107 protein-coding genes, 1 tRNA gene and 1 riboswitch (2 of these 109 only partly in view) are annotated in these 112,238 nt (G+C 69.7%); of the genes, 51 read left to right on the forward strand and 57 right to left on the reverse strand.

Going from position 1 to position 112,238, the window contains the following annotated elements; all coding sequences use genetic code 11:
• From JI739_RS00825 to JI739_RS00870, 10 genes are all read right to left on the reverse strand, one after another.
• Nucleotides 1-725: the 5' portion of a metal ABC transporter substrate-binding protein gene (locus JI739_RS00825; RefSeq protein ID WP_201681955.1), read on the reverse strand. 202 nt of this gene lie to the left of the window's left edge; only the first 725 of its 927 coding nucleotides appear in the window; the start codon lies at nt 723-725; its stop codon lies beyond the left edge, outside the window.
• Nucleotides 706-1,860 carry a hypothetical protein gene (locus JI739_RS00830; RefSeq protein ID WP_236589013.1) on the reverse strand — a complete coding sequence of 385 codons (1,155 nt, stop codon included), beginning with the start codon at nt 1,858-1,860 and terminating at the stop codon, nt 706-708. The genes JI739_RS00825 and JI739_RS00830 overlap by 20 nt, the downstream gene beginning before the upstream one ends.
• Nucleotides 1,861-1,942: 82 nt before the next feature.
• A complete protein-coding gene (locus JI739_RS00835) occupies nt 1,943-2,299 on the reverse strand; it encodes a hypothetical protein (protein WP_201681956.1) in 357 nt (118 codons plus the stop codon).
• Nucleotides 2,300-2,349: 50 nt separating this feature from the next.
• Complete coding sequence (locus tag JI739_RS00840; protein WP_201683254.1) at nt 2,350-3,792, reverse strand: cobyric acid synthase; 1,443 nt, start codon at nt 3,790-3,792, stop codon at nt 2,350-2,352.
• A gap of 313 nt (nt 3,793-4,105) precedes the next feature.
• Nucleotides 4,106-4,873, reverse strand: coding sequence for an ABC transporter ATP-binding protein (locus JI739_RS00845; protein WP_201681957.1), 768 nt, complete (start codon nt 4,871-4,873; stop codon nt 4,106-4,108).
• Entirely contained in the window at nt 4,870-5,901 is a 1,032-nt protein-coding gene (locus JI739_RS00850; RefSeq protein ID WP_201681958.1) for a FecCD family ABC transporter permease, read from the reverse strand. The genes JI739_RS00845 and JI739_RS00850 overlap by 4 nt, the downstream gene beginning before the upstream one ends.
• Entirely contained in the window at nt 5,898-6,797 is a 900-nt protein-coding gene (locus tag JI739_RS00855) for an ABC transporter substrate-binding protein (protein ID WP_201681959.1), read from the reverse strand. The genes JI739_RS00850 and JI739_RS00855 overlap by 4 nt, the downstream gene beginning before the upstream one ends.
• A gap of 25 nt (nt 6,798-6,822) precedes the next feature.
• A complete protein-coding gene (locus JI739_RS00860) occupies nt 6,823-8,652 on the reverse strand; it encodes a TonB-dependent receptor domain-containing protein (RefSeq protein ID WP_201681960.1) in 1,830 nt (609 codons plus the stop codon).
• Between the two features lie 70 nt (nt 8,653-8,722).
• Nucleotides 8,723-8,959: riboswitch (cobalamin riboswitch) on the reverse strand.
• Nucleotides 8,960-8,977: 18 nt separating this feature from the next.
• Nucleotides 8,978-9,595: an acyloxyacyl hydrolase gene (locus JI739_RS00865; RefSeq protein WP_236589014.1), complete on the reverse strand. Its 618-nt coding sequence runs from the start codon at nt 9,593-9,595 to the stop codon at nt 8,978-8,980.
• Nucleotides 9,596-9,599: 4 nt separating this feature from the next.
• Nucleotides 9,600-10,379, reverse strand: coding sequence for a class I SAM-dependent methyltransferase (locus JI739_RS00870; RefSeq protein WP_201681961.1), 780 nt, complete (start codon nt 10,377-10,379; stop codon nt 9,600-9,602).
• Nucleotides 10,380-10,517: 138 nt separating this feature from the next.
• On the opposite strand from JI739_RS00870, the gene JI739_RS00875 reads away from it, so the two are divergent.
• From JI739_RS00875 to fabG, 13 genes are all read left to right on the forward strand, one after another.
• Nucleotides 10,518-10,787 (forward strand): phosphopantetheine-binding protein, encoded by a 270-nt coding sequence (locus JI739_RS00875; protein WP_201681962.1) that lies wholly within the window; start codon nt 10,518-10,520, stop codon nt 10,785-10,787.
• A gap of 70 nt (nt 10,788-10,857) precedes the next feature.
• On the forward strand, nt 10,858-11,433 hold the full coding sequence (locus tag JI739_RS00880) for a COG4648 family protein (protein WP_201681963.1): 576 nt from the start codon (nt 10,858-10,860) through the stop codon (nt 11,431-11,433).
• Nucleotides 11,434-11,440: 7 nt separating this feature from the next.
• Nucleotides 11,441-12,805, forward strand: a complete 1,365-nt coding sequence (locus JI739_RS00885) for an AMP-binding protein (RefSeq protein WP_236589015.1) — start codon at nt 11,441-11,443, stop codon at nt 12,803-12,805.
• An 8-nt stretch (nt 12,806-12,813) separates the two neighbouring features.
• On the forward strand, nt 12,814-13,137 hold the full coding sequence (locus JI739_RS24315) for an ApeI family dehydratase (protein WP_354003651.1): 324 nt from the start codon (nt 12,814-12,816) through the stop codon (nt 13,135-13,137).
• Entirely contained in the window at nt 13,134-14,135 is a 1,002-nt protein-coding gene (locus JI739_RS00890) for a lysophospholipid acyltransferase family protein (protein WP_354003652.1), read from the forward strand. Before JI739_RS24315 ends, JI739_RS00890 begins: the two co-directional genes overlap by 4 nt.
• Before the next feature lie 13 nt (nt 14,136-14,148).
• The gene (locus JI739_RS00895; RefSeq protein ID WP_236589016.1) at nt 14,149-14,748 is read left to right on the forward strand and encodes an outer membrane lipoprotein carrier protein LolA; all 600 of its coding nucleotides are present in this window, start codon (nt 14,149-14,151) and stop codon (nt 14,746-14,748) included.
• On the forward strand, nt 14,745-17,177 hold the full coding sequence (locus JI739_RS00900) for an MMPL family transporter (RefSeq protein WP_201681966.1): 2,433 nt from the start codon (nt 14,745-14,747) through the stop codon (nt 17,175-17,177). Before JI739_RS00895 ends, JI739_RS00900 begins: the two co-directional genes overlap by 4 nt.
• Entirely contained in the window at nt 17,174-18,016 is an 843-nt protein-coding gene (locus tag JI739_RS00905; RefSeq protein WP_201681967.1) for a polysaccharide deacetylase family protein, read from the forward strand. Before JI739_RS00900 ends, JI739_RS00905 begins: the two co-directional genes overlap by 4 nt.
• Nucleotides 18,013-18,765 (forward strand): methyltransferase domain-containing protein, encoded by a 753-nt coding sequence (locus JI739_RS00910; protein WP_354003653.1) that lies wholly within the window; start codon nt 18,013-18,015, stop codon nt 18,763-18,765. The genes JI739_RS00905 and JI739_RS00910 overlap by 4 nt, the downstream gene beginning before the upstream one ends.
• Entirely contained in the window at nt 18,762-19,946 is a 1,185-nt protein-coding gene (locus tag JI739_RS00915) for a beta-ketoacyl-[acyl-carrier-protein] synthase family protein (RefSeq protein ID WP_201681968.1), read from the forward strand. The genes JI739_RS00910 and JI739_RS00915 overlap by 4 nt, the downstream gene beginning before the upstream one ends.
• Entirely contained in the window at nt 19,946-20,770 is an 825-nt protein-coding gene (locus JI739_RS00920; protein ID WP_201681969.1) for a beta-ketoacyl synthase chain length factor, read from the forward strand. Before JI739_RS00915 ends, JI739_RS00920 begins: the two co-directional genes overlap by 1 nt.
• Entirely contained in the window at nt 20,767-21,210 is a 444-nt protein-coding gene (locus JI739_RS00925; protein ID WP_201681970.1) for a hotdog family protein, read from the forward strand. The genes JI739_RS00920 and JI739_RS00925 overlap by 4 nt, the downstream gene beginning before the upstream one ends.
• On the forward strand, nt 21,207-21,926 hold the full coding sequence (gene fabG / locus JI739_RS00930) for a 3-oxoacyl-ACP reductase FabG (protein WP_201681971.1): 720 nt from the start codon (nt 21,207-21,209) through the stop codon (nt 21,924-21,926). Before JI739_RS00925 ends, fabG begins: the two co-directional genes overlap by 4 nt.
• Before the next feature lie 213 nt (nt 21,927-22,139).
• Here fabG and JI739_RS00935 read toward each other — a convergent pair whose 3' ends face one another.
• The 4 genes from JI739_RS00935 to JI739_RS00950 form a co-directional block, all read right to left on the reverse strand.
• Nucleotides 22,140-22,916: a glycosyltransferase family 2 protein gene (locus tag JI739_RS00935; RefSeq protein WP_201681972.1), complete on the reverse strand. Its 777-nt coding sequence runs from the start codon at nt 22,914-22,916 to the stop codon at nt 22,140-22,142.
• Nucleotides 22,913-23,719, reverse strand: a complete 807-nt coding sequence (locus JI739_RS00940; protein WP_201681973.1) for a lysophospholipid acyltransferase family protein — start codon at nt 23,717-23,719, stop codon at nt 22,913-22,915. The genes JI739_RS00935 and JI739_RS00940 overlap by 4 nt, the downstream gene beginning before the upstream one ends.
• Nucleotides 23,720-23,726: 7 nt before the next feature.
• Nucleotides 23,727-25,064, reverse strand: coding sequence for an NAD(P)/FAD-dependent oxidoreductase (locus JI739_RS00945; RefSeq protein WP_201681974.1), 1,338 nt, complete (start codon nt 25,062-25,064; stop codon nt 23,727-23,729).
• Nucleotides 25,065-25,236: 172 nt separating this feature from the next.
• Nucleotides 25,237-26,409 carry an HAD family hydrolase gene (locus JI739_RS00950; RefSeq protein ID WP_201681975.1) on the reverse strand — a complete coding sequence of 391 codons (1,173 nt, stop codon included), beginning with the start codon at nt 26,407-26,409 and terminating at the stop codon, nt 25,237-25,239.
• 144 nt (nt 26,410-26,553) lie between these two features.
• Between JI739_RS00950 and JI739_RS00955 the strand changes: the two genes are divergently transcribed.
• Both JI739_RS00955 and JI739_RS00960 read left to right on the forward strand, forming a co-directional pair.
• The gene (locus JI739_RS00955) at nt 26,554-27,528 is read left to right on the forward strand and encodes an NAD-dependent epimerase/dehydratase family protein (protein WP_201681976.1); all 975 of its coding nucleotides are present in this window, start codon (nt 26,554-26,556) and stop codon (nt 27,526-27,528) included.
• Between the two features lie 40 nt (nt 27,529-27,568).
• The gene (locus JI739_RS00960; protein ID WP_201681977.1) at nt 27,569-28,558 is read left to right on the forward strand and encodes a Bug family tripartite tricarboxylate transporter substrate binding protein; all 990 of its coding nucleotides are present in this window, start codon (nt 27,569-27,571) and stop codon (nt 28,556-28,558) included.
• A 15-nt stretch (nt 28,559-28,573) separates the two neighbouring features.
• On the opposite strand, the gene JI739_RS00965 is transcribed toward JI739_RS00960, so the two are convergent.
• Nucleotides 28,574-29,284: a GntR family transcriptional regulator gene (locus tag JI739_RS00965; protein WP_201681978.1), complete on the reverse strand. Its 711-nt coding sequence runs from the start codon at nt 29,282-29,284 to the stop codon at nt 28,574-28,576.
• Between the two features lie 387 nt (nt 29,285-29,671).
• Between JI739_RS00965 and rnk the strand changes: the two genes are divergently transcribed.
• Nucleotides 29,672-30,085, forward strand: coding sequence for a nucleoside diphosphate kinase regulator (gene rnk / locus JI739_RS00970; protein WP_201681979.1), 414 nt, complete (start codon nt 29,672-29,674; stop codon nt 30,083-30,085).
• A gap of 27 nt (nt 30,086-30,112) precedes the next feature.
• Here rnk and JI739_RS00975 read toward each other — a convergent pair whose 3' ends face one another.
• The 9 genes from JI739_RS00975 to tolB form a co-directional block, all read right to left on the reverse strand.
• Nucleotides 30,113-30,877 carry an amino acid ABC transporter ATP-binding protein gene (locus JI739_RS00975; protein ID WP_201681980.1) on the reverse strand — a complete coding sequence of 255 codons (765 nt, stop codon included), beginning with the start codon at nt 30,875-30,877 and terminating at the stop codon, nt 30,113-30,115.
• Nucleotides 30,874-31,974, reverse strand: coding sequence for an amino acid ABC transporter permease (locus tag JI739_RS00980; RefSeq protein WP_201681981.1), 1,101 nt, complete (start codon nt 31,972-31,974; stop codon nt 30,874-30,876). The genes JI739_RS00975 and JI739_RS00980 overlap by 4 nt, the downstream gene beginning before the upstream one ends.
• A gap of 11 nt (nt 31,975-31,985) precedes the next feature.
• A complete protein-coding gene (locus JI739_RS00985) occupies nt 31,986-33,182 on the reverse strand; it encodes an amino acid ABC transporter permease (protein ID WP_201681982.1) in 1,197 nt (398 codons plus the stop codon).
• A gap of 34 nt (nt 33,183-33,216) precedes the next feature.
• Nucleotides 33,217-34,254, reverse strand: coding sequence for an amino acid ABC transporter substrate-binding protein (locus tag JI739_RS00990; protein ID WP_201681983.1), 1,038 nt, complete (start codon nt 34,252-34,254; stop codon nt 33,217-33,219).
• A 134-nt stretch (nt 34,255-34,388) separates the two neighbouring features.
• Nucleotides 34,389-34,464: transfer RNA gene (locus JI739_RS00995), tRNA-Lys, on the reverse strand.
• Nucleotides 34,465-34,516: 52 nt separating this feature from the next.
• Nucleotides 34,517-35,242 carry a tRNA threonylcarbamoyladenosine dehydratase gene (locus JI739_RS01000; protein ID WP_201683257.1) on the reverse strand — a complete coding sequence of 242 codons (726 nt, stop codon included), beginning with the start codon at nt 35,240-35,242 and terminating at the stop codon, nt 34,517-34,519.
• A gap of 62 nt (nt 35,243-35,304) precedes the next feature.
• Entirely contained in the window at nt 35,305-36,153 is an 849-nt protein-coding gene (gene ybgF, locus JI739_RS01005) for a tol-pal system protein YbgF (protein WP_201681984.1), read from the reverse strand.
• The gene (gene pal, locus JI739_RS01010; RefSeq protein ID WP_201683258.1) at nt 36,153-36,725 is read right to left on the reverse strand and encodes a peptidoglycan-associated lipoprotein Pal; all 573 of its coding nucleotides are present in this window, start codon (nt 36,723-36,725) and stop codon (nt 36,153-36,155) included. The genes ybgF and pal overlap by 1 nt, the downstream gene beginning before the upstream one ends.
• A gap of 52 nt (nt 36,726-36,777) precedes the next feature.
• The gene (gene tolB, locus JI739_RS01015) at nt 36,778-38,067 is read right to left on the reverse strand and encodes a Tol-Pal system beta propeller repeat protein TolB (protein ID WP_201681985.1); all 1,290 of its coding nucleotides are present in this window, start codon (nt 38,065-38,067) and stop codon (nt 36,778-36,780) included.
• Nucleotides 38,068-38,182: 115 nt separating this feature from the next.
• Here tolB and JI739_RS01020 point away from each other — a divergent pair, with 115 nt between their 5' ends.
• Genes JI739_RS01020 through JI739_RS01045 form a run of 6 tightly spaced genes read left to right on the forward strand, consistent with a single transcriptional unit; the run spans nt 38,183 to nt 47,077 of the window.
• Entirely contained in the window at nt 38,183-39,478 is a 1,296-nt protein-coding gene (locus JI739_RS01020; RefSeq protein ID WP_201681986.1) for an O-antigen ligase family protein, read from the forward strand.
• Nucleotides 39,475-40,299, forward strand: a complete 825-nt coding sequence (locus JI739_RS01025; protein ID WP_201681987.1) for a glycosyltransferase family 2 protein — start codon at nt 39,475-39,477, stop codon at nt 40,297-40,299. The genes JI739_RS01020 and JI739_RS01025 overlap by 4 nt, the downstream gene beginning before the upstream one ends.
• A gap of 35 nt (nt 40,300-40,334) precedes the next feature.
• The gene (gene msbA / locus JI739_RS01030) at nt 40,335-42,053 is read left to right on the forward strand and encodes a lipid A export permease/ATP-binding protein MsbA (protein WP_201683259.1); all 1,719 of its coding nucleotides are present in this window, start codon (nt 40,335-40,337) and stop codon (nt 42,051-42,053) included.
• The gene (locus JI739_RS01035; protein WP_201681988.1) at nt 42,050-42,928 is read left to right on the forward strand and encodes a glycosyltransferase family protein; all 879 of its coding nucleotides are present in this window, start codon (nt 42,050-42,052) and stop codon (nt 42,926-42,928) included. The genes msbA and JI739_RS01035 overlap by 4 nt, the downstream gene beginning before the upstream one ends.
• 14 nt (nt 42,929-42,942) lie before the next feature.
• Entirely contained in the window at nt 42,943-43,869 is a 927-nt protein-coding gene (locus JI739_RS01040) for a glycosyltransferase (protein WP_201681989.1), read from the forward strand.
• 28 nt (nt 43,870-43,897) lie between these two features.
• Nucleotides 43,898-47,077 carry a DEAD/DEAH box helicase gene (locus JI739_RS01045; RefSeq protein WP_201681990.1) on the forward strand — a complete coding sequence of 1,060 codons (3,180 nt, stop codon included), beginning with the start codon at nt 43,898-43,900 and terminating at the stop codon, nt 47,075-47,077.
• A 46-nt stretch (nt 47,078-47,123) separates the two neighbouring features.
• Here JI739_RS01045 and rng read toward each other — a convergent pair whose 3' ends face one another.
• The 8 genes from rng to JI739_RS01085 form a co-directional block, all read right to left on the reverse strand.
• Nucleotides 47,124-48,599, reverse strand: coding sequence for a ribonuclease G (gene rng / locus JI739_RS01050; RefSeq protein ID WP_201681991.1), 1,476 nt, complete (start codon nt 48,597-48,599; stop codon nt 47,124-47,126).
• A 76-nt stretch (nt 48,600-48,675) separates the two neighbouring features.
• Nucleotides 48,676-49,290 (reverse strand): Maf family protein, encoded by a 615-nt coding sequence (locus JI739_RS01055; protein ID WP_201681992.1) that lies wholly within the window; start codon nt 49,288-49,290, stop codon nt 48,676-48,678.
• Nucleotides 49,287-49,754: a 23S rRNA (pseudouridine(1915)-N(3))-methyltransferase RlmH gene (gene rlmH, locus JI739_RS01060; RefSeq protein ID WP_201681993.1), complete on the reverse strand. Its 468-nt coding sequence runs from the start codon at nt 49,752-49,754 to the stop codon at nt 49,287-49,289. Before rlmH ends, JI739_RS01055 begins: the two co-directional genes overlap by 4 nt.
• Nucleotides 49,751-50,452, reverse strand: coding sequence for a ribosome silencing factor (rsfS, locus tag JI739_RS01065; protein WP_201681994.1), 702 nt, complete (start codon nt 50,450-50,452; stop codon nt 49,751-49,753). The genes rlmH and rsfS overlap by 4 nt, the downstream gene beginning before the upstream one ends.
• Nucleotides 50,452-51,072 carry a nicotinate (nicotinamide) nucleotide adenylyltransferase gene (gene nadD / locus JI739_RS01070; protein ID WP_255520150.1) on the reverse strand — a complete coding sequence of 207 codons (621 nt, stop codon included), beginning with the start codon at nt 51,070-51,072 and terminating at the stop codon, nt 50,452-50,454. The genes rsfS and nadD overlap by 1 nt, the downstream gene beginning before the upstream one ends.
• A complete protein-coding gene (gene hemF, locus JI739_RS01075; protein ID WP_201681995.1) occupies nt 51,069-51,983 on the reverse strand; it encodes an oxygen-dependent coproporphyrinogen oxidase in 915 nt (304 codons plus the stop codon). Before hemF ends, nadD begins: the two co-directional genes overlap by 4 nt.
• 5 nt (nt 51,984-51,988) lie before the next feature.
• Nucleotides 51,989-53,269 carry a phosphoribosylamine--glycine ligase gene (purD, locus tag JI739_RS01080; protein ID WP_201681996.1) on the reverse strand — a complete coding sequence of 427 codons (1,281 nt, stop codon included), beginning with the start codon at nt 53,267-53,269 and terminating at the stop codon, nt 51,989-51,991.
• Nucleotides 53,270-53,312: 43 nt separating this feature from the next.
• A complete protein-coding gene (locus JI739_RS01085) occupies nt 53,313-54,038 on the reverse strand; it encodes a YebC/PmpR family DNA-binding transcriptional regulator (protein WP_201681997.1) in 726 nt (241 codons plus the stop codon).
• Nucleotides 54,039-54,106: 68 nt separating this feature from the next.
• Between JI739_RS01085 and JI739_RS01090 the strand changes: the two genes are divergently transcribed.
• The 5 genes from JI739_RS01090 (at nt 54,107) to JI739_RS01110 (ending at nt 60,168) form a co-directional block, all read left to right on the forward strand.
• Nucleotides 54,107-55,603: a helicase HerA-like domain-containing protein gene (locus tag JI739_RS01090; RefSeq protein ID WP_201681998.1), complete on the forward strand. Its 1,497-nt coding sequence runs from the start codon at nt 54,107-54,109 to the stop codon at nt 55,601-55,603.
• A 97-nt stretch (nt 55,604-55,700) separates the two neighbouring features.
• Nucleotides 55,701-56,969 (forward strand): GTP cyclohydrolase II, encoded by a 1,269-nt coding sequence (locus tag JI739_RS01095; protein WP_201681999.1) that lies wholly within the window; start codon nt 55,701-55,703, stop codon nt 56,967-56,969.
• Entirely contained in the window at nt 56,966-58,228 is a 1,263-nt protein-coding gene (locus tag JI739_RS01100; RefSeq protein ID WP_201682000.1) for a URC4/urg3 family protein, read from the forward strand. Before JI739_RS01095 ends, JI739_RS01100 begins: the two co-directional genes overlap by 4 nt.
• Before the next feature lie 36 nt (nt 58,229-58,264).
• Nucleotides 58,265-58,894 carry a uracil phosphoribosyltransferase gene (upp, locus tag JI739_RS01105; RefSeq protein ID WP_201682001.1) on the forward strand — a complete coding sequence of 210 codons (630 nt, stop codon included), beginning with the start codon at nt 58,265-58,267 and terminating at the stop codon, nt 58,892-58,894.
• A complete protein-coding gene (locus tag JI739_RS01110; RefSeq protein ID WP_201682002.1) occupies nt 58,891-60,168 on the forward strand; it encodes an amidohydrolase family protein in 1,278 nt (425 codons plus the stop codon). The genes upp and JI739_RS01110 overlap by 4 nt, the downstream gene beginning before the upstream one ends.
• Nucleotides 60,169-60,250: 82 nt before the next feature.
• Here the strand turns inward: JI739_RS01110 and clpA are convergent, their stop codons facing one another.
• On the reverse strand, nt 60,251-62,572 hold the full coding sequence (gene clpA, locus JI739_RS01115) for an ATP-dependent Clp protease ATP-binding subunit ClpA (protein ID WP_201682003.1): 2,322 nt from the start codon (nt 62,570-62,572) through the stop codon (nt 60,251-60,253).
• 69 nt (nt 62,573-62,641) lie between these two features.
• On the reverse strand, nt 62,642-63,010 hold the full coding sequence (gene clpS / locus JI739_RS01120) for an ATP-dependent Clp protease adapter ClpS (RefSeq protein ID WP_201683261.1): 369 nt from the start codon (nt 63,008-63,010) through the stop codon (nt 62,642-62,644).
• 236 nt (nt 63,011-63,246) lie between these two features.
• Here clpS and JI739_RS01125 point away from each other — a divergent pair, with 236 nt between their 5' ends.
• Nucleotides 63,247-63,537: a cold-shock protein gene (locus tag JI739_RS01125; RefSeq protein WP_201683262.1), complete on the forward strand. Its 291-nt coding sequence runs from the start codon at nt 63,247-63,249 to the stop codon at nt 63,535-63,537.
• Nucleotides 63,538-63,620: 83 nt separating this feature from the next.
• Here JI739_RS01125 and icd read toward each other — a convergent pair whose 3' ends face one another.
• Nucleotides 63,621-64,874, reverse strand: coding sequence for an NADP-dependent isocitrate dehydrogenase (gene icd / locus JI739_RS01130; protein ID WP_201682004.1), 1,254 nt, complete (start codon nt 64,872-64,874; stop codon nt 63,621-63,623).
• A 220-nt stretch (nt 64,875-65,094) separates the two neighbouring features.
• Here icd and JI739_RS01135 point away from each other — a divergent pair, with 220 nt between their 5' ends.
• Both JI739_RS01135 and JI739_RS01140 read left to right on the forward strand, forming a co-directional pair.
• Complete coding sequence (locus JI739_RS01135) at nt 65,095-65,283, forward strand: hypothetical protein (protein ID WP_201682005.1); 189 nt, start codon at nt 65,095-65,097, stop codon at nt 65,281-65,283.
• 108 nt (nt 65,284-65,391) lie between these two features.
• Complete coding sequence (locus JI739_RS01140) at nt 65,392-65,853, forward strand: DUF192 domain-containing protein (protein ID WP_201682006.1); 462 nt, start codon at nt 65,392-65,394, stop codon at nt 65,851-65,853.
• A gap of 58 nt (nt 65,854-65,911) precedes the next feature.
• Here JI739_RS01140 and JI739_RS24320 read toward each other — a convergent pair whose 3' ends face one another.
• Together JI739_RS24320 and xseA are read right to left on the reverse strand one after the other, a co-directional pair.
• Nucleotides 65,912-66,493: a superoxide dismutase gene (locus JI739_RS24320; RefSeq protein WP_236589018.1), complete on the reverse strand. Its 582-nt coding sequence runs from the start codon at nt 66,491-66,493 to the stop codon at nt 65,912-65,914.
• A gap of 51 nt (nt 66,494-66,544) precedes the next feature.
• Complete coding sequence (gene xseA / locus JI739_RS24325; protein WP_354003654.1) at nt 66,545-67,840, reverse strand: exodeoxyribonuclease VII large subunit; 1,296 nt, start codon at nt 67,838-67,840, stop codon at nt 66,545-66,547.
• Between the two features lie 328 nt (nt 67,841-68,168).
• On the opposite strand from xseA, the gene JI739_RS01150 reads away from it, so the two are divergent.
• The 6 genes from JI739_RS01150 (at nt 68,169) to adk (ending at nt 71,999) form a co-directional block, all read left to right on the forward strand.
• Nucleotides 68,169-68,798 carry a MotA/TolQ/ExbB proton channel family protein gene (locus JI739_RS01150; protein WP_201683263.1) on the forward strand — a complete coding sequence of 210 codons (630 nt, stop codon included), beginning with the start codon at nt 68,169-68,171 and terminating at the stop codon, nt 68,796-68,798.
• Nucleotides 68,799-68,811: 13 nt separating this feature from the next.
• Entirely contained in the window at nt 68,812-69,240 is a 429-nt protein-coding gene (locus JI739_RS01155; protein ID WP_201682007.1) for an ExbD/TolR family protein, read from the forward strand.
• 2 nt (nt 69,241-69,242) lie between these two features.
• Nucleotides 69,243-70,244, forward strand: a complete 1,002-nt coding sequence (gene lpxK, locus JI739_RS01160; RefSeq protein ID WP_201682008.1) for a tetraacyldisaccharide 4'-kinase — start codon at nt 69,243-69,245, stop codon at nt 70,242-70,244.
• Nucleotides 70,225-70,431, forward strand: coding sequence for a Trm112 family protein (locus JI739_RS01165; protein ID WP_201682009.1), 207 nt, complete (start codon nt 70,225-70,227; stop codon nt 70,429-70,431). The genes lpxK and JI739_RS01165 overlap by 20 nt, the downstream gene beginning before the upstream one ends.
• Nucleotides 70,432-70,434: 3 nt before the next feature.
• Entirely contained in the window at nt 70,435-71,199 is a 765-nt protein-coding gene (gene kdsB, locus JI739_RS01170) for a 3-deoxy-manno-octulosonate cytidylyltransferase (protein WP_201682010.1), read from the forward strand.
• 143 nt (nt 71,200-71,342) lie between these two features.
• On the forward strand, nt 71,343-71,999 hold the full coding sequence (gene adk / locus JI739_RS01175) for an adenylate kinase (protein ID WP_201682011.1): 657 nt from the start codon (nt 71,343-71,345) through the stop codon (nt 71,997-71,999).
• Between the two features lie 30 nt (nt 72,000-72,029).
• Here the strand turns inward: adk and JI739_RS01180 are convergent, their stop codons facing one another.
• From JI739_RS01180 to JI739_RS01190, 3 genes are read right to left on the reverse strand one after another with little or no spacing between them, the layout of a single operon-like run.
• On the reverse strand, nt 72,030-72,494 hold the full coding sequence (locus JI739_RS01180; RefSeq protein ID WP_201682012.1) for a DUF6152 family protein: 465 nt from the start codon (nt 72,492-72,494) through the stop codon (nt 72,030-72,032).
• A gap of 14 nt (nt 72,495-72,508) precedes the next feature.
• The gene (locus JI739_RS01185) at nt 72,509-72,928 is read right to left on the reverse strand and encodes a hypothetical protein (RefSeq protein WP_201682013.1); all 420 of its coding nucleotides are present in this window, start codon (nt 72,926-72,928) and stop codon (nt 72,509-72,511) included.
• Nucleotides 72,928-73,878: an asparaginase gene (locus JI739_RS01190; RefSeq protein WP_354003655.1), complete on the reverse strand. Its 951-nt coding sequence runs from the start codon at nt 73,876-73,878 to the stop codon at nt 72,928-72,930. The genes JI739_RS01185 and JI739_RS01190 overlap by 1 nt, the downstream gene beginning before the upstream one ends.
• Before the next feature lie 71 nt (nt 73,879-73,949).
• On the opposite strand from JI739_RS01190, the gene lexA reads away from it, so the two are divergent.
• Entirely contained in the window at nt 73,950-74,624 is a 675-nt protein-coding gene (gene lexA, locus JI739_RS01195) for a transcriptional repressor LexA (RefSeq protein WP_201682014.1), read from the forward strand.
• Nucleotides 74,625-74,735: 111 nt separating this feature from the next.
• Nucleotides 74,736-75,140 carry a hypothetical protein gene (locus JI739_RS01200; RefSeq protein WP_201682015.1) on the forward strand — a complete coding sequence of 135 codons (405 nt, stop codon included), beginning with the start codon at nt 74,736-74,738 and terminating at the stop codon, nt 75,138-75,140.
• 1 nt (nt 75,141) lies between these two features.
• Here the strand turns inward: JI739_RS01200 and JI739_RS01205 are convergent, their stop codons facing one another.
• Nucleotides 75,142-75,651: a DUF1993 domain-containing protein gene (locus JI739_RS01205; RefSeq protein WP_201682016.1), complete on the reverse strand. Its 510-nt coding sequence runs from the start codon at nt 75,649-75,651 to the stop codon at nt 75,142-75,144.
• 95 nt (nt 75,652-75,746) lie between these two features.
• Between JI739_RS01205 and JI739_RS01210 the strand changes: the two genes are divergently transcribed.
• Entirely contained in the window at nt 75,747-76,754 is a 1,008-nt protein-coding gene (locus JI739_RS01210) for a D-2-hydroxyacid dehydrogenase family protein (protein WP_201682017.1), read from the forward strand.
• Nucleotides 76,755-76,844: 90 nt separating this feature from the next.
• Here the strand turns inward: JI739_RS01210 and JI739_RS01215 are convergent, their stop codons facing one another.
• The gene (locus JI739_RS01215) at nt 76,845-78,839 is read right to left on the reverse strand and encodes a type IV pilus assembly protein FimV (RefSeq protein WP_201682018.1); all 1,995 of its coding nucleotides are present in this window, start codon (nt 78,837-78,839) and stop codon (nt 76,845-76,847) included.
• Between the two features lie 112 nt (nt 78,840-78,951).
• Between JI739_RS01215 and JI739_RS01220 the strand changes: the two genes are divergently transcribed.
• The 3 genes from JI739_RS01220 (at nt 78,952) to JI739_RS01230 (ending at nt 82,026) form a co-directional block, all read left to right on the forward strand.
• On the forward strand, nt 78,952-80,469 hold the full coding sequence (locus JI739_RS01220) for a 3-hydroxyacyl-CoA dehydrogenase (RefSeq protein ID WP_201682019.1): 1,518 nt from the start codon (nt 78,952-78,954) through the stop codon (nt 80,467-80,469).
• A 5-nt stretch (nt 80,470-80,474) separates the two neighbouring features.
• Entirely contained in the window at nt 80,475-81,254 is a 780-nt protein-coding gene (locus JI739_RS01225; protein ID WP_201682020.1) for an oxepin-CoA hydrolase, alternative type, read from the forward strand.
• 79 nt (nt 81,255-81,333) lie between these two features.
• Nucleotides 81,334-82,026, forward strand: coding sequence for a glutathione binding-like protein (locus JI739_RS01230; RefSeq protein ID WP_201682021.1), 693 nt, complete (start codon nt 81,334-81,336; stop codon nt 82,024-82,026).
• On the opposite strand, the gene JI739_RS01235 is transcribed toward JI739_RS01230, so the two are convergent.
• Nucleotides 82,004-83,020: a coiled-coil domain-containing protein gene (locus tag JI739_RS01235; RefSeq protein ID WP_201682022.1), complete on the reverse strand. Its 1,017-nt coding sequence runs from the start codon at nt 83,018-83,020 to the stop codon at nt 82,004-82,006. The two genes, JI739_RS01230 and JI739_RS01235, sit on opposite strands and share 23 nt — an antisense overlap.
• Nucleotides 83,021-83,173: 153 nt before the next feature.
• Here JI739_RS01235 and JI739_RS01240 point away from each other — a divergent pair, with 153 nt between their 5' ends.
• On the forward strand, nt 83,174-85,480 hold the full coding sequence (locus JI739_RS01240) for a response regulator (protein ID WP_201682023.1): 2,307 nt from the start codon (nt 83,174-83,176) through the stop codon (nt 85,478-85,480).
• Nucleotides 85,481-85,527: 47 nt separating this feature from the next.
• On the forward strand, nt 85,528-86,814 hold the full coding sequence (locus tag JI739_RS01245) for a malonyl-CoA decarboxylase (RefSeq protein ID WP_201682024.1): 1,287 nt from the start codon (nt 85,528-85,530) through the stop codon (nt 86,812-86,814).
• A 149-nt stretch (nt 86,815-86,963) separates the two neighbouring features.
• Here JI739_RS01245 and JI739_RS01250 read toward each other — a convergent pair whose 3' ends face one another.
• From JI739_RS01250 to JI739_RS01275, 6 genes are all read right to left on the reverse strand, one after another.
• Nucleotides 86,964-87,953, reverse strand: coding sequence for a Bug family tripartite tricarboxylate transporter substrate binding protein (locus JI739_RS01250; RefSeq protein WP_201682025.1), 990 nt, complete (start codon nt 87,951-87,953; stop codon nt 86,964-86,966).
• Nucleotides 87,954-88,091: 138 nt separating this feature from the next.
• Complete coding sequence (locus tag JI739_RS01255; RefSeq protein ID WP_201682026.1) at nt 88,092-88,532, reverse strand: aconitase X swivel domain-containing protein; 441 nt, start codon at nt 88,530-88,532, stop codon at nt 88,092-88,094.
• A complete protein-coding gene (locus tag JI739_RS01260; RefSeq protein WP_201682027.1) occupies nt 88,529-89,809 on the reverse strand; it encodes an aconitase X in 1,281 nt (426 codons plus the stop codon). Before JI739_RS01260 ends, JI739_RS01255 begins: the two co-directional genes overlap by 4 nt.
• Nucleotides 89,810-89,812: 3 nt before the next feature.
• Nucleotides 89,813-91,234, reverse strand: coding sequence for an FAD-dependent oxidoreductase (locus JI739_RS01265; RefSeq protein WP_201682028.1), 1,422 nt, complete (start codon nt 91,232-91,234; stop codon nt 89,813-89,815).
• 50 nt (nt 91,235-91,284) lie between these two features.
• Complete coding sequence (ilvD, locus tag JI739_RS01270; protein ID WP_201682029.1) at nt 91,285-92,985, reverse strand: dihydroxy-acid dehydratase; 1,701 nt, start codon at nt 92,983-92,985, stop codon at nt 91,285-91,287.
• Nucleotides 92,986-93,021: 36 nt separating this feature from the next.
• The gene (locus JI739_RS01275; RefSeq protein WP_201682030.1) at nt 93,022-93,825 is read right to left on the reverse strand and encodes an IclR family transcriptional regulator; all 804 of its coding nucleotides are present in this window, start codon (nt 93,823-93,825) and stop codon (nt 93,022-93,024) included.
• Between the two features lie 65 nt (nt 93,826-93,890).
• Between JI739_RS01275 and JI739_RS01280 the strand changes: the two genes are divergently transcribed.
• Nucleotides 93,891-94,886 carry a Bug family tripartite tricarboxylate transporter substrate binding protein gene (locus JI739_RS01280; RefSeq protein WP_201682031.1) on the forward strand — a complete coding sequence of 332 codons (996 nt, stop codon included), beginning with the start codon at nt 93,891-93,893 and terminating at the stop codon, nt 94,884-94,886.
• On the opposite strand, the gene JI739_RS01285 is transcribed toward JI739_RS01280, so the two are convergent.
• Together JI739_RS01285 and JI739_RS01290 are read right to left on the reverse strand one after the other, a co-directional pair.
• Nucleotides 94,858-95,910 carry an alpha/beta fold hydrolase gene (locus tag JI739_RS01285; protein ID WP_201682032.1) on the reverse strand — a complete coding sequence of 351 codons (1,053 nt, stop codon included), beginning with the start codon at nt 95,908-95,910 and terminating at the stop codon, nt 94,858-94,860. The two genes, JI739_RS01280 and JI739_RS01285, sit on opposite strands and share 29 nt — an antisense overlap.
• Before the next feature lie 61 nt (nt 95,911-95,971).
• Nucleotides 95,972-96,190: a hypothetical protein gene (locus JI739_RS01290; RefSeq protein WP_201682033.1), complete on the reverse strand. Its 219-nt coding sequence runs from the start codon at nt 96,188-96,190 to the stop codon at nt 95,972-95,974.
• A 164-nt stretch (nt 96,191-96,354) separates the two neighbouring features.
• On the opposite strand from JI739_RS01290, the gene ku reads away from it, so the two are divergent.
• Nucleotides 96,355-97,359, forward strand: coding sequence for a non-homologous end joining protein Ku (gene ku / locus JI739_RS01295; RefSeq protein WP_201682034.1), 1,005 nt, complete (start codon nt 96,355-96,357; stop codon nt 97,357-97,359).
• A 109-nt stretch (nt 97,360-97,468) separates the two neighbouring features.
• A complete protein-coding gene (locus JI739_RS01300; protein ID WP_201682035.1) occupies nt 97,469-98,311 on the forward strand; it encodes a DUF3014 domain-containing protein in 843 nt (280 codons plus the stop codon).
• Here JI739_RS01300 and JI739_RS01305 read toward each other — a convergent pair.
• On the reverse strand, nt 98,308-99,732 hold the full coding sequence (locus JI739_RS01305; RefSeq protein WP_201682036.1) for a hypothetical protein: 1,425 nt from the start codon (nt 99,730-99,732) through the stop codon (nt 98,308-98,310). The two genes, JI739_RS01300 and JI739_RS01305, sit on opposite strands and share 4 nt — an antisense overlap.
• A gap of 191 nt (nt 99,733-99,923) precedes the next feature.
• Between JI739_RS01305 and JI739_RS01310 the strand changes: the two genes are divergently transcribed.
• Entirely contained in the window at nt 99,924-100,502 is a 579-nt protein-coding gene (locus JI739_RS01310; RefSeq protein ID WP_201682037.1) for a TMEM165/GDT1 family protein, read from the forward strand.
• Between the two features lie 82 nt (nt 100,503-100,584).
• On the forward strand, nt 100,585-101,574 hold the full coding sequence (locus tag JI739_RS01315) for a Bug family tripartite tricarboxylate transporter substrate binding protein (protein ID WP_201682038.1): 990 nt from the start codon (nt 100,585-100,587) through the stop codon (nt 101,572-101,574).
• Here JI739_RS01315 and JI739_RS01320 read toward each other — a convergent pair.
• Nucleotides 101,546-102,634 (reverse strand): GlxA family transcriptional regulator, encoded by a 1,089-nt coding sequence (locus tag JI739_RS01320; protein ID WP_236589019.1) that lies wholly within the window; start codon nt 102,632-102,634, stop codon nt 101,546-101,548. The two genes, JI739_RS01315 and JI739_RS01320, sit on opposite strands and share 29 nt — an antisense overlap.
• A gap of 194 nt (nt 102,635-102,828) precedes the next feature.
• On the opposite strand from JI739_RS01320, the gene JI739_RS01325 reads away from it, so the two are divergent.
• On the forward strand, nt 102,829-104,106 hold the full coding sequence (locus JI739_RS01325) for a tetratricopeptide repeat protein (RefSeq protein WP_201682040.1): 1,278 nt from the start codon (nt 102,829-102,831) through the stop codon (nt 104,104-104,106).
• A 15-nt stretch (nt 104,107-104,121) separates the two neighbouring features.
• Here the strand turns inward: JI739_RS01325 and JI739_RS01330 are convergent, their stop codons facing one another.
• The 4 genes from JI739_RS01330 to JI739_RS01345 all read right to left on the reverse strand — a co-directional run bounded on the left by JI739_RS01330 (nt 104,122) and on the right by JI739_RS01345 (nt 105,752).
• The gene (locus tag JI739_RS01330) at nt 104,122-104,742 is read right to left on the reverse strand and encodes a DJ-1/PfpI family protein (protein ID WP_201682041.1); all 621 of its coding nucleotides are present in this window, start codon (nt 104,740-104,742) and stop codon (nt 104,122-104,124) included.
• A gap of 90 nt (nt 104,743-104,832) precedes the next feature.
• Nucleotides 104,833-105,090, reverse strand: coding sequence for a DUF5985 family protein (locus JI739_RS01335; protein WP_201682042.1), 258 nt, complete (start codon nt 105,088-105,090; stop codon nt 104,833-104,835).
• Nucleotides 105,091-105,094: 4 nt separating this feature from the next.
• Nucleotides 105,095-105,358, reverse strand: coding sequence for a DUF5985 family protein (locus JI739_RS01340; protein WP_236589020.1), 264 nt, complete (start codon nt 105,356-105,358; stop codon nt 105,095-105,097).
• A gap of 1 nt (nt 105,359) precedes the next feature.
• Nucleotides 105,360-105,752 (reverse strand): hypothetical protein, encoded by a 393-nt coding sequence (locus JI739_RS01345; RefSeq protein ID WP_201683266.1) that lies wholly within the window; start codon nt 105,750-105,752, stop codon nt 105,360-105,362.
• A 378-nt stretch (nt 105,753-106,130) separates the two neighbouring features.
• Between JI739_RS01345 and JI739_RS01350 the strand changes: the two genes are divergently transcribed.
• Nucleotides 106,131-112,238 carry the 5' portion of a HAMP domain-containing protein gene (locus JI739_RS01350; RefSeq protein ID WP_236589252.1) on the forward strand. Its footprint extends 345 nt past the window's final position, so only the first 6,108 of its 6,453 coding nucleotides appear in the window; its start codon is at nt 106,131-106,133; its stop codon lies off the right edge, out of view.

Below are 112,238 nucleotides of genomic sequence, written 5' to 3' on the forward strand. Positions count from 1 at the left end.
AGCACCCGCTGCAGGTGGCCGGGCGTGGGCGGCAGGCCGGGCTTGGGCTCGAGGTCGGCGACGGGCTCCACGCCGAGCCAGCGCCAGAAGTACGCGAAGGTGGTGTGCTGGGTGGCCACGCGCGCTCCGCGCAAGGAGGCTGCGCGGCGCTCCCAGTCGCCGATGCGGCCGCGCCAGGCCTGCGTGAAGGCGTCCAGCCGGGCGGAATAGTCGGCCCGCCGCGCCGGATCGGCCGCCTGCAGCTGGGCCGTCACCGCCTGCGCCACCGGCAGCAGGTTGCGCGGATCGAGGTGCAGGTGCGGGTTGCCTTCGGCATGCACGTCGCCCTCGAAGGGCGTTCCCGGCGGCCGTGGGTCGATCAGCTTGACCTGCGCCGAGGCGTACACCATGCCCGGCGCACCGTCCTGCACGCGCGGGTTGCCGGCGCGCTGCTGCAGCGTGGGCAGCCAGGCCGCCTCCAGGCCGGCGCCGGTGCAGACCGCCAGGTCTGCATTGCGAAGCGCGGCGATCAGGCTCGGCCGGGCTTCGATGTGGTGCGGATCCTGGCGGGCATGGGTGGCGCTGCGTACCTGCGCCTGCGGCGCGAGCTCGCGCACCAGTGCCGCCCACTCGGCCTCGCAGGTGAAGACGGTCAGCGCCTGCGCGCCGGACGCGGCGGCCAGCAGCAACCCGCCCAGCGCCGCGTGCCAGCGGGCCGTGCGACGGTCAGAACGTGTGCGCGGCATGGGCCCCCCAGTTCAGGATGTATTGCAGTTGCACGGCGCGCGCGGCGCCCTCGAAACCACCGCGATCGCGCTGGTCCGTCAGCTGCAGCCGCAGCACCTGCGCGTGCGTGGGCCGGTAGGCCAGCATCACGGCGTTCTCACGCAGCTTGCCGTCGTCCGCGTGGTCGTCGTGGGCCATGCGCGCCTTCAGCACACTGGTGCGCGCGCCCACCTCCCAGGCCGGGGCGAAGCGCCACACCGCGCTCAGGTAATCGCCCACGTGGCGCCCACCCGCGGCCGGGCCCGCCAGGCCGCGCACGACGGCGCGTTCGTAGGCCACGCGCACCTGCTGGCGGGCGTTGTTGCCGCCGGGCGCCCACTTCCAGGCGATGTCGCCCAGCCACATGCGCCGGCCGCTGAAGCTGGCGCCGTGGGCGTGGGCTGCGTGATCGTCCAGCTCGTGCTCGCCGTCCTCGCCTTCGTGTTCGCCCTCGTGCGCTTCTGCGGCCGCCTGGCGCCGGTTGTTCAGGAAGGACAGCCCCGCCTGCCAGCTCTGGCTGGCGCCCAGGTCGCCGCCCAGCCGGGCCGACAGCACGGCGGCGCCGGCACGCGGGCCGGGCTCGTCGACCAGGCCACGGCCGCGGAACAGCTCGGCGCCCAGGCGCAGGTACAGGTCGGTGGGCGCCACCCAGTTCAGGCGCAGGCCGTCGTCCACCCAGTGGCGTCCGAAGAAGGCGCGGTGCGACAGCGGCCGCTGCACGAAGTCGTCGGCGTGCGGGTGCTGCTCGTTGAGGTAGCCGATCTGGGAGGCGAAGCGGCCGGCGCGCAGCTGCAGGCCGGCGGGCAGCGTGCGGGTTTCGGCGAAGGCTTCTTCGAGGTCGAATTCGAGGCGGCGGTCGTCGCTGTGGGCGGCGGCCGTGACGCGGCCCTGCAGGTGGCGGCCCAGCGGACCGGAGGCGGTGAGGTCACTGTGACCCAGGCCCAGGCCCTTGTCGTGGGTGCCCAGGGCCAGTTCGCGGGAGGCGGCCTGCACATCGAGCACAGCGCCGAACTGCCAGCCGCCGGGGGCGGTCTGTGCGTGCAGGCCCGCAGCGGCCGTGGCCAGGACGAGGGGAACAAGGGTGCGGCGCAACGCGCACGCGGAATCGAAACGCATGAAAACTCTCGCTGATCTGAAAAGAAGGAAACAGGGATCGGCCGCGCACGCAGCGCTGCGCAGATCCGTCAAGGCATGAAGATCAGCGAGAAACCGGAGGACCGCGCGCGTCGAACAGCGCGACGTGGCGGGCCACACAGGCCGGGTGCGAGAACACGGCCAGCCAGGGGATCGGGCCGGCGGAGACGAAAACCGTGGCCGAGGTCGTGGGTTGCCCGGGCGCCAACGCGTCGTAAAGCAGGCAGGCCGGATCGCCGGCCGCATGCCCGGCAAAGACGTTCGCGTGCGGGTCGGACGCCGTAGCCGCCGCCGTGGCATGGGGGTTGTGGCGCGTGCGGTGCGCCAGGCCCAGCCACTGCGCACACAGCAGCCCGAGGATCAGCAGCCCGATGAGCTGGACCTCACGGAGCGTGCGGCGGTGACGGGTGGCGAACGGCATGGGCGGGCGATGATGGCATACCGCACCCCGCCGGCTCCAAGGTGTGTTCGTCAGCGCGCCAACTCCTCCAGCACCCCAGGCTCGAAGTGCCGCTCGATGTAGTCCGCCAATCCGTCGAACACCGAATCCAGCGTCCTCACCGCGCTCCCGAACAAGGCCCGCAGGACTGCCGCGTCTTCGAACAAGCCGTGCAGGTACACCCCCAGCACGTTGCCGCCCCGGTTCTGCCAAGCCAATCCCGCGGCCACCTCCCGCGCCACGTCGCCAGCCGCCGCCATGGCGGGGTGCTGCACGGTGAGGCCATGGTGGATTTCATAACCATTCACCTCCAGCCCCGACAGCGCGGCCCAGGGGCCGACGATCTCGCCCAGGCGCAGCCGCGCGAGGCGTACCGTCTTGTCTTGCTCGAACTGCGTGACCAGCGGCAACAGCCCCAGCCCCGGCCCGTTTCCGTCGATGCCGTGCGGATCGAGCAGCGCCTCGCCCAGCATCTGCAGTCCACCGCAGATGCCCAGCACCATTCCGCCCTTGGCCGCATGCGTGGCAACCGCTCGGTCCAGGCCCTGGCCGCGCAGCCAGGCCAGGTCGGCGCTGGTCTGCTTGGAGCCGGGCAACACGATCCAGTCGGCGCCCGCGCAATCCGCGGGCGTGCGGGCCCAGACCAGGCGCAGGCCCGGCACGTTCTTCAGCGGCTGGAATTCGTCGAGGTTGCCGATGCGCGGATAGGCGACGACGGCGACGGTCTGGCGCACCGCGCCGTTCGCGCGGCTGCGGTCGTCGAACACGCCGTCCTCCTCGGGCAGGCCGTGCTGCCACCACATGGGTAGCAGGGCCACCGTGGGTATGCCGGTCATCTGCCGCAGCAGCTCCGGCGCCGGCGCCAGCAGGGCGGCGTCGCCACGAAAGCGGTTCAGCACGAAGCCACGGATCAAGGCTCGCTCGGCCTCCGGCAGCAGGGCCCAGGTGCCATACAGGTGAGCGAAGGCGCCGCCGCGGTCGATGTCGGTAACCAGCAGGCAGGCGGCCTGCGCATGGCGCGCAACGCGCAGGTTGACGATGTCGCTGGCCTGCAGGTTGATCTCGGCGGGCGAGCCTGCGCCTTCGATCACGACCAGGTCATGCGTGGCGCGCAGGGAATCGAGCGCATCGCGCACCACCGGCCACACGCGTTCGCTGCGTTCGCGCCAGGGCGTGGCGCCCAGCGCAGCGTCCACCTGCCCCATCAGGACCACCTGGCTGCGGGTGTCGGCCTCGGGCTTGAGCAGCACCGGGTTCATGGCAACGCTCGGCGGGGTGCGTGCCGCCAGTGCCTGGAAGTACTGCGCGCTGCCGATCTCGCCCCAGCCGCCGTCAAGGCCAGGAACCACCCGCGCGTTATTGCTCATGTTCTGGGCCTTGAAGGGCGCCACGCGCAGGCCCTGGCGCGCGTAGTGGCGGCACAGGGCCGTGGCCAGCCAGCTCTTGCCGGCGCCGCTGCTGGTGCCCAGGACCATCACGCAGCGTGCGGCGGTCACTGGGAACGTCCCCCAGGCTTGCCCGCTGCGCGGGCTGCTCCTCCCCCCTGCGCGAGCGGAGGGGGCTGAGCGCCTTCGGGCGGCCGGGCGGCGAGCACTGGAATGCCTCCCCCAGGCTTGCCCGCTGCGCGGGCTGCTCCTCCCCCCTCCGCGAGCGGAGGGGGCTGAGCGCCTTCGGGCGGCCGGGCGGCGAGCACTGGAATGCCTCCCCCAGGCTTGCCCGCTGCGCGGGCTGCTCCTCCCCCCTGCGCGAGCGGAGGGGGCTGAGCGCCTTCGGGCGGCCGGGCGGCGCTCATCGCGGCAGCGCCACCCAGCGCCCGTCCAGTTGCCGCACCTCGATGCGTCTTTCAAACACGCCTTCCAGGGCGCGGTGCGTGGCCGGGTCGGCGGCGCCGCCGGCATGCCGCACGTGGCCTGCGTCGAGCACCACCACGTCGTCGGCCAGCAAGGCCACCGTGATCTCGTGCAGCACGCTCACGACGGTGCGGCCCTCGGCCACCAGCTGGCGCACCAGCGCGATCCAGTCGGCCTGGTGCGGCGGATCGAGGTTGGCCAGGGGTTCGTCCATCAGCATGAGGTCGGCTTCCACGGCCAACAGGCGTGCCAGCAGCACGCGCTGGCGCTCGCCGCCCGACAACCGGCCGAAGGCGCGGTCGCGCCAGGCCCAGGCACCGGTGGCACGCAGCGCGCGTTCAACGGCGGCGTGGTCGGCCGGGCCGGGCGGCGCCAGCCAGCCCTGGTGCGGCAGGCGCCCCAGCAGCGCGACGTCGAGCACGGTGAGGTCGTCGGCACCGGACGCCCCTGCCCCGCCCTGCGCCAGCCAGGCCACGGCGCGAGCCCGCTCCCGCGCCGTCATGGCACCGAGCGCGCGACCTTGCAGCCGCACCTGCCCGGGATGCGGCAGCAAGCCGGCGCAGGCCTTGAGCAAGGTGGACTTGCCGGCGCCGTTGGGGCCGACGATGGCGGTCCACCGCGCGGGCGCCAGCTTGAGGTCCAGCCCGTGCAGGACCTCGCGCGACCCCAGTCGCACCCGCAGGCCTTGCACGCTGAGCGCCGTCATTCGTCCCCCCGCCGCCGCATGAGCCACAGCAGGTAGCCGCCGCCCAGCAAGGCGGTGACCACGCCCACCGGCAACTCCTGCGGCGCGAGCAGTCCGCGCGCCACGATGTCGGCCAGCAGCAGCAGCACCCCGCCCATCAGGCTGGACAGCAGCAGCAAGGGCGCGTGCCGCGTCTTGAGCACGGCACGCACCAGGTGGGGCGCCGCCAGCCCGACGAAGGCGATCAGCCCTGCCTGCGCGACGGCCGCGCCGGTGGCCAGCGCGATCACGGCCACCATCACCGCGCGCACGGGTGCCATGGGCAGGCCCAGGCTGAGCGCCGTGGCCTCGCCCAAGGCCAGGCCGTCCAGGGCTCGGGAGAGCGCAAGCGCAGGGACCAGGCACGCGAGGCCCACGCCCAGCATCAGCACGGCCGACGTCCAGCCCAGGAAGGCCGTCGACCCCAGCATGAAGGCCTGCATGGCTTGCAGGATCTGCGGCGTGGTGAGCATGACCAGCGAGGTGAGCGAGCCCAGCACCACCCCCACCACCACGCCGGCCAGCAGCAGCCGCAGCGTGTGTTGCACCCCCCGCGCCAGGGTGAGCGTGAGCGCCACCGCCAGCACGGCACCCAGGAAGGCGGCGCCGGTCAGGCCGAGCCGCACGATCCATTCGGCCGCGAACGGCGACACGCCCATGGCCGCCAAGGCCAACGCCACGCCCAGCGACGCGCCCGACGCGCTGCCGAGCAGGAAGGGATCGGCCAGGGGGTTGCGGAACAGCCCCTGTGCCACCGCCCCTGCAAGCCCCAGCAACCCGCCGGCCGCGAAAGCGCCCGCGGTGCGCGGGGCCCGGATGTCCCAGACGATCTGCGAGGCGACGGGGTCGGCGAGCATGCGCCAGACCGGCTCGATGCCGGCGCTGCCCACGCCCAGGCTCAGGATGGCCAGCACGCCGCCGACCAGCAACAGGGCCGCGGCCAGGGCCAGCGGCCCCGCGATGCGCAGGCCAGCCGTGCCGGCGGGTGCGAAGCGGCCGGCAAGCTTCATGGCGCCTTCTCCGCCAGGCATTGCGCCATCAGCCGCGCCGCTTCGGCCATGCGGGGGCCGGCGCGCACCAGCACGTCGCCCTCCTCCGGGCTGAAGACGCAGACCCGCTGCTCGCGCAGCGCGCGCAACCCCGACCAACCCGGTCGCTGCGCCAGGGCGGGCACGTGCCGGTCGCTGACCATGATCACGTCGGGATCGGCGCGCACCACGAACTCGGGGTTGAGCTGCGGAAACGGACCCAGCCCGGTCGGCACGACGTTGCCGGCGCCCAGCCGCGCCAGCGTCTCTCCGATGAACGAGCCGGGCGCCGCGGCGTGCGGTGCGCGGCTCACCTCGAAATACACGCGGGCCCCGCGCGCGCGGGCCGGCAGCGACTGCGCCGCGGCGTTCATCGCCGCATCGATCTGCTGCCAGGTACGCAGCGCCCGCTGCTCGCCCGCGCCGGTGAGCCGGGCCAGCAGCAGCAGCACGCGCCGCACGTCCGCATGGTTCTTGGGCTCCAGCGCGACCACCTTCAGGCCCAGGCTCTCCAGCCGCTGCACGGCACGTGCGGACGGCGCGATCAGCACCACGTCGGGCCGCAACGCGACGACGGCCTCGAGGTCGGGATCGAGCCCGCCGCCCAGCCGGGGCAGCGGCGCGAGCGAAGGCGGCCAGTTGGAGTAGCGGTCCAGGCCGACCAGGCGGTCGCAGTGGCCCAGGGCGCACACGCTTTCGGTGAGGGACGGCAGTAGCGAGACGATGCGTACCGGCGGCGCCTGCCAGCGCCGGGTGGCGCCCCGGTCGTCGGTCAATTCCACCGGCGCGGCCCGCGCGGTGCCCAGGGCCATGCAGGCCAGCAGCAGCCAGCCCCGGGCCAGCCGCGCCCACCATCCCTTGCCTTGCAAGCCGCTCATGCCGGTCATTCTGCGGGGACGGCGCCTACTTCGGTTCCCACTGCAGCGCCACCTGCGCCATGCGCCCGGGCATGCGGTAGCCCAGCGCGGTCTGCCAGTCCTTGCCGGCGACGTTGTCGATGCGGGCCAGCAGGCGCCAATCGCGCCCGATCGCCGTCGAGGCGTGCAGGTTCAACAGGCCGTAGCCCGGCAGGCGCTGGGTGTTCGCGGCGTTGTTGAAGCGGTCGTCCACCAGCTGCAGCTCGGCACCGGTGGTCCACCCGGCGACGCGGGTGTCGGCGGCCAGCGTGGCGAAGCGGCGGGCGCGGCGTGGCAGCTGGTTGCCGGTGGCGAGGTCGCGCGGATCCTGCAGGTCGAACGAGGCGCTGAGGTTGACGCTCCCCAGGCGATGGCCGGCGGCCAAGGTCAGGCCTTCCAGCTCGGCTTGCCCGGTGTTGGCGTAGCAGCCGAAGGCGCTGGCCGTGGGCGGGCAGTTGCCGGGGCCGCTGAGAAAGTTGATCAGCTCGCGCACCCGGCTGCGGTAGGCCACCGCGCTGAAGCTGGTGCCGGCGCTGGCATAGCGCAGCCCGATCTCGCGGTTCTGCGCCCGCTCGGGACGCAGCGTGGGCAGGCCATAGATGCTGAAGCGCTGGAACAGCGTGGGCGCCCGGAAGGCCGTGCCGGCCGAGGCGGTGATGCGCCAGTCGGGGCGGAACTCGAAGCCATAGGCCAGGCTGCCGGTGGACTGGCCGCCGAACTCGCTGTCATCGTCATGGCGCGCGTTGAGTTGCACCGTGTGTGCGCCCTGCCTCAGGCCCCAGCCCAGCGCCAGGGCGTTCTGGAATCGATCGGTCACCGCGGGGCTGGTGCTGGCGTTGTCCAGGCGGTCCTCGCGCCGCTCCAGGTCGATGTTGAAGCGGTGCGCGCCCAGGCGCCATTCGTTCTGCAGCAGGTAGCTGGTGACGCGCGTTTCGGTGACGTAAGGCGATGGCGTGGTTTCGTAGCGTTCGGTGCCGCGACTGAGCGCCAGCCGCGTGCTGTAGCGGTCGGACCAGCGCGCCGACCACGCCGCGCCCAGCGTGCGCAGGTGCTGCAGGGCGTGGTCGTCGAATCCCGGCATGAATCCGTCGAACTGCGCGTCGAGCCTGCTGGCCAGCGCGGTGAGCTCCACGCGGTGCGCATCGTCCAGCCGCCAGCCCAGGCTGCCGGAGGCGGAGCGGCGGCGATAACCGTCTTCGTCGGGGTTGCCGGTGACCTGCGAGTCGAAGCCGTCGCTGCGCTCGCCGGCCAGCCCGAGCGAATAGTCGATGGCGCCGCTGCGGCCCCGCACCGACGCCTCGGCCCGGCGCGTGTCGTTGCTGCCGATGCCCACCAGCACGGTCGGCGTGGGCGGTCCCTCGCCACGGCGCGTGAAGATCTGCACCACGCCGGCCATGGCGTCGGAGCCGTACACGGCGGCGGCCGGGCCGCGCACGATCTCGATGCGGTCGATCTGCGACAGCGGGATCGCACTCCAGCTGAAGCCGCCGGTGGCCTGCGAGTCCACGCGCACGCCGTCGATGAAGACAGGGGTGAAGCGGTTCTCGGCGCCGCGCACGAACAGGCTGGTGGTGCCGGCCGGTCCGCCGTTGCGCGACATCGCGATGCCGGGCTGGCGCACCAGCAGGTCGGCCAGCCCGGTGGCGCCGCTGCGCTCGATGGCGGCGCGGTCGATCAGCGTCACGTCGGCCAGCACGTCGGTCAGCGGCTGCTGCACGCGCGTGGCCGTCACGACGATCGGATCGAGGGTGGATGGGGAGGCGGGTTGCGCAAGAGCCGCACTGGGCGCGACCAGGGAGAGCGCCAACAGGCGCGAAGGGGACGGACGAAACGTCATGGAATCAACACAAGCAGGATGCCGGCACCGCCTTCCCCGACGGTGCATGGGCGACCGGCGCCGCCCAAGGGCGCGCGCCACGCTGTTGGCCGGTATCCGGGCTGGCAGAGCGGCTTGCGGCGCCTTCCCGGATGCGGGTGCATCCAGTGGCGGTGTGCCGTCAAGTGATCGCCCGTGTGAACGATCCGTCTGCTTACCGTTGCGGGGGCAGCGCAGGTTAGGTCGGCTTGTGAGCCTTCCCTCCTGCTTCCCGTTGAACTGCGGCCCGATGATCGGGCGCGCGAGCACCAACGGGGGGGATTCTAGGGGGCTGGGCCGCCCGTGATCAGTCCAGCGTCCAGACCACGCCGATGTTCAAGCCCAGCACATCGATGCCTGGGTTGGGATCCGTCATGCCGAGGTTGGAGTGATGGGTGAAGTAGGCGCCCGCGGTGACGCCGAGTCGGGCATCGAGTTGGCGGCGCCAGCCCAGGTGCGCGAACCAGTTGAAGCTGAGGTCTTGCCCCTGCCCACCCGGCACGCCCTTGGAGTTGACGAAACCGGCACCGCCGCCCACTTCGAGGAAGGCAGCCTGGCGGCCGTCGGCGGACCACAGCTGCAGCGAGGGCGCGCCCGCGAAGGCGACGTAGTAGTCCTCGGGACCGTTGCGGATGAATTCCGACACCAGCGCCAGCCGGTGCCTGAGCACCAGCCGCTCGCCCGCCGCGCCGCGCCACACCTCGGCGAACACCGGGCTGCGCCACACGGCCTGCACCGGCACGATTCGGTATTCGTGCGGCGAGTTGTCGCGCACCTTGGCCAGCCAGCCGCTTTCGACCGCGAACTCCCAATGGTCGGCCGGATGGGGGCTGCGCGTCTGCACCTGGGCCTGGGCCTGGGCCGCCAGGGCCGCTGCACCCAGCAGCATGGCCGCGATCGCCTGCAACCGCCGCTTCGCGCTCATGCGATCAGCCCCGCGCGCGGTACTCGGAAAAGATGCCCAGCTCGACGTGGCGCTCGGCGTCCATCAAGCCGGCGGCCGAGAGCGTCTGCAGCACGCGGGCGGGCGGCACGCAGGCCTCGATGGTGTCCCAGTAGTAGCGCCACAGCATGGGCGTGGAGGCCGAGCGCGACACCGCACGTGCCATCAGCGGCACGGCTCCGCGCATGTAGGCCTTGAGCAGGGTCTTGGCGATCGACCCTTCGGGGCTGGTGATCTCCAGGACCAGCAGCCGTCCGCCCGGCTTGAGCACGCGGCGGAACTCGGCGGCCGCGGCGGCGAAGTCGGCGATGTGGCGCAGCGCATATCCCATGACCAGGAAGTCGGCGCTGGCGTCGGGCACCGGAATGGACTCGGCACGACCCACGCGGCACTCGACGGGGTGCCCGTCGAAACGGGCCTGCTCCATCATCCCGGGGCTCGGGTCGACGCCCACCAGGCGCTCGGGCTGCCCGGTGATCCGCAGGATCTGGCGCGAGACCAGGCCGGTGCCCATGCCCACGTCGACCACCTGCATGCCGGGGCGCAGGCCCGCGCGCAGCAGCGCCTGGCGCCGGTACCACGAGCCCGTGCCCAGGCCCAGGATGGCTTCCAGGCGGTTGTAGTCGACCGCGGTGTCGTCGAAGGTCTTGCGCAGGAAGGCTTCGCGCGCGGCCGGGTCGTTGCTGTCGTAGTAGGCAGGCAGCGGCGAGTGCGGCAAGGACACGGCGTCGCGCTCGGATACCGGGGTGGGGAGGGGGGATGGCATGGCTCGGCAGGTTCTTCGGGATTGTGAGCAGGATTACCGCGAAACGCCGTCCGCGGCACAGGCGGCGCCGGGGATTGTGGCCCATGGGCTCAACTAGAATGGCGCGCTTTCTCTGCCCCTGCGGCAAGAGGCTCACGAATGACGACTGCCAACAACGAATTGATCCGCGAGGTGGCGGGGCTGCTGGTCGAGGCGCTGAACCTCGAAGTCTCCCCCGAAGACATCGACCCGCAGGCGCCGCTCTATGGCGACGGACTGGGGCTCGATTCCATCGACATCCTCGAGGTGTCGCTGGTGGTGTCCAAGAAGTACGGCGTGCAGTTGCGCGCCGACGACGAGAACAACGAAAAGATCTACGCGTCGCTGGCGGCCTTGTCCGACTACATCGCCGCCCATCGGAAAGCCTGAGATGGCCGGGCGGGCGTCGTCGTGTAGCCGATGGGCGCTTCCCGTCCTGCTGGCGGCGGCCTATGCCGTGGTGTCCCATTCCCTGATGACGCGGGCCGGCGACGCCGGCATCACGCTCCTGGTCGTGCTGGGACCCCTGGTCCTGCTGGGCATCGGCGGCCTGTGGCAGTCCGGCCGCAAGGTCCTGGCCCTGGGCTGCACGGTGGGTGCCGCACTGGCCGTTGCGGGCTTGCGCGGGCAGGCCCTTTCCCCCGCCCTGCTGTACCTGGCCCAACACGCCGGCATCCATGCGGCACTGGCGGCCTGGTTCGGCTCCACCCTGCGGCGCGGCTCACAGCCGCTGATCACGGCGCTGGCCGCGCGCGTGCATGGCGGCATGACTCCCGCCATGGCCGGCTACACGCGCCGCCTCACGGCCGTCTGGACGCTGTACTTCCTGGCCATGACCACCGCGTCCCTCTTGCTGTACGCCTGCGGCGACTTCGACCATTGGTCGCTCTTCGCCAACCTCCTCACGCCGGTGTTCACCGTGCTCATGTTCGTCGGCGAATACCTGCTGCGGTACCGCCTGCATCCCGAGTTCGACCGGGTCGGCCTGGCGGCGGGTTTCCGCGCCTGGCAGGCCAGCGGTCGGTCTCCCAAGTGAGAGCCCCATGCTGCAACGCTTTCCCCTGCTGAACGATCTCGGGAACCTGGACGAGCCGCTGGCCTGGCGTGCCGGCGAGCCGATCTCGCGGCAGCGCTTCCTGGCCGACTCGCAGGGCCTGGCCGCGGCCCTGCCCGCGGGCGGGCCGGTGCTGCCGATGACGGCCGACCGCTACCACTTCGCCCTGGCGCTGGGCGCGGCCCTGCTGCGAGGACAGTCGGCGCTGATGCCGCCGAACCACACACCCGACATGGTGGCGCGCCTGCGATCGCTGTTTCCTTCGGCCTACGTGCTGGCCGACCCCGGGCAGCCGGCGCTCGCGCTGCCCACGGTGTCCTTCGGCCCGCTTGAACCAAGGCCCGCCGCTGCCGCAGTCCCGGCGCTCGCCGGCGACCACCACGCGGCCTGGGTGCTCACCTCGGGATCGACGGGCCAGCCCATGCCGCACGGCAAACACTGGGGCCCCCTGCACGCCAACGTCGGCGCCGAAGCCGCGCGCATCGCCCGCTACCTGGGCCGCCCCAGCCTGCGCGGCGTGGCCGTGGTCGGCACGGTGCCGGCCCACCACATGTACGGCTTCGAATCCACCGTGCTGATCGGGCTGATCGGCGGGGCCTCGTTCGCGGCCGAGCGGCCGTTCTATCCGCAGGACGTGGCGAATACGCTGGCCTCGGTGCCTCGGCCGCGCGTGCTGGTCACCACGCCCCTGCACCTGAAGGCGCTGCTCGAGTCGGGCGTGGAGGTGCCGCCGACCGACCTGGTGATCAGCGCCACCGCGCCCCTGTCGCCACAGCTGGCCGCGCGCGCCGAAGCCGTGTGCGGTGGCCTGCTCATGGAGATCTACGGGTGTACGGAGGCGGGCCAGGTGGCCAGCCGCCGCACGGTCGAAGGCCCCGAGTGGGAAACCTTCGACGAGCTGCGCCTCCGGGGCAATGGCGAGTTCGTCACCGTCAGCGGCGGCCATGTGCCCGAGCCCACCCGCCTGGGCGACGTGCTCGACGTGATCTCGCCCACGCGCTTCCGGCTGCTGGGCCGCTCCAACGACCTGATCAACGTGGCCGGCAAGCGCAGTTCGCTGTCGCACCTGAACCACCATCTCAACAGCATCGACGGCGTTCACGACGGCGTCTTCTTCCTGCCCCGCGAAGGGCACGGTGAAGAGGCCGTGCGGCTGGTGGCGCTGGTGGTCGCGCCCGAGCTCAGCGACTCGGCGCTGCGGTCCGCACTGCGCGAGCGCGTGGATGCCGCCTTCCTGCCCCGGCGCATCGTGCGCGTGCGGTCGCTGCCGCGCGATGCCACCGGCAAGCTGCCGGCGCAACGCCTGGCCGAGTGGGCCGCCGCGCTGCTGGCGGCGCCGGCTTCGCGCTTTTGAGGCCGGCCGTGCAGTCGGTGCCGATCGCGCTGCCGCTGGCGCACCCGGCCTTCGAGGGCCACTTCCCGGGGCAACCGCTGTTGCCGGGCGTGGTGCTGCTGTCGGAGGCGCTCGAGGTGCTGCTGCCGCTGTGTCCCGCGCAAAGCACGCCCGTGTTGTCGCAAGCCAAGTTCCTCGCGCCCGTGCGACCGGGCGCCGCGCTCGAGCTGCGCTGGGCGCCACGCGCGCAGGGATGGCGCTTCGAACTGTGGCGACACGCCCTTGGCGACAGCGAAGGCGGCGTTCTCGCGGCCACCGGGCAACTCGACGTGCCCGGCGGGAGCAACGCGTGAGCGGCTCGAGACGCGAAGCGGCGCCCTCGAACTGGGCCAGCCAGTCCGAGCGCGGCAGCCTGGCGCTCATTCGCGCCATGCGCTGGATTGCGGTGGCCCTGGGCCGGCCGGTGGCCCGCGCACTGCTGCACCCCATCGCCGCGTACTTCCTGCTGTTCGGTGGCCCAGCCACAAGGGCGTCCGCCGCCTACCTGCGGCGCGTGCTCGGGCGCCGCCCGGGCTGGCGTGAGCGCTATCGCCACATCCACCGCTTCGCCGCCACCGTGCTCGACCGCGTCTACCTGTTGCGAGAAGAGGGACGCGGCTTCGAGGTCGAGGTGAGCGGCGCCGACGCGCTCGACCAGGTGCTGGCGCATGGCCGCGGCGCCCTGCTGATCGGCGCGCACCTGGGCAGCTTCGAGGCGCTGCGCGCGCTGGGCCGGTCGCGTCGGGGGCTGCGCGTGGCCATGTGCATGTACGAGCACAACGCCCGCAAGATCAACGCGGTGCTGCAGGCCATCGCACCGCAGGCCGAGCTGCGCGTCATCGGCCTGGGGCGGCTCGAATCCATGCTCGAACTGCGCGACTGGCTGCAGGCGGGCGGCGTCGCCGGGGTGCTGGCCGACCGTGGCCTGCCGGCGGGCATGTCCGCGGGCCGTTCGCGCAACGTGTCCGTGCCCTTCCTCGGCTCGCCAGCCCTGTTTCCCGACGGCCCCTTCCGGCTGGCCGCCATGCTGCGATGCCCGGTCGTGTTCATGGCCGGGCTCTACGAGGGCGGCGCACGCTACCACCTGCAATTCGACGAGCTCGCCGATTTCAGCGCGGTGGCGGCCGGCCCCGCGCGCGAAGCGGCCATCGAGCAGGCGCTGCGGCACTACGCCGCGGTGCTCGAACGCCAGTGCCGCCGGTCCCCCTACAACTGGTTCAATTTCTATGACTTCTGGGCGGGCGCTCGCGACGCGAAGCCCGTCGCAGCCGCGCAGCCGCATGAGCCCCCGACCTCCCACGCCCGCTTCTGACGTCCGCCGCCGCATGCTGGCGGCCCTGGCGGGGCTGGCCTTGTGGCCGGCCGCGCCGCTGGCCTCGCGGGCGGCCGGCTTCGACCTGGCCGCCCTCACCCGCCTGCTGGGGCGCAACGAATCGGGCGAGGCGCTGTTCCGCGAGGAGCGGCATGTGGCGCAGATCGACCAGCTTCTGCATGCCAGCGGCCGACTGAGCTTCAGCGCGCCCGATGTGTTCGTGCGCGAGACGCTGCAGCCCCGTCGGGAGCGCATGGCCGTGAACGGCAACCGGCTCACGCTCACGCAGGGCGGCCGCACCCGCACCATGGCCCTGGACGCCACGCCCGAGGCGCTGGTGATGGTCGAGGCGATCCGCGGCACCCTGACCGGCCGGCGCGACGTGCTCGAGAAGCACTTCGAGGTGAGGCTGTCCGGCGACGCCGCGCTGTGGCAGCTGGAGCTGGTGCCGCGCGATACCCAGGTCCGCGCGCAGGTCCCGCTGCTGCGCCTGACCGGGCAGCAGGCCCAGGTGCGCGAGCTGCGCGTGTCCATGGCCAACGGCGACCGGTCGGTGATGCAGATCGAACCGCTGGACGGGCGCACCAGCGCCCCCGCCACCCCGCGCCCGTGAAGCCTTCGCGTCCTCGCTGGCAGGACCCTGCCGTCTGGTCCTGGCTCGTGCTGATGGCGCTGGGCCTGTGGCTGTGCGTACGCGCCACCTATGTGGCGGACATGTCGGCCTTCCTGCCGGCCCAACCGCGCGCCGAGCAGCAACTGCTGGTGTCCCAGCTGCAGGCCGGCGCCACCTCGCGGGTGCTGCTGGTGGGACTGCGCGGCGGCGATGCGCCGGGGCGTGCCGAGGCCTCGCGCCGGCTGGCGCAGGCGCTGCGGGCGAGCGGCGCGTTCGAGAGCGTGAACAACGGCGACAACGCGGGCCAGGAAGCGCTCGGACGGGTGCTGTTCGAGCACCGGTACCTGCTCAGCCCGGCGATCGATGCCCAGCGCTTCACCGTGGAGGGCCTGCGCGAGGCGCTGCTGGACACCGCCAGCCTGCTCGGCACGCCTGCCGGTGCCGCCCTCGGGCCCCTGGTCTGGCGCGATCCGACGGGCGAGGTGGTCCGCATCGCCGAAACCATGATCCCCGCGTCGGCGCCGCGCATGGAACACGGTGTCTGGATGTCGCGCACCGAGCCGCGCGCGCTGCTGCTGGCGACCAGCCGGGCCGACGGCTCCGATCTGGACGGCCAGGCCCGGGCGCAGGACACCGTGCGGCGCGCGTTCGAGGCCCTGCGCCTGCCCGCCCTGCAGCTGGAGCTGTCCGGCCCCGGCACCTTCGCCGTGCAGTCACGCGCCGCGGTGCAGGCGGAAGTGGAGCGCCTGGCGCTGCTGGACACCGTGGCCCTGCTGGGGCTGCTGCTGGTGGCCTTCGGGCGGCTGCTGCCGCTGGGGCTGGCGCTGCTGCCCGTCGCCAGCGGGGTGGTCGCCGGCATCGTCGCGGTCCACGCGGTGGCCGGCCAGGTGCACGGCATCACCCTCGGGTTCGGCATCACGCTGATCGGCGAGGCGGTGGACTACGGCATCTACTACCTGGTGCAGGCGCGGCAGCACGGGCGGGCCGGCTGGCTGCGGACGCAGTGGCCCACCGTGCGGCTGGGGCTGCTGACCTCGGTGGCGGGGTTCGCGGCACTGGCGGTGGCCGGCTTCTCGGGACTGGCGCAACTGGGCGTGTTCGCGGTCAGCGGCCTGGTCGCCGCGGCGCTCACCACGCGCTTCCTGCTGCCGGTGCTGGCGCCGCAAGGCACGGCGGGCCGGGGACTGCGCCCGCATTTCGGCCGCGCCCTGGGCCAGCTGTCGGCACGTGCACCGGCCTGGCGCACACCGCTCGCGCTGGCGGTGCTGGCCGGTGCGGCCTTGCTGCTGGCGCTGCCTTCGCCCTGGCGCGGCACCCTGGCCGGCCTGAGCCCGATTCCGCAGGAGGCGCTGGCGCTCGATGCGTCGCTGCGGGCCGACCTGGGCGCCAGCGAATCAGGCCTGCTGGTGGCGGTGCAGGGGCCGGACGAGGGATCGGTGCTGCAGGCCGCCGAGCGCGCGGGCGAACGGCTGGACGCCCTGGTGGCGCAGGGGCGCCTGCTCGGCTACCAGTCCCCGGCCACCCTGCTGCCCAGTCCGGCGACCCAGCTCGCCCGGCGCGGCGCCCTGCCCGAGGAATCGGTGCTGCGCCAGCGCCTGGAAACCGCCGCCGCCGGCGGGCCGTTCCCGCCGGCGCGCCTGTCCGGTTTCATCGCCGACGTGCAGGCCCAGCGCAGTCGCGAGCCGCTGCGCCCGCAAGACCTGGCCGGCACCCCCTTGGCCACGGCGCTGGCGGCGCAGCTGGTCCCCGGCCGCGACGGCTCGCCCTGGCAGGCCTTGATCCAGCTGCAGCTGGCGGACGAAGCGCCCGCAGGCGCGAACGGCGCGGCGGCGCCCGTGCTCACGGCGGCCGAGCTGCGCCAGGCGCTGCAGCCGCTGCCGGGGGTGCAGGTGCTGCACGTCAAGACCGAGATCGACGCCATCTACGCCGACTACCTGCAGGAGGCGCTGAAGCTCTCCCTGCTCGGCGCCCTGGCCGTGGTGGCGCTGCTGGCCGCCCAATTGCGCGACGGCCGCCGTTTGCTGCGGGTGCTGGCCCCGCTGGCCGGCAGCACCGTGGCGGTGCTGGCCGCCTTCACCCTCGCCGGGGTCGCCCTGGGCGTGCTGCACCTGGTGGGGCTGCTGCTGGTGGTGGCCATCGGCTCCAACTACGCCCTGTTCTTCGATCACCTGCAGGTTCACGGGCAGGCGGACCCCGAAACGCTGGCCTCGCTGCTGATCGCCAACCTCACCACCGTGGCGTCCTTCGCGATCCTGGCGACGGCCGACATTCCCGCCCTCGCCGCCGTGGGCCAGACCGTGGCCCCCGGCGCCGCGTTGTCGCTGCTGCTGGCCGCCGCGTTCTGCCGGGGCGGCCCCGCGAATGCCCATGGGAGAATCGCCGCCACGGCTGAGCCGCTCCAGCCGCAGCGCGAGACCCGAACCCCGTGACCTTTCCGATTGCACCCACTGGCCGCCCGCCGTGGCGGCCCACGCCGCTGCTGCGGGTCACGGCAGCGGTCCACCTGGGCGCCGTTGCCGGACTGCTGGCCGCGCCCGCCTCCTGGCCCTGGACGCTTGCCGCCCTGGGCCTGAACCATGCGTTGCTCACCGCCACCGGCCTCTGGCCCCGCTCCACCGCCCTGGGCGAGAACCTGGTGCGGCTGCCGCCCGCCGCCGCCGCGCGCGGGGAAATCGGGCTGACCATCGACGACGGGCCCGACCCGGCCGTCACGCCGGTGGTGCTCGACCTGCTCGACCGGCTGGACGTGCGCGCCACTTTCTTCTGCATCGCCGGGCGCGCCCGCGCGCACCCGCAACTGGTGCGCGAGATCGTTCGGCGGGGCCACAGCGTGCAGAACCACAGCCGCATCCACCGGCACGACTTCTCCCTGCTCGGCCCGCGCGGGTTCGCCCGCGAGATCGAGGGCGCGCAAGCCATCCTGGGCGACATCACCGGGCAGCCGCCCACGCTGTTCCGCGCCCCGGCGGGGCTGCGCAATCCCTTTCTTGCGCCGGTGCTGCACCGCCTGGGCCTGACCCTGGTCAGCTGGACGCGGCGCGGCTACGACACCCGCGAGACAGATCCCCGCAAGGTGCAGGCGCGCCTGTTGCGCGGACTGGCCGCAGGCGACATCCTGCTGCTGCACGACGGCAACGCCGCACGCACCCCCGGCGGGCGGCCGGTGCTGCTCGACGTGCTGCCGGCACTCGCGGCACGAGCGCATGACCGTGGCCTGCGCCTGGTCACCCTGCCGGCTGCCCTTGATCCCGAACCGTTTTCGACGTGAACGCCACCTCCCGCAACCCCGACACCCTGGCCTGGCGCCAGTTGCTCGACCTGGCCAGCGAGCCCTATCGCGGCGCCGGCCGCTTCGCCTGGCACTTCGCCCGCGGCAAGCTGGGCATGGACCCGGTCTTCCGCCACCTGCTGCGCCACGGCCTGATCGCGCCCGGCGCGCGCGTGCTCGACATCGGCTGCGGCCAGGGACTGCTGGCCAGCCTGCTGCGCGCCTGCGGCCGCGGCGAAGTGGCGCACCGATGGCCCGCCGGCTGGGCCCCGGCGCCCGCCGGCGCGCGCGTCACCGGCATCGAGCTCATGCCGCGCGACGTGGAGCGTGCCCGCGCTGCGCTGGGCGAAGGCGGCGACGCCCGCTTCGTCTGCGGCGACATGCGGCGGGTCGACTTTCCGGCCTGCGATGCGGTGGTCATCCTGGACGTGCTGCACTACGTGACCCACGCCGAGCAGAACGAAGTCCTGCGCCGCGTGCGCGATGCACTCGCCCCGGGCGGCCGGCTGCTGCTGCGGGTGGGCGATGCCGGCGCGCGGCGCGGCTTCGCCATCAGCCAATGGGTGGACCGGCTGGTCACCCGCGTGCGTGGCCACACCGTGCCGCCCACCTACGGCCGCACCCTGCCCGAGTGGATCGAGCAACTGCGCGCCCTGGGGCTGCGGGTCGAGCCGCGCCCCATGAGCGAAGGCACGCCATTCGCCAACGTGCTGCTGGTCGCGCAGCGCGAGGAGGCCGCCAGGCCATGAATGCGCTGCCCATCACCCACTCGACCCTCAGCACCGCGCTGGGCGTCGGCGGCTTGGCCAACTGGCAGGCCCTGCGGGCGGGGCGCAGCGGCCTGCGGCCCTGCGACTTCGAGGACGTGCGGCTGCCCGGCTGGATCGGCACCGTCGAGGGACTGGCCGACGCCGCCCTGCCGGCCGAGCTGCAGGCCTTCGATTGCCGCAACAACCGGCTGGCCTGGCTCGCCCTGGGGCAGGACGGCTTCGCCGACGCGGTGGGACGGGCGCGGGCCCGCTGGGGCGCGCACCGGGTCGGCGTGATCCTGGGCACCAGCACCTCGGGCATCCTGCAGACCGAGCACGCCTACCGCGCGCGCGGCGGCGACGGCGCCCTGCCCGCTTCCTTCCGCTACGAGGCCACGCACAGCACCGGCTCGCTGGCGGCCTTCGTGGCCCAGGCGCTGGCGCTCGAAGGGCCGCATTGGGTCATCTCCACCGCCTGTTCCTCGGGAGCCAAGGCGTTCGGGGACGCCGCGCGGATGATCCAGGCCGGCTTCATCGACGCCGCCGTGGTCGGCGGGGTGGACAGCCTGTGCCTGACCACGCTGTACGGGTTCAACTCGCTGCAGCTGTTCTCGCCCGACATCTGCCGCCCCTGGGACCAGGGCCGCTCGGGCGTGTCGCTGGGCGAAGGCGCGGGCTTCGCCCTGCTGCAGCGCGATGCCGGCGACGAACGCGCCGCCGGCCACCTGTTGGGCGTGGGCGAAAGCAGCGACGGACACCACATGAGCGCACCGCACCCCGAAGGTGCCGGCGCCGTGGCAGCCATGCGCCAGGCGCTGGCGCAGGCGGGCCTGCAACCGGGGCAGATCGACTACGTCAACCTGCACGGCACCGCCACCCCCAGCAACGACGCGGCCGAGGACTGCGCGGTGGCCACGGTGTTCGGCACCGCCACGCCCTGCAGCTCGACCAAGGGCGCCACCGGCCACACCCTGGGCGCGGCCGGCGCGGTGGAGGCCGCGATCAGCCTGCTGGCCCTGTCGCAAGGCTGGATGCCCGGCGGACAGAACCTTCGCCAGGCCGACCCCGCGCTGCGCGTGGCCTACCTGCGCGAAGGCCGGCCCGCACCCCTGCGCCACGTGTTGAGCAATTCATTCGGATTCGGCGGCTCCAATGCCTCGCTGGTCCTGGGAGCGGCCTGATGGCGAACGGCACCCTTCGACTCCTGGGCGTGGGCCTGATCGGCCCCGGCCTCGCCAGCTGGGCCGAGGCCCTGCCCCTGCTGCGCGGCGAGCAGCCCTACCAGCCCGGGCCCACCACCATCGCGCCGCCCCAATGCCTGCCGGCGGCCGAGCGGCGACGTGCCGGCACCGCCGTGAAGATCGCCCTGGCCGCCGCCGAGGCCGCCTGCGCACACGCCGACACCGACCCGGCCACGCTCGCCACGGTGTTCACGTCCTCCAGCGGCGACGGCGCGAACTGCCATGCGCTGTGCGAGGCACTGGCCAGCGCCGACCCGGTGGACCGCCTGATCTCGCCCACCCGCTTCACCAACTCGGTCCACAACGCGGCGGCAGGCTACTGGCACATCGGCGTGAAGGGGCGCGCGGCGTCCACCAGCCTGTGCGCGCACGACGAGAGCTTCGCGACCGGCCTGTCGTCGGCGGCGGCGCAGGTGCTTTCCACCGGCGCCCCCGTGCTGCTGGTCGCCAGCGACACGCCGTATCCCGAGCCGCTGCACGCCAGCCGCCCGCTGGCGTGCACGCTGGGCCTGGGGCTGGTGCTGGCCCCGGGCGATGGGCCTGCTGCTCGCGGCCAGGCCCTGCTGCGATTCGACCTGCGCCCGGCGCGCTCGCCTGGCGAGACCAGCCACTGCCAGGACCCGGCCCTGGAGGCCCTGCGCACGGACCTGCCCGCCGGCCGGGCCCTGCCCCTGCTGGAGGCACTGGCTCGCGGCCGCCCGGCGCGCGTCGCGCTGGCCCTGCCGCCGGCGCTGTCGCTGCTGATCGACCTGGACTTCGCATGACCCTCGGCCACGACGACATCGCGGCGCTCATCCCGCACAGCGGCCGCATGTGCCTGCTCGAATCGGTGCTGGGCTGGGACGACGCGGGCATCCGCTGCCTCGCGCGCAGCCACACCGACCCGGACAACCCCTTGCGCAGCCGCAGCGGCCTGCTGGCAACCGCCGGCATCGAATACGCCGCGCAGGCCGCCGCCGTGCACGGCGGCCTGCGCGCCCGCGCCAGCGGCCGCAGCGCCGCGCCAGGCTTCCTGGCCAGCGCGCGCGGGGTGCGGCTGCACCGGTTGCGGCTGGACGACCTGCCCGGCGAGTTGTCGGTGCAGGCGGAGCACCTGGCGGGCACTGCCGAGCAACTGCTCTACACCTTCGAACTGCGACACGACGGCCAGCCCGTGCTCGACGGGCGGCTGGCGGTGGTCCTCAACATGGCGCTGCCCGCATGAAGCGCGCCCTGGTGACCGGTGCCAGCGGCGACCTCGGCCGCGCCATCGCCCTGCGCCTGGCGCGCCAGGGGCTGCACGTGATCGCGCACGCGCATTCACGGCTCGCGGGCGCCGAAGCCGTCGCGCAGGCGATCCGGGACGACGGCGGTTCGGCCGAGGCGGTGGCCTTCGACGTGACCGATCACGCGGCCTGCGCCGCACAGCTGGCTGCCCTGCTGGAAGCGGGAGCGATCCAGGTGCTGGTGAACAACGCCGGCATCCACGACGACGCGGTGTTCCCCGGCATGACCGAGCCGCAGTGGCGACGCGTGCTCGACGTGTCCCTCAACGGCTTCTTCAACGTGACGCAGCCGCTGTCCTTGCCCATGGTGCGCACGCGCTGGGGTCGCATCATCAGCATCAGCTCGGTGGCGGCCGTGACCGGCAACCGCGGCCAGGTGAACTACGCGGCGGCCAAGGGCGCGCTGCACAGCGCGAGCAAGGCCTTGTCGCTGGAACTGGCCCCGCGCGGCATCACGGTCAACGTGGTGGCTCCCGGCATCATCGCCTCGGCCATGACCGCCGGTTTGTTCGACGCCAAGGCCATCGCGGCCCTGGTGCCGGCCCGGCGCGCGGGAACGCCGGAGGAAGTGGCGGCGCTGGTGGGCTTCTTGGCGGGTGACGAGGCGGGATACATCACCGGACAGGTGCTGTCGATCAACGGGGGGATGGGGTGATCGCTGCGCCCGGTCCTTCCATTGGCCTGCACCGCGCGCAGGGCCGTTCGACCGGCCTGTCCTGAGCCTTGTCGAAGGGCCCACGGAGAACGGGGTGAGAGATTCCGTTCGGGCTGAGCTTGTCGAAGCCTGCAGGAGAGGACCTTCGACAAGCCCACGGAGAACCGCCAGGACAGGCTCAGGAAAGGCGCACCCAGGGGGAACGGCGCTGCGCTACAGGTATTGGAACGGCGGCGCCCGCCGCAGCCGCCGCAGCAGCAGCAGCGGCAAGCGCAGCAGAAACTCCAGCATCAGCCGCGCATGCATCCACGTGAGCAGCGCGTTGTCGCGCAGGTAGTTGAAGTGCGACACGCCGCCCTCCTCCGGCCGCAGGTACTTCACCGGGGCCGGCACGTTGATGGGGGCGACGCCGCGCCAGGCCAGGCGCACCACGGCCTCGGTGTCGAAATCGAACCGGCGCATCCAGGGCTGGCGGCGCATGACGGCCACCAGTTCGGCGATGGGGTAGACCCGAAAGCCGAAGAGCGAATCGCCCACGCCGGCGCCCAGGGTTTCCAGGTTGGTCCAGCCGTTGGAGACGCGCCGGCCCCGCACACGCAGCAAGGGGGCCGAGGCATCGAAGACCGGCTGGCCGAGGATCATGGCGTCGGGCAATTCGGCCGAGCGGCGCATGAATTCGGCGATGAGCCCGGCCGGGTGCTGACCGTCCGAGTCCATGGTGAGCGCATGGGTGAAGCCGGCCTGCTGCGCCTGCTCCAGGCCGGCCTGCACGGCACTGCCCTTGCCCTGGTTGGCCGGCAGCACGATCACGTGCAGGCCCGGGTCCCGGGCTGCCATGGCCAGCAGGCCCTCGGCCGTGCCGTCGGTGCTGCCATCGACGACCACCCACACCGGCGTCCACTGCGCCCGCGCCTCGCGCACGGTGTCGTACACCTTGGGGCCGGTGTCGTAGCTGGGGATGAGGACGAGGTGGGTGCGCGAAGGAGTCACTGGCCCAGTTCCCTGCGGAAGTAAGCCTCCATCCGTTCGGTCAGGGCGTCGTGGTCGGCACTGGGCTCGAAGCGCTCGCCCAGGCGCGCGCGGAACACGATGGGAAGGGGCGGCAGCCGCCACAGCGGCCAGCCCTTGGACAGGTAGGGCGAGTCGGTTTCGATCACCACGGCCTGGATCGGCACGTTGGCCTGCCGCGCCATGACCGACACCACGCGCGTGAAGCCGTGCATGCGGCGCGGACCCAGGCTGCGGGTTCCCTCGGGAAAGATGATCAGCTGGGCGTCTTCGCGCAGGCACTCGACGGCCGCCCGCACCATGGGACGCGTGTCCTCGTTGACCACATAGCCGGCCAGCCGGGCGCCGGCCGCCAGGAACGGGTTTCGCATCAGCGAGGCCTTCATCACGCAGACGCTGCGCGGCAGGCGCGCGGCGATCATCATCGCGTCGAGCATGCTGGGGTGGTTGGCCACGATGACCAGGCCGCCCGGCTCATGGCGCAGGACGTCGAGCGACTGCGCGTCCATGCGCATGAGGCCGCTCCAGCGGGCGCAAGCCCAGTAGACGCGGTACACGCCGGAGATGCCCGCACGCCCCACCACGCGGCCCCAGCGCGCCGGCAGCACCAGCCGCAACAGCGGCGCCACCGCGTTCCAGGCCAGCGACAGCACGCCCAGCCAGGCCAGCAAGACCAGCAGCCAGGCCCTCAGGACCAGGCGCAGGGGCCAGGCGATCACGGCGACGGGACCCGCGCGCAAGGGTCCGGCGGCTTGAGGTGGCGGCGAGAAGAAATGAAAGGCCATGGAGCTGTCAGAACGCAACCGGCTCGCGGGAGGTGTCGGCGATGTTGGCTCGCCGCCGGGACCACGCGCGCCAGGTACGGACAGGATGCATCAGCGCATGCACGTAGTACAGCCCCTTGAACAGGTTCAGCGGCAGGCGAAGCGGCGTGTCGCGATGGATGTCTCCGGCCAGCACCGACAACAGTGCCTCCTTCACGCGGAACGGGTTGCGCGGATACATGAAGAACTCGCGCAAGGTGGGGTTGGTGACGCGGTAGATGAACCAGCTGAATTGGGCCGGGCCCTTGCGCATGAAGCGTTCGAACGCGCGGCGCGAGCCGGCGGCGCGGGCGGGGCCGGCATCGAGCGTGGACTCGACCAGGTCGACGGCCTCGAACGCGCTGCTCATGGCCAGGTACACGCCCGAGGAGAACACCGGGTCGATGAAGGCGAAGGCATCGCCCAGCATGACGTAGCGCTCGCCGGTGCAGTGGGTGCCCAGGTACGAGTAGTTGCCGGTGGCATGCACCTGCTCGTCGACCAGGGTGGCGCCGGCCAGCCGATCGGCCAGGGCCGGGCACATGGCAAGGGTGTCGCGGAAGAACTCGGTGACGGGCGTGCGCCGTGACTTCAGGTAATACGGCCAGACCACGGCACCGACGCTGGTGGTGCCGTCGGCCAGCGGAATGAACCAGAACCAGCCGTGCCGGAACCAGAAGATGGTGATGTGCCCCTCTTCGCGGCCCGGCAGGCGGCGCGCGCCGCGAAAGTGCCCGAAGACCGCCGAGCTGTTGTGGCGCGGGTGCTTGAGCTTGCTCTTGAACTGGCTGGCCAGCAGCGTGTCGCGGCCGGTGGCGTCGACCAGGTAGCGGCAACGCCAGGTCTGCAGGGTGCCGTCGTCGCGCTGGACGGTGGCCGTGGCGCCCTCGGCGTCGAAGCGCACGTCGCGCACGCGGTGTCCTTCGAGAGCCTGCGCGCCGCTGTGCGACGCGTGCCGGAACAACAGTTCATCGAGCGCGGAACGACGCACCTGCCAGGCGTAGGGCAGCGACTTGTCCATGGCGTCGCCGAATTCGAGCTTGCTGCGATGCGCGTGGTCGGGCGAGACGAATTCCACCCCCCACTTGGGCATGCCGATCGCCTCGACCTGCTCGCGCACGCCCAATTGATCGAACAGGGGAACGTTGGCCGGCAGCAGCGATTCGCCGATGTGGAACCGCGGGTGGGTGCTTTTCTCGAGCAGGTGGACGCTGCGGCCCCGCCTGGCCAGCAGCGTGGCGATCGTGGATCCCGCCGGGCCGCCGCCGACCACCAGCACGTCACATGAAACGTCGGGCGTGGGCGCCGCGGCAAGGGGGCTGTGCATGCGAGAAGGCGATCCGTCGAGCAAGGGAAGACGCGGATTCTAGTGGCGCGGTCCAGCCGCTCATCCCGCTTATCGGCCCGGGTGTCCGGACAGCGCAATAAGACCGTGCCCTGAGGAATGTTTGCAACAAGGCGGCCCGGCCGGCCAGCGACGGGGGCCCCCGGGCCGCTGCTTAGACCGAGCCTTCGAGCAGCTCGACCGGGTCGCCGAAGGTGGCAGCCAGTTCGACCACGGCCGGGTCGCGCAGCGCCATCAGGAAGCCTTTGTCGATCAGCTTCACGTCGTCGGCGGTGACGGTGGCATCGAGGACTACCAGGTCCTGGTGGATCGGCGGCTCTTCCCAGTTCGGCATGACCCGCCGGATGAAGTCGCTGGGCTTGGCCAGGTCGATGCCGAAGTGCAGCGCGCCGGGCGCGTTGGAGCCGGCCGGGTAGATGGTGTTGCGCGGCGCCTTGGGGTTGAAGCCGCAGCCGCCGCCTTCGATCAGCTTGCCGCCCACCAGCATCTCGCGCAGCACCGCCGCGTCGTCGGACTCGCCGGTCACCTCGGTCACGAAGCGGTCCTTGAAGACGACGCCGATCTTCTCGGCGAAGGGCTTCTCGAAGCCGATGGCCCATTGCGGATACAGCACGCCTTCGACCGCCAGATACGCGTTGGTGTCGTTCTTCATCGCGGTGCTGTCCCAGAAGTTGGGGCCGTGCGTGGGCAGGTAGTGCGCGTAGCAGCCGGGCTCGGCGGCGGAGATCTTGCCCTGCCAGCGCAGGCCGGCGTACATGGTGTCGCGCATGGCTGCGGTGAACGGGATGCGCAGGTCGCTGCCGCGCTCGTCGGTGAAGCGGATGTCGAAGTCGCGGCCCCTGGGGATGCGCCGCTCGGTGGCGCGGATGATCTCGCTGACCAGTTCGACCGGGAAGCGCGCCTGCGGCGTTTTGAGCACGTCGAGGTCGCGGAAATAGGTGATCTTGACCCAGCGCTGGCCGGCCTTGCGCATGGCCACGTTGAACGGGTCCTCGATCGAGCAGAACCAGGTCGACACCACGAACGTGGCTTCCTGGATCAGCGGCTTGAGCGTCTCGGGAATGCCGGGCAGGCGTGTGTCGGGCGCCATGTAGACGCTGAGCGTGGCGCCGCGCGCGGCGGCCAGGCCGCTGAACGCATCGACCACCCGCGGATCGAGCAGCGGGTCGGTGAGCATCAACACGCGATCGCCCGCCTTGATCGCCATGAACCGGCAGAAGTTGTCCATCGCCTGGAACCAGTGCTTGGTCTCGGTGATGCTGGGGAGCAGCGGCGGCGGCACGCCGATGAACGGGCCGGTGCCCTGGGGGGTCGAGGAGTGGGTCATCTGGCCTCCTGGGAGGAGTGGGGGGGTCGGGTATTTCCGCATCGACGGCGCGGCTCTTGCATGCAACGCTCGAGGATTCGGTGCGAGTATGCTTCATTCTATCGACGATTGCATGCAATTCAAGCAAAGGAAGTGGGTTCATTGATGAACGTGCTGATCACAGGAGGCCTGGGCGTCAACGGCTCATGGGTCACCCGCAAGCTGGTCGAGCGGGGGCTGCGGCCGGTGGTGCTCGACAACCGGGCCGACACCTCGCTCATCGGGCCCGAGTGCGCGCGCGCCGTCACCATCGTGGAAGGTGACCTCACCGACCCGGCGTTGCTGCGGCGGGTGCTGGCCGAGCAGGCGATCGAGCGCGTGGTCCACCTGGCCGCGCTGATCGGCCACCCGGACGACCCGGGCGCGGTGTTCGCGGTCAACGCGCAGGCCACGGTGCACCTGCTGGAGGCCGCGCGCCAGGCCGGCGTGCGGCGCTTCGTGTTCTCGAGTTCGCGGGCGGCCTACGGCGCCATCGAAGGCGAGCATGCGCACCCCACCTACCGCCCCATCGCCGAAGACCACCCGCTGCGGCCGGTGCACGTGTACGACGTGTGCAAGGTCGCCAGCGAATCCATGGGCCGCTGCTACGCCAGCCAGTTCGGCATGGAGTTCGTGGCGCTGCGCTTCGCGACCATCTTCGGGCCGGGCAAGACGCTGCGGCACAAGAACTTCTCCATCCTCAGCCGCATCATCGAAGAGCCTCTGCACGGCAGGCCCGTTCGCATTCCACGGGGCGGCGACCAGCGCGACGACATGATCTATGCCGACGACGTGGCCGAGGCCATCGTGCTCGCCTTGCTGCACCCCAAGCCGCGCTACACCGAATACAACATCTCGCACGCACGGGCCACCACGCTGCACGACCTCGCCGACGCGGTGCGCCGCCAGGTGCCGCGGGCCGATATCGAGATCGCCGGCGGACTCGACTACATCGGCTCGGGCGTGAACTACGCGGGCATCCTGGACAACACCCGGGCCCGCGCCGACCTCGGTTTCGAGCCGCGCTTCTCGCTGGACTCGGCCGTGGCCGACTACATCCGGCAGATGAAATCGCTCAGACTCCCACCCTTCGACCGCTGACCGCGGACCCACCCACAACTTCAACCCAAGGAGATTCCTCATGTCACACGCCACCAGTACCCGCCGCAGCTTCATGCAGAAAACCGCCGCCGGCCTGGGCGTCACCGCGCTTTCGGGCTGGCTGCCGGCCCATGCCGCCTGGCCCGAAAAGCCCGTGCGCATCGTCGTGCCCTACGCCCCGGGCGGCGCCAACGACGTCGTCGCGCGCCTGGTGGCGCAAGCGCTGACCGCACGCTCGGGCCAGCAGGTGATCGTGGAGAACCGGCCGGGCGGCGGCGCGACGATCGGCGGCGCCGCCGTGGCCTCGGCCGCGCCGGACGGACAGACGCTGCTGCTGGCCTCGTCCACCTTCGCCACGCACCCGGCCATGTTCCCCAACCTGTCGTACGACACGGCGCGCGACCTGCTGCCGGTGGTGCGCATCGCCGACGGCCCCATCATCCTCACGGCCAGCCCGACCCTGCCGGTGAACTCGGTGGCCGACTTGATCGAGTACGCCAAGAAGAACCCCGGCAAGCTGAACTTCGGCACGTCGGGCAACGCCGGCACCCCGCACCTGGCCGGCGAATACTTCGCGCAGCAGGCCGGCATCAAGCTCACCTACGTGCCCTACAAGGGTGACGCCCCGGCCGTGGCCGACGTGCTCGGCGGCACCCTCTCGCTCGCGTTCTCGGGCCTGGCGCCCACCATCCAGCACATCAAGGCCGGCAAGCTCAAGGGCCTGGGAGTCACCACGCGTTCGCGCCTGGACGTGCTGCCCGACGTGCCCGCCATTGGCGAGACGGTCAAGGGCTATGAGCTGGTCGGCTGGTTCTCGCTGATGGCTCCTGCCGGCACGCCCGCCCCGGTGGTGCAGTCGATCGCCGAGTCGGTGCTGGCCGTGGCCAACACGCCGGAGATGAAGGCCAAGCTGGAAGCCGGCGGGCTGCTGTTGTCCACCATGGGACCGGCGGAATTCAAGACCTACTTCGCCAGCGAGATCAAGAAGATGACCGACCTGATCAAGTCGGCCAACATCAAGATGGGCTGAGCCGGGAGCGAATGCTCAGAAGCCGTCGACCGGCATCGACGGCGGCGTGCCGCTTCTGAGCAGCCGCTTGTTCTCGCGGCTGCGATAGGCGTGCTCGCGCATCAAGGCCTCGGCGCGCACCGCCTGGCGGGCCTCCAGCGCGCTCACCAGGTCCGCATGGTCCTGCTGGGCGCGCTCGATGAAGCGCTGCTCCAGCCGTGGCACCGTCCCCGGCAGGGTCAGGGCTGCGGCACTGGCCAGCGGTCGGCGCGCCACGTGTTCCAGCGCCGACATCAGCGCCCGATTGCCGCAGGCACCCACCAGCGCGGCATGAAAGCGCGCATTCATGGCGATCCACGCCGGGCCGTCGAGCGGGTGGGCGCCGTCGCGCGTGGCCTGCAGCAGGGACTCGCCTTCGTCCACGCAGGACCTCAGCGCCGCCAGTACCTCGGGTGTGGGGCCGCGCTCGGCGACCAGCCGCGCCGCCATGCCCTCCAGCACGCCGCGCACGTCGACCGCCTCGGCGATCTCGTCGGCATCGAAGGCCCTGACCCGGAAACCCCGCGTGGGCAGGCGCTCGACCAGGCCTTCTTTCTCCAGCTCTTCGAACGCCAACCGGATGGGCGTGCGCGAGGTACCGAGCTCGGCAGACAGCGACAACTCCAGAAGCCGCTGGCCGGGGGCGTACTGGCCCGCGACGATGCGGCTGCGGAGACTCTCGACGACCGATTCGATCTGCTTGGCCATGTCATCCATTCTAGGGACCAGCGCCCATGAGCCGGTCATCCATACCGGCCGGCCTATACTTCATCGCATGATGCATTGCGCAGGTTCGAGCTCGACTCCCGCCGCGTCTTCCGTGTGCCAGACGGAAGCGGTCGCGGCCGCGCGCCGGCGTCGCACCACGCAGCGAGCGCTGCGTCGAACCGCTGCACATTCCTAGCCCGGCGGTCGGCCTCACCCACCCACCAGCACCCCACCTCGACCGCCGGGAGCCACCTGCAGCAGGTGCATCCGCCCCCGCGTCCCTGCAGGCAGCGACCGCCGAACGGCCGCCGCGCCTGTTTCCCCATCCGCGACACCGGCCAAGCCCGGTATGCGCCCGAACCCGAATCCGTTGAACGGAGTACCGACATGACTGCTTCCATTGCCACACGCACCCTCACCGAACTCGACCACGCGCGGGTCAGCCGCCTGCTCTCGCGGCCGGAGTCCAGGCCGCCCAGCGCCGACTCGATGGCCGAGATCCTCGATTTCAGCGAAGTCGTGCCCTCACCTGCCGTGCCGCCCACGGTCGTGACGATGAACTCGCAGGTGCGCCTGAAGGATGCGAGAAGCGGCGTCGAGTCCGAACTGACCCTGTCCTATCCGAACGAGGCCGATGCGGCGTCGGGCCGCGTGTCGGTGCTGTCCCCCATGGGCTTCGCCGTGCTCGGCCTGAGCGTGGGCGACCTGGCCAGCTGGCGCGGACCCACGGGCGAAGAAGGCGCCGCGGTCATCGTGTCGGTGCTGTATCAGCCGGAAGCGGCCGGGGACTACCTGCTGTGACGCCGCGGCCCGCGGGCGGGCGTTCCTTCAGCGCTCGAGCAGCTTCGACAAAAAGTCGCGTCCCCGTTCGGTCTGTGGACTGGAGAAGAAGTCCTGCGGCGTCCCCTCCTCCATCACCTGCCCTTCGTCCATGAAGACGATGCGGTCGGCGACCGCGCGCGCGAACCCCATCTCGTGGGTCACGCACAGCAAGGTCATGCCCTGCCCCGCGAGATCGACCATGACGTCCAGCACCTCCTTGACCATCTCGGGGTCCAGCGCGGAGGTCGGCTCATCGAACAACATGATGCGGGGCTTGAGGCACAGTGCCCGCGCGATGGCCACTCGCTGCTGCTGCCCGCCGGACAGTTGCAGCGGGTACTTGTCGGCCTGCTCGGCGATGCGCACGCGCTCGAGTTGCGCCATCGCCTGCTCACGTGCCGCCGCCGGCGAGACCCCCGCGACCCAGACCGGTGCCAAGGTGAGGTTCTCCAGCACCGTGAGGTGCGGGAACAGGTTGAACTGCTGGAACACCATGCCCACCTGGCGCCGTACCGCCTCGATGCTCTTGAGGTCGTCGCCCAGCAGGTGGCCGGCCACCGTGAGGCGCCCCTCCTGGTAATCCTCGAGCGCGTTCACGCAGCGCAGCAGCGTGGACTTGCCCGAACCCGAGGGCCCGCAAATGACCAGGCGCTCGCCGCCGCGCACCGAGAGCTCGATGTCGCGCAACACATGCAGGCCATCGCCATACCACTTGTTGACCTTGTCGAACTCGATCAGCGAGGCATTGGAATCAGAGGGAGTCGAACTCATTCGGCGTGGCGGTGGAGGCGTGCTTCCAGTCGCCGGGCGTACTGGGACATGGAAAAGCACAGCGCGAAGTAGATCAGGGTGATGAACAGGTAGCCTTCGACCTTGTACGGCCGCCAGGTCGGATCGCCCGACAGCGCGAGGCCCAGCGCGCCCGTCAGCTCGTAGAGGCTGACCACCGTCACCAGGGAGGTGTCCTTGAGCAGGGCGATGAAGTTGTTCATCAGACCCGGCAGGACGGTGGTGAGCGCCTGCGGCAGCACCACCAGCCGTTGCGTGCGCCAGTAGCCCAGCCCCAGCGATGACGCGGCCTCCTGCTGGCCGGCGGGCACCGCCTGCAGGCCGCCGCGCACGACTTCGGCCATGTAGGCCGCGGCGAACAGCGTGATGCCCGCGGTGACGCGCAGCAGCACGTCGGGGTTGCGCCCGGCGGGCAGCAACAAGGGGAACATGAAGCTGGCCATGAAGAGCACCGATATCAGGGGCACGCCCCGCACCAGCTCGACATACACGGTGCATACCGTGCGCACCACGGGGAGCGACGAGCGCCGCCCCAGCGCCACGAGCAGCGCGAGCGGAAACGCCAGCGCAAGGGAGACCGTGGTGAGCAGCAGCGTCAGCGGCAGCCCGCCCCATTGCGTCGTGGCGACCGCCGGCAGTCCGGGCACGCCGCCGCCCATGAGCACCAGGAAAGCCAGCAGGCCGATGATCCAGGCCACCGGCAGCCAGCGACGCCAGAGCCGGCGCACGCCGCTCGCCACCACCAGGGCGAGCATCAGCACGGACGCGAGCGCGGCGCGCCACTGCTCCGCGTACGGGTAGTGGCCAAAGAGGATGACGCGGTACTTCTCGGCGATGACGCCCCAGCAGGCGCCCTGCCCGCGCGCGGCGTCGCAGGCGTCGGCGTCCGGCACGAAGACGGCGTCCAGCACGGCCCACTGGGCCAGGTGGGTGAGCGCCCAGGCGCCGAGCAGCAAGAGGACGACGGTCGCCAGCAGGCTGGCCGGGCCCGCCGCCAGGCTGTCATGCAGACGGCGCGCGAGGCCGGTGCTCGTTCGCGGTGGCGAACGCGCGGGGATGAACGAAGGGGCGCGGTTCACGGACACGGCTTCTAACGCTCCCGGATCGCCACACGGCGATTGAAAGCACCCATCAACGCCGAGGTGCCGAGCGACAGCACCAGGTACACGGCCATGATGATGGCGATGCACTCCACCGCGCGCCCGGTCTGGTTGAGCGAGGTGTTGGCGATCGAGACCAGGTCGGGATAACCGACGACCACCGAGAGCGAGGAGTTCTTGGTCAGGTTGAGGTACTGGTTCGTCATGGGCGGCACGATCACCCGCAGTGCCTGCGGCAAGACCACCAGCCGCAGCACCAGCGCGCGTGGCAGGCCGATGCTCGCGGCCGCATCGAGTTGGCCGCGCCCCACCGACACGATGCCGGCCCGCACCACTTCGGCCACGAAGGCAGTGGTGTAGGCCGTGAGCCCCAGCAGCACCGCCATGAACTCGGGAGTCAGCGACATGCCCCCTTCGATCGAGAAGCCGCCAGGCTGGGGCATGTCCCAGGCCGTGGGGCGCCCGCCGGCGAGCCAACCCAGGAACCCGGCGGCCAGGATGATCGCCATCGGCTGGAGCAGCACGCCGGGAGGTGGCCCGCCCACGGCACGAAAGCGTCGGCGTTCCCGCAGCCAGAGGGCCGCCGCGGTACCGGCGCCCAGGGCCGCACCTGCGGCGACCCACCCCCAGCCCGCGCCGCTCGCCGGCTGCGGCAGCGCCAGGCCGCCCTTGCTCAGGAACGCCCAACCGCCCAGGGTGAGCGGCTCACGCGGCGCAGGGAGCACCTCCACGAAAATCAGGTACCAGACCAGCAGCTGGATCAGCAGCGGAACGTTGCGGAACAGCTCGACATAGGCGCGGCAAAGGCCGCGCACCAGGGCATTGCGCGACAGCCGTCCGACGCCCACCAGCACGCCGCCCAAGGTGGCCAGCACGCAGCCGATGACAGCCACCCGCAGCGTATTGAGCAGGCCGGCGAGAAAGGCCTTCCAGTACGGATCGCTGCCCGAGTAGTCGAGCACGCCTTCGCTGATCTCGAAGCCCGCCGTGTCCGCCAGGAAATCGAATCCGCTCTGGATGCCACGCGCGCGCATGTTGGTCCAGGTGTTGCCGAACAGCCAGGCCACCAGCGCGGCCAACGCCGCGAGGGCCAGTGCCTGGTAGACCCATCGGCGCGCGCTGCGACTGCGCCAGCTCCAGGCGGCACCGGCGGCCGGCGCCGGACGAGGCCGGGGCGCAATCGTCATGAAGGAACGCCCCGGCGACGAGGCGCGCCGGGCTTCAGCGGATCGGCGGCGCGTACATCAGGCCGCCCTGGTTCCATGGCTTGTTCAGGCCACGCGGCAGGCCGACGGGCGTCTTCTCGCCGAGGTTGCGCTCGAAGATTTCGCCGTAGTTGCCCACGGTCTTGATGGCGCGGGCGAGCCAGTCACGATCAAGCCCCAGCAGCTTGCCGGTGTCCTCGCTCTTGCCCAGCAGACGCTGGACGGCGGGGTCGGTGCTTTCGGCCTTCAGCTGGTCCACGTTGGCCTGGGTGATGCCATGCTCCTCGGCCTCGATCAGGCCATAGACCACCCATTTGACGATGGCGAAAAACTCATCGTCTCCGCGCCGGACCATCGGACCCAGCGGCTCCTTGGAGATCAGGTCGGGCAGGATCACGTGGTCCTTGGGATCCTTGGCTTCCCTGGAACGAACCGCGGCCAGGGCCGATGCATCCGAGGTGTAGGCGTCGCAGCGGCCGCCGAAATAAGCCACGGTCACGGCATCGAGCTTGTCGAACACCACCGGCTTCAGATTGAGCTTGTGGGCGCGCGAGAAGTCGGCCAGGTTCTTCTCGGTGGTGTTGCTGCCCTGCAGGCACACGGTGGCGCCCTTGAGCTGCTTGGCGCTGGTGACCTTGCTCTTGGCCGGCACCATGAAGCCCTGGCCGTCGTACAGCACGATGGCCGTCTGGTGCAGGCCCAGCGAGGCATCCCGGGTCAGCGTGAAGGTGGTGCCGCGCGACAGCAGGTCCACCTCGCCGGACTGGATGGCGGTGAAGCGCTGTTGCACGGTCAGCGGCACCCACTTGGTCTTTTCGCCGTCGCCCAGGATGGCGGCGGCCACCGCACGGCCGATGTCGACGTCGAGGCCGCTCCAGCGGCCCTGGCTGTCCGGAGCGGAAAGGCCGGGCACGCCGGTGCTCACGCCCACGACGAGCTGGTTGCGCGACTTGATGGTGTCCAGCGTCTTGCCGGCGAAGGCGGGGAGCGTCGCGGCCCCCACCAGGCAGGCCGTGAACAGGCGCGTGAGAAGTTTGTTGCGGCAAGGACCCATGCAGGTGCTCCGAGTGGTGATCTGAACGACCTCCATTGTGGAACATGCGATGGATGCGCCGAGACAACTGACACGTCACGCTTCGCACCAACGAAAAGAGGGACTGGCCATGACAGCCAGTCCCTCTGGAATTTTGGTAGGACGTGCAGGATTCGAACCTGCGACCAACGGATTAAAAGTCCGCTGCTCTACCAACTGAGCTAACGTCCCACTCATCACCGCTATGCCGCCTGTGCATTGCAGTGCAGCCCGCGAGTATAGCCTAGATAAAAACGGGTTTTGCCCGGCTCGCGATGCGATCGAGGATGAACCCCGCCGCAGCCAGTCCGAAGGTGGCGGTGACGGTCACCACGGATCCGTAGCCGTGGCAGTTGAGGGTGCCATCGGCCGCATCGAGGTCGCACGATGCATCGGGTGGCGCCACGGCCTCGCGGCTGAAGACGCAGGCAATGCCGATGGCCTTGCCTTCGCGCGGAGCGCCGTCGAACTTGCGCAGGCGATAGCGCAGTTGCGCGAGCAAGGGATCGTGCGTGGTTCGCGCGATGTCGTCGATGTCCACCCGGTGCGCGAGGCGCTTGCCGCCCGCGGCGCCGCAGCTCACGAACAACGCACCGCGCGTGCGCAAGGCCCACGCCGCCATGGCGTGCTTGGCCTTCACCTGGTCGCAGGCATCGATGACGGCATGGACGCCGGCCGGCAGCAGCGACGGCCAGTTGTCCGGTTCGACGAATTCCTCGATGCCATGGACCTGGCAGGCCGGATGGATGTGCCCGATGCGCTCGCGCATGGCCTGTACCTTGGCCTGGCCGAGCGTGCCCTCGAGTGCATGGATCTGCCGGTTGATGTTGGACTCGGCCACGTGGTCGAGGTCGATGAGGGTGAGCTCGCCGACGCCGCTGCGCGCCAGGGCCTCCGCGGCCCAGGATCCGACGCCGCCGATCCCCACCACGGCGACGTGCGACCGCCGGATCGCGGCCGCGCCGGCCATGCCGTACAGACGCTCCAGGCCGCCGAAGCGGCGCTGCAGGTCGATGCCGACGTCCAGGCTGGTCACCGCCTGGCTGGTGCGCGGGGAGCCGGTGCCGGCGCCGGCGCGGGGGCCGGCTCGGGCAGTCGCGTCAGGCGCTCGCGGGCAGCCGATGCGGCCTCGGACTGCGGGTAGGCCTTGACGAGGTTGTCGAGGGTTCCGCGTGCCGCGGCCACGTCCTTGAGTTCGAGCTGGCAATTGGCGATCGACAGCACGGCCTCGGGCGCGCGCGGGTGGTTGGGCGCCACCTGCAGCAAGGACCGGAAGGTCTCGATGGCGCCGTTGCAGTCCCGGGTGCCGTATTGCGCATTGCCCAGCCAGAACAGGGCCAACGGCTGGTAGCCGCTCTGCGGATACCGGCGCACGAAGGACGAGAACGCCGCCTGCGCCTGCGGGAATTCGCCGCGCCGGAACGTGGCGAGCGCCGCCTCGAAGGCGCGCTGTTCGTCGGGCTGGGCGCTGAACTGCGCGCCGTCCACATTGACCGCGACCGGCTCGAAGCGCTGCAACCTCTGCTCGATGGCCACCGCCATGTCCTTTTGCAGGCGCTGAACCTCGGAAATGTCGCGGGCCAGCTGCTCGTCCTGGCCACGCATGCGCGCCAGTTCCCCACGCAGGGTCTCGATCTGCGTCTGCAGGTCCAGCAGGCTGCGGCGCAGCTGGCTGTTTTCCTCGGAGGCACGGCGCAACAGGTCCGCCTGCTGCGCCGCTTGCTGCTCGAGCTGGACGCGCTGGCCCTCCAGCCTCTGCCGGATATCGATGATGGCGCGGCGCGCCTCGTCGTCCGAGAAGAGCTGGGCGTGGGCGCCGCCGGACGTGAGCGCCGCCATGCCCAGCGTCACGGATGCCAGGATTGCACGGGGCGTCGTCATCAGCGGTAGGCCAGTTCGGCGCGACGGTTCTTAGCGAAGGCGCCTTCGTCCAGGCCCGGATCGGCCGGCTTTTCTTCACCGAAGCTCACCGCCTCGAGCTGGTTGTCCGGAACACCCAGCAGCACCAGCGAGCGGCGCACGGCCTCGGAACGCTTCTGGCCCAGGGCCAGGTTGTATTCACGCCCGCCACGCTCGTCGGTATGCCCCTCGATGGTCATGCGCCGCGAGTTGTTGGTCTTGAGGTAGTTGGCGTGCGCCTCGAGCACGGGCGCGTATTCGGGCTTGACCACGAAGCTGTCGTAATCGAAGAGGATCACGCGGCCGACGTTCTGCGGGCCAGGCGCGCGGCTCGCGCTGTCGTCCACGGCCACCGGGGCCACACGGCTTTGCCCGCTTGCGCCGGGACCGACCCCGGTGCCGGTGCCTGCGCCGCCGCCAGGCGTCTGGCCCGCGCGGCCGGCCGTGTCGGTCGCCGAGCGATCGACCACCGGCACGTCATCGAGCTTGACGGCGGAACTGCAGGCGGTCAGCAGGACTGCGAGCATGAGTGACAACCAGGTGTGCTTCTTCATCATCGGGATAACTCCTTGTATGGGTCTGGGGATGCGGATGTGGGTGGTTCTTTCAGCGCGCGTACGGGCCCCAGTCGGGTTCGCGGATGTCGCCCTCCTGGCCTGCCAGGCGCGCCTTGATCTTGCCGTCGATGGTGGTGGTCATCAGCGCGTCACGCCCGCCTTGCCGGGTGGCGTAGACGACCAGCCGGCTGTTCGGCGCAAAACTCGGGCTCTCGTCCGACGTGGTATCGGTGATGGCTGTCACCGTGCCGGTGGCCAGTTCCATCGCGTGCAATTTGTAGCCATTTCCAACGCGCGAAATGTAGGCGAGCCATCGGCCATCGGGACTCAAGGCCGGGGAGATGTTGTAACTCCCCGTAAAGGTCACCCGCTCGACCCCGCCACCGCCCGCCGGGGTGCGGTAGATCTGCGGCGATCCGCCGCGGTCGCTCACGAAATAGATGGACTTGCCATCGGGCGAGAACGCGGGTTCGGTGTCGATGCCCGCCGACTGGAGCAGGCGCCGCGGCTCGCCGCCGCCGGCATCGATGGTGTAGAGCTGGGAGCCACCTTCGCGACTGAGCGTGACAGCCAGCATGCGGCCGTCGGGTGACCAGGCCGGGGCGCTGTTGGAGCCGCGGAAGTTCGCCAGCAGCCGGCGACGTCCGCTGGCCACTTCGTGCACGTACACGACCGGCTTGCGCGACTCGAAGGACACATACGCCAACTGGGTTCCGTTGGCCGACCAGGCGGGCGAGATGATCGGCTCGGGGCTGGTCAGGGCCGACTGTGCGTTTTCGCCGTCGGCATCGGCCACCCAGAGGTTGTAGCGATTGCCGCCGCGCGTCACGTAGGCGATGCGGGTGGAGAACACACCGCGTTCACCCGTGAGCTTCTCGTAGATGAAGTCGGAGATGCGATGCGCCGCCAGGCGCAGGTCGCCGGCCACCACGGCGTAGCTCTCGCCGCCGAAGTCCTGCCCGCGCACCACGTCCCACAGGCGGAAGCGGATATCCCAGCGACCATCGGCCAGGCGCGTGGCACTGCCGGTGACGAGGGCGTCGGCCCCGCCCTGCCGCAGCGGCGCAAGGTCGGGGCGCGAGGTCTCGTCCAGCGTGCCGGCGCCGGTCGCGACAGGCCTGAATCGCCCGCTGCGCTCCAGGTCGGCGCGCACGATGGCGGAGATGCGCTGTGGCGCCGCGTCTTCACCTCGGAAGGGCGCGATGGCGATGGGCAACTGCGTCAATCCCACCCCGGTCACCTCGACCCTGAACTGGGCGAGTGCCGGGGCGGACAAGCAAATGCCTGCGGGCGCCAGCAAGACCTGGCGGCGGGAAAGCAAGGAATGCGTGCGTGTCATAGCGCTGGCGATGATCGCATCTTTTGCTGCACTGCAGAGCCGCCGAACGGCTCGCGCAACGGCCGACCTCGCGTACGGCAGGGCACCGGCCCGGGCAAATTACACTTGCGGCCCCATGAGCGTGATCCCGTATGACCTTGAGAGCCCGGCCGCTCCGATGCCGGCTCGGCTCCCCCAGTGGGTCGGCCCGCTCCTGGCGTTCTTCACCTTGGCCGTGCTGTTCTCGACGGCGCTGACCAACATCATGGCCGTGCTCGTCTCGGCGGCCGCGGTCTGGATCTGGGCCCGCATGCGGCCGCTCCAACTGCTGAAGCATCCACTGTTGTGGTCCTGCCTCGTCCTGGTGGGCTGGATCGCACTTCGCGATGCGCTGGCTGCAGCCGCGCCGCAGCAGGTGCTGCAGTCCGTGGCCTCGTTTCGCACCCTGCTGTTCATTGCCTTGTGGGCGCCGCTGTTCCTCGCGCCCCAGGTGCGGCAAGCCGTGTTGAAGGCGGGCGTGGGCGGGCTGGCCGCCTTCGCCCTGCTCACGCTGTCGGTGTTCGCGCTCACCGGGCAGATGCCCTACCCCGGCTATGTGTCGCCGGATGCCCTGTGGCCGCTGGGCCTGGACCCGATGATGGCCAGCCTGGTCAAGCGCGCGCCGAATCTCGCAGGCCCGGTCCTGCTGGTGGTGATCTTCGGGTCCTTGCAGCACGTGATCGACCATCCGCAGCGGCGCCGATGGCTGATCCTGCTGGCCGCGCTGTGCACGCTGGCTCTGTTCGTGAGCTCGATGAGGCGCAGCAGCCAGCTGGGATTCCTGGTCTGCGCGTTCGCCTTCGCGGTGCTGAACCGCCGACACCTGAAGGGCCGCACGGCCATGGTCGGCGCCGCCTGCATCGCGGTGGTGCTGACGCTGGCAGCCCTGGGCCCGGCCCGCCACGCCTTGCAGCGCGTCGTGGACGGCTCGGAGCAATTCATCCTGGCCAGCCCCCAGGAGCGGAACAAGCAGCAGACCTCCGAGTCCGAGCGGCTGCATTTCTGGACCGTGGCCCAGCAGATCGTGATCGAGTCGCCGTGGGTCGGCACCTCGGTGTCCAGCTACCTGGGACGCTACCTGAAGATCGATTCGGACCCCACCAGCCTGGCGCCGCGGCACGGCAACCCGCACAACGAATACCTCTATGTATGGGGCTCGCTGGGAGCCGTCGGACTGGCGTTGTACCTGCTCACGCTGGTCTCCGCGTGGCGCTGCACCGGTGGCCATCCCGGCGAGCGCAAGCTCATGGCCTATTACCTCGCCGCGGTGCTGCCGAACCTGGCGGCCAACTCCTACGTGGTGGACATGGTGCCCGGCCACGTGCATACGCTCGTCCTGCTGCTGCTCGCCGGGCCGGCCCTGCAAGCGGCGGCCGCACGAGGCGGCCGATGATCAGCGTCATCACGGCCGTCCACAACCAGCTGCCGATGAACCAGCTGTTCATGCAGCAGCTCAAGGCGGCGACGCGCCAACCCTATGAACTGATCATCATCGACAACGCCTCCCGCGATGGCAGCGGCTCATGGCTGGAGCGCGCCGGCGCCCGCGTGATACGCAACCAGGACAACCTGTCATACCCCCGAAGCCAGAACCAGGGAATCGCCCGGGCCCGGGGTGATTGGCTGGTGTTCATGAACAACGACGTCATCCCCTCCCCCGGCTGGGACCAGGCGCTGCTGGCGAGCATGCGCGAGCACGACCTCGACGTGGCCACCAGCTGCGGCATCGAGCGCATCGAAACCGCTGCAGCCACGCGCGCGTTGCGCCGCCGCTGGCAGCGGATCACCTGGATGGCCCGTGTATTCGGGACCAGCCGCTCACAGCTGGCGCTGATGCACCGGCTGATGTACCCCGACTGGAAGGCGTTCTGCGCCGACCGGCAGCGACGTTTCAAGGGACAGGTCCTGAACGGTTTCGTGGGCAACACGGTCGCCATGCGGCGCGCCGCCCTCGACAAGATCGGCCTGTGGGACGAGCGGATCCAGGCCGCCGACTTCGACCTGTACCTGCGGGTGGCCAAGCGCAGGCTGTCGCACGGCGACATCCGCGACGTGCACATCGTCCTCGACTGCTTCGTGCACCACTACATCCGCCTGACCCTGCGCGGCAAGCGCACGCCCTTCGCGGATGCCGGGCAATTGATTCCGCTGGAGCGCAAGTGGGCCGCCGCCGACCTGGCGCTGCTGCCCACCCTGGAAGAGGAACTGCCGTGATCAAGCGCGGCACGGTGCGCCAAGCATGGGCCCGCATGCGGCCCTACTTCGGACAGCAACGCTGGCCCTGGGTGGTCGCCGCGGTGGCAACGGTCATCGCCGCCGCCACCGAGCCGCTGGTGCCCGCCCTGCTGGGCCCCTTGCTCGACCACGGCTTCGGCCAAAGCCGCATCCCGCTGTGGCTGGTGCCGGTGGTGTTGATCCTGCTGTTCGCGCTGCGCGGGCTGGCGGTGTTCATCGCCAAGATGTCGCTGGCCAAGATCGCCAACGACGGCGTGATGAAGCTGCGGCGGGTGATGTTCGAGCGCATGCAGGGCGCCGAGCTGGCCGACCTCTCCAGCCTGTCGGCCAGCGAGCTGTCCAACACGATCGTCTACGAGGTGCAGGCCGGCGTGACGCAGCTGGTGTATGGCGTGCTGAGCATGGTCAAGGACAGCCTCACGCTGCTGGCGCTACTGATCTTCCTGCTGGTGCTGAACTGGCAGCTGTCGCTGTTCGTGCTGGTGCTGTTTCCCACCGTCGCCTGGGTCATGCGCACCTTCACCCGCCGCATGTACCGCATGACCACGCAAAGCGCCGATGCGACCGAGCGCCTGGCCTACGTGATCGAGGAGAACGTGTTGGCCCAGCGCGTGGTGCGGCTGCACGGCGCGCAGGCGCACCAGGCCGGGCGCTTCGCGGGCCTGAGCAATACCCTGCGCCAGCTGAACATGAAGGCATCGGCCTCGGCCGGCGCCATGACGCCGCTGACGCAGTTGCTGGCCGCCGCCACGCTGTCGGCGGTCATCGCGCTGGCGCTGTGGCAAAGCCGCAGCTCCGGCGAGACGGTAGGCAGCTTCGTCTCGTTCATCACGGCCATGCTGATGCTGATCGCACCGCTCAAGGGGCTGTCCGAGGTTTCCAACCCGATCTCGCGCGGCCTGGCCGCCATCAACCGCGGGCTGGACTTCATCGACCGCCTGGCCATGGAACACGGGGGAACGGTTCCCCTGGAACGCGCGCGCGGCCGCATCGACTTCGACCGCGTGACGGTGCGCTATGGCGCCGACACCGCACCGGCGCTGGACCAGGTGGCCCTGTCGGTGATGCCGGGGGAAACCGTGGCCCTGGTGGGCCCCTCCGGTGGCGGCAAGACCACGCTGGCCAACCTGCTGCCGCGGTTCGTCACCGCGGCTAGTGGACGCGTGCTGCTCGATGGCATCGACATCGCCGAATTGCGCGTGCAGGACCTGCGCCGGCAAATCGCCATGGTCAGCCAGGACGTGGTCATGCTCAACGAATCCATCGCCGAGAACGTGGCGCTGGGCCAGCCGGTGGACGACGATCGGGTCTGGGCCTGCCTGCAAGCGGCCAATCTGTCGGACCACGTGGCCACCCTCCCCGAGGGCATCCGCACGCCGCTGGGGCACAACGCCTCGGCCCTGTCCGGCGGACAACGCCAGCGGCTGGCGATCGCCCGCGCCCTGTACAAGGACGCACCGGTCCTGATCCTGGACGAAGCCACCTCGGCGCTGGACAACGAGTCCGAGCGGCTGGTGCAGCAGGCGCTCGCGCGGGTCATGACCGGCCGCACCACGCTGGTGATCGCGCACCGGCTCTCGACCATCGAGAAAGCGGATCGCATCGTGGTGCTGGAGCGCGGACGCATCGTCGAACAGGGCAGCCACGGCGACTTGATCGCGCGCGGGGGGCTCTACAGCCGACTGCACCACAGCGACGAGCTGGTGCCCCACGCAGCGCCGGAGCCGCCATGACCGGCAGCCGCCCCAGCATCAGCGGATTCACCTTCATCCGCAACGGCGTGCAGCTCGGCTTTCCGTTCGTCGAGTCGATCCGATCGCTGCTGCCCCTGGTCGATGAATTCGTGGTCGCGGTCGGCCGCGGCAGCGACGACACGCTGGCGCGCGTGCAGGCCATTGGCGACCCGAAGCTGCGCATCATCGAAACCGTGTGGAACGAACGCATGGCCGATCGCGGCTTCGTCTATGCGCAGCAGAAGATGATCGCGCAGTACGCCTGCACCGGCGACTGGGCGTTCTACCTCGAAGGCGACGAACTGGTGCACGAGGCCGAGCTCGGCCGCATCCGCGCCAGCGTGGACCGGCACCATGGCGACCCGCGGATCGAGGCGCTGGTGTTCGACTACTACCATTTCTATGGCGTGCCCTCGCAACTGGCCACCAGCCCGGCGTGGTACCGACGCGAGTGCCGCCTGATCCGCAACACCATTCGAAGCTACGCGCCCGACGGGCAGTACTGGCTGGTGACCCACCGCCACCGCAGCCCCACCTATCCCCGGGCCGCGCTGGCGGATGCGCACATCTACCACTACGGTCATGTGCGCCGGCAGGCCTACATGCAGGAGAAGCTGGAGCAGACCAGCCGCTACTGGGGCAAGGCCGCCCCCCGGAGTGCCTACGGTCGCATCGACCCGCGCGCGCTGAGCCCTTTCGACGGCACGCACCCGGCGGTCATCCAGGAGTGGCTCGCCCGCGAGGCCGAGCATGAATTCGCTTTGGACCCCGACCACGTCCTGACGCGGCGCGAGCGCAAGCACCGGCTCTCGATGCTGCTGGAGCGCAGCTTCGGCTGGGACCTGAGCCACAAGCACTACCGGCTGGTGCGGTGACCTGCGGCCGGCCCATGCGCATCTGCCTGATTTCCAATGCCCGCCTCCCGGTTCGCCTCTACGGCGGCACGGAACGGATCGTGCAGTGGCTGGCGCAGGAGTACCTGCGGGCCGGGCACGAGGTGACGCTGGTTGCGCGGTCGGGCAGCCGGCTGGCAGGTGTGCGCTTCATCCCCGCCGACAGCGCCGCACAGGCCCTCGAGCGGCTGCCCGCCGATGCGGACATCTACCACTTCCACGCCTGGCCTCCGCCCGACGATTTCCCCCGCCCGTGGCTCTTCACGCTACACGGCAACGCGGCCCCCGGCGAGCGCCTGCCGGCACGCACCATCGGCATCAGCGCCGACCACGCGCGCCGGCATCGCCTGCCCGTGTACGTCTACAACGGCGTCGATCCGAGCGAGTTCGAGTTTCGCGCCGACAAGCAGGACCACCTGCTGTTCTTCTCCAAGGTGCGCCGCCGCGTCAAGGGTGCGGCGCGCGCGCTTCGGCTGGCGCGGGCCAACCACCTGAAGCTCACCGTGGCCGGCGGCTACCGGCTGGACCTGCTCAAGACCGGTGGCCTGTGGGACAGCCTGCATCCGTCGATCCGCTTCGCCGGCGAAGTGGGCGGTGCGCGCAAGGCCCGCATGCTGGCCGAAGCCAGCGCCCTGCTCTTTCCCATCGCCTGGGACGAGCCCTTCGGCCTGGTGCTGGTCGAGGCCCTGATCAGCGGCACCCCGGTGATCGCCACGCCCCGCGGATCGGTGCCCGAACTGGTGCCCGAGGGCGTGGGCGCGACCTTCGAGCGCGATGAGGATTTTCCGGCGGCCCTCGAGCGGGTCCGGCAGTGCCGCCCGGGCGACTGTCGCGACTGGGCGATGGAACACTTCAGCTCGGTGGCATGCGCGCGGCGTCACCTGGGGCTGTACGCGCGGGTGCTGGACCGCGACGTTTTCTAGAGCAGCGCCACGCGAGGAGCGCCGAACGATGACGCTGCCTTCCCTGCCGTCGGGCCTGTATGACCTGCCGCTCTCCGAGAGCCTGGAGCGCCTGCTCGCCGGTGACGCCGCCGCGCGGCACCTCGTTCAGCCGCTGGCGGCCGGTGCGGCGGAGATCCTGGCGGACAGCCTGGTCAGGCAGATCGCCGCATTGCTCGACGACCTGCCTGGTGAAGGTGCCGAAGCGGCCCAGCGGCAACTGGCGCTGGTGAACGAGCTGCTGGTGTGGCTGCGACAGCGGCTCCTGTCCGCTTCCGGCAACAACGCGGCCGCCTCTCATATCGACCTGCTTGTACCGCCCGCACGCCTGCTGCGCGCCGTACACCGCACCCCGGTCAGCCCAACGCCGCCACAGCTCGGCCTGGCCAGCCCTTGGCTTTTCACCGCCGGCAAAGGGTCGCCGTCCTTGCTGCAGGAGATCCGCCGCGAACTGGCCTCGAGTGAGCGCGTGGACATCCTGGTCAGCTTCATCACCGTCTCGGGTGTGCGCAAGCTGCAGGACGTGCTCCAGCAGGTCACTGCCCAGGGCGGCCAGGTGGGCCTGCATGACCTGCGCATCCGCATTCTCACGACCACGTACACCGGTGCGACCGAGGCCCGGGCGCTGGACGAGCTGGCGCGCCTGCCGGGATGCGAGGTGCGCGTGTCGCTGGATGGCCGCCGTACGCGCCTGCACGCGAAAGCCTGGATGTTCCACCGCGACACCGGCTTCGGCTCGGCCTACATCGGTAGTGCCAACTTCACGGGGGCGGCGCTGACCGGGGGCCTGGAGTGGACGGTGAAGCTCACGCAGCGCGGCCAGGCGGCCCTCTTCACGCGTGCCGAGGCGCACTTCGAAACGCTTTGGGCTGACAACGAGTTCCAGCGCTACGACCCCGACGATGCCGCGCACCGGCAGGCCCTCACCGCAGCCATCCAGCGTGAATCGGGCGGGGCCCCGGGGCATGGCGCCTTCATCGCGTCGGGCTTCTTCGACCTGCAGCCGAAGACCTATCAGAAGGACATGCTGGAACAACTGGCGACCGAACGTGCGCACGGCCGTCACCGCAACCTGCTGGTTGCTGCCACCGGGACCGGCAAGACCGTGGTGGCGGCGTTCGACTATCGGGCTTCCTGCGGACAGATCGGCGGCCGGCCACGGCTGCTGTTCGTCGCACACCGAGAAGAAATCCTGCGCCAGGCGTTGCGCACCTACCGGGAAGTGCTGCGCGACCCGGATTTCGGCGACCTGCTCACCGGCACGCACGAGCCCGAACAGCAGGACCACTTGTTCGCCACGATCGACAGCGTCACCAGCCGTGATCTCGTGGCCGCCTTGGGTGCCGCGCATTGGCACACCGTGGTGGTCGACGAGTGCCACCGCCTGGCTGCCGACCGTTTCGATACGTTCGCGCGCGCCGTCGAGCCCGGCATCCTGCTCGGCCTGACGGCCACGCCCGAGCGCAGCGACGGCAAGCCGCTGTCCCCCTACTTCGACCATCGCCCCGATGGCAGTCCCGCCGTCGAGATGCGCCTGTGGCACGCGCTGGACCTGCAGCTGCTGTCACCCTTCGAGTACTACGCCTGCGACGACGAAACTGACTTCTCGTCGGTGCCTTGGGACCAACCCGGCGAGCGCGAGGCGATCGACAAACTCGTCACCGCCAACGACGTCCGCGCAAAGCTGGTGGTCAAGGAGTGGATGCGCCTTGCCTCCCAGCCTGGGCAGTCCAAGGCCCTGGTCTTCTGCGTGTCCGTGGCGCATGCCGAGTTCATGACGGGCTGGCTCAATCGCGCCGGCCTGCCTTCGGCATGCATCGTGGGAAGCACCCCGCCGGACGAGCGCCGGCGCGCGCCGCAACGCCTGGCCAACGGTGAGCTTTGCGCGCTGGTCACCGTGGACCTCTACAACGAGGGCGTGGACCTCCCCATGGTGGACACCCTGTTGCTGCTGCGCCCGACGCAGAGCCCGGTCCTGTTCCAGCAGCAGCTCGGCCGCGGCCTGCGCCTGGCGCCGAAGAAGGAAAGCTGCCTGGTCCTGGACTTCGTGGGCCAGCATCGTGCCGATTTCCGCTTCGATCGCCTGCTGTCCACCATCACCGGTCTCACCCGTCGCGAGTTGATCGATGCGGTGGAGCACGGCTTCGGCAGCCTGCCTCCCGGTTGCCATATCCACCTGCAAAAGCAGACGCGGGAGCAGGTGCTGGGCGGCCTGCGCACACTCACGCAACAGAGCTGGCGGCGACTGAGGACGGAACTACAGAGCTACGCGACCCTGCGCGGCCGCCCCGCGGTGTGCCTGGCCGACTTTCTGCGGGACCAGGCCATCGAGCTGGATGACGTCTACCGAGCCGGCACCGGTGGCACCCGCAGCGGCTGGACGACACTGAAGCGTGACGCAGGGCTGTTGGCCTGCGAACCAGGCCTGGAAGAGGCGTATTTCAGCCGCCGCGCGGCGGATCTGTTGCATGTGGATGATCCTGCCCGGCTGGCCCTGCTGCGCCGCTTGCCTGCGATGTTGAACGCCGGCGGAGACACCACTGAAAGCGACCGCGCCTTGCTGCAGATGCTGGCCTACCAGATTGATGGCAGGCATGAGCAGAAGGGAGAAGCCGCGGCATTCCTGCAGCGCCTGGCCGCGAGTTTTCCCGTGGTCGAAGATCTGGCCGAACTAGGCAGCTGGCTCGAAGCATCCAGCCAGCTGCCCGCCACGCCGCTGCCTGGCCTGGAAGACACGCCGCTGGTCCTGCACGCACGCTACGGCATCCGCGAAATTCTCACGGCGGTCGGCTGGCTCACCGCAGAGCGCCGAACCCCCTTCCAGGCCGGCGTGCTGGCGCTGCCGCAGCGCAAGACCGAACTGCTCTTCGTGACCCTGGACAAGAGCGAGGGCTACCACGACCGCATCGCCTACCGGGACTACGCGATCAGCGCGGAACGCTTCCACTGGCAATCGCAAAACAGCGCCGGGCCCGACACGCCGGGTGGTCGACGCTACCTGGATAGCAGCTGGAACGGCTGGCAGTTCCAGCTGTTCGTGCGGGGCCGCAAGGCCGAACCGTACCGGGCTTGCGGACCCGTCTGCCTGGAGAGTTCGGAAGGGAATCGCCCGATGAGCATCACCTGGCGGATCGGGACGTCCTTGCCAGCAAGGCTGTTCCGCGAGTTCAGCGTGTTGCGAGATGGCTGACCCACCTCCCTCGTGAAGGACGTTCCGGGTTCCGGACGTTGAACCGCTAAAGCAGCACGATGTCGTACTGCTCCGGCCCCATGGCGTTGTCGCTTTGCAGCGAGATCGGCTTGCCGATGAAGTCGGACAGGCCCGCCAGGTGCTGGCTCTCCTCGTCGAGGAACAGTTCGACCACCCGCGGCGACGCGACCACCCGGTACTCGCGCGGATTGAACTGCCGCGCCTCGCGCAGGATCTCGCGCAGGATGTCGTAGCAGACCGTGCGGGCGGTGCGCACCTGGCCCGAGCCCTGGCAGCTGGGGCAGGGCTGGCACAGCATGTGCGCCAACGATTCACGCGTGCGCTTGCGGGTCATCTCCACCAGCCCCAGCTGCGAGAAGCCGCCGCACATGGTCTTGACCCTGTCTCGCGCCAGCTGCTTGCGCAACTCGGCCAGCACCGCGTCGCGGTGCTCGGTGCGACTCATGTCGATGAAGTCGACGATGACGATGCCGCCGAGGTTGCGCAGGCGCAGCTGCCGCGCGATGGCTTGGGCGGCTTCGAGGTTGGTCTTGAAAATGGTTTCGTCGAAGTTGCGTGCGCCCACGAAGCCGCCGGTGTTCACGTCCACCGTGGTCAGGGCCTCGGTCTGGTCGACGATGAGGTAGCCGCCCGATTTCAGGTCCACCCGCCGGCCGAGCGCGCGGGTGATCTCGTCGTCGATGGAGTACAGGTCGAAGATCGGCCGCTCGCCCTTGTACAGGGCCAGCCTCGACAAGGCCTGCGGCATGAACTCCTCGCCGAAGGCCTGCAGCAGCCCGAACTGCTCGCGCGAGTCGATGCGGATGGTCTGCGTCTCCTCGCCGACCAGGTCGCGCAGCACCCGCTGCAGCAGGCTCAGGTCCTGGTGCAGCAGGGAACCGGGCGGCAGGGTGACGGCGGCCTCGCGGATCCGAGCCCAGGTCTTGCGCAGGTAGGCGATGTCGTCAGCCAGCTCGGCATCGGTGGCGTCCTCGCCGTTGGTGCGCAGGATGAACCCGCCACCGCCAGGCCCCACCAACGCCTGCAGCCGATTGCGCAAGGCATCGCGCTGGGCCGCGGGAATCTTCTGCGACACGCCCACGTGATCGTCCTGCGGCAGGAAAACCAGCAGGCGCCCGGCGATGCTCACCTGCGTGGACAGCCGCGCGCCCTTGGTGCCGATGGGATCCTTGATCACCTGCACCATCAAGGCCTGGCCCTCGAAGACCTGCCGCTCGATGGGGACGACGGGCTGGCCGGGGCGCCCCGGCGGCTCACCCTCGGGGGGGCGCTGCCAGACATCGGCCACGTGGAGGAAGGCCGCGCGCTCGAGCCCGATGTCGATGAAGGCCGACTGCATCCCCGGCAGCACGCGAGCCACCTTGCCCAGGTAGATGTTGCCGACCAGGCCCCGCTCGAGCGTGCGCTCCACGTGCAGCTCCTGCACCGCGCCGTTTTCGACGATGGCGACCCGCGTCTCTTGCGGGGACCAGTTGATCAGGATGTCCTGCTGCGCGCCCATGGGTTCCGTCCGGACTTGCAATGTACGTCAGAACCCCGGCCCCGCCGCTCGGGCGCGAGGGTGTGCGCGGGGCCGCTCAGCACGGCCAGCCCACGGCGCGCAGCAGCTGCCCGGTCTCGAACAGCGGCAGGCCCATGATTCCCGAGTAGCTGCCGCTGATGTGGGACACGTGCAGCGCCATGCGACCCTGGATGGCGTAGGCGCCGGCCTTGCCCAGCGGCTCGCCGCTGGCGACATAGCGCTCGATCTGCGCCGTGGTGAGCGGCTCGAAGGTGACCCGGGATTCGCTCACGGCCTGGTGCTGGCGCCCGTCGTGCGCGATGGCGATGGCCGTGAGCACACGGTGGGTGGCCCCGGCCAACTCGCGCAGCATGGACACCGCCTCCTGCGCGTCGGCCGGCTTGCCGAAGATGCGCTGGCCAAGGGCCACGGTGGTGTCCGAGCACAAGACCGGCGCCGGCGGCAGGTCGCGGGCGCGCAGGCGCGCGAGCGCGGCCTGCAGCTTGAGCCCGGTCACGCGGCACACGTAGGCCGTCGGATCTTCACCCGGCGCCACGGCCTCGATCGATTCGGTGTCCTCGCCTGGATCGGCCAGCAGCAGTTCGTGCGGCACCCCCACTTGCTCGAGCAATTGGCGGCGGCGCGGACTCTGCGAGGCGAGATAGATGAAACGGGGTGCCGACACGCTCATTCGCGGTGATAGGGGTGGCCGGCGTTGATCGACCAGGCCCGATACAGCTGCTCGACCAGCAGCACGCGCACCATGGCATGCGGCAAGGTGAGGTCGGACAGGCGCAGCCGCTCGTGCGCCTGCTCGCGAAACGCCGGGTCGAGTCCGTCGGGGCCGCCGATCACCAGCGCCACATCGTCGCCGGCCAGCTGCCAGTCGGTGAGCTTGGCGGCCAGCGCCTGGGTGGTGACGGCCGTGCCGCGCTCGTCGAGCGCGACGATGCGCGCGCCCTTGGGAACCTGGGCCTGGATGCGCTCACGCTCGGCGGCCATGGCGGCTTGCCCGGTGCGCGAGGCGCGCGGCTCGGTCTTCACCGGGCGCAGCTCCAGCTTGAGTTCGGGCGGGAAGCGCTTGGCGTAGTCGTCCCACGCGGTCTGCGCCCAGTCGGGTACCCGCAGGCCCACCGCCACCACGCACAGCCTCATGCGCGCGCGGGCGTCTTGCGGGCTGGCGCCTTCTTGGCCGGGGCCTTGGCGGCGGCAGACTTGCCTGCCGTTTTCGCGGGCGCCTTGGCCGGCGCCTTCGCAGCAGCCGCCTTCTTCGCAGGCGAAGCCTTCTTTGCCGCGCTGGCCTTCTTCGCAGGCGCGGACTTCTTCGCGGCCGGCCCCTGCTTGGCGGCCTTCGCTTGCGCATCGGCGGCCTTGGCCGCCTTCTTGGCGGCGCTGCTGCGGCGCAGCGATGGGCTGTCACCCGCGGCCTTCCCGGCGGCAGCCTTGGCGGGTGCCTTGGCAGGGCCCGACGCGACCGGCTTGGGCGCGCCGAGCTTCAGCCGCACGGGCTTCTCACCCCAGATCTCTTCGAGGTGGTAGTAGTTGCGGATGGCCGGCTGCATGATGTGCGCCACGGCGGCGCCGCAGTCCACGATGATCCACTCGCCGTTTTCCTCGCCCTCGATCCGGGGCTTGTTGAAGCCGGCCTCACGGACGGCGTCGCGAACGCTGGCGGCAAGCGCCTTGGTCTGGCGGTTGGAGGTGCCCGAGGCGACGATCACCCGCTCGAACAGGGGCGACAGATGCTCGGTGTTGAAGACCTGGATGTCCTGCGCCTTGACGTCCTCCAAGCCCTCGACGATGGCACGCTGCAGGCGTTGGGTGTCTTTTTTGGCGGCGGTTTCTTGGCTCATCAGGTGGGCAGGTAAAGATGGTGTTGTTCAATATAGCGCGCCACGCCGTCGGGAACGAGGTGGGCGATATCCTCTGCCGCGGCCACCCGGCGGCGTACTTCGGTGGCGCTGACGGGCATGGGGGGCAGTTCGACCGCCTCCCAGTGACCGCCGGGTACGTGGCTGGCGTCGAAGGGAATGGGCGCCTGCGCGGGACGCGCCCGCTCGGCGATGGCGATGGTCGCCAGCCGCGGAATCTCGGCGCTCTCGCGCCATCCGTGCAGGGCTTCGGCCTGGTCGGCCCCGATGACCAGCACGAGCTCGGCATCGGGGTACTCCTGGCGCAGTTCGCGCAGCGTGTCCACGGTGTAGGTGGGTCCGCTGCGCCGCAGCTCCCGGCCGTCGACCACGGCACGGGGCACGGCGGCGAAGGCCAGAGCGGACATGGCCAGCCGGTGCGCGTTGTCCGACAGCGCGCGCGCCTTGTGCCAGGCCTGGCCGGTGGGGAACACGCGCAACTCGACCAGGCCGAGTTGTTCGACGGCGGCACGGGCCAGGGCGACGTGCGCGCAGTGCGGCGGATCGAAGGCGCCGCCGAACATCCCGATCCGGCGGCGCGCCAAACGCGCGGCGCCGCTCAAACCCACTCCCTGGGAACGAGGAAGCGGCGCACCAGCTCGTCTTCGGGCGAACCGGGTTCGGGCTCGCGGCGGTACGCCCAGCTCGCCAGGGGCGGCATGGACATGAGGATGGATTCGGTGCGTCCGCCCGACTGCAGGCCGAAGTGCGTGCCGCGGTCCCAGACGAGGTTGAACTCGACGTAGCGGCCGCGCCGCATCAGCTGGAACTCGCGCTCGCGCTCGCCCCAGGGCAACTGGCGGCGCCGCTCGAGGATGGGCAGGTAGGCCGGCAGGAAAGCCTCGCCCACGGACTGCAGCATGGCGAAGCTGCGTTCGGGACCGAGCTCGGCGAAGTCGTCGAAGAAGATGCCACCGATGCCGCGCTGCTCGCCTCGATGGCGCAGGCAGAAATACTCGTCGCACCAGGCCTTGAAGCGCGGGTACTTGTCGTCGCCGAAGCCGGCCAGCGCCTGCTTGCAGGTGGCGTGGAAGTGCCGGGCGTCTTCCTCGAAGCCGTAGTAGGGCGTGAGGTCCATGCCGCCGCCGAACCAGCACACCGCCTCACCCGAGGCGGGCATGGCGGCGATCATGCGCACGTTCATGTGCACGGTGGGCACATAGGGATTGCGGGGGTGGAAGACCAGCGACACGCCCATGGCCTCGAAGGGCGCACCCGCGAGCTCGGGCCGGTGCTGCGTGGCCGAGGGCGGCAGGGCCGGCCCGCGCACCTGCGAGAAGCCGCAGCCGGCGCGCTCGAAGACGTCGCCACCTTCGAGGATGCGCGTGATGCCGTCGCCCTGCAGCCGTTCGCCGGGCGGCTTGTGCCAGGCGTCGGCCTGGAAGGATCTGCCGCCATCGACGGCGGCACAGGCATCGGTGATGCGCTGCTGCAGCCCGAGCAGCCAGGTGCGCACGTCGGCGACTGGAACCATGCTCGTCACGTTTTCGCGGCGCGGTGGCCGATGTCGCGGCGCCATTGGGCACCGGCGAAGTGGATGCCGTGCACCAGTTCGTACGCGCGCTGCTGGGCCAGGCGCACGTTGTCGGCCAGGGCGGTGACGCACAGCACCCGGCCGCCGGAGGTCACCAGGTCGGTGCCCGACAGCGCCGTGCCGGCGTGGAAGACCATCGCGTCCGGCGCCTCGGGCGGCAGGCCGCCGATGCGATCGCCCTTGCGGGGGTCGAGCGGGTAACCGGCAGAGGCCATCACCACGCCGAGCGCGGTGCGGCGGTCCCATTCGAGCTCGACCTGGTCGAGCCCGCCGGAGGTGGCCGCCATCAGCAGTTCGAACAGGTCGGACTTCAGCCGCATGAGGATGGGCTGGGTCTCGGGGTCGCCCATGCGGCAGTTGAACTCCAGCGTCTTGACCCGGCCGGCGCCGTCGATCATGAGGCCGGCGTACAGGAAGCCGGTGTAGGGAGTGCCGTCCTTTTCCATGCCGCGCACGGTGGGCAGGATCACCTCGCGCATGACGCGGGCGTGCACCGTGGGCGTGACCACCGGCGCCGGCGAGTAAGCGCCCATGCCGCCGGTGTTGGGGCCCTGGTCGTTGTCCTGCAGGCGCTTGTGGTCCTGGCTGGTGGCCAGGGCAGCCACATGGCGGCCGTCGCACAGCACGATGAAGCTGGCTTCCTCGCCTTGCAGGTACTCCTCGATCACCACCCGGGCGCCGCCGGCGTTGTGGCTCACGCCCAGCTTGTCTTCCAGCAGCATGAAGTCGATGGCCTCGTGCGCCTCGGCGGCGGTCATGGCCACGACCACGCCTTTGCCCGCGGCCAGGCCGTCGGCCTTGACCACGATGGGCGCGCCGCGCTTGTCGACATAGGCGTGTGCCTCGGACGGGTCGGAGAAGGTCTCGTACTCGGCGGTGGGGATACCGTGCCGCTTCATGAAGGCCTTGGAGAAGGCCTTGGAGCTTTCGAGCTGGGCGGCGGCCTGGGTGGGGCCGAAGATGCGCAGGCCCGCGTCACGGAAGGCGTCGACGACGCCGGCCGCCAGCGGGGCCTCGGGGCCGACCACGGTCAGCGCCACTTTCTGGTCGATGGCCCATTGCCGCAGCGCGCCGATGTCGGTGATGGGCAGGTTGCTCAGGCGGGAGTCGAGCGCCGTGCCGCCGTTGCCGGGCGCGACATGGACGGACGACACCCGCGCGCACTGGGAGAGCTTCCAGGCCAGGGCGTGTTCGCGGCCGCCGCTGCCGATGACGAGAACTTTCAAGCGATGGCCCCTTGGGATTCCTGGACGTGGCGCGCGATGCCGCTCACTCCGCGATCTCCGCGTTATGGAAGACGTCCTGCACGTCATCGAGGTCTTCCAGGGCGTCCAGCAGCTTCTGCATGCGCTGGGCGTCCTCGCCGGTGACTTCGATGGTGTTCTCGGGCCGCATGGTCACCTCGGCCATCTCCGGCGGCAGGCCGGCGGCCTCGAGGGCGTTCTTCACCGACTCGAACTGGGCCGGCGCGGTGAGCACCTCGATCGAGCCGTCCTCGCCCACCACCACGTCATCGGCCCCGGCCTCGAGGGCCACTTCCATGACCTTGTCCTCGCTCGCACCGGGGGCGAGGATGAGCTGGCCGACGTGCTTGAACTGGAAGGCGACCGAGCCTTCGGTGCCCATGTTGCCGCCGTACTTGCTGAACACGTGGCGGACCTCGGCCACCGTGCGGACCTTGTTGTCGGTCATGGTGTCCACGATGATGGCCGCGCCGCCGATGCCGTAGCCCTCGTAGCGGATCTCCTCGTAGTTGACTCCCTCGAGGTTGCCCGTGGCCTTGTCGATGTTGCGCTTGATGGTGTCGGCCGGCATGTTGGCCGCCTTGGCCTTGTCCACCGCCAGCCGCAGGCGCGGATTGGCGTTCAGGTCACCGCCGCCCTGGCGGGCCGCCACCATGATTTCGCGGATGACCCGGGTCCAGACCCGGCCGCGCTTTTCGTCCTGGCGCCCCTTGCGGTGCTGAATGTTGGCCCATTTACTGTGTCCAGCCACAGGTTCGTCCTTATTGGTGTGGTGTGCGGTACGCTTGCCGCGAAAGCCGTCATTCTACTTTTCGCACCATGGCCCAAGCCCTGCTCATCGCTCGAAACAGCCAAGCCGAATGCCACCTGCTGCCCGCCCTGGCCAATCGGCACGGCTTGATCACGGGCGCGACCGGCACCGGCAAGACGGTGACCCTGCAGACGCTGGCCGAGCAATTCAGCCGCATCGGGGTGCCGGTGTTCATGGCCGACGTGAAGGGCGACCTCACCGGCATCAGCCAGGCCGGGCAGCTGTCGCCCAAGCTGGCGGCGGTGCTGCAGGAGCGCCACCTGCCGACGCCCGAGGCCCTCGCCTGCCCCGCCACGCTGTGGGACGTGTTCGGCGAGTCCGGCCATCCGGTGCGGGCCACCGTCTCCGACATGGGGCCGCTGCTGCTGGGCCGCATGCTCAACCTCAACGAGACGCAGGCCGGCGTGCTGCAGATCGTCTTTCGCATCGCCGATGCGCAAGGGCTGCTGCTGCTGGACCTGAAGGACCTGCGCAGCATGCTGCAGTACGTCGGCGACAACGCCAGGCAGTTCACCACCGAGTTCGGCAACATCAGCGCCGCCAGCGTGGGCGCCATCCAGCGCGGGCTGCTGCAGATCGAATCGCAGGGCGGCGACAAGTTCTTCGGCGAGCCCATGCTGGACATCGCCGACTTCATGCAGACCGACCCGCAGGGACACGGGGTGGTGAACATCCTGGCGGCCGACAAGCTGCTGAATTCGCCGCGCCTGTACGCCACCTTCCTGCTGTGGATGCTGTCCGAACTCTTCGAGCAGTTGCCGGAAGTGGGCGACCTGGACAAACCCAAGCTGGTGTTCTTCTTCGATGAAGCCCACCTGCTCTTCAACGAAGCGCCCAAGGCGCTGGTCGAACGCATCGAACTGGTGGTGCGGCTGGTGAGGTCCAAGGGCGTGGGGGTGTACTTCGTCACACAGAACCCGATGGACATTCCCGACTCGGTGCTGGCCCAGCTGGGCAACCGGGTGCAGCATGCGCTGCGGGCCTTCACCCCACGCGACCAGAAGGCGGTCAAGGCCACGGCCGAGACCATGCGGCCCAAGAAGGGGCTCGACATCGAGGCCGCCATTACCGAGCTGGCGGTGGGCGAGGCCCTGGTGAGCTTCCTCGACGCCAAGGGACGGCCCAGCGAAACGGAGCGGGCCTACGTGCTGCCGCCGGGCAGCCAGATCGGCCCCATCACGCCGCAGCAGCGGCAGGCATTGATCGCCTCCTCGCTGGTGGCCGGCGTGTACGAGAAGGCGCAGGACCGCGAGTCGGCGCACGAGATGCTGGCCGCGCGTACCGCCGCCACCGCCGCGCAAGCCCCCGCGTCCGACGCGGCCGCCGGCAGCGGCGGCGGGCTGGCCGACATCCTGATGGGATCGACCGGGCCGCGCGGGGGGCGCCGCGAGGGGCTGGTCGAGATGATGGCCAGGTCGGCCGTTCGCACCATCGGCAGCAGCCTGGGCCGCGAGATCATCCGCGGCGCGCTCGGCGGCATCCTGGGCGCGAAGAAGCGGCGATAAACCCCTACCCCATCGGTGCAGCACCTGCGGTAGATTGATTTTCCGGGGACCGTTTCCCTAGCCCCCGAGCCCCAGCACCTAGCCCCCGTAGCAACCCATGCCCCCTGAACCCGGCGCCCCGCGCCACATCCGACTGACCTCGCATGCTGGCGGTACCGGCGCCCTGCCCATCCGCTGGGGTGCCGCCACTCCGGCCGAACGCGGGCCTGTGGTGGGCACGACCATGCAGCGCGGCCACCGCAACGTCATCGGCACCCACAGCGGCTCCTACAGCGTGTACCGCGCGCTGGCCGTGGCCGCCGGCGCGCTGGCAAGGGACCACCGCGCGGACCTGACCAACACGTCCCCCACCGATGAGATCGGCCCGTATCCGCAGTGGGGCGATCCGGAACGCATCGTGAGTCTCGACCCCTGGGGCGCGACCGTGGCCAGCGCCTTCGCCAGCGAGATCGCCGCGGGCTACGACATCCGCCCGACCATCGCCGTGACCAAGGCGCACGTGATCCTGCCGGAAGTGATCGAGGCCGTGCAGAAGGGCCGCCTCAAACCCGACGGGCAGCTCCTGACCGAAGGCGGCGCCGCGCTGGTGACCAAGGCGGCCATCGAGCCGGTCTGGTGGCTGCCGGGCGTGGCGCGCCGCTTCGGCTGCTCCGAGGCCGACCTGCGGCGGGTGCTGTTCGAGGAAACCGGCGGCATGTACCCCGAACTGGTCACGCGCAGCGACCTCGGGGTGTTCCTGCCCCCGATCGGCGGACAAACGCTCTACATCTTCGGCGACGCGCGCGACCTGGCCGACCCGGCGGTCGAGCTCACCGCGCGAGTGCACGACGAGTGCAATGGCTCCGACGTCTTCGGCTCCGACATCTGTACCTGCCGCCCCTACCTCACGCACGCCATCGAGGAATGCATCCGCGGCGCGCAGCCGGCCTCGGCTGGCGGACGCGGCGGCGTGGGGCTGATCTCGTACTCGCGCAAGGAAGGCCGGGCGCTCGGCGAGGTGACCAAGTTCCTGGTCTACAACGCGCGCAAGCGGCAGGTGGGCGGCGACACCGCCGACCAGTACTTCGCCCGCACCGAGTGCGTGGCCGGCGTGCAGGACATGCGCTTCCAGGAGCTGATGCCCGACGTGCTGCATTGGCTGGGCATCCGCAGGATCCACCGCTTGGTCTCCATGAGCAACATGAAGTACGACGCGATCACCCAGTCCGGCATCGAGGTTGGCGAGCGAGTGAACATCCCGCCCGAGTTGATCCCGGCCGATGCGCAGGTGGAGATGATGGCCAAGATGGCCGCGGGCTACTTCACGCCCGGGGTCGTGCCCGACGAGCAGGGCCTCAAGCAGACGCGCGGCCGGGGGCTCGAATGAGCGAGGTCTTCGTCCACGCCCGTGCCAACGGCGAATCCGCGGCGGCCGAGCTGCGCACCACCCACGCCGTGCGCCAGCGCTGCGGGCAGCTCCTGGCGCGCGCGCGGGCCGGCCAGGGCTGGTTCGAGGTGAATGACGGCGCGTTGGATGATGCGGCGGGGCTGGTGGTCGACACCACGCGCCGGCGCTTCTCGAACCTGCACATTCCGCTGCACAGCCGCTGGAGGCATTTCGAGGCCGGCGGCGTCGACCGCAAGCTGCAGCTCGATCGGCTGCTGCGCCACATGCAGCCACCAGAGCGTGCGCACAGCATGATCGACCTGGTCACCGTGAGCGTGCTGCTGGACGCCGGCGCCGGCCCCGACTGGAAGTACGTGGAACCGGCCACCGGTCAGACCTACACCCGCTCGGAGGGCCTGGCCGTGGCCAGCTTCCATGCCTTCACCGCGGGGCTGTTCTCCAGTGATCCGCGGCATCCGTACCAGGCCGATGCACGGGGTCTGCGTGCCTTGTTGACCGACCATCTGGCACAAGCCTTCCAGGTCGGCCCGTCCAACCCGCTGGTGGGCCTCGAGAACCGGGCCATCCTGCTGCGGCGGCTGGGCGAGATCCTCTCGGAACAACCCGAGGTCTTCGGCGAATCGGGCCGACCGGGCTCGATGTTCGACATGATCATCAGCCCACTGGGGCCGGACCTGCCGCACACGGCGGATGTCGATGCCCACGACATCCTGTCGCAGCTGCTGCTGTCGCTGTCGGGCATCTGGCCGGCGGACAACCAGATCGGCGGCGTGCCGCTGGGCGACTGCTGGCGCCATCCGGCGGTTCACGCCGAAGGCCTGTCGGACGGCTGGGTGCCGTTCCACAAGCTCACGCAGTGGCTGACCTATTCCATGCTCGAGCCATTCGCCTGGAACGGCGTGCAGGTGCGCGGCGTGAACGGCCTCACGGCATTGCCCGAGTACCGCAACGGCGGGCTGCTGCTGGACAGCGGGGTGTTGCGGCTGCGCGATCCGCAGGCGGCGCAGAACGTCTGGCAGCCGGGCGACGAGATCATCGTCGAGTGGCGCGCGCTCACCGTGTCGCTGCTCGACGAACTGGCCGAGCGCGTGCGCCACCTGCTGCGCACCGATGCCGACCACCTGCCGCTGGGCAAGGTCCTCGAAGGCGGCACCTGGCAGGCCGGGCGCGAACTCGCCCAGCGGCTGCGCGGCGGGCTGCCGCCCCTGCGGGTCGCCAGCGACGGCACGGTCTTCTGAAAAACAGAGCGAAAAGCGCGGAGAAGGGAATCCATCTTGAGCAAGGTCCACCTCGTCGATCACCCCCTGGTGCAGCACAAGCTCACGCTGATGCGCAAGAAGGAGGCGTCCACCAACAGCTTCCGGCGCCTGCTCAACGAGCTGGCCATGCTCATGACCTACGAGGTCACCCGTGACGTGCCGATGCAGGAGGTGCAGATCGAGACGCCGCTGGAGCCCATGACGGCCCGCATGATCGACGGCAAGAAGCTGGTGTTCGTGTCCATCCTGCGTGCCGGCACCGGCATCCTCGACGGCATGCTCAGCGTCGTGCCGGGCGCGCGGGTCGGCCACATCGGCTTGTACCGCGATCCCAAGACGCTCACCGCGGTGGAGTACTACTTCAAGATGCCGCAGGACATGAACGAACGCGACGTGGTGGTGGTCGATCCGATGCTCGCAACCGGCAACTCGGCCATCGCCGCCGTGGAGCGGCTCAAGGAGCTGCGGCCCAAGTCGATCAAGTTCGTGTGCCTGCTGACCTGCCCGGAAGGTGTTGCCGCCATGACGGCCGCACACCCCGACGTGCCCATCTACACCGCCGCCATCGACCGCGAGCTCGACGAGCACGGCTACATCCGACCCGGCCTGGGCGACGCGGGAGACCGGATCTTCGGCACCAAGTGAGCGCGCTCGACCTGCTGATCACCGATGCCACGCTGCCCGACGGCCGCACCGGCATGTCGGTGGGCGTTCGGGATGGTCGCATCGTCGAGGTGGCGCCGGGATTGCAGGCTCCCTCGGCGCAGACACTGGACGCCCAGGGCCAGCTGCTCACGCCGCCATTCGTCGATACGCATTTCCACATGGACTCGGCGCTCAGCTACGGGCAGCCACGCGTGAACGCCAGCGGCACGCTGCTGGAAGGCATCGCCCTATGGGGCGAGCTCAAGCCGCTGCTCACGCCCGAATCGCTGGCCGAGCGCGCCCTCGCCTACTGCGACTGGGCCGTGGCCCGTGGCCTGCTCGCCATCCGCACCCACGTGGACGTCTGCGACCCCTCCCTGCGGGCCGTGCAAGCCTTGCTGGAGGTCAAGCGGCAGGTGGCACCGTACCTCGACCTTCAATTGGTCGCGTTTCCTCAAGACGGCGTGCTGCGTTCCGACGGCGCCCTGCAACACCTGAAGCGCGCGCTGGCCATGGGAGTGGACGTGGTCGGCGGGATCCCGCACTTCGAGCGGACCATGGCCGAGGGCGCCGAGAGCGTGCGGCTGCTCTGCGAACTGGCGGCCGACGAGGGCCGCCTGGTCGACATGCATTGCGACGAGACCGACGACCCGCTCTCGCGCCACGTCGAGACGCTGGCCTTCGAGACGCAACGCCTGGGGCTCCAGGGCCGCGTGACGGGCTCGCACCTCACGTCCATGCACTCGATGGACAACTACTACGTGTCCAAGCTGATCCCGCTCATGGTCGAGGCCGGTCTCGGCGTGGTGGCCAATCCCCTGATCAACATCACCCTGCAGGGGCGCCACGACAGCTATCCCAGGCGGCGCGGCATGACCCGGGTACCCGAGCTCTTGGCGGCCGGCCTCACCGTGGCCTTTGGCCACGACTGCGTGATGGATCCCTGGTACGCACTGGGCAGCGCCGACATGCTGGAGGTGGCCCACATGGGCCTGCACGTGGCGCAGATGACCAGCCAGCCAGGCATGCGCGCCTGCTTCGACGCGGTGACCGTGAACGCCGCCCGTCTGCTCCACCTGGACCGCTACGGCCTGGAGCCGGGCTGCCACGCCGATTTTGTGCTGCTGCAGGCCCGCGACCCGGTGGAGGCCATCCGCCTGCGAGCCAACCGGCTGAAGGTGTGGCGGCGCGGACGGCTGGTCGCGCAGGCCCCCGCGCACCGCAGCACGCTGCACCTGCCCGGCCGGCCAGAGCAGACCGGCTTCCAGCACTGACGCAACCCCGGCTGGCGGGGCTCCAGGGACCCAAGAAAAAGCCGCCCCGGAGGCGGCTTTTTCGATCCGGTGGCCAGCGGCCTCACTGGCCGTCGCTGCCCACTTCCTCCGGCTCGGGCCGTGAGCGGCCTTCCTTCTTCGGCAGCGGCTGGATGTCCAGCAAGACCTCGTCCTTGTCGTCGAGATCCACCGTCAGGCGACCGCCGTCGGTCAGCTTGCCGAACAGCAGCTCGTCGGCCAGGGCGCGGCGGATCGTGTCCTGGATCAGGCGCTGCATCGGGCGGGCGCCCATCAGCGGATCGAAGCCCTTCTTGGCCAGGTGCTTGCGCAGCTTGTCGGTGAAGGTGACCTCCACCTTCTTCTCGGCCAGCTGCTGTTCCAGCACGAGCAGGAACTTGTCCACGACCCGCAGGATGACCTGCTCGTCCAGCGGCTTGAAGCTCACGGTGGCGTCCAGCCGGTTGCGGAACTCAGGCGTGAACAAGCGCTTGATGTCGGCCATCTCGTCGCCCGCTTCGCGCGGGTTGGTGAAGCCGATCGTCGACTTGTTCATGGTCTCGGCACCCGCGTTCGTCGTCATGATGATGATGACGTTGCGGAAGTCGGCCTTGCGCCCGTTGTTGTCGGTCAAGGTGCCGTGGTCCATGACCTGCAGCAGCACGTTGAAGATGTCCGGGTGCGCTTTCTCGATCTCGTCGAGCAGCAGCACCGCGTGCGGCTTCTTCGTGACCGCCTCGGTCAGCAGGCCGCCCTGGTCGAAGCCCACGTAGCCCGGAGGCGCACCGATCAGGCGCGACACCGCATGCCGCTCCATGTACTCCGACATGTCGAAGCGGATCAGCTCGATGCCCATGATGAACGCGAGCTGCTTGGCCGCTTCGGTCTTGCCGACGCCGGTGGGGCCGCTGAACAGGAAAGAGCCGATCGGCTTGTCGCCCTTGCCCAGTCCGGAGCGCGCCATCTTGACGGCGCCGGCGAGCACCTCCAGCGCCTTGTCCTGGCCGAACACCACGCTCTTGAGGTCGCGCTCCAGGTTCTGCAGCTTGCCGCGATCATCGTTGGACACGTTGGCCGGCGGAATGCGCGCGATCTTGGCGACGATTTCCTCGACTTCGGTCTTGGAAATGGTCTTCTTGCGCTTGCTCACTGGCAGGATGCGCTGGGCGGCACCGGCCTCGTCGATCACGTCGATGGCCTTGTCCGGCAGGTGCCGGTCATTGATGTACTTGGCGCTCAACTCGGCCGCCGCCTGCAGGGCGTTGGCCGCGTACTTGACGCTGTGGTGCTCCTCGAACCGGGACTTCAGGCCCTTGAGGATCTCCACCGTCTGCTCGACGCTGGGCTCGACCACGTCCACCTTCTGGAAGCGGCGGGACAAGGCGGCGTCCTTCTCGAAGATGCCGCGGTACTCGGTGAAAGTCGTCGCGCCGATGCACTTCAGCTGGCCGCTCGAGAGCGCCGGCTTGAGCAGGTTGGACGCATCCAGCGTGCCGCCCGAGGCCGCGCCCGCGCCAATGAGGGTGTGGATCTCATCGATGAAGAGGATGGCGTTGGGCTTGTCCTTGAGCGACTTGAGCACCCCCTTCAGTCGTTGCTCGAAATCACCGCGGTACTTGGTGCCGGCCAGCAGCGCGCCCATGTCCAGCGAGTAGACATTGGAGTCGGCCAGGATCTCGGGCACGTCCTTTTGCACGATGCGCCAGGCCAGGCCTTCGGCGATGGCCGTCTTGCCGACGCCGGCCTCGCCCACCAGCAGCGGGTTGTTCTTGCGCCGACGGCACAGGATCTGGATCACGCGCTCGACCTCGTACTCGCGGCCGATCAGCGGATCGATCTTGCCGTCACGGGCGGCCTGGTTGAGGTTCTGCGTGAACTGCTCGAGCGGAGAGGATTTCTCGCTCTTTTCGCCGCCCTCCTCGCCTTCGCTGCCCGTGGGCTCGCCGCCCTTGGTGGGCTCGGGCGGATCGCTCTTCTTGATGCCGTGGGCGATGAAGTTGACCACGTCGAGCCGGGTCACGCCCTGCTGGTGCAGGTAGTACACGGCGTGCGAGTCCTTCTCGCCGAAGATGGCCACGAGCACGTTGGCTCCGGTGACTTCCTTCTTGCCATTGCCGGTGGATTGCACATGCATGATGGCGCGCTGGATCACGCGCTGGAAACCCAGCGTGGGCTGGGTGTCGACATCATCGGTGCCGGCGACCTGGGGGGTGTTGTCCTTGATGAAGTTGGACAGCGACTTGCGCAGGTCATCGATATTGGCTGAGCAGGCGCGCAGCACTTCCGCCGCGCTGGGATTGTCCAGCAGGGCGAGCAGCAGGTGTTCCACGGTAATGAACTCGTGGCGCTGCTGGCGTGCCTCCACAAACGCCATGTGGAGGCTGACTTCCAATTCCTGGGCAATCATGAGATTTCCTTTGCCTTCCTACCTGTCTGACTCAGAGTCACTTTATTCCTGATCCGTTCCGCCGTGGGCTCATTCCACGGGTTCACTCACACATTGAAGGGGATGCCCGGCTTCACGCGCCGCCTGCTGCACCTGTTCGACCTTGGTGGCCGCGACATCACGCGAATAAATCCCGCAAACGCCGCGGCCGTCGAGGTGAATCTTCAACATGATCTGCGTGGCGGTCTCCCTGTCCTTGTTGAAAAACTCCTGGATGACCACCACGACGAATTCCATCGGCGTGTAGTCGTCGTTGAGCATGACGACCTGGTACATCTGGGGAGGCTTGGTTTTCTGGGTGCGCCGCTCGAGGACCACGGACCCGCCATCGTCATCCTTCGGCCGCACCTTAGGAGCCACCGGGGCTGGAATGGGTGTTTTGCTGGCCATGAAAACCATTCTATCGACGCCCATCGGCAACGCACCCATGGCCACTGACTTGGAGGCCGCCCGCCAGCTTTCAAGCTCGACCGAACGTGGCGTCGTCCTGCGGCCGCCGTGGCCCGCGGGCAGCGAGTTCGGCCATGTCGTTCGACGAGTCCAACGCCTGGGTACTTTGGTATCTCATATCGTTGACAATGAATACCTGCATGCTCGACACTGCCAAAGCATTAATTGCTAGCAGGAGGAGAGATATGCCAAACGGAACGGTCAAGTGGTTCAACGATGCAAAAGGGTTCGGTTTCATCGAACCCGACGGCGGCGGTCCAGACGTGTTCGCTCATTTTTCGGCCATCAACATGGATGGCTTCAAGACGCTCAAGCAGGGCTCGCGGGTCACGTTCGAGGTGACCGACGGCCCCAAAGGCCAGCTCGCGAGGAACATCCAGGCGCAGCCCACCGGTGATGACGACACCTCGCTCCAGCGGCCGCCTCACCAGCACGCATCACAGTTTGTCGTAACGAGCGAGGCGGCCAGACCGTGACAAGCTAGATGGAAAAGCCGCCCACAGGCGGCTTTTTTCATCGGCTTGGCCAGCGTAGATGGAGCCGGGCCCGGCTGTCGCAATCACATGTGCTCGATCATGACCTGGCCAAAGCCGGAGCAGCTGACCTGGGTGGCGCCATCCATCAGCCGGGCGAAATCGTAGGTGACCTTCTTGCTCTGGATGGCGCGCTCCATGGAGCTGATGATCAGGTCTGCCGCCTCGGTCCAACACATGTGGCGCAGCATCATCTCGGCCGACAGGATCTCGGAGCCCGGGTTCACGTAGTCCTTGCCCGCGTATTTTGGCGCCGTGCCATGAGTGGCCTCGAACATGGCCACGGTGTCGCTGAGATTGGCTCCGGGCGCGATGCCGATACCCCCCACCTGGGCCGCCAGGGCGTCGGAGATGTAGTCCCCATTGAGGTTCAGCGTGGCGATCACGCTGTACTCGGCCGGGCGCAACAGGATCTGCTGCAGGAACGCATCGGCGATCGAGTCCTTGATGACGATGTCCTTGCCCGTCTTCGGGTTCTTGAACTTGCACCAGGGGCCGCCGTCGATCAATTCGGCACCGAATTCGCGCTGGGCCAGCGCGTAGCCCCAGTCGCGAAAGCCCCCCTCGGTGTACTTCATGATGTTGCCCTTGTGGACCAGGGTCACGCTCGGCTTGCCGTTGTCGATGGCGTATTGGATAGCCTTGCGCACCAGCCGCTCGGTGCCCTCGATTGAGACCGGCTTGATGCCAATGCCAGAGGTGTCGGGAAACCGGATCTTCTTGACGCCCATCTCGTCCATCAGGAACTTGATGAGCTTGCGTGCCTTGTCGGACTGCGCTTCGTACTCGATGCCGGCGTAGATGTCTTCCGAGTTCTCGCGGAAGATGACCATGTTGGTCTTCTCGGGCTCCTTCAGGGGCGAAGGCACGCCACGAAAGTACTGGACGGGGCGCAGGCACACGTACAGGTCGAGCTCCTGGCGCAGCGCCACGTTGAGCGAGCGGATGCCGCCGCCGACCGGCGTGGTGAGCGGGCCCTTGATCGACACCACGTAGTCGCGCACGGCATGCAGTGTTTCCTCGGGCAGCCACACGTCCGGCCCGTAGATCCGGGTGGACTTCTCGCCCGCATAGACCTCCATCCAATGGATCGTGCGCTTGCCGCCGTACGCCTTGGCCACCGCCGCATCGACCACCTTGAGCATCACGGGTGTGATGTCCGTTCCCGTGCCGTCGCCCTCGATGTACGGAATGATCGGCTCGTCGGGCACGGTGAGCGAGTTGTCGGCGTTGACCGTGATCTTCTGGCCCTGCGTGGGCACCTTGATGTGCTGGTACATGGAGGATGCGGCTTTCGGAGAGGCGAAACGAGGACCGGGGGTCGGCGCTGCGCAAATTCTAGCCTTGCACCTACGCCGCCCTTGGGGTGAAACCGGCGTGCACGGGGCGACTCGTCCCCCGCCATGTCAACCAGGTGGATGACTCATGCGTTGCCATGTTGCCTGCCGCTTCGCGGAAGGTTTCCATCCGATCGATTCAACGACACCTGAAGGAGACATCATGAACAAGCTTCTCGCCGCCCTGGTCGCTGGTTTCTTCGCTGTAGGCGCCTTTGCAACTTCCGCAACCCCGGCGACGCCCGCCACGCCGGCCACCCCGGCCGCTCCGGCAGCCGCCAAGAAGGATGACAAGCCTGCGGCCAAGAAGGAAATGAAGAAGGCCGACGCCAAGAAGGAAATGAAGAAGTAAGCATCTCGCTGAAGATGGAAAAGCCCGCACGCGCGGGCTTTTTCATGCGCGTGCCGCTGGCGCCAGCGCGGCCCGAGGGGGGCGCCCAGACGACCGACAATGCGTGACATGAAGACAGCCTTCCGACTCCTGCCCGCTCTCGCGCTCGCCTTCACGCTGGGCTGCGCGCAGCCAGTGGCCACCGCCCAGCAGCCACAGACCGACCTGCCTCGCGTCAAGCTCTCCGCCGGCATGCATCAGATCGATGCCCAGGTCGCCCGAACGTCCGACCAGCGTGCGACGGGCCTCATGTGGCGCCAGGAGATGCCGCAGCACGAAGGCATGCTGTTCGTCTTCGAGCAGCCCAGTGTCCAGTGCTTCTGGATGATGAACACCCTGCTGCCACTCAGCGCCGCATTCCTGGAGGACGACGGCACCATCGTCAACTTGGCCGACATGCAACCACGCAGCACGCAGTCGCACTGCTCGGCCCGCCCGGTGCGCTATGTGCTGGAGATGCACCAGGGCTGGTTCGCCAAGCGCGGGCTGAAGGCCGGCGACAAGCTCGCCGGCGAGGTGTTCCGCAAATAGCTCCAATGAAAAGGGCCGCAACTGCGGCCCCTTTCATTGCGGGTACGACGACTTCAAATCAGCCGAAGTTCTTCTGGGCGAATTCCCAATTGACCAGCTTGTCGAGATACGTCTCAACGAACTTCGGGCGCTGGTTGCGATAGTCGATGTAATAGGCGTGCTCCCAGACATCCACGGTGAGCACCGCACGATCCTCGGTGGTCAGGGGGGTGCCGGCGGCGCCGGTATTCACGATGTCCACGCTGCCGTCCGGCTTCTTCACCAGCCAGGTCCAGCCCGAGCCGAAGTTGCCGACGGCCGACTTGACGAAGGCCTCGCGGAAGGCGGCGTAGTTGCCCCACTTCTTGTTGATCGCCTCGGCCAGGGAGCCGGTGGGCTCGCCACCGCCGTTCGGCTTCATGCAGTTCCAGAAGAAGGTGTGGTTCCACACCTGCGCGGAGTTGTTGTAGATGCCGCCGGAGGACTTCTTGATGATCTCCTCGAGCGTCATGTTCTCGAACTCGGTGCCCTTTTGCAGATTGTTGAGGTTGTCCACGTAGGCCTTGTGGTGCTTGCCATGGTGGTACTCGAGCGTTTCCTGCGAGTAGTGCGGGGCCAGTGCGTCGATGGCGTACGGAAGCGGCGGAAGCGTGTGTTGCATGGTGGTTCCTCGTAGGGGTTGTTGCTCTTGGGAGAAAGGCATTCTAGGCAGTTAGAGCAGGCGCGGTTCGGCGGCCACCTCGAGGTCGATGCGGCCATCGGCCAGCTGGGCCGTGAGGGCCTGGCCGGGCTTGGCCTGGGCCGCGTGGGTCAGCAGCGTGCCATCCGGCTGCGTGAGCATGGCGTACCCGCGCTGCAGCACCAGCCGCGGATCGAGCAGCGCCAGGCGCAGCTCCGCCCGTTCGATCGCCTGCCGCTGCAAACCGAGCGCCGCCGTGCTCGACTGGACCCGCCTCGCCTGCACGCCCTCCAACCTCTGCCGCGCCTGGGCCAGCCGCGCCTGCGTGGCGCTTCGCAGCCGTTGGGCCAGCCGGCTCAATCGCAGCTGCTGCAGGCCGATCCGACCCGAGGGGCGCCCGAGGTGCGAGGCCGCGGCATCCAGCCGCTGACTGGCGGTATCCAGTTGGCGCTGCGCGGCCTGCTCCAGCCGGTCGCGCAAGCCGTCCAGCGCGCCCAGCCATGATTCGCGCGAAGCCGCAACCAGTTCGGCCGCGGCGGTCGGGGTGGGCGCCCTCAGGTCCGCGCAGAAGTCGGCGATGGTGAAGTCCGTCTCGTGTCCCACTCCACAGATCACCGGGACCGGACTGCGCACGATGGTGCGGGCCAGCTGCTCATCGTTGAAGGCCCACAGGTCTTCCAGCGAACCACCGCCTCGCACCAGCAGGATGACGTCGATCTCTCCGGCCAAGGCCCGGTCGTAGAGAGCCACCAACGCCCGGCACAACTCCGCCGGTGCCTGCGCCCCCTGCACCGGAGCCGGGGCGAGCACCACCGGAATGTGCGGCAAGCGGCGGGACAAGCAGGTGGCCACGTCATGCAGCGCGGCGGCTCCGGGCGAGGTGACCAGTCCGATGGCCCGAGGCAGCAGCGGCAGGTTGCGCTTGCGTGAACTCTCGAACAGCCCTTCCGCCTGCAACCGCTCCTTCAGCCGCAGGAACTGCTCGAACAGAGTCCCCTGCCCGGCCCGCGCCATGCTCTCGACGATCAACTGCAGGTCGCCACGTGCGTCGTACACGTCCAGCCGCCCCTGCACCTGCACCTCGTCGCCCTCGCGCGGCGTGAAGTCCAGCAACGACGCCGCCCGGCGGAACATGGCGCACCGCACCTGGCCCTGCCGGTCCTTGAGCGTGAAGTAGCAGTGGCCGCTCGCAGCACGCGAGAAGCCGGAGATTTCTCCTCGCACGGCCACCGGATTGAAGCGGGCATCCAGGGCATCGGCAACGGCCCGGCACAGCGCGCCCACGCTCCACGGTTGCCGACTGCCGACGAGGCTTGCTGGCTCGCCCACGGCTCAGGCCACCTGCTGGCGGCGCCAGCCAGGGTGGGGCATTAGTCCACAGAACGGCCGGACCAGCCGCGACCCTGTAACACCCTGTGAAAACGTCGATGTTTCGGCGCAAGTCATTGATTTAGAACGGGAAAGATCTGCTGAAAATGTGATCGTTCTGTTACAGGCCCCGCCAGGAATGGGCGTCCGGCTTGCGCAGGGTGCGTTCTGCACAAAGTTATCCACAAGAATTGTGGGAATCGGACGACAAGAACGGCACGGTGTCCTACAGCTGCTGAGCCTGTCCGATAATCGCCGGGCCCGAGCGTCGGGTACGCGGGAGAACCCTTTGTTTTCGATCATACAAGCCGCAGGTTGGCCTATTTGGCCGCTGATCGCCTGCTCCATCGTGGCCCTCGCGCTGATCATCGAGCGCCTGATCAGCCTCAAACCGGACAAGGTGGCGCCGAGCAAACTGCTCGACGAGGCCGTGGCGGTCTCCCGCTCCACGGTACCCACGTCCGAAGTGGTGAACCAGCTCGAGAAGAACTCGGCGCTCGGCGAGGTCCTGGCCAGCGGCTTTCGCGCCCTGAATGCGGATCCGCGTTGCAGTGAAGTGGACTTGCGGGCTTCCATGGAACAGACCGGGCGCGCCGTCGCCCACCGCCTCGAGAGGTACCTCAGCGCCCTGGGAACGATCGCGTCCGCGGCGCCGCTGCTCGGCCTGCTGGGCACCGTGATCGGCATGATCGAAATCTTCGGCGCCCAGGCGCCGGCGGGCGGCTCCACCGGCGGCAACCCGGCACAACTGGCGCATGGCATTTCGATCGCGCTCTACAACACGGCTTTCGGACTGATCGTGGCCATCCCGGCCCTGATCTTCTGGCGCTATTTCCGCAGCCAGGTCGACAGTTACCTCCTGACGCTGGAGCTGTCGTCGGAGCGATTCGCACGCCATCTGCTCTCACTGCGCAAGTGAGGACGATCCCGTCATGAATTTTCGCCACCGAATCAGGCCGGAGCCGGAGATCAACCTGATCCCGTTCATCGACGTGCTGCTGGTCGTCCTGATCTTCCTGGTGCTGTCGACCACCTACAGCAAGTTCACCGAACTGCAACTTCGGCTGCCGATGGCCAATGCCGACGCCCAGCGCGATTACCCACGCGAAGTGATCGTCTCGATCGCGAGCGACGGCAGCTACAGCATCAACCGGCAGCCCCTGCCTGCACGCAATGTCGACGCCGTCTCCACGGCCCTGGCCGACGCCGCCAGGGCCGGCACCGACAGCGTGGTCATCATCAGCGCCGATGCATCGTCGCCGCACCAGGCGGTCATCACCGTGCTGGAGGCGGCGCGCCGCACGGGACTGCACCAGGTCACCTTCGCGGCGCAGAAGCCGGCCGGCGGCTCCAGGCCCTGAACGTGGATGCTAGCGGGGCGCTGCAGCGCGCCTGGGGACGCCGCGGGCCGCTCGCGCAACTGCTGAGGCCCGTGTCCTGGCTGTTCGGTGGAGTTGTGCAGGTCCGGCGGCAGCTTTATCGACGCGGCCTGCTGCACGCGACGCGAATGCGCGTGCCACTGGTCGTGGTGGGCAACGTGCTGGCCGGCGGTGCCGGCAAGACCCCTGTCGTGATGGCCGTGGTCGAGCACCTGGCGGCGGCCGGTGTGCCTTGCGGCGTGATTTCCCGCGGCTACGGGCGTCGCACGCACGATTGCCGCGAGGTTCTCCCGCAGGCGGCCGCCGATGAGGTGGGCGACGAGCCCCTGCTGATTTCGCGCCGCTGCGGTGTGCCGGTCTTCGTCGGGACCAGCCGGGTGGAAGCCGCACGCGCCTTGCTGCGCCAGCATCCGCAGGTGCGGGTGTTGGTCAGCGACGATGGGCTGCAGCACCTCGCCTTGGCCCGCGATCTCGAGATCTGCGTCTTCGACCGCCGTGGCATCGGCAACGGGCTGCTGTTGCCGGCCGGACCGCTGCGTGAGCGCTGGCCCCGGCCGGCGGACCTGGTCCTGCGGCCGCCCGGCGTCGCCATCCCGGGTTTCAGCGTCGATCGCCGGCTCGCAGCCCACGCGGTCCGGGCCGACGGCGAACGCCGTTCGCTCGACGCCCTTGCAGACGGCGAGCTGGTCGCCGTGGCCGGCATCGCCCGGCCCGAAACCTTCTTCGACATGCTGCGTGAGGCGGGCGTGCATCCAGCCCGCACGATCGCCCTCCCCGACCATGCGCCAATCGACGCCGGCACGCTCGACCTGCCGACACAGGCCCGCATCGTGTGCACCGAGAAAGATGCAGTGAAACTTTGGCGCCATCACCCGCAAGCCTGGGCCGTTCCCCTGGAGCTGCAGGTCGAGCCCGCGTTCTGGTCGGCCTTCGATCGGCTGCTGGGGCCACGGCTATCATCGAACGATGGACTCCAAACTCCTTGAGCTGCTGGTCTGTCCCGTCACCAAGGGATACCTCGACTACGACCGCGACCGACAGGAGCTGATCTCTCGAAGTGCGCGGCTGGCCTACCCCATTCGCGACGGCATTCCGATCCTCCTTGAAGAAGAAGCGCGCACGCTCTCGGACGACGAGCTCGAACGCCTGCCGGCACGTACGCCGCTGGTCTGAGCCATGGGTGCCCCGTTCACCGTCCTGATCCCCGCTCGCCTCGCCTCGACCCGTCTTCCCGACAAGCCCCTGGCCGACATCGGCGGAGCGCCGATGGTGGTGCGCGTGGCCCAGCGCGCCGCGCTGTCCGGTGCCGGGCGAGTGGCCGTCGCCACCGACAGCGCTCGCATCGTCAAGGCTTGCGACCGGCATGGCATCGACAGCGTGCTGACACGTGCCGACCACCCGAGTGGCAGTGACCGGCTGGCCGAGGCGGCCAGCCTCCTGGCACTCGGCGACGACGAGCTGGTGGTCAATGTGCAGGGCGACGAGCCGCTGATCGATCCGCAGCTGATCGACGCGGTGGCCGACCTGCTGCAGAAGCATTCGGCGGCGAGCATGAGTACCGCCGCCCACCCGATCGAACGGCCCGAGGACATGCGCAGCCCGCATGTGGTGAAGGTGGTGACCGACGCACAGGGACTGGCCTTGTACTTCAGCCGCGCACCCATTCCGTGGTGGCGCGAGGGCTTCGCCTCCGGCATCGACCAGCTGCCCCGGCCGTCGCCGCTGAGGCACATCGGCATCTATGGCTACCGCGCAGCCTTTCTGCGCACCTTTCCCAAGCTTGCGCCGGCACCCATCGAAGAACTCGAGGCGCTCGAGCAGCTGCGTGTGCTCTGGCACGGCTACCGCATCGCGGTGCATACCACGGCCCACGCGCCCGGCCCGGGTGTCGACACCGCCGAGGACCTCGCCCGGGTGCGCGCCCTCGTTGCCGCGGCCTGAAGCGGGCAGGGCCGCTCAGGTCGCGTGCTATCCTCCGGCGCGTTCACGCGCGCGCGCCGAAGGCCTGCGCGCCGGCCCCGAACAGCCGGCCGGGAGACCACGCGAGCCGGAGCCGGAGCCGTCAATTCGTATTCGAGGAAACCATGAGACTGATCCTGTTGGGCGCGCCCGGCGCAGGCAAAGGCACCCAGGCCGCGTTCATCTGCCAGAAGTACGGCATTCCGCAAATCTCCACCGGCGACATGCTGCGTGCAGCGGTCAAGGCGGGCACGCCCTTGGGCCTGGCGGCCAAGAAGGTCATGGACTCCGGCGCGCTGGTCAGCGACGACATCATCATCGGGCTGGTGAAGGAACGCCTGGCCCAGTCCGACTGCACCAACGGTTTCCTGTTCGACGGCTTTCCCCGCACCATTCCGCAAGCCGACGCCATGAAGAACGCCGGCGTGAAACTCGACTACGTGCTCGAGATCGACGTGCCGTTCGACGCCATCATCGAGCGCATGAGTGGCCGCCGCTCCCACACCAGCTCGGGCCGCACCTACCACGTCAAGTTCAATCCGCCGAAGGTCGCTGGCCTGGACGACGTCACCGGTGAGCCGCTGATCCAGCGTGACGACGACAAGGAAGAAACCGTGAAGAAGCGCCTGGAGGTGTATGCCTCCCAGACGCGCCCACTGGTCGACTACTACGCCAACTGGGCCAAGGCCGATCCAGCCGATGCCCCGAAGTACCGCGCCATCAGCGGCATGGGCACGGTCGAGGAAATCACCGAGCGGGTATTCGCCGCCCTCTCGAGCTGACCGGAAAGCGGCGTGAGTCGCCCCGGGGCATCAGGCGGGCGAGGATCGAAGACCGTAGGCTCTGCCGTCCACGAACAGGTATTCGGCCCGTAGCAGCGGGTCACCCTGCTCCTGCTTGAAGGTGAAGCCCAGCACGCCGATGGTGTCGCCCACCTGGATTTCCTTCACGTTCCAGGCGCGCATCCGCGTCAGCGGCGCGAGCTCGACCGTCCAGCGGGGCCGCGATCGAGTCGGCACCGTCGCTCGTGCCAGCAACGACTTTCCATCGACCGGCGCGCTCTGCGACGGCAGGCTTCGCGTCGGGAGATCGGGCGGCACACGCAGGTCGCGCGGCGGCTCGAGCTCCAACTCGGCATGCGGGTTCTGCCACCGCACGCGGGTGACCCGGCCTTCAAGCCAGATCGGTCGTTCCTGATCGAAACTGCTCCAGCCATGATGGGCGAAGGCCAGGGTGGGCAGACCCAGGCCCGCAAACACGAAGCTGCGACGTTGCATCACTTGCACTCCTTTCAGTCATAGGCAATCCAGCGGCCGCACGCGATCACCGCCAGCCAGATCAGCGTGGACACGACCATCAGCATCCGGGCACCAGCATCCAGCCGTTCCAGCGAGCGCCGCAGGTGGAACACGGCCGCATTGCAGGCCGCCGCTGCCAACAACAGCATCTTCAGCCTGAAAGCGCCATTGGCAAGCAGTTCGGCCGGCTGACTGGAGAACATCAGCAGGCCGGAGGCCGCCGCCAGGGCGAATCCGGCGAGCGACAGCGACACGCTCAACCGCGCGAGCGCATGCACGGGCAGGCTCGCCCCTTGCCCGAACACCCGCAGTTCCAGCAACACGAGATTGCCCACAAGCAGGGCAATACCGGTGATATGGACCACTTCCAGCGCAGGGTAGGCCCACGGGTGCGACTGCAGGCCCTGCCACATCACTCGCCCGCCCCGATCGCCAGATCCAGCATCAGCGCGATGCGGGCCTTGACCGGTGACAGTCCGGCGGCGTGCGGCAGTTCGTCGTCCGGCCTCGGCAACACGCGCCCCTGCGCGCATCGGCTCGCGCGCACCACCCGGATCCCCGCGGCGCGCGCACGCTTCAGGGCCTCGAGCAGCGACCGGTGGACGGTCCCACTGCCAGTCGCCGCCACCACGATGCCGGCCACGCCCAGGTTCGCCAGCGCATCGACCACCGCCCCGTCGGCACCGGCGTGGCTGGTGACGATCGCCACCCGTGGCCATGCTCGCGCATCGCTTGGCAGGCGCGCCAGCAAGCCAGGCGCCGGCGCTGCACACACGGGGCCCGCATGCAGCAGACGAAGCGCACCACCTTCCACCACGCCGAGCAGCCCGCGCTCCCCCGAACTGAACGCTTCGAGCTGGAAGCTGTGCCGCTTCGACACGGCCTCGCTTTCGTGCACCTGTCCGGCGAACACCACCAGCACCCCCGCCACCTGGTCGCTTCGTGCGACCGCCACGGCGTCCGCCAGGTTCTGGGGCCCGTCGGACAGCAACGCGGTCGCGGGTCGCATGGCGCCGGTGAGCACCAGCGGCTTGCGCGGCGCCAGCACGCGCTGAAGGAAATACGCGGACTCTTCCAGCGTGTCGGTGCCGTGCGTCACGACCACGCCTTGCACATCGGATCGCTCCAGGGCAGCCGCGCAACGCTGGGCCAACTGCAGCCACACCGCGTGATCCATGTCCTTGCTGTCCACCTGCGCGACCTGCTCGGCCTCGAGGGGTACGCCATGGAACGTCGCGACGCTTTCCAGCAAAGCGTCGATGCCGATCTGCGCGGCGGTGTAGCCGACCTGGTCACCGGCTTGCCTCGCCGTACCGGCGATCGTGCCGCCCGTCCCCAGCACCATGATTTTTTGCACACCCACTTGCCTACCTCACGGGAACTGGATAAGAATACAGCCACTGGATATCAAGACAGTAGCCAAGGAAAGCGACCATGTCCGACACCCCCAAGCTCACGGCCCGCCAGCAGCAGATTCTGGACCTGATCCAATCAGCCGTCGCCCAGACGGGCGCCCCGCCCACCCGGGCGGAAATCGCGGCCCAATTGGGGTTTCGCTCTGCCAACGCGGCGGAGGAACATCTTCAGGCGCTGGCCCGCAAAGGTGTCATCGAACTGGTGAGCGGTACATCGCGCGGCATCCGTCTTCGCAGTGAGACCCTGCGATCCATCCACGAATCGCGGGCGCGCCAGTTCGCGCTTCCTGTGTCCGGTCTTGCGCAGCTGGCTCTGCCGCTCATCGGCCGCGTCGCGGCGGGCTCGCCCATCCTGGCGCAGGAACACGTCGACCAGACCTACTACGTCGAAAGCAGCCTTTTCCAGCGTCCGCCCGATTACCTGCTGAAGGTGCGTGGCATGTCCATGCGCGACGCCGGCATCATGGACGGCGACCTGCTCGCCGTGCAGGCTACCAAGGAGGCCAAGAACGGGCAGATCATCGTGGCCCGGCTCGGCGACGACGTCACCGTGAAGCGCTTCCGCCGTAACAAGCACCTGATCGAGTTGCACGCTGAGAACCCCGACTACCCGACCATCGTCGTCGAGCCGGGCGAACCGTTCGAGATCGAAGGCCTGGCGGTCGGCCTCATCCGCAACACCATGCTGATGTAGGCATCCGGCCGCTTTCCAGGTGGCGGGCGTATGGCTGGTGCAGCCATCACCCTGGCCGGCGGTCGTTTTCTCCAGCAATCCTGCCTGTGAACCACAGCTTCAAGGAACCACATGGCAATCGCACTCCCCCTCATCGCTCAACTCGTCGCCCCCCTGCAGTCGGCCGTCGAGTGGCTCTCCGGCGCATCGACCACGGCCGCCGCGAATGACGCCGAGCATGACGCCGCGAACGGCGCGGCCACGGGCGCGCACTCCGGCAACACGTCGGATGCCCGGCCCCTCTCCCGTCCAACGCGGCCGGGTCCGAAGCGCGCCTTCATGCAGCGCCCGACACGTACCTGGAGCGGGCCCACCCGCGCGCCGCAACCGCAGCCGCAGCGCTCGGTTCGCGTCGTCCGCGTGGTCGACGACCGAGCCGCCGCCGGATCTGTCGCCGGCCGCATGGTGATCTCCGGTCGCCTAGCCGACGTTTGTGCCGAGCTCGATCGGCTGGCTGCCACGGAAATGGCTGCCTGAGTCAGCGCGAGCCGAGGTAATCGGCCTTGCCCAACTCCACCCCGTTGTGCCTCAGGATGGCGTAGGCGGTGGTTACGTGGAAAAAGAAGTTGGGCAGCAGCCAATGCGTGAGGTAGGCCTGGCCCTTCATGGTCCGGGTGGACTCCCGGCCCACGGGGAATGTGATCTCCTTGTCCTCGGTGCCATCGAGCTTGTCGGACGGCACGGAGTCGAGCCACTCCAGTGTCTTGTCGATGCGGGCCTTCAGTTGGTCGAAGGTGCTCTCATCGTCCTCGAAACGCGGCGTGTCGACACCCGAGATGCGCGAGACGCCCAGGCGCGCCGTGTCGCAAGCAATCAGGATCTGCCGCGTGAACGGGAGCATGTCGGGGGCCAGTCGGTACTGGGTGAGGTTGCCTGGATCGAAGCGCCTGGCCTGCGCGTGCGCGGCTGCCTTGTCGAGGATGTTGCGCAGGTTGCCCAACATCGTCTTGAAGATCGGCAGGCTGGCGGACGACATCGAAATGGTCATGGCTTGGATTTCCCCGGGACTGAAATGAAGACCGCGCAATCGTAGCGGCCCTGCACAAGCGCCGGAGCATCTGGCCTGCGAGGCACAATGCCCGCATGAACATTGTCATCCTCGACGACTACCAGGATGCAGTGCGCAAGCTCGCCTGCGCTGCCAAGCTGGAGCCGTATCCGGCGAAGGTCTACACCAACACCGTCAAGGGCATCGGCCAGTTGTCGGTGCGGCTGCGGGATGCCGATGTGATCGTCCTGATACGGGAGCGCACGCATATCTCGCGTCAACTGCTCGAGAAGCTTCCTCGCCTGAAGATGATTTCCCAGACCGGACGCGTGGGAGCGCACATCGACGTGCAGGCCTGTACCGACCAGGGAATCGTGGTGTGCGACGGCGTCGGATCCCCCGTGGCCACGGCCGAACTCACCTGGGCGCTGGTGATGGCCGCCATGCGCCGGCTGCCCCAGTACATCGGCAACCTCAAGCATGGCGCCTGGCAGCAATCCGGCATGAAATCAGCATCCATGCCGCCGAACTTCGGCATCGGCATGCGCTTGGCCGGCAAGAGCCTGGGGATCTGGGGCTACGGCCGCATCGGCCGCCTGGTCGCCGGCTACGGCCGTGCCTTCGGGATGTACGTGCAGGTCTGGGGCAGTGAGCAGTCGCGGCAGCAGGCCGTGAACGATGGGTTCGCCGCAGCCTCCAGCCAGCACGACTTCTTCAGCCAGAGCGACGTCGTGAGCCTGCACCTGCGCCTGAGCGAGCAGACGGCCGGCATCGTGCGCCTGGACGACCTGGGCCAGATGAAGCCCACCGCACTGTTCGTCAACACCTCCCGGGCCGAGTTGCTCGAGCCGGACGCGTTGATCGCGGCGCTGAACCGGGGACGCCCCGGCATGGCCGCGATCGATGTCTTCGAGAGCGAACCCATCCTGCAGGGACATGCGCTGCTGCGCCTGGAAAACTGCATCTGCACACCGCACATCGGCTATGTCGAGCAGGAGAGCTACGAGCAGTACTTCGGCACCGCCTTTGAAAACGTCGTCAACTTCATCGAGGGACAGCCCACCCATGTGGTCAACCCCGGCGCTTTCCAGGTGCGGCGTTGAAGCGGCACCGCCCCGAGCATCGCAGCCGTGCTCGTGATGCAGTGAAACCCAGTTGCGCAAGCGAGCCGCGCAACAGGCTCGTTTCCCTTTTCAGCGCTTGGGCAGTTTGAATTTCTCGCTGAGGTCCAACTCGAAATCCAGCAGGTGGTCGCCGCCTCGCGCCGCACGGATTCCCTTGGCCGGGGGCAGGTCCAGGTCGTCGAGGTTCACGTCCAGGCCGAGGGGGCGCGCGTCCGCGGGTGCGAGCCTGTTCCAGCCTTGGTCCGGCAGCGGGTCCAGGCTCATCACAGGCTGCCCCGCAGCCGCCCCACTGGTGGATACAGCCGCCGAAGCAAAAGCCGGGCTCTCTTCGGGAGCGGACTCGTCCGACTGAAGGTCAGCGGCCACGCCGTGCAGCATCAGCAGCTCGCGCAGGCCTTGCACGCCCAGGTACGCACCGCCAGGGCCGGGGCGGCGCATCACCGCTTGCTCGAGCTCGCCCAGCACCGTCGGCGATGCCCAGGCGGACTGGATCCGGGCCAGCAGTTCGGGCTGGGCCGAGAGCCCCGCCTGCTCCTCCTCGTAAGCCAGGTATGAGGGCGCCGTGGTGCCGAACAGCCACTCGAAATCACGGCGCAACTGCTCGTACTCCTGCGGCCGCTGGAGCCGCCAATAGATATCCATCAACTCGAGCCAGGGCACGGTGCTGGCGTGCGGGTGCGAATCGATCTGCTCGCGCAGCACCGCGACGGCGCGTTCCTGCTCGCCCAGCGAGAGGAAGAACTCGGCCTGCTGCTGCACCTCGGCGATCTCATCGATGCTCAACGCAGGCGCAGCCGGCACCGCCGCTGGCAGGTCGCCGTCGCCAAAGCCGGCCGTGAGGGGTGCCCGGTCGCTCACCGGGGCGAACACCTCGGCCCGCGCCGGCGCCGCGTCGATGTCGGCGTCACCGGGCACGACCTCGCCAAAGCCACTCAGCGAAGAGGCCATGATCGACACGGGTTGGGCCGCGGCCGGGCGCTCGAGCAGGCTGTCAACCGGCACGGACGCCCGCTTGCGCGGGGGTGCAGCCATGTCTTCGTGCAACTCGGCCTCGCCCTCCGGCACCTGGTCCGACCACCACGACGCGGACGGGTTGCCGGCGCGGCGGCTGCGCCGCCAGAACACGGCCGCCAGGGCGCTGGCCAGGGCAAGCAGGCCGCCCAGGCCATAGACCAGCTCGTTCGAGTAGCGGTCGCCCTGCGCCTCCTGCAGCCGGCTGCGCAACTCCGCGACCAGGGCCTCATTGCGGACCATCATCTCGCGCATGGCCCGCACGTCCGCCTCGAGCGAGGCCATGCGTTCGGCGTTGCGGGCAGCCTCTTCGGGGGTGGGGGCGGCAGGGGCCGCCGGCAAGGTGGCGGGCGCGGGTGGTGCGGCTGGTGCCTGCGCGGCGGGGCCGGCCGGCTGAGCCTTCCCGGTTGCCCTGGGCAGGGATTCCGGCGCGTCCAGCTTCAGTCGCGGCCGCTCCACCCGACGCGGCTGCGTCGCGGGCGGCCGCGGCGCCGGCGCGACACGCCGGGTCTGGCGCGGTGCGGGGACTTCGGCTGCCACGCTCGCTGCCGGGACGACCACCGGCGCGCGGGCCGGCATCGTCGCCTCGGACGACGGCGACAGGACCGGCAGCGCCGTCGACGCGGGCAGCACGGCCGGCGCCACCGGCGATGGCTGCGCGGCCGCCGTCAGGGTGTCGCCCGGGTGTTCGGTGAGCAGCACGAATCGACGCGACAGAGTCTGCACGCAGCCGACCTGCACCTGCACCGTCACGAACGCCTCGTTCACGGCCTGCGGCACCCGCAGCCGCAGCACGGCGGTGCTGCCACGGGCCACCGGGGGCTCGAGCTGGCGCAGCTCGACGCGGTTGTCACCGTAGGACACGTCCACCCGCGGGCACAGCACGCCGGCGTCGCGCTCGCTGTCCAGCGTGACGGGCACGGTGAGGTCCAGCGGACGGCCGATCGTCGCCACCCCCTGCACATTGCCGAGCGTCAGTGCCAGGCTGGGGCTCGCCACGGAGAGGATCAGCGCGGCGCCGGGGAGCAAGCGCCAGAGGTGAGTTCGTTTCATAAAGCTGATCAATTCTTGCATAGCCGTCAGGCTTATCCCAGCACTAAACACGGGCTCCGGCGACTGCGGGGCCGCGCTGCGCCAACTATTTGCGCTCCACCATAATCGCCCGATGCAAACAAGCTTCCAAGCTGTCGGGGTGGTGGGCGCCGGGGCCATGGGCCGGGGCATCGCCCAGATTGCCGCGCAAACCGGGTGTCCGGTATGGCTCTTCGATCAACAGGCCGACGCCGTCGCCCGGGCGCAACAAGAGGTGGGTGCCCAGTGGGACCGCCTGGTCGAAAAGGGCCGCATGGACGCCGCCTCGGCGCAGGCCTGCAAACAGCGCCTGCACGCCGCTGGCAGCCTCGACGATCTGGCCGGGTGCGACCTGGTGATCGAAGCCGTTGTCGAGCGGCTCGAGGTCAAGCAGGCCCTGTTCTCGCAACTCGAGGGCATCGTGGCCGCCGACGCGGTGCTGGCCAGCAACACCTCGTCGCTGTCGATCACGGCCATCGGTGCCGGCCTGCGGCACCCCCAGCGGCTGGCCGGCTACCACTTCTTCAACCCGGTGCCGCTCATGAAGGTGGTGGAGGTGATCGCCGGCCTGCGCAGCGACTCCGCGGTCTGCGACCGGCTGGCGCAATTCGCACGCCAGATGGGCCACACGCCGGTACAGGCGCAGGACACCCCCGGCTTCATCGTCAACCACGCCGGGCGCGGGTTCAACACCGAGGCCCTGCGCATCGTCTCGGAAGGCATCTGCGACTTCGCCACGGTCGACCGCATCCTGCGCGACCAGGTCGGCTTCAAGCTCGGTCCCTTCGAGCTGATGGACCTCACCGGGCTGGACGTCTCGCACCCGGTCATGGAAGCGGTCTACCGGCAGTACTACGACGAGCCCCGCTACCGCCCCACCGTCATCACGGCCCAGCGCCTGGCCGGCCATGTGCTTGGGCGCAAGACCGGCGCCGGCTTCTACCGTTACGCCGATGGCAAGCCCGAGCTGCCGCCGGAGAGGCCCGTTCCCCAGGTGGCGGAGATGCCGCCGGTGTGGGTCTCCACCCGCGCCGCCCGCCGGGCCGAGCTGTACCAGCTGCTCAAGGACCTGGGCGCGCGCATCGAGACCGGGCAGTCGCCCTCGGCGCAGGCCCTCACGCTCGTCGCGCCCCTGGGCTTCGACGTCACCACCGTCGCCGTGGTGGAGCGACTGGATCCGGCCCGCACCGTAGGCATCGACCTGCTGGTGGAAGACGCGGCCACGAGGCGCCGGGTCCTGGCCACCAACCCCGCCACCCGGCCCGACATGCGCGACGCCGCCCACGCCCTGTTCGCACGTGACGGCAAGGCGGTGAGCGTGATCCGCGACTCCGGCGGCTTCGTCACCCAGCGCGTGATCGCCACCATCGTCAACATCGCCAGCGACATCTGCCAGCAGCGCATCTGCACCCCGGCCGACCTGGAAACGGCGGTGACGCTGGGCCTGGGTTACCCGATGGGGCCGCTGGCCATGGGCAACCGCTGGGGACCGGCCAACGTGCTCGAAGTGCTCTTCAACCTGCAGACCGTCTACGGCGACCCCCGCTACCGCCCCAGCCCCTGGCTGCGCCGCCGCGGCGCCATCGGCCTGTCGCTGCTCCAGGACGACTGAAGACGATGCCCGCCGAACTGCGAAGCACCAGCCAGGGCGGGACCATGGTCCTGACCATCAGCAACCCCGAACAGCGCAACGCGCTCGGGCCCGAGATCTACGCCGCCGGCGTCGAGGCGCTCAGCGTCGCCGAGACGCTGCCCGAGGTGCGCAGCGTGGTCATCACCGGCGACGGGGCCAACTTCTGCGCGGGCGGCAACCTGCAGCGCCTGCTGGACAACCGGCGCAAGCCGCCTGAGGTCCAGGCCCAGAGCATCGAAGGGCTGCACAACTGGATCGAGGCGATCCGCACCTTTCCCAAACCGGTGATCGCCGCCGTCGAGGGGGCCGCCGCTGGGGCGGGTTTTTCGCTGTGCCTGGCGTGTGACCTGATCGTCGCGGCCGACAACGCGGTGTTCGTCATGGCCTATGCGGGCGTCGGTCTCTCACCTGACGGCGGCGCGACCTGGAGCCTCACCCGCGCCATGCCGCGCCAGCTCGCCAGCGAGCTGCTGCTGGCCGGTGAACGCATCGGCGCCGCCCGGCTGCATCAGCTGGGCGTGGTCAACCGCATCGCCGCTCCTGGCGCGGCGCTGGCCGATGCGCTCGCGCTGGGCGAGCGCCTCAACCAGCGCGCCCCGAACGCCCTGGCCAGCATCAAGGAACTGCTTGGCGAGGCGCCCGAGGCATCGCTCACCCGCCAACTCGCGGCCGAACGCGACCACTTCGTCGCCAACCTGCACCACCCCAACGCCGGCATCGGCATCCAGTCCTTCCTGGCCAAGAAGCCGCCTGTCTACCCCTGAGCGGACGGTCCGCTGCCGCCCTGCGGCCGGGCTGAGCCCGCGTTTCCGTCGACCCATCAACAGAGAGATCCACGCGACCATGATCGAGGTGCATTCCTGGCCCACCCCCAACGGACACAAGGTCCACGTCATGCTGGAGGAGTGCGGCCTGCCCTACCGCGTCCACCCGGTGAACATCGGCAAGGGCGAGCAGTTCTCCCCCGAGTTCCTGGCCATCAGCCCGAACAACAAGATCCCCGCGATCATCGACACGGAGGGACCGGGCGGCCAGCCGATCGCGCTGTTCGAGTCCGGCGCGATCCTGGTCTACCTGGCCGAGAAGACCGGCCGCTTCCTGCCCACCGAGGCGCGAGCCCGCTACGACACCCTGCAGTGGCTGATGTTCCAGATGGGCGGCGTGGGCCCCATGCTGGGCCAGGCGCATCACTTCCGGCTCTACGCTCCCGAGAAGATCGGCTACGCCATCGACCGCTACACCCATGAAGCGCGGCGCCTGTATGGCGTGCTCGACCGGCGCCTGGCCCAGTCCGCCTGGCTGGCGGGCGGCGACTACACCATCGCGGACATCGCCACCTTCCCGTGGCTGCGCAGCTGGCAGAACCAGGGCGTGGAGCTGGCCGAGTTCCCTCACGTGAAACGGTGGTTCGACACCATCGCCGCCCGGCCCGCCGTCGAACGCGGGGTGGCGGTGATGGCCGAACTGCGCAAGCCGATCACCGACGACACGTCGCGCGAGAACCTGTTCGGCGCTACCCAGTACCAGCGTCGGTAGGCGCCCGGGCAGCGGCCGCGCCCGAGCCTGCCTGGACCGGCTCCGTGTCCGGGTCCGGGTCCGGGTCCGGGCCACGCAGCCGTAGCTGCAGATGGTCCAGCGTCGCCTGCGCCTGCGCCAGGTTCTGGCCCACCCCGCGCAGGCCGGCGCAGACCAGGCTTTCGGACCCTGTGGCTTCACGATCCGCCAGCAGAGCGGACAGCGGCAGCGCCAGGGCGCGCCTGGCTGCGGCCAACTCGCCGAGGAGGTCCCGCACCTGCGCCTCGGAGGCTTGCTGCAGCCCGCGCACCACGGCCAGCTCCCCGTTCAATCGCTGGTCGCTCTCACGCAGCAACATCAGTTCGGCCGAGAGGCCGCCGCTTTCGCGTGCGGCCGAACCCCTAAGCTCCAGCAGTCGCCGCTGGCTGGCCTCGAAGGCCGCCTGCGTTTCACGCAGTTGCCGCTCCAGCTCCTGCACACGCCCGGCCTGCTGTTCCAGCACCCCGCGCCGCTCGGCCGCCTCGCGCAGCGCGTGCAGGACCGAGTCCAGGCGCGCCTGCTGCGCCGCCGCCGCCCGCTCCAACTGGGCGAGCTGGGCCCTGGCTGCGCGCAAGGCCTCGTGTTGCTTGCCATCGTTCGTCTTCAACCGTCGGATCTGCTCTTCCCCGATGTGCATGCGAAGCGACGTGCGGGCCGCCTCGGATTCCATGGCCTCGACGCGGCTCGCCCGCTCCGCCAGGCGGGCCCTGTCTTCGTTCGCGCCGTCCAGTGCGATGCGGCAGCGCTCGAAGACCTGCCGCAGCTCGCGCAGCTCGGCACGCAGCCGGTTGCGCTCGTTCTCGCTCCCCTGCAGTTGCTCGCCCAGCACGTCCGCCTGCCCCTGCAGCGCCGCCCTTTCCTGCTCGAACGCGCCGTGCAGGGAGCGATCGGCGCGTTCGCGCATGGTCACGGTCGCCACCAGTGCGCCCAGCACCAAGCCGATGATCGACAGGCCCAGGCCTAACAAGAATTCCATGCGTGGTGCTCCAGATAACCCGCTCGAATAATACGGATGGATTCATGACTGGCACAACGGCCGCCGGCCGCCCGGCAACCACGATGGCGCTGCCGCACAATGCGCTTTCCTGTGCCGGACCGCGCCTGCGGCCCGGCAGCTCCCAGCCCGCCGATGAACGCCCACGATTCCGCTACTTCTGTTCCCCCTCTGGCCCTGCCACCGGTCGATGTGGTCCTGGATGCGTTGCCCCATGGGCTGGGCCTCTTCGACGCCGAGCAGCGGCTTGTCCGTTGCAATGCGGCTTTTGCCACCCTGCTTCGCCTGCCCGCCGAATCGGTGCGCCCGGGGATCGATTTCCAGGCCCTGGTGGAAGCCACGCGCCGCGCCCCGGCCGCAGGCGCGCAGCCTGCCGGCCTGCTGCTGATGGATGGCCGTCCACCGCCGCAGCCGCGCCGCGTCGAGCGGCTGATGGCCGATGGCACGCTGCTGGAAGTGCATCTGGCGGCACTTCCCGCCGGAGGACTCGCGGTCGGCCTGCAGGACATCGGCAACCAGCGCCAGAACACGGAAGCGCTGCGCCGCACGCGGGCGCAGAACGAGCAGCTCATGGCCATGGTCCGGCAGTTGCGCACGGGCGCGGCGACGGGATCGCCCGGCGACCCGGGCGCGGGGTCCAGCCTGGCCGCCGCGCTGAAGCCGCTGGCCGGCACGTTGGCCCGCCTGCTGCTGGGGCTCGAATCCGCCGGGCTGCGTGACCGGGCGGCCGAATGGGTGGCCCAGGCCGACGAACTCGCCCACTCCCTGCTGCGGGTGCTCGAAGACCTCTCGCCAGCGCGCACCGGCCAGCCCGTCCTGCTGCAACTGGAGCCGCGACCGTTCGAGCTGGAACAACTGCTGCGCGAGCTCTCCGCCGCCTACGCTGCCCTGCTGGGCGACGCCGCCACCGAGTTCCTGTTCGACATCGACCCGCGCCTGCCGCCGCGGCTGGTGGGCGACGACCGCCGCCTGCGGCAGGTCCTCACGCATCTCGGCCTGCTCCTGATCAGCGCCGCCGGGGACCGCCCACGGCAGCTGCGCGTGCTGCTGGCCGGCCGCAGCGAAGACGCCGTGCGCATCGGCTTCACGCTGCACGGCCCCGGTGAAGCCGTGTCGGGCGACACGGCCCTGGACGACTGCCGCCAGGTGCTGCAGCTCATGGACAGCGAGCTGCGCCTGCTGCAGGAGCCGTCGCTGTCCGGGTTCGCCTTCGAGCTCGCCTTGCCGCTGGACCGCAGCGCCGCCGTGGTCTCGGGCCCGCTGAGCACGCCGGGCCTGAACGTGCTCGTCGCCGACAGCCGGCCGGCCACCCGTGAAGCGCTGGTGCGCCTGGGCCAGGCCCTGGGCTGGCACATGCACGAGGCCGCCAACCGACAACAGATGCTGGACACGCTGCGGACCATCCGCCCGTCCGCGCTGCTCGTGCACGAACGCCTGGAAGGCAGCCCGCGCTTCGCGGCGGCCTTCGAGGCGGCCGACGCCCTGGTCGGCCGGCCGCTCGCCCCGGTGCTCCTCGGCAGCGTGTCCACCTGGGGCGCCCTGGCCAGCCTGTCCGATGCGCAGCGGCGCAAGCTCGGCACCTGCCTGTGCATGCCTCCCACCGCCGCCATGATGGCCGAGGGCGTGGAGCGCGCCCAGGCGCTGCTGCACGATGGGTCCGGCACCTCGACCAGCGGCACCCGGATGCTCGAGGGCATGCGGGTGCTGCTGGCCGAGGACAACCCCAGCAACCAGATCGTCACGCGCGACCTGCTGCTGGCGCAGGGTGCGCAGGTCGAGATCGCCGTGGACGGCGTCGACACCCTCACCTCGCTGGTGGCCAACGGCCGCTACGACGCCATCCTGATGGACTGGCAGATGCCCAACATGGACGGCCTGGAGACCACGCGCGAAATCCGCCAGATCGTCGGCTTCGAGAACATCCCCATCATCGCCCTCACGGCCAGTGCGAGTGCCAGCGACCGCGACGCCTGCCTGGCGGCCGGCATGAACGCCCACCTGGCCAAGCCCGTGGATGCGGGCGAGCTGGTGGCGACGCTGCGGCGGCATGCCAAGCCATCCGCTGCGGCGGACGGCGTTCGCCGGCCGGCGGCCGCGCCCGCCGCGCCGCGGCCGCCGGCCAGCCGCATCGAGCGCGAGGCCGCCATTGCCCGCCTGGGCGGCGATAGCGGGCTGTACGAACGCGTGCTGGAACGCTTCCGCGGCGACCTGCCGCGCGACATGGTGGCGCTCGAAGAAGCCTGGCGCCGCGGCGACCGCTCGCAGTCCCGGCGACTGGCCCACACCCTCAAGGGCAGCGCGGGCACCGTGGGTGCGCAGCAACTCGCGCAGGCCGCCAAGCAGTTCGAGGCGCTGCTCGCGGGCCCGGCATCGGGCGCCGAGCCGCAGGCCTGGGGTCGCTTGCGTGAAGCGGCCGAAGCCACGCTGAAAGCGCTCGGGTAGCAACGGAGGGCCGAGCGGGCATCCGCTCGCTACCATGCCTCTCGATGATGTTGCAAAAACTCCGAAGCCTGGCCAGCCAGGCGCGATCCGACCTGGCCCTGGCGCCGTTGCTCAGGGCGTGCAGGCAACTTCTCTCCGAACGGGGACAGGCCAGCGTCTACGCCCTGTCGCAACAGGTGCTCTCGCAGTACGCGGACCTGCCGCCCGGGCAGCGCACGGCCTTCTTCGCCGCCCTGGCGACCGAGTTCGCGCCCGACCCCGCCGAGGTGCTGGCCGCGGCCACCCGTTTCGCCGCCTCACCCACCGCCGGCAGCCTGGCCGAGCTCACCCGCGCGGTCGAGCCGCCGCGCCAGGAGCTGCTTCGGCGCATCAACCGCGCGCCCGGCGGCACCGCCGCCCTGCTGGCCATGCGCTGCCACCTGCTCGACGCCACCAAGGCCAACCCCGAGCTGGCCGCGGTCGATGCCGACTTCCTGCACCTGCTGGCCTCCTGGTTCAACCCCGGCTTCCTGAGACTGGAGCGGGTGGACTGGCAGTCCAGCGCGGTGCTGCTCGAAAAAATCATCCGTCACGAGGCCGTGCACGAGATCACCGGCTGGGACGACCTGCGCCGCCGCCTCCAGCCCGACCGCCGCTGCTATGCCTTCTTCCACCCCACGCTGGGCGACGAGCCGCTGATCTTCGTGGAGGTGGCGCTGCTGGACGACATTCCGACCGCCATCGCGCCGCTGATCGAGACCCCGCCGGCGCAGCAACTCCCGGCATCGGCGCGCACGGCCGTCTTCTACTCCATCAGCAACTGCCAGCCTGGCTTGCGCGGGGTGTCGCTGGGCAACTTCCTGATCAAGAAGGTCGCCGAGCAGCTCGGCTCCGAACTGCCCCAGCTGCGCACGTTCTGCACGCTCTCACCCGTGCCGGGCTTCAGCCGCTGGCTCACCGGCCCGGCGGTTCGTGAGTTGGACCCGGAGTGGCGCGAGCCGCTGGCGCGCGTCCTCGAGTGGCGGCAGGCCCATGGCGAAGTCAAGGCCAGCGACCTCGAGCAGATGCCCGAGCCGCTGCAGCAGGACCTCAGCGGGTTGTGCGCGCGCTACCTGGTGCGGCACTCGCACGGCCCCTGCGCCGACCCGGTGGCGCGCTTCCACCTGGACAACGGCGCCCGGCTGGAGCGCGTCAACTTCGCCGCCGACCTGTCTCGCAAGGGCCTGCGGCAATCGGTGGGGCTGATGGTCAACTATCTCTACGACCTGTCGAACGTGGAAAAGCGCCACCAGCAGTTCGTCGACGGTGAGGTCAGCCACGCGCCGGGCGTGCGCAGGCTGCTTCGGGCGCGCTAGCGCCCCCGGAGCGACGAGGTCGAGAACGACTCCGACTGCCGCTGCGCCGTGCTCACCGGCGAAGGAGACATCTTCAGCGCCGGCCAGGATCTGCTGCGCAACGTGGTGGTGGCGCCGCGCTGAGGCCTGCGCCACCGCACAGGCGACACTCACTCGAACTTGACGTTGTTCTCCTTCACCACCCGATTGAACGACTCGTGCTGCTTGCGCACGAAGGCGGTGAATTCCGCGGGCGTCATGCCGTAGCCCGAGAAGCCCTGCGCCTGCATCTGCTCGCGCACCTCGGGGCTGGCGATGGTGGCGCGAAGCGCCGCGCTCACGCGCTCGGCCAACTCCGGCGGCATGTTGGCCGGCCCGAAGAAGCCGGCCCAGGGCGTGATGGTGAGGTTGCCCAGTCCCACTTCGCGCGCCGTGGGCACGTCCGGCAGCAAGGGGCTGCGCTGCGGCAGCAGCGTCACCAGCGCGCGCAGGCGGCCGTCCTTGACCATGGTGGGCATCAGCGTGCCGGTGGAGAACATCATCTGGATCTGCCCGCCGATCATGTCCGTGAGCGCCGGCGGGTCGCCCTTGTAGCGGACGTTCACCACCTTGGCGCCCTTGGTGTTCAGCAGCTGCAGCATGGCCAGCTCGGAAGCACTGTTGCTCGACGCCGAGTTGTACTTGCCCGGGTTGGCCGCGACGTGCTCCAGGAACTCGTTGAGATTGCGCGAGGGCAGCTGCGGCGACACCGCCAGGAACATCGAGAACTCGCCCATCGAACTCAGGGGCGTGAAGGCCTTGAAGGTGTCGTACGGCGGATTCGGACGCAGCGACGGCACGGCCACCATGGCGGTGTTGGTGCCCATGAGGATGGTGTAGCCGTCCGGTGGCGCCTTCATCACGTCGATGGCGGCGATGGTGCTCTCGGCGCCCGGCTTGTTCTCCACGATCACCTGCTGGCCGATCTGCGCCGACAGCCCCTTGGCGACCACGCGCGTGATGACGTCCGAAGCGCCGCCTGGCGCGAAGCCGATCACCATGCGCAGCGGCTTGGCCGTAGGCCAGGCGCCCTGGGCGCGCACCGACGGCAGCGCCAGCGCCGCGGCGCCCGCGCCGATGATCTGCAGCGCCTGGCGCCGGCCGAATTTGCTCACGTTCATTTGAAGTCTCCTCTCAAGTTTTCATCCACCGCAGGTGGGCCCGTGTCTGCCATCGCGCAGCGGCAGGCCCCTTCCAGCGGCTACCGCGGAACCGGCTTTGCCGGGCCGCTGGTTGCGCCCCTCGGGGGAAGGCGGCCGTCAGGCCGCTTCGGGGCGGGCCCTTCTGATCGTCACGATGCCGTTGTCGGCGTCGACCCGCACCCAGTCGCCGGTGCGGATCACCTCCAGCGGATCGCGATCGAAGTCAGTCATCGCGGGTGCGTGGCTGACCACCGTGCCCAGCGCCACCTTGGTGGTCATCTTGTTGAACAGCCAGGCCGCCGGCGCCGTGCCCATCACCCGGGCCACGTGGAACTGGGCCGACCAGCCCGACGAGCCCTTGGCGCCCGGAAACACCAGCACCTTGCCCGCGAAGCTCTGGCCACGCAGCTCGTGGCGCGTCTCGACGATGGTGCCGTTGCGCGGGTCCACCCCGCCCCAGCCCGAGATCTCCTCGCGCGTGACCAGGGCCTCGCCCTCGGCCACGCCGGGCACGACCTTGCGGCCTCGGATCGTGATGACTTCCAGATCGTTTTTCATGCCGCGCTCCAGCGGCCGGTGCAGGCCGCCTCGATGCATTGCTCGGTGGTGCCGAACCAGGCCTGCAGGCCCAGGATGGCCGGCAGGTAGTGCGCCTGCTTGGCCGAATCCAGCGCCACCACCTTGGTCCCCGGCGGCACGGCGCGGCTCATCGCCGAGCAGCTGTCGGTGAGGATCTTGCCGCCCGCCGCCTCGATGATCTGGGTGTAGCCGTTGCGCGTGGCCACCTCCTTGATGGCGCGCGGCGTGAAGATCCACAGCGCGCTGTTCTCGTGCACCTTGCGGCCTTCCAGCAGCTGCGCCGCCTCCCAGATCTGCTCGATCGTGTAGTGCGGGCAGCCCAGCATCACGTAGTCGACCTGCCGGTCCTGGCCGTTGGCGTTGATGCGCTCCAGCGTCTCCTGCCGCTCGCGCGCGCCGTAGCGGCGCACCTCCTGCGGCCGCTTGCCGCCGTAGGCCAGCTCCAGCGTGCCGGCCTCGGGCGTGACGCCGACGATGTGGTACATCTCCACGCCGCCCGATGACGAGGCCGCCGCCCCGAAGTGCTTGAGCCTGGGCAGGTTGGGCACCGCCCCCGTGATGCCGTGGATCACCGGCACCCGGTCCTGCACCCAGTGCCCCATCCAGTAGCCCAGCAGGCCCCAGTCCTCCACCGTCTGCACCGGGATGTCCAGCTCCACGCCCTGCGTGCCCAACCTACCCTCGTCGAGGTGGAAGCCCCAGTTGGGAATGCGGGTGGTGAGCATCGCCGCGCTGGTGCTCTCGCGGCCCTCGGCGTTGGTGCGCGCGCCCAGCACCGAGTTGATGTAGATGACCGCGGACGACTCCATCCAGGCGCAGTGCTCACCGCGCGTGGGCACGTTGCCCACCTGGTAGGGGGTGCAGGTGTTGAGGATCTGCACGCCCATGCGCGCGGCCGCGGCCTCGCTGCGCTTGTAGAACTGCAGCGTCTGCTCGTTGATGCCCATTTCCACCGGATGGTGCGGATCGAAACCCAGCTGCAGGTGCGAGCTGAAGGCCTTCACCTTGGGCACCGGCACCACCTCGGCGGTGTCGAGGTTGAACTCGCTGAACACCGCATCCAGCCCGCCTTTTTCCTGCGCGAAGTCGCGCATGAAGGGCGTGGTGGCGGTCACGGTGCCGCAGACGTTGCGCGTCTCCACCAGGCCTTCGGCGCCCAGCGCCTCGCCGTAGCGGATCAACAGGTCCATGGCCTTGGCCACGGCGGGGCCATCGCGCCCGTCGCGCATGGCTTTTTCTTCGTCGGTCAGGTGCATGGGTCACACCTCCACGGGTGCTTCGGCGCGCAGGTACACGCCCTGCGCCTGCAGCCGGCGCTGCAGCTCGCGCACGTCCACCGCCCGGGCCTCCACGCCGTGCGCCACCGCCAGCGCGGCGGCGGTGCCGGCGGCCTGGCCGGTGATCCAGCACTGCGGGATCTCGCGCATGAAGCCATGCGAGTTGCGGTCGCACGAGACGTGGCGGCCGCAGGCCAGCAGGCCGTCGAGCGCCTCGGGCACCAGCGCGCCGTAGGGGATGGAGATGTTGGGGAACTTGGGGCTCACCGCCGGCGTGACGCCGATCTCGTCGGGCAGCGGCTTGCCCTCGTGCCACTGGCTGCGCAGCACCGCGCCCACGCCCTTGAGCCGGCGTGCATGGCGCACGCCGATCTGCGGCGCCGACATCATCAGGTAGGCGTTCTCGAAGCCCGGGCCCTTGGCCTTGAAGTAGTCCAGGTGGTCGGCCATGGCCCGGTGCGAGCGCACCTCCACCGCCGTGAGGTCGTCCACGTCGAGCGCCGAGTAGCCGGCCTGGCGCGGGCCCATGAACAGGGCGATGTCATCGCGCCAGGACACGAAGGGCCGCTCGAACAGGCCGCAGGCCTCGCGGCCGCCGGCCATGAAGGCGTTGTAGCCCTCGGGGTCACCCGAGCGGAACGCGATCCAACGCTTCATGTCCACGCCGCCGAACATCCAGGAGGTGTTCATGCAGTGGTGCACGTCGGCTTCCTCGATGTCGTTGGTGTAGGCCGCGCCGGCGCGGGCGAACAGGTCGCCGTCGCCGGTGGCATCGACCACCACCTTCGCGCGGATGGCCATGCGGCCTTCCTTGCTCTCGAAGGTGGCGCCGCAGACCTTGCCGTTTTCCACCAGCGGCATGCAGGCCCACGAGTGGTAGACCAGCTTCACGCCGCGCTCGATCACGATCTCCTGCGACAGCAGCTTCAGGCGCTCGGGGTCGATCGTGGGCGACCAGGTCACCACGCCGTGGTAGGCCGCGGTGCGGAAGGACCAGTGGTGCGCCTTGGCGGGGTCCTGCGAGCCCCAGTCCTCGCGCGGCGGGCCGGCGACGGCATCGGCCGGCAGCCGGTCCATCAGCTCCTCGGCGAAGCCGCGGATCACGTGCTGGCCCTCCCAGTCGGTCATGCGGTCGATCCACAGCACCAGGCCGCCGGTGGACAGGCCACCCAGGTGGTTGTAGCGCTCGAGCAGCACCACGTCCGCCCCCTCGCTCGCGGCGGCGGCGGCGGCGGCGGTGCCCGAAGGCCCGCCGCCCACGACCAGCACGTCGCACTGGCGGTAGACCGGGATGTCACGACCGGGCTCGTGGATGGTGCCCAGCTGGGGGCGCGGCGGCTTGGCGTCGCGGTCGAAGATGTCGGCGGAGAGGATGCGTTCGTCGGAACGGTTGATGGTTTTCATGGAAGGGTCCTGCGAGGGTTGCGTTATTTTGGACGCGGCGTCCAGAATAATCAAGGTCGACCGTTTTCTTTCACGAGCACCGCCCCCTGGTTCAGGGGCCCGACGTTGCGGCGGTAAATCTGCAGCCAGCCGCGGTCGAACATCGGCGTCGGCGGTTGCCAGGCCTGGCGGCGCGTCGCCAGTTCGGCCTCGTCCACTTCCAGGTTGACCACGCGCTGGTCCAGGTCCACGGTGACGGTGTCGCCATCGCGCACCAGGGCCAGCGGGCCGCCCAGGGCGGACTCGGGCGCCACTTCGGCGACCACCAGGCCCTTGCAGACCAGGCCCGAGAGGTGGCCGTCGGTGAGCATGGCGACGTGCTCGCCCAGGCCGGCGCCGTCGATGGCGAACACCACCCGCGAGGCGCCGCCTCCCATGGCGGGTCCGCCGCAGGCGCCGGCGCCGCGCATCACCACCACGTGGCCAGGCCGCACCGTGCCGTCCTTGATGGCCGCCACGGCCGCGTCCGAGGTGTCGAAGCAGATCGCCGGACCGCTGAAGCGGCGCACCTTGCGCTCCACGATGCCGGGCTTGGTCAGCGCGCCGTCGGGCGCCAGGTTGCCGCGCAGCAGCACGATGGCCGGCCGCGGCGCCACCGGCCGCTCGATGGGGCGGATCACCTCGTCATCGGCCACCCGAGCCTCGCGCAGGTTGTCGGCGACGGTGCCGCCGGTGACCGTGCGGGCCTGCGCGTCCAGCAGCGGCAACAGCTGCTTCATGAGCGCGCGGCAGCCGCCGGCGGCCTCGAACTCCTCGATCAGGTGCTCGCCGATCGGCCGCAGTCCCGACAGCACCGGCGTGACCGGCCCGAGTTGCTCGAACAGGCCGTACACATCCACCCCGGTGCCGCCTTCGGTGGCCACCGCCTGCAGGTGCTTCACCGCGTTCAGCGAGCCGCCGATGGAAAGCACCGCCCGCACCGCATTGGCGAAGGCGCCGGCCGTCATGATGTCGCGCGGCTTGAGGTCGTCCCACACCATCTGCACGATGCGCTCGCCGGCCGCGCGGGCGTCCGCGAACATCTTGTCGGACAGCGCCGCCACCGGCGCGCTGCCCGGCAGGGCCATGCCCAGGGCCTCGCACACGATGTGCATGGTGTTGGCCGTACCCAGCCCCGAGCACACGCCCGGCGTGCGAATGGCGGTGCGGCTCATCTCCACCACCTCTTCCACCGAGGTGGCGCCGCCCACCTGGGCGTGCATGGAGTGGATGAACACCTCCTCGATGTCGTTGTGGTGGCCCTTGTACTCGCCGCTGGCCTGGTAGCCGCAGGGCACCAGGATGGTGGGCACGTTCAGCCGCGCGGCGGCCATGAGCTGGCCGGGCACGGTCTTGTCGCACGAGGTCAGGCACACCATGCCGTCGAGCTGCGCGCCTTCCACGGCCACCTCGATGTCGTTGGTGACCAGGTCGCGCGCGGCCAGCATGTAGGCGCCGCGGCCGCCAGCACCGGTGACGAAGTCGCTGGGCGCGGCCGTCCGGATCTCGAAGGGCACGCCGCCGGCCGCGCGGATGGCCTCCTTCACCTGCTGGGCCACCTGGTCGAGGTGGCTGTAGCAGGCGGCCAGCTCGGAGCTGCTGTTGACGACCGCGATCTTGGGCTTCTCGGCGTCGGACTCGGGGATGCCCATGGCCTGCCACTGGGCGTTGCGCACGGCCCAGAGATAGGAGCCACGGGGGAAATTGCTGCGCAGCTTGCGCGGTGCGTTCATGGAAGGTCTCCTCGGGAGAAATCGCGAAAGGGAAGTTCAGTGGGCCGGCGGCACATGCCCGCCGATCTCGGCGGCCAGCAGGCCGGCCATTTCCAGCAGCTGCGGGGCCACGGTCTCGCGCAACCGCTGCTCGGTGAACACGAAGCCGGCGGTTCCGCAGTTGAGCGCCATCACCTCGCCGGACGGCCCCACCAGCGGCACGGCCACCGAATGGATCTCGCGCAGGTACTCGCCGGCGGACATGGCGTAGCCCAGCTTGTTGGCCTCGGCCAGCGCGCGGCGCAGGCCGGCCTCGTCGGCCTGGGCGTCGGCGCCCAGGGCCAGGCGCAGGCTCTCGATCATGGCTTCGCGCGCGGCCGGCGGCTGCGCCCAGAGCCACGCCCGGCCCAGCGCGGACGTGCCCATGGGCACCCGGGAACCCACGTCCAGCCGGGGCGCCAGCATGGTCGAGCGTGGCCGGCAGGCCTCGATCAGCACCATCTCCAGCCCGTCGCGCACCGCCAGGTAGACGGCGCCGCCGGTGGCCTCGGCCAGCTCTTCCATCATGGGACGGGCCACCGCGCGGACGTCCAGCCCGGCCAGGAAGACCCGGGCCAGCGACACCACGCCGGGGCCGAGCATGAAGGCCTCGGTCTGCGGGTCCTGCTTCATCAGGCCGAGCGTCACCAGGGTGCTGGCCAGCCGGGTGACCGTGGGCCGGGGCACGCCGGTCAGGCGGGCCAGCTCGGTCGGGGTCAGCACCCGTCGCGTTTCCGTGAAGCACCGCAGCACGGCGATGCCACGCTCCAGGGCACTGACGGTGGCCGGGCCACCGTCCTTCGGGTTTTCATCAACGCTCATGTTCTTGTGAATTTTGGACGCAGCGCTCAAAATACGCAAGTTTTCGACAACCCGAGGAGCCCTCCATGACCCCACCCAAGATCACCCGCCGCGCCGCCGGCCTGCTGGCCGCCCAGGCCCTGCTGCTGCCCCACCTGGGCGCCTGGGCCCAGGCCGACTTCCCGCAACCCAACCGCCCGATCCGGCTGATCGTCGGCCTGGCGGCCGGCGGCTCGCTCGACGGCCAGGCGCGCTCGATCGCCAAGAAGATCACCGAGCAAAGCGGCGTGCAGGTGGTGGTGGAGAACAAGCCCGGCGCCAGCATGATGCTCTCGGCCCAGGAAATCATGCGCGCCCAGCCGGACGGCCATACCCTGCTGTTCGCGCCCTCCTCCATCTTTGCCCAGAACCCGCACACGCTGGCCAGCGTTCCGTACGACCCCTTCAAGGACTTCACCCCCATCACCCTGGCCACCAAGGGCCCGCTGGTGCTCACCGTGCACCAGTCGCTGCCGGTGCAGAACGTCCAGGACCTCATCAAGTGGGCCAAGGCCAATCCGGGCAAGCTGAACTTCGGCTCCTTCGGCACCGGCACCTCGTCGCACCTCTACGCCGTGGCCTTCACCAAGGCGGTGGGCATCGAGGCCGTCCACGTGCCGTACAAGGGCACGGCCGACGCCGCCCGCGACCTGCTCGAGGGCCGCATCCAGGCCTACTTCGACGCCGCGCCCACCGCGATCTCCAACACCGCCACGGGCCGCATCCGCATGATCGCCGTGGCCTCGCCCAGGCGCATGCCGGCGGCGCCCCAGGTGCCCACCTTCACCGAGCAGGGCGTGCCCAACCTCGACCTCACCAGCTGGATCGCGGTCGTTGGCCCCGCCGGCATGTCGCCCGCCATCGTGGACAAGGTCAACGCCATGTTCCGCCAGGCGCTCGAATCGCAGGAGGTCAAGGACTTCATCGCCAAGGGCGCCTACGAGGCCGCGCCATCCACCCCCGCCGAGTTGTCCGCCGAATTGCGCAGCAGCTACGACAAGTGGGGCGCGATGGTCAAGTCGGTGGGCTTCCAGAAGCAGTAAGCCCGACCTGCGGCTCGCCGGGCCGCGGCCGGGGCACCCACCAGGGCCGCGCCGCCACCAGCGGCTCGCGTCCCAGCTTGGCCACGGCTTCGGTCTGCGCCACGACGGCGTCCAGCGCCTGGTGGTGCAGCATGTGGCCGGCGTTCGGCACCACCAGCAGCCGGCTGTTGCGCAGCTCGGCGGCCAGCCGGCGGGTTTGCGAGTCGGTGTCCACCATCCGGTCTCCCGCCCCGGCCAGCACCGCCACCGGCAGCCGCAACTCCCCATACGCCGGCGCCAGGCGCAGCGCCTGCAGCGGCCCCAGCGCCGCGTCCTCGGCAGCGGCCCGCAATTGCACCGGCCTGAGCAGCAGTTCGCGCGGCACCGACCGCAGGAATCCGGGCGGCACCTCCCCCGGTGCAAACAACACCCGCACCAGCCGGTCCAGCGTCAGGCGGGCCGCGAGGGGTGACACGGTGTAGCGCAGCGCATCACCCAGCAAGGGCAGCGCCACCGGCACGCTGAACACCGCGTCGGCCCGCGCCGTCGGGTAGTAGCAGCCGCCCAGCAGAACCAGGCCGGCGACGCTGACCGGGAAATCCATGGCCATCTGCAGCGCCACCAGCGCGCCCAGCGAATGCCCCAGCACCACGGGCCGGGTCACGCCCAGGGCCACGAGCGCGCGGTGCAGCAGCGCGGCTTGCGCCCGGGGCGTCCAGATGCGGTCACGCGGCCGCTGGCTGTGGCCGAAGCCGGGGCGGTCGAAGACGATCACGCGATGCTTGGCGGCGAGGCGGTCGACCAGGCCGCTGGCCAGCAGGTCGGCCAGGGTCAAGCCATTGCCGTGCAGCAAGGCCACCGGTGCTCCGGCGCCACGCTCCATCCAGTGCAGGCGCACGCCGTCGATGTGCATGTAGCGGCCCCCTGGCGGATGCTCCCGCTCCGCCTGGCGGGCCTTGTCGCCCACCCAGACCGCTGTCGCCGCGGCACAGGCAGCCGCGACCGCCAGGACCAGATGCCCGGGCGGGACGGCGGGGCGGCTCACGCGGGCGCCAGCTCAGCGCCACAGGGCGCGGGCCTGCCGCCGTGGGAGGTCCGCGCGCCGCTCATTGCTGCTGCTGTTGCTGCTGCTGGTCCTTCTGCTGGGGGGACGCGGGCTGCCCCGGCTGCTGCTGCTGGCCCGGCTGGCCCTGCTGCTGCTGGCCGGGTTGGCCCTGGCCCGGCTGGCCCTGCTGCTGGCCGGTTTGGCCTTGCTGCTGCTGCGGCGGGCGTTGCTGCATCGAATCCTGGTTGGCGGCGCTCGGATGCTGGCTTTGCTGGCTCATGTGAATCTCCTGTAGGCGCGACTTGCGCCTGCCGATCGTCGCCACGCCAGGCCGCGCGCGGCGTAGGAGGCCGCCTCTTGAAAAGGCCCATCCGCAGTCGCCCACACGCAGCGCGCCCGCCAGCCTACAGCCGCCGCGCCAGCCGCCGCCCTAGGCTCTGGCGCATGGCCACCGTCACTCCGCGCGCGATCTGGAAAGGTGCGATCAGCTTCGGGCTGGTGCACGTGCCCGTGGCCCTGTATTCGGCCATCCAGGACACGCGGCCGAAGATGCGCATGCTCGACCAGGCGACCGGCGCGCCGGTGGGCTACCAGAAGGTGGCCAAGGACACCGGCCAGGCCGTCGACAAAGGCGACGTGGTCAAGGGAATGGAGGTGGACCCGGGCCAGTTCGTGACCCTGACCCGCGAGGAAATCCGCGAAGCCCTGCCCCGCTCCACGCAGACCATCGAGATCGAAGGTTTCGTCAAACGCGAGGACGTGCCCGCGACGTACTTCAACAAGCCCTACATCACCGGCCCGGTGCAGCGCGGCCGAAAGGTCTACGCGCTGCTGCGCGAGGCCCTGCAGCGCACCGGCCGCGCCGCGCTGGGCCGGGTGGTCATCGCCAACAAGCAGCACCTGGCGCTGGTCGCGCCGGCCGGCAACGCGCTCATGCTGTACCTGCTGCGTTGGGCCGACGAGATCCGCGACCCGGCGGCGGTGGACCTGCCCGGCACGGCCGCCGACGAGGGCGTGAACGAGCGCGAACTCAAGATGGGCGAACAGCTGGTGCTCGAGCTTTCGGACGACTGGCACCCCGAGCGCTTCCGCGACGAGTTCCGCGAGAAGCTCGAGGCGCTGGTCGAGGCCAAGCGCCAGGCGGGCGACGTGCGAAAGGCACCGATGGTGGAGGACGAGCCGGCCATCGCCTCGTCGGCCGACGTCATCGACCTGACCGAGCTGCTGCGGCGCAGTCTGCAGGGGGCCGCGGCCACGCCGGCTGCGGCTTCGACCACGACGGCGAAGGCCAGGGCCACGCGCCGACCGGCAGCGACCCGGCGCGCGGCCAACGACGAGGCGACCTCCCAGCGCGCCGCGGCCGCGGCGGAGCCGGTGGCGAAGAAGACGGCGAGCGCCAAGGTCAAGCCCCGCGCGCCGGCGAAGAAAGCGTCGTCGCGGTCCGGCTGAGGAAAGATCGCACCCCTGCGTTCGGGCCGACGTGCTCTCGCTTCCCACGAGGGAACGAAGCCGCACGTGCACGATCAGCCCATGAGGCATCGAACGAGGAGACACAGCCATGCGAAACCGTCCCGACCCCTTCGGCGAGCGCCGCGACCCAGAGGGCCGTTCCTGGGGGCCCGTCGTCCTGGCGGTGGTCACGCTGCTGGTGGTGGCGGCCGTGGCCTGGCTCTGGTGGTCGCGCAACGCCGCGCCATCGGGCGAGGTCCGCACGCCCCCGTCGGTTGCCGAAACGCTGCCACCCCTACCGGCCGTCGAGCCCGCTGTTCGCTACCCACTGGACGAAGCCGAACCGCCGGCCGACATCACCGCGGCACTGGCCGACCTGTTCGGCCGCAAAGCCGTGCTCGCGCTGCTGCAGACGCACGAATTCCCCCGCCGGTTCGTGGCCACCGTGGACAGCCTGGGGCGCGCGCATTCACCACCCGCGCTGTGGCCGGTGGTGCCGCCCGGCGGTCGCTTCACGGCCCAGCGCACCGGCGAGACGGCGGTGCTCGCGCCGGCCAACAGTGCCCGGTACGAGCCGCTGGTGAGGTTGGCCGAGAGCATGGACGTGGGCAAGGCTGCCGACCTGTACCGCAGCATCTACCCGCAACTGCAATCGGCCTACGAGGAGCTGGGCTACGGCAGGCGCTACTTCAACGACCGGGTGATCGAGGTGATCGACCAGCTGCTGGCGGCGCCCGAGCCGGCAGGTCCGGTGCAACTGCAGCAGCTGGTCATCAAGGGACCGATGGCCGATCCCCGGCCGTGGGTGCGCTGGGAGTTCGTCGATCCGCAACTGCAATCGCTCACCGCCGGCCAGAAGATCATGGTGAGGATGGGCGCCCAGAACGAGCGCCGCCTGAAGGCCCGGCTGGTGGCGCTCAGGTCCGAGCTGGTGCGCGGGCGCGCCCGCTAGAGACCCGGGAATCGCGGGGGCCAGAGCGTTTGCCAGGCGTCGGAAGCCGCCTGCATCTCGGGCGTACGCATGTGCGAGGGCACCTGTCGTAGCACTGCCGGGTATTGCCGCACCGCGGCCAGGTAGATGGCTGGGCTGGCGAGTCGCTTCGGAACCGCTTCGAGCAAGGAGCCGTTCTGCTGAACCGCCACGAGACAGAGGGCGGAGGACATCAACTGGGAATCGACGTACAGCAGGTTGACTGGATCGGCCACGACGGCATCGAGGCAGGCTTGCGGCGTGGTGAGCGACCCGGGCAGCGCCATCCTGGGGCGGCACTCGGCGTCCGCCTCTCGTGCCGACCGGTCAACCGCTCGTCTGTGCTCTGTCGCGCGCTGAATGGCCAAGTTCGTTTGTCTGGCGTCCAGCCGATGTGCAGTGAAGTACTGCAGGGGCAATCCGTTCACGATCGCCAATTCCCTCAGGTCGGCATCCGACAATCGCGCGATCAGCTGGGCAGGAACCGGCTCGGAGCCTTCCAGCGCCGGCTGCTCGAAAAAGACGCGACAGAGCGGGTCGTCCCACAGCTCGTCCGGCACGTCCATGGCTGCCGTGCGCGGATGCGCTTGCAGCGCAAGGTCACACAGTTCGCGCGTCCGCAGCTCGGGGGGGATGAACCGCAAAGCACCGCCATCTCGCTCGACCGCCGCCTTGAAGAAGTGCGCCTGCAGGGCCAGCGGCACACGCCGCAGCGGCGCACGCTCTCCCGACGGGCGGCGTGGTTCTTCGCGTGCGAACGCCATATCGCACAGCTTCTGGGTGCGTTGGGCGAACGGCACCAGGCTCAAGGCGATGCTGTCCTGCGTCACGGCTGCCGCGTACATCAGCTCCGTGCGTTCCTGCTCAGGCACCAGCAGCAGCACCCGCCAGTCCGACCCCACCAGCTGTACCCACTGCGGCGCAGGGATGGCCTGGTCTCGCCCCAGGCCCGCGAGTTCGCGGTAGACGGCGAGCTTGCGTGTCGGCAACTCTTCATAGCTGGCGATGATGGCCGCGAGCTCGGGCGCAAACTGCGGGGGTGTCTGCCTGGGAGCTGGCACCGCCAGTTGGGTCGCCCGGGAAAGGGCTGGCAGGTGGATGCGCACCGCGTGCTTGTGGTCCATCCCTTCGGCTGGTGCCTCGCCGGCTCGATCGGCGTCCTTGCGGTCACTCGTCCAGCGACGCCTCGAATCGACCGGCTCTGGTTCAGCGTGGGTGGTGACGCGGGTGCCGCCAGAGGCTGCTGCCGGGCCCCACGGACAGCACAAGCGTGACAGCAGCGATCGCGCGCCGGGCGGCTCGCCGACCGCGCCTGCGACGGGCGCTGCGCGGCTCGACGGAGCAGCCTTGGACTCCATCGGACGGCGGGTCTGGGCCTGGAAGGGAAAACGGGGAAAGTGCATGGGGACTCCTTGATCCGACCGGACAGGACGCGAGTGCGGGCCGGCTTGAGTGACCCCCGCCCTCGGGAAGTTCACCGGCGCGCCACGGCTAAGATCACGCGCTTTCGGTTTTTTCGGGCGCCGCCAGCTCACGGCGGTCGTCGGGACGAACCTTCGGCCCTGCGCCAGCCGCGGCCAGACCCCCAGCCTCCATGGAATCCCTGCTCGTCTCCACCGGCGTCGTCGCCTTGGCCGAAATCGGCGACAAGACCCAACTGCTCGCCTTCATCCTGGCCGCCCGGTTCAAGAAGCCACTGCCCATCATCGGGGGCATCCTCGTGGCCACGCTGGTGAACCACGGGCTGGCGGGCGCGCTGGGCGCTTGGATCACCAGCGCCCTCTCCCCCGATGTGCTGCGCTGGGTGCTGGGCGCATCCTTCCTCGCCATGGCCGTGTGGACGCTCATCCCCGACGAGATCGAGGAAGACGAGACCCGCATCGCCGCGCGATTGGGCGTGTTCGGTGCCACGCTGCTGACCTTCTTCCTGGCCGAGATGGGCGACAAGACCCAGGTCGCCACGGTGGCCATGGCCGCGCACTACGCAGCGCCCGTGCTGGTAGTGGTCGGCACCACGCTGGGCATGCTCATCGCCGACGTGCCGGCGGTGTTCCTGGGCGACCGGCTGGCGGGACGCATCCCGATGCGACTGGTGCACGGCATCGCCGCGGCCATCTTCGCGGTGCTCGGCATCGCCACGCTGCTGGGCGCGGGGCGGGGCCTGGGCTTTTGATCGCACCGGGGAAAAGCCCCTGTCGGCAGCCGCGGGCACACCCCTAAACTGGCCGCCACCATCAGCCACCCCAGGAGGTTCCATGCCCTTGCGCCGCAGCGCCATCGTCGCCCTCAGCACCGTCGCCGCCATGGCGGCACTCGCGCCAGGATGGGCCCAGGGACAGCCGGCGCCTGCCTGGCCCACCAAGACCATCCGCATCATGGTCGGCTCCCCGCCCGGTGGTCCATCGGACATCACCACGCGCCTGTTCGCCGAACAGCTGCAGCAGCGAACGGGGCAGCCGGTGGTGGTGGAAAACCGCCCCGGTGCCGGCAACAACCTGGCCGCGCAGGTGGTGGCGCAGTCCGAAGCCGATGGCCACACCCTCGTGCTCAGCCCCGACACGGTGGTCACCACCAACCCGCTGGTCTACCGCAACATGCCCTTCGATCCGCGCAAGGACCTGGTCAACGTGTCGATCCTGGCGGGCTTCACGCAGCTGCTCGTGTGCAACCCCAAGGTGCAGGCGCGCTCGGTCTCCGAGCTGATCGCCCTGGCCAAGGCCCGGCCCATGACCTATGCATCGGGCGGCCCCGCCGTGCCGGGCCATCTCGCTACCGAAATGCTGCTGCAGCGCACCGGCGCACGCATGCAGCACATCCCCTACAAGGGCCCGGCGCCGGCCACGCTGGCGGTGCTGTCGGGCGAGGTCGACTGCGGCTTCCTGGCCACGCCCACCGTCATGCAGCACGTGAAGGCCGGCAAGCTCAACGCGCTGGCCGTGTCGTCGGCCCAGCCCTCGCCGCTGGCGCCGGACGTGCCGACGCTGCCCAAGGCGCTGAACCAGCCCGACCTGGACATCACCTTCAAGCTGGTCCTGCAGGCGCGCCGTGGTACCCCGCCCGCGGTCATTGCCGCCCTTGAAAAGCACGCCGCCGAGATCATGCAGCGCCCCGATATCCGGGCCAGGCTCCAGGCGTCCGACCTCACGCCCGTCGGCAGCACCAGCGCCCAGGCCGAAGCCACCGTGCGCGAGGACAGCGCACGTTGGGAGCCGGTGGTCAAGCAGCTGGGCTTGACGATGGAGTGATGCGCTCCAGGGCCGCGCTGCCGCGCAGCTGGTGGGCCAGCCGTCCAAAGCGCTGCCGGTACTGCGCGGGGCTCAGGCCCACCTTGCGCTTGAACAGTCGCGTGAAAAAGCTCGTGTCGCTGTAGCCCACCTCCTGGGCGATCGAATCCACGGGCAGCTCGCCCGATTCCAGCATCTGCTTGGCTTCTTCCAGGCGCACGTGGTGCACGTAGGCCAGGGGCGTCATGCCGGTCGCGGCGCCGAAGCGGCGCTTGAAGGTGCGCTCGGCCAAGCCGGCCATGGCCACCATCCGCATCACGGGCGCTGCGTCGGCGTAGTGCATGGAAGCCCACTGCTGGCAGCCGGCGATCACCGGATCGGCCGCCTGGCACCCGTGCGTGAGCGACGCATAGGCCTGGGGCGTGGTCGTGTTCACGTCCATCAGGTTGATGCGGGCCACGCGCATGGCTTCTTCCGGCCCCGCATACCGCGCGATGAGCGAAAGCACCAGCAGGTGCCATGACACGCCGCTGCCGGCCATCAGGATGCGCTGCCGGTCGCCCGTGACCACCAGGCCCCGCTCGGCATGCCATCGCACGCGCGGAAATGCGCGTTGCAAGTGGTCGCAGTAGGCCCAGTGCGAGGTGGCGTCAAGGCCGTCGAGCAAGCCGGTGCGTGCCAGCAGCAAGGCGCCGGAGCAGGCCGACGCCAGCAGGCCGCCTGCCTGGTGGCAGCGGCGCAGCCATTCGACCACCGGCTCGGCCGCTTCGCCAAGATCGGCCCCCGGCGCGACGTTCAGGTCGGTGACGACCGCCACCTGCGGCGCAGGCAACTGAGCCAGGCTGGCCTGCGGGGTGATCCGCACCCCGTTGCCGGTGACCAGCGGCAGCCCGTCGGGGCTCACCAGCACCGGCAGGAAGGGCGACGGCTGCAGCGGCCCGCCGTGCAGCAGGGTCCAGTCGCGTCGCACGCTGGCCAGCGCGTCGTAGAACCCGAAGACCGTGGAGGCGCTCGACTCGGGCAGCGTGAGCAAGGCGACGGTAATCGGGGCTGGCGCGGTGTCGATCATGGCGGTGCTCAATTCGTGTCCGGGAAAGCAGACCATGCAACCAGCGGCAACCGCGGAACCGGCTTTGCCCCAAGGGGGGGCGGCGAAGCCGCATCGGGGGGTGGCCGGAATCACCGGTTGCTTGCCGTTATGCACCTAGTCTAGGCAGCGAGCCGCCCGGAGACTAGGGCCACTTCTTCACCCCACTCCAGAGAGCGAGACGCACCATGACCCGAGACCACGTTGGACTGCCGTATTCCGGGGCCACGCCCGATGGGCTGCGCGGCTACGAAGCCGCCCTGCATCAGCTCAGCTGCTATGTCGACGACCCGGTGGCCGCGGCCGACGAGGCAATTGCCGCGAGTCCCGGCATGCCCATGGGCCATGTGCTGCGCGCGTGGCTGCACCTGCTGGGTACCGAGCCCACCGGTATCGCGGTGGCGCAGTCTTCCTGCGCCACCGCGGCCGCGCTGCCGGCCAACGAGCGCGAGCGCCAGCACCTGCGCGCCGCGTCGCTGCTGGGCCAAGGCCACTGGCACGCGGCCGCGCGCGTGCTGGAAGACCTCAGCCCGCGCGAGCCGCACGACCTGCTGGCCCTCATCGCGGGCCACCAGCTGGACTTCTTCACCGGCGACTCGCGCATGCTGCGCGACCGGATCGCGCGGGCCCTCACGCGGTGGGACCACGCCATGCCGGGCTACCACAGCGTGCTCAGCATGCACGCCTTCGGCCTGGAGGAAACCGCCGACTACGTCGCCGCCGAACGGGCCGGGCGCCGGGCGCTGGAGCTGGAGCCGCGCGATGGCTGGGCCTGGCATGCGGTAGCCCATGTCCACGAGATGCGTCACGAGCCGCAGGCAGGCGTGCGCTGGCTGGCGGACCACCGGCGCACCTGGTCCGAAGGCAGCTTCTTCGCGGTGCACAACACCTGGCACCTCGCTTTGTTCCAGCTGGAGTTGGACCGGGTGGACGAGGTGCTGCGGCTCTATGACGAGGCGATCGGCGGCACCGGCTCCAGCCTCATGCTCGACCTGGTCGATGCGACGGCCATGCTGTGGCGGCTGCGGCTGCGCGACATCGATGCGGGCGAGCGCTGGCAGGCACTGGCACAGCGCTGGCGTGAGTGCGCGACGCCGGGCCTCTACGCGTTCAACGACTTCCATTTCATGCTGGCGCTGGTCGGTGCGGGGCAGGAGGCGGGCCAGCGCGAGCTGCTGCAGGCGCAGGCCGATGCCTGCGAGCGCGACGACGGCAACGCCCGCTTCACCCGCGAAGTCGGCGAGCCGGCGACCCGGGCGATCCACGCCTTCGGGCAAGGCGACTACGCGGGCTGCGCCGCGCGCCTGCGGGACATCCGCAGCCGCTCACACGCGTTCGGCGGCAGCCACGCGCAGCGCGACGTGATCGACCTGACGCTGATCGGGGCGGCCGAGCGCAGTGGCGATGGGGACCTCGCGCGTGGCCTGAGGGACGAGCGGGCGCTGCGTCGTCCCGGCCGCTACTGAGCCGACGGCGATGCTTCAGCCGCCCTCGCCCACCGCACTGGAGACATCACCGCCCGGTGCCATGGTCTGCACCCGCCGCCCGGCCAGCAGGCCCTTGAGATGGCTGATGAAACGATCCAGGCCGGCCGGATCGGTGAGGGAGATGAGGTGCTCGTCGATGGCCATGGCCTGCTGCGACACCACGGCGCCCGCGCCCTCGGCGGCCGGCACCAGGTGCTCCGGGGTGCTGAGCTCGCGCTCGGCCCCCAGGCCCGCCGACAACACCGGCAGCACGCCGTCGGAGATGGCGCCGATGGGCTTGGCTTCGGCGTCGAGCCGGGCCAGGAACTGCCGCGCATCGCCGTCCAGGGCCAGGCGGGCACCGCCCTGCGGGCTGGCGATGACGACCACGCCATCGAACGCATCGGGGTCGGCCACGGCAACCGCGAGATGCGGTTTCATCGACTGCGCCAAGCCATCGCCGTCCAGGACCTGGACCGCGCTGCGGCCCGAAGCGAGCACGGACACGGTCACGCCCATTTCCTCCAGGGCGCCGCGGGTCTTCTCCATCTGCTCGCGGCTGCTGTCGTGGGAGATCAGCAGGGCCACGTTGAGGCCACCGAGCAGGTGCTGCGGCGTGTCTTGGATCAAGGTCATCCACGGATGCTCTTGCAGCAGAGCGCGGCTGTCTGTAGGAACCGTCCGCCGCCGTGTGCGGGCGGGCGCGCCTTCGCCGAGGGCGGCGGATCAGCCCCCGGGCCGGTTCTTCTGCAGGATGGCCACCAGGATCAGGCCGTAGGCGACCACGCGGACCAGGTAGTAGAAGGGTTCGAGCTCGCTCGCCGCCGACATCAGTCCCAGCACGGCCCGGTTGGCGGCCTCGATCCAGAACGACAGCGCGAAGTACAGGAAGAAGCGATCGCGCGAGCGGTGCCAGAAGCGGAAGAAAAAGAGGCCGGCGATGGCGGAACTGATGGCGATCGCGCCGGACAACATCTGGTTCATGGATTCAGTCCTCCTCCCAGATGAGGCCGAACACCAGCAGCAGCACGGCCACCAGGGCGACGACCAGGCGTGGGGTTCGCAGGTCGGTGGCCGCACCGACCACCAGCTTGTCGACGACCAGGAGCACGTTGGTCAACGCAATGCCGAAGAAGCACAGCGCGCTCCAGAACAGCAGGCGCGCGCGGGTGTGCAGCCAGCTGCGCAAGAGGAGAACGAACGCGGCCAGGCCGGTCAGCGCGCACAGGAAATAGACGATCGCCGCCATCATTTCAGGTGTCCTTTCGCCAGCGGAAACCGTCCGCGAACTGCTGGGCTCTTTTTTCGACTTTGGAGTGAATGAGGTCGGTGACCGTGACCAGGTCCACCGCGTAGTGCGCGGCCAGCCGGTCGAGCACCTGGGCCAGCTCGGGCGTGCTCGGTGCATAGCCGTAGATGGGGTCCTGCGTGCCCGAGGAAACCTGGGCCATGCCCGCCTCGGCCGCATCGGCCAGCAGGCGTGCCGCGTCCGCTTCAGGCAGATACAGGCGCCTGGCCATCGTGCTCGCGGTCCAGGCCGTGGACGGTTCGGCGCGCAGCAGCAGCACGGCCTCCAGGTAGGGAACCGAGGGAATGCTCGTGGCGATGAAGCGGCGCAGGTCGGGGGGCAGCTCGGGGCGGCGCATCACGAGGCCACCCTTCGTTCTTTCGACATGGGGCGAGACTTTAACGGCAGTTCACCCTGGAATTTTTTGGCGCGCGCAACTTGTCGAGGTTGAACGGAAGAGTGTCGGAGCCGTCCTACGCGCGGATTGGCCGATTGCGCCGACACTCCCGCAGCCCACGGCGGCCGCCCTCACCGAAGGGGAAGGCGGTTGCCATGCGCAGGACATGCAAGCGCAGGTCGGCACGATGCCCGTCCTGGCCCCTGAAGAAACTTCTCTCGAGTCTCCATGAAAGATGCTGTGACGCCCACGGCCCGCCGCAAAGTCGCATCGCGCGGCCCCACGGAGCCCTCCCTCGTCGCGTATCCGGACGCCGCGACGCGCCAACTGCTCGCGGCCATGACCGCGTTCGCACAGGGCGACTTCAGTGCGCGACTGCCGGTGGACTGGCCCGGCGCGGAAGGCCGCATTGCGCAGGCGTTCAACCACGCCATTTCCAACGCGCAGCGGATGACCGACGAAGTCGAGCGGCTCAGCGCCACCGTCGGCAAGGAAGGTCGGCTGTCACAGCGCATGGCCTCCCCCGGCGCGCTCGGTGGCTGGGCCGACCAGGTGCAGGCGATCAACACGCTGATCGACGACCTGGTGCGCCCCACCACCGACATCGCCCGCACCATCGGCGCCGTGGCCAAGGGCGACCTGGACCAGCCGATCGAGCTGCAGGTGGACGGCCGCGCGCTCAAGGGCGAGTTCCTGCGATCGGCCAGGCTGGTCAACAGCATGATCGAGCAGCTGTCGATGTTCACGCTCGAAGTCACGCGCGTGGCGCGCGAGGTGGGCACCGAGGGCAAGCTGGGTGGCCAGGCCAAGGTGCGCGGCGCCTCGGGCGTGTGGAAGGACCTCACCGACTCGGTCAACCAGATGGCCGGCAACCTCACGGCGCAGGTGCGCAACATCGCCGACGTGACCATCGCCGTGGCCAACGGCGACCTGTCCAAGAAGATCACCGTGGACGTGCGCGGCGAGATCCTCCAGTTGAAGGAAGCCATCAACACCATGGTGGACCAGCTGCGCTCCTTCGCCTCCGAAGTGACGCGGGTGGCGCGCGAGGTGGGCACCGATGGCCGCCTGGGCGGCCAGGCCGTGGTGCCGGGCGTGGCCGGGACCTGGAAGGACCTGACCGATTCGGTCAACTCCATGGCCAACAACCTCACCTCGCAGGTGCGCAACATCGCCACGGTGACCACCGCCGTGGCGCGTGGCGACCTCTCGCGCAAGATCACGGTGGACGTGAAGGGCGAGATCCTGGAGCTGAAGGAAACCATCAACACCATGGTGGACCAGCTCAACGGCTTCTCCTCCGAGGTGACGCGCGTCGCGCGCGAGGTGGGCACCGACGGCAAGCTCGGGGGCCAGGCCCAGGTGCCCGGCGTGGCCGGCACCTGGAAGGACCTCACCGATTCGGTGAACTCCATGGCGTCCAACCTCACCGGCCAGGTGCGCAACATCGCCGGCGTGGCCACTGCCATCGCCCGCGGCGACCTCTCGTCCAAGATCACGGTGGAGGTCAAGGGCGAGATGCTGGCCCTGAAGGAAACCATCAACACCATGGTCGACCAGCTCAATGGCTTCGCCTCCGAGGTGACCCGCGTGGCGCGCGAGGTCGGCACCGAGGGCAAGCTGGGCGGCCAGGCCGCGGTGCCCGGCGTGGCCGGCACCTGGAAGGACCTCACCGACAACGTGAACTTCATGGCGTCCAACCTCACGGGCCAGGTGCGCAACATCGCCGACGTGACCACCGCCGTGGCCAACGGCGACCTGTCCAAGAAGATCACGGTGGATGTGCGCGGCGAGATCCTGGAGTTGAAGAACACCATCAACACCATGGTGGACCAGCTCAATGGCTTCGCCTCCGAGGTGACCCGCGTGGCGCGCGAGGTGGGCACCGACGGCAAGCTGGGCGGCCAGGCCGCGGTACCCGGCGTCGCCGGCACCTGGAAGGACCTCACCGACAGCGTGAACTTCATGGCGTCCAACCTCACCGGGCAGGTGCGCAACATCGCCGAGGTGACCACCGCCGTGGCCCGCGGCGACCTGTCCAAGAAGATCACCGCCGACGTGCGCGGCGAGGTGCTGCAGCTGAAGGAAACCATCAACACCATGGTGGACCAGCTCAACGGCTTCGCCGGCGAGGTGAGCCGGGTGGCGCGCGAGGTGGGCACCGAGGGCAAGCTCGGCGGCCAGGCCCAGGTGCCCGGCGTGGCCGGCACCTGGAAGGACCTCACGGACAACGTGAACTCCATGGCGTCCAACCTCACCGCCCAGGTGCGCAACATCGCCGACGTGGCGACGGCCGTGGCCAACGGCGACCTGTCCAAGAAGATCACGGTGGACGTGCAGGGCGAGATCCTGGAGCTGAAGAACACGCTGAACACCATGGTGGACCAGCTCAACTCCTTCGCCGGCGAAGTGACCCGCGTCGCGCGCGAGGTGGGCACCGAAGGCAAGCTCGGCGGCCAGGCCCAGGTACCCGGCGTGGCCGGCACCTGGAAGGACCTCACGGACAACGTGAACTCCATGGCCAACAACCTCACCTCGCAGGTGCGCAACATCGCCGAGGTGACCACCGCCGTGGCCAGCGGCGACCTCTCGCGCAAGATCACGGTGGACGTCAAGGGCGAGATCCTGGAGCTGAAGAACACCATCAACACCATGGTGGACCAGCTCAACGGCTTCGCCTCCGAGGTGACCCGCGTGGCGCGCGAGGTCGGCAGCGAGGGCAAGCTCGGCGGCCAGGCCCAGGTGCCGGGCGTGGCCGGCACCTGGAAGGACGTGACCGACAACGTCAACTCCATGGCCAACAACCTCACCGGCCAGGTGCGCAACATCGCCGACGTGGCCACCGCCATCGCCCGCGGCGACCTGGGCCGCAAGATCACCGTGGACGTGCGCGGCGAGATCCTGCAGCTCAAGGAAACCATCAACACCATGGTGGACCAGCTCTCGGCGTTCGCCTCCGAAGTGACCCGGGTGGCGCGCGAGGTGGGCACCGAAGGCAAGCTGGGCGGCCAGGCCAAGGTGCCCGGCGTGGCCGGCACCTGGAAGGACCTGACCGACAACGTCAACTCCATGGCGTCCAACCTCACCGGGCAGGTGCGCAACATCGCCGACGTCACCATCGCCGTGGCCAACGGCGACCTGTCCAAGAAGATCACCGTCGACGTGCGCGGTGAGATCCTTCAGCTGAAGGAAACCATCAACACCATGGTGGAGCAGCTGCGCTCCTTCGCCTCCGAAGTGACGCGGGTGGCGCGCGAGGTGGGTACCGAAGGCCGCCTGGGCGTGCAGGCCGTGGTGCCGGGCGTCGCCGGCACCTGGAAGGACCTCACCGACTCGGTCAACACCATGGGCGCCAACCTCACCTCGCAGGTGCGCAACATCGCCGAGGTGACCACCGCCGTGGCCCGCGGCGACCTGAACCGCAAGATCACGGTGGACGTGAAGGGCGAGATCCTGGAGCTGAAGAACACCATCAACACCATGGTGGACCAACTCAACGGCTTCGCCTCCGAGGTGACCCGCGTGGCGCGCGAGGTCGGCACCGAGGGCAAGCTGGGCGGCCAGGCCGCCGTGCCCGGCGTCGCCGGCACCTGGAAGGACCTCACCGACAACGTGAACTTCATGGCCTCCAACCTCACCGAGCAGGTGCGCGGCATCGTCAAGGTGGTGACCGCCGTGGCCAACGGCAACCTGTCCCAGCGCCTCACGGTGCAGGCCAAGGGCGAGGTCGCGGCGCTGGCCGACACCATCAACGCCATGACCGACACGCTGGCCACCTTCGCCGACCAGGTGACCAACGTGGCGCGCGAAGTGGGGGTGGAAGGCCGGCTCGGCGGCCAGGCCAACGTGCCCGGCGCGGCCGGCACCTGGAAGGACCTCACCGGCAACGTGAACCTGCTGGCCGCCAACCTCACCACGCAGGTGCGCGCCATCGCCGAGGTCGCCACGGCGGTGACGCAGGGTGACCTGACGCGCTCCATCAAGGTGGAGGCCAAGGGCGAGGTGTCCGAGCTCAAGGACAACATCAACACCATGATCTCGAACCTGCGCGAGACCACCCAGCGCAACCGGGAGCAGGACTGGCTCAAGACCAATTTGGCGCGTTTTTCCAGCATGCTGCAGGGCCAGCGCGAGCTGTCCACGGTGGGCAAGCTGCTGCTGTCGGAGCTGGCGCCGCTGGTCAGCGCGCACCAGGGCACCATCTACCACTACAACGACGAACCGGGCACGGTGCGCAAGCTCAACCTGATGTCGAGCTACGCGCAGGCGACAGGCCCCAGCCTGCCGGAGACGATCGCCCTGGGCGATGGCCTGGTGGGCCAGTGCGCACTGGAAAAGCGCCGCATCCTCCTGGCCGATGTGCCCAGTGATTTCGTCACCATTTCTTCCAGCCTGGGCAACGCGCGGCAACTGAGCGTGGTGGTGCTGCCGGTGCTGTTCGAGAACCAGACCAAGGCGGTGATCGAGCTGGCCTCGCTGCAACCCTTCAGCGTGGTCAACCTGAACTTCCTGGACCAGCTGGCCCAGGGCATCGGCGCCGTGTTCAACACCATCGAGGCCACCATGCGCACCGAAGGCCTGCTCAAGCAGTCGCAGGAACTCACCGTGCAGTTGCAGTCGCGCCAGATCGAGCTGCAGCAGACCAACGAGGAACTGGGCACCAAGGCCCGCCTGCTGGCCGAGCAGAACGCCGAGGTGGAACGCAAGAACCGCGAGGTGGAGCACGCCCGCCGGGCGCTGGAGGACCAGGCCACCGAACTGGCCCTCACCTCCAAATACAAGTCGGAGTTCCTGGCCAACATGTCGCACGAACTGCGCACGCCGCTGAACTCCATCCTGATCCTGAGCCAGCAGCTGGCCGTGAACAGCGCCGGCAACCTCACGTCCAAGCAGATCGAGTTCTCGCGCAACATCAATTCATCGGGCACCGACCTGCTGAACCTGATCAACGACATCCTCGACCTGTCCAAGATCGAGTCGGGCACCGTGAGCGTGGACGTGGAGGACATCTCCTTCGCCGCCTTGCGCGAGGGCATCGACCGCAACTTCCGTGCGGTGGCCGAGGCCAAGAACCTGCCGCTGCGCATCCGCTTCGCCGACGACCTGCCGCAAAGCATCGAAAGCGACCCCAAGCGCCTGCAGCAGATCCTGAAGAACCTGCTGTCCAACGCGGTGAAGTTCACCGCCCGCGGCCACGTGGAAGTGCGCGCCTCCATCGCCGCCGGCGGCTGGAGCGCCGACCACCCCGTCCTGGGAAAGGCCCAGCACGTGGTCGCCTTCTCGGTGGAAGACACCGGCATCGGCGTGGCGACCGACAAGCAGCGCCTGATCTTCGAGGCCTTCCAGCAGGCCGACGCGGGCACCTCGCGCAAGTACGGCGGCACCGGACTGGGGCTGGCGATCAGCCGCGAGCTGGCCATGCTGCTGGGCGGCGAGATCCGCCTGACCAGCGTGCCCGGCCAGGGCAGCACCTTCACCCTGTACCTGCCCCTGCACCACCAGCGCGTGGAGATGCGCCGCAGCGGCAAAGAGGCCAACGCGGTGACCGCCAAGATCCTCAACCTGCCCGCTCCGGCGGCCGAGGCCATTCCGGACGACCGCGACCAGATCGCCACCGGCGATCCGGTGCTGCTGGTCATCGAGGACGACCCCCATTACGCCCGGGTGCTGCTGGGGCTGGCTCGCGACAAGGGCTTCAAGGGCCTGGTGGCCGGCACCGGCGCGGCCGGCCTGGCGCTCGCGCGCCAATACCGGCCCGCCGCGATCTCCCTGGACATCTTCCTGCCGGACATGCTGGGCTGGACGGTGCTCAACCAGCTCAAGCTCGATCCGCAGCTGCGGCACATCCCGGTGCAGATCGTCTCGCTGGAGGAAGAGCAGCGGCACGGCCTCTCGCGCGGGGCTTTCTCCTACGTGGTCAAGGAGCCCACCACGGTGGGACTGGACAGCGCGTTCGCACGGCTCAAGGATTTCACCGAACGCGGCACGCGCCGCCTGCTGGTGGTGGAGGACAACGACGCCGAGCGCACCGCCGTCACCGAGCTGCTGGCGCACGACGACATCGACATCGTGGCGGTCGACCGCGGCGACGCCGCCCTGCGCGCGCTGCGCGAACAGCCCTTCGACTGCGCGGTGCTCGACCTCAAGCTGCCCGACATGAGCGGCTTCGAGTTGCTCGAACAGTTGCGCACCGACCCCCGCCTGGCCACCTTGCCGGTGGTCGTGTTCACCGGCCGCGAACTCAGCCGGGACGAGGAGCAACGCCTGAATGGACTGGCCAAGCGCATCGTCGTGAAGGACGTGCACTCGCCCGAGCGCCTGCTGGACGAAACCGCCCTCTTCCTGCACCGTGAAGTCGGGCTGCTGCCGGCGCACCAGCAGGCCATGCTGCAGCGCCTGCAGGACTCCACGGGCATCCTCAAGGGACGCAAGGTGCTGGTGGTGGAC

Origin of the sequence: Ramlibacter aurantiacus, assembly GCF_016722895.1 — a bacterium.
GTDB classification, from domain to species: Bacteria; Pseudomonadota; Gammaproteobacteria; order Burkholderiales; family Burkholderiaceae_C; genus Ramlibacter; species Ramlibacter aurantiacus.

Coding starts and splice junctions, on each gene's coding strand:
- JI739_RS00845 (WP_201681957.1), bottom strand. CDS start 4,873: ATGACGGCGCTCAGCGTGCAAGGCCTGCGGGTGCGACTGGGGTCGCGC.
- JI739_RS01200 (WP_201682015.1), top strand. CDS start 74,736: ATGGCAATCGCACTCCCCCTCATCGCTCAACTCGTCGCCCCCCTGCAG.
- JI739_RS01330 (WP_201682041.1), bottom strand. CDS start 104,742: ATGACCTTGATCCAAGACACGCCGCAGCACCTGCTCGGTGGCCTCAAC.
- hemF (WP_201681995.1), bottom strand. CDS start 51,983: ATGGTTCCAGTCGCCGACGTGCGCACCTGGCTGCTCGGGCTGCAGCAG.
- JI739_RS00885 (WP_236589015.1), top strand. CDS start 11,441: ATGCTGCAACGCTTTCCCCTGCTGAACGATCTCGGGAACCTGGACGAG.
- JI739_RS01035 (WP_201681988.1), top strand. CDS start 42,050: ATGACCGGCAGCCGCCCCAGCATCAGCGGATTCACCTTCATCCGCAAC.
- JI739_RS01305 (WP_201682036.1), bottom strand. CDS start 99,732: ATGCACTTTCCCCGTTTTCCCTTCCAGGCCCAGACCCGCCGTCCGATG.
- ybgF (WP_201681984.1), bottom strand. CDS start 36,153: ATGACGACGCCCCGTGCAATCCTGGCATCCGTGACGCTGGGCATGGCG.
- JI739_RS01260 (WP_201682027.1), bottom strand. CDS start 89,809: ATGCACCTGACCGACGAAGAAAAAGCCATGCGCGACGGGCGCGATGGC.
- JI739_RS00960 (WP_201681977.1), top strand. CDS start 27,569: ATGTCACACGCCACCAGTACCCGCCGCAGCTTCATGCAGAAAACCGCC.
- JI739_RS00985 (WP_201681982.1), bottom strand. CDS start 33,182: ATGACGATTGCGCCCCGGCCTCGTCCGGCGCCGGCCGCCGGTGCCGCC.
- JI739_RS00875 (WP_201681962.1), top strand. CDS start 10,518: ATGACGACTGCCAACAACGAATTGATCCGCGAGGTGGCGGGGCTGCTG.
- JI739_RS00975 (WP_201681980.1), bottom strand. CDS start 30,877: ATGAGTTCGACTCCCTCTGATTCCAATGCCTCGCTGATCGAGTTCGAC.
- JI739_RS01240 (WP_201682023.1), top strand. CDS start 83,174: ATGAACGCCCACGATTCCGCTACTTCTGTTCCCCCTCTGGCCCTGCCA.
- JI739_RS01095 (WP_201681999.1), top strand. CDS start 55,701: ATGCCCCCTGAACCCGGCGCCCCGCGCCACATCCGACTGACCTCGCAT.
- lexA (WP_201682014.1), top strand. CDS start 73,950: ATGTCCGACACCCCCAAGCTCACGGCCCGCCAGCAGCAGATTCTGGAC.
- JI739_RS01275 (WP_201682030.1), bottom strand. CDS start 93,825: ATGAGCGTTGATGAAAACCCGAAGGACGGTGGCCCGGCCACCGTCAGT.
- JI739_RS00855 (WP_201681959.1), bottom strand. CDS start 6,797: ATGAGCGGCTTGCAAGGCAAGGGATGGTGGGCGCGGCTGGCCCGGGGC.
- JI739_RS01235 (WP_201682022.1), bottom strand. CDS start 83,020: ATGGAATTCTTGTTAGGCCTGGGCCTGTCGATCATCGGCTTGGTGCTG.
- JI739_RS01310 (WP_201682037.1), top strand. CDS start 99,924: ATGGAATCCCTGCTCGTCTCCACCGGCGTCGTCGCCTTGGCCGAAATC.
- JI739_RS00835 (WP_201681956.1), bottom strand. CDS start 2,299: ATGCCGTTCGCCACCCGTCACCGCCGCACGCTCCGTGAGGTCCAGCTC.
- JI739_RS00950 (WP_201681975.1), bottom strand. CDS start 26,409: ATGACCCACTCCTCGACCCCCCAGGGCACCGGCCCGTTCATCGGCGTG.
- JI739_RS01040 (WP_201681989.1), top strand. CDS start 42,943: ATGCGCATCTGCCTGATTTCCAATGCCCGCCTCCCGGTTCGCCTCTAC.
- JI739_RS00925 (WP_201681970.1), top strand. CDS start 20,767: ATGACCCTCGGCCACGACGACATCGCGGCGCTCATCCCGCACAGCGGC.
- JI739_RS01210 (WP_201682017.1), top strand. CDS start 75,747: ATGAACATTGTCATCCTCGACGACTACCAGGATGCAGTGCGCAAGCTC.
- JI739_RS01325 (WP_201682040.1), top strand. CDS start 102,829: ATGACCCGAGACCACGTTGGACTGCCGTATTCCGGGGCCACGCCCGAT.
- JI739_RS00830 (WP_236589013.1), bottom strand. CDS start 1,860: ATGCGTTTCGATTCCGCGTGCGCGTTGCGCCGCACCCTTGTTCCCCTC.
- JI739_RS01300 (WP_201682035.1), top strand. CDS start 97,469: ATGCGAAACCGTCCCGACCCCTTCGGCGAGCGCCGCGACCCAGAGGGC.
- JI739_RS00840 (WP_201683254.1), bottom strand. CDS start 3,792: ATGGTCCTGGGCACCAGCAGCGGCGCCGGCAAGAGCTGGCTGGCCACG.
- msbA (WP_201683259.1), top strand. CDS start 40,335: ATGCGGCCCTACTTCGGACAGCAACGCTGGCCCTGGGTGGTCGCCGCG.
- kdsB (WP_201682010.1), top strand. CDS start 70,435: ATGGGTGCCCCGTTCACCGTCCTGATCCCCGCTCGCCTCGCCTCGACC.
- JI739_RS00870 (WP_201681961.1), bottom strand. CDS start 10,379: ATGCCATCCCCCCTCCCCACCCCGGTATCCGAGCGCGACGCCGTGTCC.
- JI739_RS01250 (WP_201682025.1), bottom strand. CDS start 87,953: ATGAACGTGAGCAAATTCGGCCGGCGCCAGGCGCTGCAGATCATCGGC.
- JI739_RS01165 (WP_201682009.1), top strand. CDS start 70,225: ATGGACTCCAAACTCCTTGAGCTGCTGGTCTGTCCCGTCACCAAGGGA.
- JI739_RS01255 (WP_201682026.1), bottom strand. CDS start 88,532: ATGAAAAACGATCTGGAAGTCATCACGATCCGAGGCCGCAAGGTCGTG.
- JI739_RS00945 (WP_201681974.1), bottom strand. CDS start 25,064: ATGCACAGCCCCCTTGCCGCGGCGCCCACGCCCGACGTTTCATGTGAC.
- JI739_RS01100 (WP_201682000.1), top strand. CDS start 56,966: ATGAGCGAGGTCTTCGTCCACGCCCGTGCCAACGGCGAATCCGCGGCG.
- JI739_RS01345 (WP_201683266.1), bottom strand. CDS start 105,752: ATGCGCCGCCCCGAGCTGCCCCCCGACCTGCGCCGCTTCATCGCCACG.
- tolB (WP_201681985.1), bottom strand. CDS start 38,067: ATGACACGCACGCATTCCTTGCTTTCCCGCCGCCAGGTCTTGCTGGCG.
- ku (WP_201682034.1), top strand. CDS start 96,355: ATGGCCACCGTCACTCCGCGCGCGATCTGGAAAGGTGCGATCAGCTTC.
- fabG (WP_201681971.1), top strand. CDS start 21,207: ATGAAGCGCGCCCTGGTGACCGGTGCCAGCGGCGACCTCGGCCGCGCC.
- JI739_RS01020 (WP_201681986.1), top strand. CDS start 38,183: ATGAGCGTGATCCCGTATGACCTTGAGAGCCCGGCCGCTCCGATGCCG.
- JI739_RS01090 (WP_201681998.1), top strand. CDS start 54,107: ATGGCCCAAGCCCTGCTCATCGCTCGAAACAGCCAAGCCGAATGCCAC.
- JI739_RS00990 (WP_201681983.1), bottom strand. CDS start 34,254: ATGGGTCCTTGCCGCAACAAACTTCTCACGCGCCTGTTCACGGCCTGC.
- adk (WP_201682011.1), top strand. CDS start 71,343: ATGAGACTGATCCTGTTGGGCGCGCCCGGCGCAGGCAAAGGCACCCAG.
- JI739_RS01335 (WP_201682042.1), bottom strand. CDS start 105,090: ATGAACCAGATGTTGTCCGGCGCGATCGCCATCAGTTCCGCCATCGCC.
- JI739_RS01290 (WP_201682033.1), bottom strand. CDS start 96,190: ATGAGCCAGCAAAGCCAGCATCCGAGCGCCGCCAACCAGGATTCGATG.
- JI739_RS00850 (WP_201681958.1), bottom strand. CDS start 5,901: ATGAAGCTTGCCGGCCGCTTCGCACCCGCCGGCACGGCTGGCCTGCGC.
- icd (WP_201682004.1), bottom strand. CDS start 64,874: ATGTACCAGCACATCAAGGTGCCCACGCAGGGCCAGAAGATCACGGTC.
- JI739_RS01000 (WP_201683257.1), bottom strand. CDS start 35,242: ATGGCCGGCGCGGCCGCGATCCGGCGGTCGCACGTCGCCGTGGTGGGG.
- rlmH (WP_201681993.1), bottom strand. CDS start 49,754: ATGAGGCTGTGCGTGGTGGCGGTGGGCCTGCGGGTACCCGACTGGGCG.
- JI739_RS01125 (WP_201683262.1), top strand. CDS start 63,247: ATGCCAAACGGAACGGTCAAGTGGTTCAACGATGCAAAAGGGTTCGGT.
- JI739_RS01185 (WP_201682013.1), bottom strand. CDS start 72,928: ATGTGGCAGGGCCTGCAGTCGCACCCGTGGGCCTACCCTGCGCTGGAA.
- JI739_RS01055 (WP_201681992.1), bottom strand. CDS start 49,290: ATGAGCGTGTCGGCACCCCGTTTCATCTATCTCGCCTCGCAGAGTCCG.
- JI739_RS00865 (WP_236589014.1), bottom strand. CDS start 9,595: ATGAGCGCGAAGCGGCGGTTGCAGGCGATCGCGGCCATGCTGCTGGGT.
- JI739_RS01155 (WP_201682007.1), top strand. CDS start 68,812: ATGAATTTTCGCCACCGAATCAGGCCGGAGCCGGAGATCAACCTGATC.
- JI739_RS00955 (WP_201681976.1), top strand. CDS start 26,554: ATGAACGTGCTGATCACAGGAGGCCTGGGCGTCAACGGCTCATGGGTC.
- JI739_RS00895 (WP_236589016.1), top strand. CDS start 14,149: ATGCTGGCGGCCCTGGCGGGGCTGGCCTTGTGGCCGGCCGCGCCGCTG.
- clpS (WP_201683261.1), bottom strand. CDS start 63,010: ATGGTTTTCATGGCCAGCAAAACACCCATTCCAGCCCCGGTGGCTCCT.
- rsfS (WP_201681994.1), bottom strand. CDS start 50,452: ATGAGCCAAGAAACCGCCGCCAAAAAAGACACCCAACGCCTGCAGCGT.
- JI739_RS00940 (WP_201681973.1), bottom strand. CDS start 23,719: ATGGCCTTTCATTTCTTCTCGCCGCCACCTCAAGCCGCCGGACCCTTG.
- JI739_RS01180 (WP_201682012.1), bottom strand. CDS start 72,494: ATGCAACGTCGCAGCTTCGTGTTTGCGGGCCTGGGTCTGCCCACCCTG.
- ilvD (WP_201682029.1), bottom strand. CDS start 92,985: ATGAACGCACCGCGCAAGCTGCGCAGCAATTTCCCCCGTGGCTCCTAT.
- pal (WP_201683258.1), bottom strand. CDS start 36,725: ATGAAGAAGCACACCTGGTTGTCACTCATGCTCGCAGTCCTGCTGACC.
- JI739_RS01205 (WP_201682016.1), bottom strand. CDS start 75,651: ATGACCATTTCGATGTCGTCCGCCAGCCTGCCGATCTTCAAGACGATG.
- JI739_RS01220 (WP_201682019.1), top strand. CDS start 78,952: ATGCAAACAAGCTTCCAAGCTGTCGGGGTGGTGGGCGCCGGGGCCATG.
- JI739_RS01225 (WP_201682020.1), top strand. CDS start 80,475: ATGCCCGCCGAACTGCGAAGCACCAGCCAGGGCGGGACCATGGTCCTG.
- JI739_RS01215 (WP_201682018.1), bottom strand. CDS start 78,839: ATGAAACGAACTCACCTCTGGCGCTTGCTCCCCGGCGCCGCGCTGATC.
- rng (WP_201681991.1), bottom strand. CDS start 48,599: ATGGGCGCGCAGCAGGACATCCTGATCAACTGGTCCCCGCAAGAGACG.
- rnk (WP_201681979.1), top strand. CDS start 29,672: ATGACTGCTTCCATTGCCACACGCACCCTCACCGAACTCGACCACGCG.
- JI739_RS01315 (WP_201682038.1), top strand. CDS start 100,585: ATGCCCTTGCGCCGCAGCGCCATCGTCGCCCTCAGCACCGTCGCCGCC.
- JI739_RS01230 (WP_201682021.1), top strand. CDS start 81,334: ATGATCGAGGTGCATTCCTGGCCCACCCCCAACGGACACAAGGTCCAC.
- JI739_RS24320 (WP_236589018.1), bottom strand. CDS start 66,493: ATGCAACACACGCTTCCGCCGCTTCCGTACGCCATCGACGCACTGGCC.
- JI739_RS01245 (WP_201682024.1), top strand. CDS start 85,528: ATGTTGCAAAAACTCCGAAGCCTGGCCAGCCAGGCGCGATCCGACCTG.
- clpA (WP_201682003.1), bottom strand. CDS start 62,572: ATGATTGCCCAGGAATTGGAAGTCAGCCTCCACATGGCGTTTGTGGAG.
- JI739_RS01140 (WP_201682006.1), top strand. CDS start 65,392: ATGAAGACAGCCTTCCGACTCCTGCCCGCTCTCGCGCTCGCCTTCACG.
- JI739_RS00965 (WP_201681978.1), bottom strand. CDS start 29,284: ATGGCCAAGCAGATCGAATCGGTCGTCGAGAGTCTCCGCAGCCGCATC.
- JI739_RS00860 (WP_201681960.1), bottom strand. CDS start 8,652: ATGACGTTTCGTCCGTCCCCTTCGCGCCTGTTGGCGCTCTCCCTGGTC.
- JI739_RS01045 (WP_201681990.1), top strand. CDS start 43,898: ATGACGCTGCCTTCCCTGCCGTCGGGCCTGTATGACCTGCCGCTCTCC.
- JI739_RS01340 (WP_236589020.1), bottom strand. CDS start 105,358: ATGATGGCGGCGATCGTCTATTTCCTGTGCGCGCTGACCGGCCTGGCC.
- JI739_RS01135 (WP_201682005.1), top strand. CDS start 65,095: ATGAACAAGCTTCTCGCCGCCCTGGTCGCTGGTTTCTTCGCTGTAGGC.
- JI739_RS01265 (WP_201682028.1), bottom strand. CDS start 91,234: ATGAAAACCATCAACCGTTCCGACGAACGCATCCTCTCCGCCGACATC.
- JI739_RS01025 (WP_201681987.1), top strand. CDS start 39,475: ATGATCAGCGTCATCACGGCCGTCCACAACCAGCTGCCGATGAACCAG.
- JI739_RS01280 (WP_201682031.1), top strand. CDS start 93,891: ATGACCCCACCCAAGATCACCCGCCGCGCCGCCGGCCTGCTGGCCGCC.
- JI739_RS00915 (WP_201681968.1), top strand. CDS start 18,762: ATGAATGCGCTGCCCATCACCCACTCGACCCTCAGCACCGCGCTGGGC.
- JI739_RS00920 (WP_201681969.1), top strand. CDS start 19,946: ATGGCGAACGGCACCCTTCGACTCCTGGGCGTGGGCCTGATCGGCCCC.